Origin of the sequence: Pseudorhodobacter sp. MZDSW-24AT, assembly GCF_002794355.1 — a bacterium.
Classification (GTDB): domain Bacteria; phylum Pseudomonadota; class Alphaproteobacteria; order Rhodobacterales; family Rhodobacteraceae; genus Pseudotabrizicola.
In genome coordinates, this window is record NZ_PGOI01000013.1 from 1 (window position 1) to 112877 (window position 112877).

General features: G+C 65.0%; 111 protein-coding genes, 1 tRNA gene and 1 pseudogene (1 of these 113 running past the window's edge). 43 read left to right on the forward strand and 70 right to left on the reverse strand.

Annotation, left to right across the window (positions count from 1 at the left end; genetic code table 11):
- On the reverse strand, positions 1 to 375 hold a 375-nt coding region (locus CUR21_RS16690), incomplete at its 3' end, for an alpha/beta hydrolase (RefSeq protein WP_157792052.1).
- 118 nt (positions 376 to 493) lie between these two features.
- Between CUR21_RS16690 and CUR21_RS16695 the strand changes: the two genes are divergently transcribed.
- Positions 494 to 1972, forward strand: coding sequence for an NAD-dependent succinate-semialdehyde dehydrogenase (locus tag CUR21_RS16695; protein WP_100198214.1), 1479 nt, complete (start codon positions 494 to 496; stop codon positions 1970 to 1972).
- A 123-nt stretch (positions 1973 to 2095) separates the two neighbouring features.
- On the opposite strand, the gene CUR21_RS16700 is transcribed toward CUR21_RS16695, so the two are convergent.
- The 6 genes from CUR21_RS16700 to CUR21_RS19055 form a co-directional block, all read right to left on the reverse strand.
- Complete coding sequence (locus tag CUR21_RS16700) at positions 2096 to 2668, reverse strand: DUF1190 domain-containing protein (RefSeq protein ID WP_100198215.1); 573 nt, start codon at positions 2666 to 2668, stop codon at positions 2096 to 2098.
- Positions 2669 to 2672: 4 nt separating this feature from the next.
- Entirely contained in the window at positions 2673 to 3854 is a 1182-nt protein-coding gene (locus CUR21_RS16705) for a glutathionylspermidine synthase family protein (RefSeq protein WP_100198216.1), read from the reverse strand.
- Positions 3855 to 3954: 100 nt separating this feature from the next.
- Positions 3955 to 4191, reverse strand: coding sequence for an Lrp/AsnC ligand binding domain-containing protein (locus CUR21_RS16710; protein ID WP_100198217.1), 237 nt, complete (start codon positions 4189 to 4191; stop codon positions 3955 to 3957).
- 57 nt (positions 4192 to 4248) lie between these two features.
- Positions 4249 to 5787, reverse strand: coding sequence for an ATP-dependent RecD-like DNA helicase (locus tag CUR21_RS16715; RefSeq protein WP_100198425.1), 1539 nt, complete (start codon positions 5785 to 5787; stop codon positions 4249 to 4251).
- A gap of 126 nt (positions 5788 to 5913) precedes the next feature.
- Entirely contained in the window at positions 5914 to 7206 is a 1293-nt protein-coding gene (ccrA, locus tag CUR21_RS16720; RefSeq protein WP_100198218.1) for a crotonyl-CoA carboxylase/reductase, read from the reverse strand.
- Positions 7207 to 7346: 140 nt separating this feature from the next.
- Complete coding sequence (locus tag CUR21_RS19055; protein WP_100198219.1) at positions 7347 to 8693, reverse strand: 1-acyl-sn-glycerol-3-phosphate acyltransferase; 1347 nt, start codon at positions 8691 to 8693, stop codon at positions 7347 to 7349.
- Between the two features lie 254 nt (positions 8694 to 8947).
- Between CUR21_RS19055 and CUR21_RS16735 the strand changes: the two genes are divergently transcribed.
- Both CUR21_RS16735 and deoD read left to right on the forward strand, forming a co-directional pair.
- On the forward strand, positions 8948 to 10918 hold the full coding sequence (locus CUR21_RS16735; protein ID WP_255413793.1) for a protein meaA: 1971 nt from the start codon (positions 8948 to 8950) through the stop codon (positions 10916 to 10918).
- Positions 10919 to 11036: 118 nt separating this feature from the next.
- On the forward strand, positions 11037 to 11732 hold the full coding sequence (deoD, locus tag CUR21_RS16740; protein WP_100198221.1) for a purine-nucleoside phosphorylase: 696 nt from the start codon (positions 11037 to 11039) through the stop codon (positions 11730 to 11732).
- Here the strand turns inward: deoD and CUR21_RS16745 are convergent.
- The gene (locus tag CUR21_RS16745; RefSeq protein ID WP_100198222.1) at positions 11729 to 12592 is read right to left on the reverse strand and encodes a LysR family transcriptional regulator; all 864 of its coding nucleotides are present in this window, start codon (positions 12590 to 12592) and stop codon (positions 11729 to 11731) included. The genes deoD and CUR21_RS16745 overlap by 4 nt on opposite strands.
- Positions 12593 to 12686: 94 nt before the next feature.
- Here CUR21_RS16745 and glyA point away from each other — a divergent pair, with 94 nt between their 5' ends.
- Entirely contained in the window at positions 12687 to 14000 is a 1314-nt protein-coding gene (gene glyA / locus CUR21_RS16750) for a serine hydroxymethyltransferase (RefSeq protein WP_100198223.1), read from the forward strand.
- 19 nt (positions 14001 to 14019) lie between these two features.
- Entirely contained in the window at positions 14020 to 15003 is a 984-nt protein-coding gene (locus CUR21_RS16755) for an aldo/keto reductase (protein WP_100198224.1), read from the forward strand.
- A 129-nt stretch (positions 15004 to 15132) separates the two neighbouring features.
- On the opposite strand, the gene CUR21_RS16760 is transcribed toward CUR21_RS16755, so the two are convergent.
- The 13 genes from CUR21_RS16760 to CUR21_RS16820 form a co-directional block, all read right to left on the reverse strand.
- Entirely contained in the window at positions 15133 to 16107 is a 975-nt protein-coding gene (locus tag CUR21_RS16760) for a glutathione S-transferase family protein (protein WP_100198225.1), read from the reverse strand.
- Positions 16108 to 16221: 114 nt separating this feature from the next.
- Entirely contained in the window at positions 16222 to 16413 is a 192-nt protein-coding gene (locus tag CUR21_RS16765; RefSeq protein WP_100198226.1) for a hypothetical protein, read from the reverse strand.
- Between the two features lie 6 nt (positions 16414 to 16419).
- Positions 16420 to 16815, reverse strand: coding sequence for a BLUF domain-containing protein (locus CUR21_RS16770; protein ID WP_100198227.1), 396 nt, complete (start codon positions 16813 to 16815; stop codon positions 16420 to 16422).
- Between the two features lie 138 nt (positions 16816 to 16953).
- Positions 16954 to 17730, reverse strand: coding sequence for a succinate dehydrogenase iron-sulfur subunit (locus CUR21_RS16775; RefSeq protein ID WP_100198228.1), 777 nt, complete (start codon positions 17728 to 17730; stop codon positions 16954 to 16956).
- Positions 17731 to 17733: 3 nt separating this feature from the next.
- Positions 17734 to 18030 carry a hypothetical protein gene (locus CUR21_RS16780; protein WP_100198229.1) on the reverse strand — a complete coding sequence of 99 codons (297 nt, stop codon included), beginning with the start codon at positions 18028 to 18030 and terminating at the stop codon, positions 17734 to 17736.
- Positions 18027 to 18344: a hypothetical protein gene (locus CUR21_RS16785; protein WP_100198427.1), complete on the reverse strand. Its 318-nt coding sequence runs from the start codon at positions 18342 to 18344 to the stop codon at positions 18027 to 18029. Before CUR21_RS16785 ends, CUR21_RS16780 begins: the two co-directional genes overlap by 4 nt.
- A 122-nt stretch (positions 18345 to 18466) precedes the next feature.
- Positions 18467 to 20269, reverse strand: a complete 1803-nt coding sequence (gene sdhA / locus CUR21_RS16790) for a succinate dehydrogenase flavoprotein subunit (RefSeq protein ID WP_100198230.1) — start codon at positions 20267 to 20269, stop codon at positions 18467 to 18469.
- Between the two features lie 10 nt (positions 20270 to 20279).
- Positions 20280 to 20651 (reverse strand): succinate dehydrogenase, hydrophobic membrane anchor protein, encoded by a 372-nt coding sequence (sdhD, locus tag CUR21_RS16795; protein ID WP_100198231.1) that lies wholly within the window; start codon positions 20649 to 20651, stop codon positions 20280 to 20282.
- 11 nt (positions 20652 to 20662) lie between these two features.
- Entirely contained in the window at positions 20663 to 21049 is a 387-nt protein-coding gene (sdhC, locus tag CUR21_RS16800) for a succinate dehydrogenase, cytochrome b556 subunit (RefSeq protein ID WP_100198232.1), read from the reverse strand.
- Between the two features lie 215 nt (positions 21050 to 21264).
- Positions 21265 to 22290, reverse strand: coding sequence for a MaoC family dehydratase (locus CUR21_RS16805; protein WP_100198233.1), 1026 nt, complete (start codon positions 22288 to 22290; stop codon positions 21265 to 21267).
- A gap of 48 nt (positions 22291 to 22338) precedes the next feature.
- Positions 22339 to 22542 carry a DUF1737 domain-containing protein gene (locus tag CUR21_RS16810; protein WP_100198234.1) on the reverse strand — a complete coding sequence of 68 codons (204 nt, stop codon included), beginning with the start codon at positions 22540 to 22542 and terminating at the stop codon, positions 22339 to 22341.
- Between the two features lie 4 nt (positions 22543 to 22546).
- Positions 22547 to 23092: an NnrU family protein gene (locus CUR21_RS16815; protein WP_100198235.1), complete on the reverse strand. Its 546-nt coding sequence runs from the start codon at positions 23090 to 23092 to the stop codon at positions 22547 to 22549.
- 34 nt (positions 23093 to 23126) lie between these two features.
- Positions 23127 to 23993 (reverse strand): CoA ester lyase, encoded by an 867-nt coding sequence (locus CUR21_RS16820; protein ID WP_100198428.1) that lies wholly within the window; start codon positions 23991 to 23993, stop codon positions 23127 to 23129.
- Positions 23994 to 24162: 169 nt separating this feature from the next.
- Here CUR21_RS16820 and CUR21_RS16825 point away from each other — a divergent pair, with 169 nt between their 5' ends.
- Complete coding sequence (locus CUR21_RS16825) at positions 24163 to 24474, forward strand: hypothetical protein (RefSeq protein WP_100198236.1); 312 nt, start codon at positions 24163 to 24165, stop codon at positions 24472 to 24474.
- A 92-nt stretch (positions 24475 to 24566) separates the two neighbouring features.
- The gene (locus CUR21_RS16830) at positions 24567 to 24758 is read left to right on the forward strand and encodes a CsbD family protein (protein WP_100198237.1); all 192 of its coding nucleotides are present in this window, start codon (positions 24567 to 24569) and stop codon (positions 24756 to 24758) included.
- 90 nt (positions 24759 to 24848) lie between these two features.
- On the opposite strand, the gene CUR21_RS16835 is transcribed toward CUR21_RS16830, so the two are convergent.
- Positions 24849 to 25601, reverse strand: a complete 753-nt coding sequence (locus CUR21_RS16835) for a sulfite exporter TauE/SafE family protein (protein ID WP_100198238.1) — start codon at positions 25599 to 25601, stop codon at positions 24849 to 24851.
- Positions 25602 to 25761: 160 nt separating this feature from the next.
- Here CUR21_RS16835 and mdh point away from each other — a divergent pair, with 160 nt between their 5' ends.
- The 11 genes and pseudogenes from mdh to lpdA all read left to right on the forward strand — a co-directional run bounded on the left by mdh (position 25762) and on the right by lpdA (position 38830).
- A complete protein-coding gene (mdh, locus tag CUR21_RS16840; RefSeq protein ID WP_100198239.1) occupies positions 25762 to 26724 on the forward strand; it encodes a malate dehydrogenase in 963 nt (320 codons plus the stop codon).
- 200 nt (positions 26725 to 26924) lie between these two features.
- A complete protein-coding gene (locus CUR21_RS18685; protein ID WP_157792053.1) occupies positions 26925 to 27647 on the forward strand; it encodes a hypothetical protein in 723 nt (240 codons plus the stop codon).
- Positions 27648 to 27863: 216 nt separating this feature from the next.
- Complete coding sequence (gene pepT, locus CUR21_RS16850) at positions 27864 to 29129, forward strand: peptidase T (RefSeq protein ID WP_100198241.1); 1266 nt, start codon at positions 27864 to 27866, stop codon at positions 29127 to 29129.
- The gene (locus CUR21_RS16855) at positions 29126 to 29797 is read left to right on the forward strand and encodes a class I SAM-dependent methyltransferase (RefSeq protein WP_100198242.1); all 672 of its coding nucleotides are present in this window, start codon (positions 29126 to 29128) and stop codon (positions 29795 to 29797) included. Before pepT ends, CUR21_RS16855 begins: the two co-directional genes overlap by 4 nt.
- Positions 29798 to 30017: 220 nt before the next feature.
- Complete coding sequence (sucC, locus tag CUR21_RS16860) at positions 30018 to 31211, forward strand: ADP-forming succinate--CoA ligase subunit beta (RefSeq protein ID WP_100198429.1); 1194 nt, start codon at positions 30018 to 30020, stop codon at positions 31209 to 31211.
- Between the two features lie 4 nt (positions 31212 to 31215).
- Complete coding sequence (locus CUR21_RS16865; protein WP_100198243.1) at positions 31216 to 31413, forward strand: hypothetical protein; 198 nt, start codon at positions 31216 to 31218, stop codon at positions 31411 to 31413.
- A gap of 71 nt (positions 31414 to 31484) precedes the next feature.
- Complete coding sequence (gene sucD / locus CUR21_RS16870; RefSeq protein WP_100198244.1) at positions 31485 to 32369, forward strand: succinate--CoA ligase subunit alpha; 885 nt, start codon at positions 31485 to 31487, stop codon at positions 32367 to 32369.
- A 250-nt stretch (positions 32370 to 32619) separates the two neighbouring features.
- Entirely contained in the window at positions 32620 to 35580 is a 2961-nt protein-coding gene (locus tag CUR21_RS16875; RefSeq protein WP_100198245.1) for a 2-oxoglutarate dehydrogenase E1 component, read from the forward strand.
- Positions 35581 to 35654: 74 nt separating this feature from the next.
- A pseudogene (gene odhB / locus CUR21_RS16880) lies at positions 35655 to 36884 on the forward strand (2-oxoglutarate dehydrogenase complex dihydrolipoyllysine-residue succinyltransferase); the annotation flags it as partial.
- Positions 36885 to 36960: 76 nt separating this feature from the next.
- Positions 36961 to 37356, forward strand: a complete 396-nt coding sequence (locus CUR21_RS16885; protein WP_100198246.1) for an MAPEG family protein — start codon at positions 36961 to 36963, stop codon at positions 37354 to 37356.
- An 85-nt stretch (positions 37357 to 37441) separates the two neighbouring features.
- The gene (lpdA, locus tag CUR21_RS16890; protein WP_100198247.1) at positions 37442 to 38830 is read left to right on the forward strand and encodes a dihydrolipoyl dehydrogenase; all 1389 of its coding nucleotides are present in this window, start codon (positions 37442 to 37444) and stop codon (positions 38828 to 38830) included.
- Between the two features lie 35 nt (positions 38831 to 38865).
- Here the strand turns inward: lpdA and CUR21_RS16895 are convergent, their stop codons facing one another.
- The 4 genes from CUR21_RS16895 to CUR21_RS16910 form a co-directional block, all read right to left on the reverse strand.
- Positions 38866 to 39612, reverse strand: coding sequence for a hypothetical protein (locus CUR21_RS16895; protein ID WP_100198248.1), 747 nt, complete (start codon positions 39610 to 39612; stop codon positions 38866 to 38868).
- A complete protein-coding gene (locus CUR21_RS16900; protein WP_157792054.1) occupies positions 39587 to 40699 on the reverse strand; it encodes a glycosyltransferase 61 family protein in 1113 nt (370 codons plus the stop codon). The genes CUR21_RS16895 and CUR21_RS16900 overlap by 26 nt, the downstream gene beginning before the upstream one ends.
- A 69-nt stretch (positions 40700 to 40768) precedes the next feature.
- Positions 40769 to 41419, reverse strand: coding sequence for a GntR family transcriptional regulator (locus CUR21_RS16905; RefSeq protein WP_100198250.1), 651 nt, complete (start codon positions 41417 to 41419; stop codon positions 40769 to 40771).
- A gap of 33 nt (positions 41420 to 41452) precedes the next feature.
- Positions 41453 to 42157: a M48 family metallopeptidase gene (locus CUR21_RS16910; protein WP_100198251.1), complete on the reverse strand. Its 705-nt coding sequence runs from the start codon at positions 42155 to 42157 to the stop codon at positions 41453 to 41455.
- Between the two features lie 135 nt (positions 42158 to 42292).
- On the opposite strand from CUR21_RS16910, the gene CUR21_RS16915 reads away from it, so the two are divergent.
- Both CUR21_RS16915 and CUR21_RS16920 read left to right on the forward strand, forming a co-directional pair.
- Entirely contained in the window at positions 42293 to 42625 is a 333-nt protein-coding gene (locus CUR21_RS16915; RefSeq protein ID WP_100198252.1) for a TIGR02300 family protein, read from the forward strand.
- Between the two features lie 103 nt (positions 42626 to 42728).
- Positions 42729 to 42804: transfer RNA gene (locus CUR21_RS16920), tRNA-Ala, on the forward strand.
- A 54-nt stretch (positions 42805 to 42858) separates the two neighbouring features.
- Here the strand turns inward: CUR21_RS16920 and CUR21_RS16925 are convergent.
- From CUR21_RS16925 to CUR21_RS16965, 9 genes are all read right to left on the reverse strand, one after another.
- Positions 42859 to 44934: an exonuclease domain-containing protein gene (locus CUR21_RS16925; RefSeq protein WP_100198253.1), complete on the reverse strand. Its 2076-nt coding sequence runs from the start codon at positions 44932 to 44934 to the stop codon at positions 42859 to 42861.
- 3 nt (positions 44935 to 44937) lie between these two features.
- Positions 44938 to 45330, reverse strand: a complete 393-nt coding sequence (locus CUR21_RS16930; RefSeq protein WP_100198254.1) for a response regulator transcription factor — start codon at positions 45328 to 45330, stop codon at positions 44938 to 44940.
- Between the two features lie 13 nt (positions 45331 to 45343).
- Positions 45344 to 45865 (reverse strand): hypothetical protein, encoded by a 522-nt coding sequence (locus CUR21_RS16935; protein ID WP_100198255.1) that lies wholly within the window; start codon positions 45863 to 45865, stop codon positions 45344 to 45346.
- A gap of 18 nt (positions 45866 to 45883) precedes the next feature.
- Positions 45884 to 47707: a DUF294 nucleotidyltransferase-like domain-containing protein gene (locus CUR21_RS16940; RefSeq protein WP_100198256.1), complete on the reverse strand. Its 1824-nt coding sequence runs from the start codon at positions 47705 to 47707 to the stop codon at positions 45884 to 45886.
- A gap of 57 nt (positions 47708 to 47764) precedes the next feature.
- Positions 47765 to 49711, reverse strand: coding sequence for a sodium:solute symporter family protein (locus CUR21_RS16945; protein ID WP_100198257.1), 1947 nt, complete (start codon positions 49709 to 49711; stop codon positions 47765 to 47767).
- 12 nt (positions 49712 to 49723) lie between these two features.
- Positions 49724 to 49981 carry a DUF4212 domain-containing protein gene (locus CUR21_RS16950; protein ID WP_100198258.1) on the reverse strand — a complete coding sequence of 86 codons (258 nt, stop codon included), beginning with the start codon at positions 49979 to 49981 and terminating at the stop codon, positions 49724 to 49726.
- 60 nt (positions 49982 to 50041) lie between these two features.
- Positions 50042 to 50713, reverse strand: a complete 672-nt coding sequence (locus CUR21_RS16955) for an adenylate kinase (RefSeq protein ID WP_100198259.1) — start codon at positions 50711 to 50713, stop codon at positions 50042 to 50044.
- 14 nt (positions 50714 to 50727) lie between these two features.
- On the reverse strand, positions 50728 to 52692 hold the full coding sequence (gene acs, locus CUR21_RS16960) for an acetate--CoA ligase (protein WP_100198260.1): 1965 nt from the start codon (positions 52690 to 52692) through the stop codon (positions 50728 to 50730).
- A 353-nt stretch (positions 52693 to 53045) separates the two neighbouring features.
- Entirely contained in the window at positions 53046 to 54692 is a 1647-nt protein-coding gene (locus CUR21_RS16965) for a SulP family inorganic anion transporter (RefSeq protein WP_100198261.1), read from the reverse strand.
- Positions 54693 to 54774: 82 nt separating this feature from the next.
- Here CUR21_RS16965 and CUR21_RS16970 point away from each other — a divergent pair, with 82 nt between their 5' ends.
- A complete protein-coding gene (locus CUR21_RS16970; RefSeq protein WP_100198262.1) occupies positions 54775 to 55260 on the forward strand; it encodes a HugZ family protein in 486 nt (161 codons plus the stop codon).
- Positions 55261 to 55299: 39 nt separating this feature from the next.
- On the opposite strand, the gene CUR21_RS16975 is transcribed toward CUR21_RS16970, so the two are convergent.
- The 4 genes from CUR21_RS16975 to CUR21_RS16990 all read right to left on the reverse strand — a co-directional run bounded on the left by CUR21_RS16975 (position 55300) and on the right by CUR21_RS16990 (position 60976).
- Positions 55300 to 57588, reverse strand: coding sequence for a glycosyl hydrolase family 28-related protein (locus tag CUR21_RS16975; protein WP_100198263.1), 2289 nt, complete (start codon positions 57586 to 57588; stop codon positions 55300 to 55302).
- A gap of 90 nt (positions 57589 to 57678) precedes the next feature.
- Complete coding sequence (locus CUR21_RS16980; protein ID WP_100198264.1) at positions 57679 to 58830, reverse strand: glycosyltransferase; 1152 nt, start codon at positions 58828 to 58830, stop codon at positions 57679 to 57681.
- Positions 58831 to 58974: 144 nt separating this feature from the next.
- On the reverse strand, positions 58975 to 60621 hold the full coding sequence (groL, locus tag CUR21_RS16985) for a chaperonin GroEL (RefSeq protein WP_100198265.1): 1647 nt from the start codon (positions 60619 to 60621) through the stop codon (positions 58975 to 58977).
- Positions 60622 to 60688: 67 nt separating this feature from the next.
- Positions 60689 to 60976 (reverse strand): co-chaperone GroES, encoded by a 288-nt coding sequence (locus tag CUR21_RS16990; protein ID WP_100198266.1) that lies wholly within the window; start codon positions 60974 to 60976, stop codon positions 60689 to 60691.
- 187 nt (positions 60977 to 61163) lie between these two features.
- On the opposite strand from CUR21_RS16990, the gene CUR21_RS16995 reads away from it, so the two are divergent.
- The 7 genes from CUR21_RS16995 (at position 61164) to CUR21_RS17025 (ending at position 67192) form a co-directional block, all read left to right on the forward strand.
- Positions 61164 to 62165: a TraB/GumN family protein gene (locus tag CUR21_RS16995; RefSeq protein ID WP_100198267.1), complete on the forward strand. Its 1002-nt coding sequence runs from the start codon at positions 61164 to 61166 to the stop codon at positions 62163 to 62165.
- A 124-nt stretch (positions 62166 to 62289) separates the two neighbouring features.
- Entirely contained in the window at positions 62290 to 63210 is a 921-nt protein-coding gene (locus tag CUR21_RS17000; protein ID WP_100198268.1) for a manganese-dependent inorganic pyrophosphatase, read from the forward strand.
- 110 nt (positions 63211 to 63320) lie between these two features.
- Positions 63321 to 64196 (forward strand): TIGR01459 family HAD-type hydrolase, encoded by an 876-nt coding sequence (locus tag CUR21_RS17005; protein WP_100198269.1) that lies wholly within the window; start codon positions 63321 to 63323, stop codon positions 64194 to 64196.
- Positions 64197 to 64314: 118 nt separating this feature from the next.
- Positions 64315 to 64758: a MaoC family dehydratase gene (locus CUR21_RS17010; protein ID WP_100198270.1), complete on the forward strand. Its 444-nt coding sequence runs from the start codon at positions 64315 to 64317 to the stop codon at positions 64756 to 64758.
- A 28-nt stretch (positions 64759 to 64786) separates the two neighbouring features.
- Positions 64787 to 65710 (forward strand): bifunctional riboflavin kinase/FAD synthetase, encoded by a 924-nt coding sequence (locus CUR21_RS17015; protein WP_100198271.1) that lies wholly within the window; start codon positions 64787 to 64789, stop codon positions 65708 to 65710.
- Between the two features lie 22 nt (positions 65711 to 65732).
- On the forward strand, positions 65733 to 66176 hold the full coding sequence (locus CUR21_RS17020; protein ID WP_100198272.1) for a YcgN family cysteine cluster protein: 444 nt from the start codon (positions 65733 to 65735) through the stop codon (positions 66174 to 66176).
- Positions 66176 to 67192, forward strand: a complete 1017-nt coding sequence (locus CUR21_RS17025) for a low specificity L-threonine aldolase (RefSeq protein WP_100198273.1) — start codon at positions 66176 to 66178, stop codon at positions 67190 to 67192. Before CUR21_RS17020 ends, CUR21_RS17025 begins: the two co-directional genes overlap by 1 nt.
- A 4-nt stretch (positions 67193 to 67196) precedes the next feature.
- On the opposite strand, the gene CUR21_RS17030 is transcribed toward CUR21_RS17025, so the two are convergent.
- On the reverse strand, positions 67197 to 67790 hold the full coding sequence (locus tag CUR21_RS17030) for a 2-hydroxychromene-2-carboxylate isomerase (RefSeq protein WP_100198274.1): 594 nt from the start codon (positions 67788 to 67790) through the stop codon (positions 67197 to 67199).
- Between the two features lie 93 nt (positions 67791 to 67883).
- On the opposite strand from CUR21_RS17030, the gene CUR21_RS17035 reads away from it, so the two are divergent.
- Entirely contained in the window at positions 67884 to 68903 is a 1020-nt protein-coding gene (locus tag CUR21_RS17035) for a ribose-phosphate pyrophosphokinase (RefSeq protein WP_100198275.1), read from the forward strand.
- Positions 68904 to 68932: 29 nt separating this feature from the next.
- Here CUR21_RS17035 and CUR21_RS17040 read toward each other — a convergent pair whose 3' ends face one another.
- The 7 genes from CUR21_RS17040 to CUR21_RS17070 form a co-directional block, all read right to left on the reverse strand.
- Positions 68933 to 69283: an H-type lectin domain-containing protein gene (locus CUR21_RS17040; RefSeq protein ID WP_100198430.1), complete on the reverse strand. Its 351-nt coding sequence runs from the start codon at positions 69281 to 69283 to the stop codon at positions 68933 to 68935.
- Between the two features lie 119 nt (positions 69284 to 69402).
- Entirely contained in the window at positions 69403 to 69789 is a 387-nt protein-coding gene (locus tag CUR21_RS17045; RefSeq protein ID WP_100198276.1) for a F0F1 ATP synthase subunit epsilon, read from the reverse strand.
- A 10-nt stretch (positions 69790 to 69799) separates the two neighbouring features.
- Positions 69800 to 71242, reverse strand: a complete 1443-nt coding sequence (atpD, locus tag CUR21_RS17050; protein WP_100198277.1) for a F0F1 ATP synthase subunit beta — start codon at positions 71240 to 71242, stop codon at positions 69800 to 69802.
- 17 nt (positions 71243 to 71259) lie between these two features.
- Positions 71260 to 72126: a F0F1 ATP synthase subunit gamma gene (locus CUR21_RS17055; RefSeq protein WP_100198278.1), complete on the reverse strand. Its 867-nt coding sequence runs from the start codon at positions 72124 to 72126 to the stop codon at positions 71260 to 71262.
- Positions 72127 to 72146: 20 nt separating this feature from the next.
- Complete coding sequence (atpA, locus tag CUR21_RS17060) at positions 72147 to 73685, reverse strand: F0F1 ATP synthase subunit alpha (protein WP_100198279.1); 1539 nt, start codon at positions 73683 to 73685, stop codon at positions 72147 to 72149.
- Positions 73685 to 74245, reverse strand: a complete 561-nt coding sequence (locus CUR21_RS17065) for a F0F1 ATP synthase subunit delta (protein WP_100198280.1) — start codon at positions 74243 to 74245, stop codon at positions 73685 to 73687. The genes atpA and CUR21_RS17065 overlap by 1 nt, the downstream gene beginning before the upstream one ends.
- 306 nt (positions 74246 to 74551) lie before the next feature.
- The gene (locus CUR21_RS17070; RefSeq protein ID WP_100198281.1) at positions 74552 to 75334 is read right to left on the reverse strand and encodes a class I SAM-dependent methyltransferase; all 783 of its coding nucleotides are present in this window, start codon (positions 75332 to 75334) and stop codon (positions 74552 to 74554) included.
- 64 nt (positions 75335 to 75398) lie between these two features.
- Between CUR21_RS17070 and gloB the strand changes: the two genes are divergently transcribed.
- The gene (gene gloB, locus CUR21_RS17075; protein ID WP_100198282.1) at positions 75399 to 76166 is read left to right on the forward strand and encodes a hydroxyacylglutathione hydrolase; all 768 of its coding nucleotides are present in this window, start codon (positions 75399 to 75401) and stop codon (positions 76164 to 76166) included.
- A gap of 176 nt (positions 76167 to 76342) precedes the next feature.
- Positions 76343 to 78661 (forward strand): ATP-dependent Clp protease ATP-binding subunit ClpA, encoded by a 2319-nt coding sequence (gene clpA, locus CUR21_RS17080; RefSeq protein ID WP_100198283.1) that lies wholly within the window; start codon positions 76343 to 76345, stop codon positions 78659 to 78661.
- Positions 78662 to 78867: 206 nt separating this feature from the next.
- On the opposite strand, the gene CUR21_RS17085 is transcribed toward clpA, so the two are convergent.
- From CUR21_RS17085 to CUR21_RS17095, 3 genes are all read right to left on the reverse strand, one after another.
- Entirely contained in the window at positions 78868 to 80481 is a 1614-nt protein-coding gene (locus CUR21_RS17085; protein ID WP_100198284.1) for a peptidoglycan -binding protein, read from the reverse strand.
- Between the two features lie 3 nt (positions 80482 to 80484).
- Positions 80485 to 81600 (reverse strand): biopolymer transporter ExbB, encoded by a 1116-nt coding sequence (locus tag CUR21_RS17090; RefSeq protein WP_232622856.1) that lies wholly within the window; start codon positions 81598 to 81600, stop codon positions 80485 to 80487.
- Between the two features lie 181 nt (positions 81601 to 81781).
- Positions 81782 to 82318, reverse strand: coding sequence for a gamma-glutamylcyclotransferase (locus tag CUR21_RS17095; protein ID WP_100198285.1), 537 nt, complete (start codon positions 82316 to 82318; stop codon positions 81782 to 81784).
- 61 nt (positions 82319 to 82379) lie between these two features.
- Between CUR21_RS17095 and CUR21_RS17100 the strand changes: the two genes are divergently transcribed.
- Entirely contained in the window at positions 82380 to 83384 is a 1005-nt protein-coding gene (locus tag CUR21_RS17100) for a DUF2125 domain-containing protein (RefSeq protein WP_100198286.1), read from the forward strand.
- Here the strand turns inward: CUR21_RS17100 and CUR21_RS17105 are convergent.
- The 7 genes from CUR21_RS17105 to CUR21_RS17135 form a co-directional block, all read right to left on the reverse strand.
- Entirely contained in the window at positions 83381 to 84256 is an 876-nt protein-coding gene (locus CUR21_RS17105; protein WP_100198287.1) for an extensin family protein, read from the reverse strand. The two genes, CUR21_RS17100 and CUR21_RS17105, sit on opposite strands and share 4 nt — an antisense overlap.
- A gap of 14 nt (positions 84257 to 84270) precedes the next feature.
- Positions 84271 to 85206, reverse strand: coding sequence for a prephenate/arogenate dehydrogenase family protein (locus tag CUR21_RS17110; protein WP_100198288.1), 936 nt, complete (start codon positions 85204 to 85206; stop codon positions 84271 to 84273).
- On the reverse strand, positions 85203 to 86288 hold the full coding sequence (gene hisC / locus CUR21_RS17115; RefSeq protein ID WP_100198289.1) for a histidinol-phosphate transaminase: 1086 nt from the start codon (positions 86286 to 86288) through the stop codon (positions 85203 to 85205). The genes CUR21_RS17110 and hisC overlap by 4 nt, the downstream gene beginning before the upstream one ends.
- An 88-nt stretch (positions 86289 to 86376) precedes the next feature.
- Complete coding sequence (locus tag CUR21_RS17120; protein WP_100198432.1) at positions 86377 to 86913, reverse strand: TIGR00645 family protein; 537 nt, start codon at positions 86911 to 86913, stop codon at positions 86377 to 86379.
- 196 nt (positions 86914 to 87109) lie between these two features.
- Positions 87110 to 87730 carry a 30S ribosomal protein S4 gene (gene rpsD, locus CUR21_RS17125; protein ID WP_100198290.1) on the reverse strand — a complete coding sequence of 207 codons (621 nt, stop codon included), beginning with the start codon at positions 87728 to 87730 and terminating at the stop codon, positions 87110 to 87112.
- A gap of 314 nt (positions 87731 to 88044) precedes the next feature.
- Positions 88045 to 89121: a Hint domain-containing protein gene (locus CUR21_RS17130; RefSeq protein WP_100198291.1), complete on the reverse strand. Its 1077-nt coding sequence runs from the start codon at positions 89119 to 89121 to the stop codon at positions 88045 to 88047.
- A gap of 179 nt (positions 89122 to 89300) precedes the next feature.
- Positions 89301 to 90311 (reverse strand): GlxA family transcriptional regulator, encoded by a 1011-nt coding sequence (locus CUR21_RS17135; RefSeq protein WP_100198292.1) that lies wholly within the window; start codon positions 90309 to 90311, stop codon positions 89301 to 89303.
- Positions 90312 to 90484: 173 nt separating this feature from the next.
- On the opposite strand from CUR21_RS17135, the gene CUR21_RS17140 reads away from it, so the two are divergent.
- A complete protein-coding gene (locus CUR21_RS17140; RefSeq protein WP_100198293.1) occupies positions 90485 to 91555 on the forward strand; it encodes a GNAT family N-acetyltransferase in 1071 nt (356 codons plus the stop codon).
- On the opposite strand, the gene CUR21_RS17145 is transcribed toward CUR21_RS17140, so the two are convergent.
- The 5 genes from CUR21_RS17145 to CUR21_RS17165 are packed head-to-tail and all read right to left on the reverse strand — an operon-like array spanning position 91552 to position 96626.
- Entirely contained in the window at positions 91552 to 92682 is a 1131-nt protein-coding gene (locus tag CUR21_RS17145; protein ID WP_100198294.1) for a hypothetical protein, read from the reverse strand. The two genes, CUR21_RS17140 and CUR21_RS17145, sit on opposite strands and share 4 nt — an antisense overlap.
- Positions 92672 to 93883, reverse strand: a complete 1212-nt coding sequence (locus CUR21_RS17150) for a CoF synthetase (protein ID WP_232622844.1) — start codon at positions 93881 to 93883, stop codon at positions 92672 to 92674. Before CUR21_RS17150 ends, CUR21_RS17145 begins: the two co-directional genes overlap by 11 nt.
- Positions 93883 to 94704, reverse strand: coding sequence for an MBL fold metallo-hydrolase (locus tag CUR21_RS17155; protein WP_100198296.1), 822 nt, complete (start codon positions 94702 to 94704; stop codon positions 93883 to 93885). The genes CUR21_RS17150 and CUR21_RS17155 overlap by 1 nt, the downstream gene beginning before the upstream one ends.
- Positions 94704 to 95651 (reverse strand): NAD(P)-dependent oxidoreductase, encoded by a 948-nt coding sequence (locus CUR21_RS17160; protein WP_100198297.1) that lies wholly within the window; start codon positions 95649 to 95651, stop codon positions 94704 to 94706. Before CUR21_RS17160 ends, CUR21_RS17155 begins: the two co-directional genes overlap by 1 nt.
- The gene (locus CUR21_RS17165) at positions 95652 to 96626 is read right to left on the reverse strand and encodes a 3-oxoacyl-[acyl-carrier-protein] synthase III C-terminal domain-containing protein (protein WP_100198298.1); all 975 of its coding nucleotides are present in this window, start codon (positions 96624 to 96626) and stop codon (positions 95652 to 95654) included. It lies immediately after the preceding gene.
- Positions 96627 to 96783: 157 nt separating this feature from the next.
- Between CUR21_RS17165 and CUR21_RS17170 the strand changes: the two genes are divergently transcribed.
- The 4 genes from CUR21_RS17170 to CUR21_RS17185 all read left to right on the forward strand — a co-directional run bounded on the left by CUR21_RS17170 (position 96784) and on the right by CUR21_RS17185 (position 100661).
- Positions 96784 to 97692 (forward strand): sugar kinase, encoded by a 909-nt coding sequence (locus CUR21_RS17170; protein WP_100198299.1) that lies wholly within the window; start codon positions 96784 to 96786, stop codon positions 97690 to 97692.
- A 371-nt stretch (positions 97693 to 98063) separates the two neighbouring features.
- On the forward strand, positions 98064 to 99071 hold the full coding sequence (locus CUR21_RS17175; RefSeq protein ID WP_100198300.1) for an ABC transporter substrate-binding protein: 1008 nt from the start codon (positions 98064 to 98066) through the stop codon (positions 99069 to 99071).
- Between the two features lie 37 nt (positions 99072 to 99108).
- Entirely contained in the window at positions 99109 to 99897 is a 789-nt protein-coding gene (locus tag CUR21_RS17180) for an ABC transporter ATP-binding protein (RefSeq protein ID WP_100198301.1), read from the forward strand.
- The gene (locus tag CUR21_RS17185) at positions 99897 to 100661 is read left to right on the forward strand and encodes an ABC transporter permease (protein WP_100198302.1); all 765 of its coding nucleotides are present in this window, start codon (positions 99897 to 99899) and stop codon (positions 100659 to 100661) included. Before CUR21_RS17180 ends, CUR21_RS17185 begins: the two co-directional genes overlap by 1 nt.
- Before the next feature lie 32 nt (positions 100662 to 100693).
- Here CUR21_RS17185 and truA read toward each other — a convergent pair whose 3' ends face one another.
- The gene (gene truA / locus CUR21_RS17190; protein WP_100198433.1) at positions 100694 to 101500 is read right to left on the reverse strand and encodes a tRNA pseudouridine(38-40) synthase TruA; all 807 of its coding nucleotides are present in this window, start codon (positions 101498 to 101500) and stop codon (positions 100694 to 100696) included.
- Between the two features lie 208 nt (positions 101501 to 101708).
- Between truA and CUR21_RS17195 the strand changes: the two genes are divergently transcribed.
- Positions 101709 to 103118, forward strand: coding sequence for a YcjX family protein (locus CUR21_RS17195; protein WP_100198303.1), 1410 nt, complete (start codon positions 101709 to 101711; stop codon positions 103116 to 103118).
- Positions 103115 to 104110: a YcjF family protein gene (locus CUR21_RS17200; RefSeq protein WP_100198304.1), complete on the forward strand. Its 996-nt coding sequence runs from the start codon at positions 103115 to 103117 to the stop codon at positions 104108 to 104110. Before CUR21_RS17195 ends, CUR21_RS17200 begins: the two co-directional genes overlap by 4 nt.
- 124 nt (positions 104111 to 104234) lie before the next feature.
- Here the strand turns inward: CUR21_RS17200 and CUR21_RS17205 are convergent, their stop codons facing one another.
- The 7 genes from CUR21_RS17205 to CUR21_RS17235 all read right to left on the reverse strand — a co-directional run bounded on the left by CUR21_RS17205 (position 104235) and on the right by CUR21_RS17235 (position 110469).
- Positions 104235 to 105032: an amino acid ABC transporter permease gene (locus CUR21_RS17205; RefSeq protein ID WP_100198305.1), complete on the reverse strand. Its 798-nt coding sequence runs from the start codon at positions 105030 to 105032 to the stop codon at positions 104235 to 104237.
- 39 nt (positions 105033 to 105071) lie between these two features.
- Positions 105072 to 105869, reverse strand: a complete 798-nt coding sequence (locus tag CUR21_RS17210) for a transporter substrate-binding domain-containing protein (RefSeq protein WP_100198306.1) — start codon at positions 105867 to 105869, stop codon at positions 105072 to 105074.
- 154 nt (positions 105870 to 106023) lie between these two features.
- On the reverse strand, positions 106024 to 107055 hold the full coding sequence (locus tag CUR21_RS17215; protein WP_198431748.1) for a molybdopterin-synthase adenylyltransferase MoeB: 1032 nt from the start codon (positions 107053 to 107055) through the stop codon (positions 106024 to 106026).
- A 13-nt stretch (positions 107056 to 107068) separates the two neighbouring features.
- A complete protein-coding gene (gene dut, locus CUR21_RS17220; protein WP_100198307.1) occupies positions 107069 to 107536 on the reverse strand; it encodes a dUTP diphosphatase in 468 nt (155 codons plus the stop codon).
- Complete coding sequence (gene coaBC, locus CUR21_RS17225; RefSeq protein WP_100198308.1) at positions 107533 to 108738, reverse strand: bifunctional phosphopantothenoylcysteine decarboxylase/phosphopantothenate--cysteine ligase CoaBC; 1206 nt, start codon at positions 108736 to 108738, stop codon at positions 107533 to 107535. The genes dut and coaBC overlap by 4 nt, the downstream gene beginning before the upstream one ends.
- A gap of 61 nt (positions 108739 to 108799) precedes the next feature.
- Positions 108800 to 109594 (reverse strand): ChaN family lipoprotein, encoded by a 795-nt coding sequence (locus CUR21_RS17230; protein WP_100198309.1) that lies wholly within the window; start codon positions 109592 to 109594, stop codon positions 108800 to 108802.
- Positions 109591 to 110469 carry an RNA polymerase factor sigma-32 gene (locus CUR21_RS17235; protein WP_100198310.1) on the reverse strand — a complete coding sequence of 293 codons (879 nt, stop codon included), beginning with the start codon at positions 110467 to 110469 and terminating at the stop codon, positions 109591 to 109593. The genes CUR21_RS17230 and CUR21_RS17235 overlap by 4 nt, the downstream gene beginning before the upstream one ends.
- 134 nt (positions 110470 to 110603) lie before the next feature.
- Here CUR21_RS17235 and cobU point away from each other — a divergent pair, with 134 nt between their 5' ends.
- The 4 genes from cobU to CUR21_RS17255 all read left to right on the forward strand — a co-directional run.
- Positions 110604 to 111113 carry a bifunctional adenosylcobinamide kinase/adenosylcobinamide-phosphate guanylyltransferase gene (gene cobU, locus CUR21_RS17240; RefSeq protein WP_232622845.1) on the forward strand — a complete coding sequence of 170 codons (510 nt, stop codon included), beginning with the start codon at positions 110604 to 110606 and terminating at the stop codon, positions 111111 to 111113.
- Positions 111114 to 111677 (forward strand): histidine phosphatase family protein, encoded by a 564-nt coding sequence (locus tag CUR21_RS17245; protein ID WP_100198312.1) that lies wholly within the window; start codon positions 111114 to 111116, stop codon positions 111675 to 111677.
- A gap of 82 nt (positions 111678 to 111759) precedes the next feature.
- Positions 111760 to 112641: a glutathione S-transferase gene (locus CUR21_RS17250; RefSeq protein WP_100198313.1), complete on the forward strand. Its 882-nt coding sequence runs from the start codon at positions 111760 to 111762 to the stop codon at positions 112639 to 112641.
- An 87-nt stretch (positions 112642 to 112728) separates the two neighbouring features.
- On the forward strand, positions 112729 to 112877 hold the start of the coding sequence (locus CUR21_RS17255; protein ID WP_100198314.1) for a YifB family Mg chelatase-like AAA ATPase. It continues 1366 nt past the right edge of the window; 149 of the gene's 1515 nt are visible here — the first part of the coding sequence; the start codon lies at positions 112729 to 112731; the stop codon falls past the right edge of the window.

A 112877-nucleotide genomic window follows, 5' to 3' on the forward strand; every position in this document is an offset into this window, starting at 1 on the left:
CGCCGCCGCCCGCACCGCCGCCGCCGCCTCGCCGCTGATCTCGGCCAGCCGCGCCTCGGGGGCCAGCGTGTAGGAGGGCACCGCACAGGCCCAGCCGCGCGCCAGCGCCCCCGCCGCCAGATGCGACCAATCCCCCCGGTCAAAGGCCATCCAATAGCCGCCATGCAGGTAGACCATCACCCCGCGCGGCCTGCCTTCGGGCAGGAACAGATCCCAGCGCTGCCGCGCCCCCGGCCCATAGGTCCGCCCCAGATCGCAGCGCGTGGCCTCCCGAAACGCCGCCGCCGCCGCGCGCCACTTCGGCACAAAGCCATCCGCCCCCGGAATAAAGGCCCCATTGGCATAGGCCCGGTCGGCTTCGCTTGCAAAATCCATCCCACACGCCCCGATTTGATCAAAAATCAGGCAGCTTCCCGCCCCGCCGCCCTGTCGGAACTGGACAGCCCGCCCGCCCCATGCTTTGCATGAGACACACCGAAATGGGAGGCCCCACATGCTCGATTCCGTGACCGATCTCGCGTCGCTCCTGAAAGATCCTTCGCTTCTCGCCACCAAGGCCTATGTCGCGGGCGAGTGGATCGATGCCGATGATGGCGAAACCTTCGCCGTGATCAACCCCGCGCGCGGCGACGAAATCGCCCGCGTGCCCAACCTTGGCCGCGCCGAAACCGCCCGCGCCATCGCCGCCGCCAACACCGCGATGAAAGACTGGGCCGCCCGCACCGGCAAGGAACGCGCGCAGGTCCTGCGCAAATGGTTTGAATTGATGATGGCCCATCAGGACGACCTCGGCACCATCCTCACCGCCGAAATGGGCAAACCGCTGGCCGAAGCCAAGGGCGAAATCGCCTATGGCGCCTCCTTCATCGAATGGTTCGGCGAAGAGGCCAAACGCGTCTACGGCGAAACCGTCCCCGGCCATCAGCGCGACAAGCGCATCACGGTGCTGAAACAGCCGATCGGCGTGGTCGGCTCGATCACGCCTTGGAACTTCCCCAATGCGATGATCACCCGCAAGGCCGGCCCCGCCCTCGCCGCTGGCTGCGGCTTTGTCGCCCGCCCCGCCGCCGAAACCCCGCTCTCGGCGCTGGCCATGGCGGTCTTGGGCGAGCGCGCGGGCCTGCCAAAAGGCATCCTCTCGGTCATCACCTCGCGCAAATCCTCCGACATCGGCAAGGAATTCTGCGAAAACCCCATCGTGCGCAAACTCACCTTCACCGGCTCCACCGAGGTGGGGCGCATCCTGCTGCGCCAGGCCGCCGATCAGGTGATGAAATGCTCGATGGAACTGGGCGGCAACGCCCCCTTCATCGTGTTCGACGACGCCGATCTCGACGCCGCCGTGGCCGGTGCGATGATGTCAAAGTTCCGCAACAACGGCCAAACCTGCGTCTGCGCCAACCGCATCTATGTGCAGGCCGGGGTCTATGACGCCTTCGCCGCCAAACTTCAGGCCGCGGTGGCGAAAACCCGCGTCGGCGATGGCCTCTCCGAAGATGTGCAATTCGGCCCGCTGATCAACAAAGCCGCCGTGGAAAAGGTCGAAGAACACATCGCCGACGCCACCGCCAAAGGCGCGAAAATCGAAACCGGCGGCAACCGCCACGCCCTTGGCGGCAATTTCTTCGAGCCCACCATCCTCACCGGCGTCACCGAGGATATGCTGGTCACCACCGAAGAAACCTTCGGCCCCCTCGCGCCGCTCTTCAAGTTCGACACCGAAGAGGAAGTCGTGGCCAAGGCCAATGACACCATCTTCGGCCTCGCCAGCTATTTCTACAGCCGCGAGATCGGGCGCATCACCCGCGTGCAAGAGGCGCTCGAATACGGCATTGTCGGCGTGAACACCGGCATCATCTCGACCGAACTCGCCCCCTTCGGCGGCGTCAAGCAATCCGGCCTCGGCCGTGAAGGCAGCCACCACGGCATGGATGACTACCTCGAGCTCAAATACGTCTGCCTCTCGATCTAAACCAAAAGGGCGCGCGGACCAAAGCCTCGCGCGCCCTTTTGCCTTTATCTTGGCTTAAATATCCGCAGGGGGTCCAAGGGGGCGGCACGCCCCCTTGTCCGCACTTGGCCCGAAGTGCGCCGTTCAGCCGCCCACCGACCGCGTCGCCGCCGCGCCGCCAAAGCCGCCCCGGCTTTGCACCGCCGCCCGCGTCATCGGCGGCTGACCGGCCGTCGTCGGGGCCTTGGCAAAGGCCGCCGTGCCCATCTTGCCGGTGGAATTGAGCCGCGAAAGCTGGGTGCCCCCGGTCGGCGTCGCATAGCCGCCGCCCGCCTTGGGCACCACCGGCTGCGCCATCGCACGCCCGCCGCCCAGCGCCTGTCCGATCAGATAGCCCGCCAGCAGCGGCATGAAGATGCTGCCGCCGCCGCCGGATCCGGCCGCCGCGTCGCCGCCGCAATTGCCCACCCCATGCTCTTCCTCGCACAGCTCCCGGCTTTCATAACGCGGCGCGGTTTCCGCGTGCAAAGCCTGCGCCTCGGCAAAGGTCGCGGCGCAATCTTCCCGCGTGAACCAGCCGCTCTGCGCCGCCGCCGCCACGCAGGACGCCTCATCGGGAAAGGCCGCCGCATCCGTCTGCTCTTCCTGCTGACAGGCCGCCAGCCCGAACGCCGCCGCTCCCAATATCCCCAGTGACACTGCGCGTGATCTTTTCATGGCTTCACCCTTCAATGAAATGCGGCTTGAACCGCGACAGGTCTTGCGTAATCAGCGCCCGGTCCTCGCGCACCCCCAAGCCCACACAGGCCTCCCCCACCATCCAGGCCCCGATCACCGGGCGAAAGCCGCCCATCACCGGCAGCGGCTGATAGCCCTGCACGATCATCGGATGCCGGTCATAGTCGCGGTTGGTGGCCCGCTCCAACACCTTCCCTTGCGCGGTGATCGTCACCGACGCCCCCTCGCGCGAGAAAATCGGCTTGGTCACGTGCCCTGCCAGCATCAGATGCGCGGCATCGGCCAAGCCCTTGGTGTCATCGGCAAAAAACGCAGGCAGCAGGTTGGGATGGCCCGGAAACATCTGCCACAGCACCGGCAGGATCGCCTTGTTCGACACCAGCGCCTTCCACGCAGGCTCGATGAACCGGCACTGCGCCCCCGCCAGATGCGCCGAAAATTCATCGGCAAACAGGTCTTCCCACGGATAAAGCTTGAACAAGGTCCCGATCACCCGGTCCTCGGCATCGGTGAACTGGCCCTGATCGCTGATCCCGATCTTCTCCAGATCGGTGTAATGCGCCCCCATCCCTGCCTCGCGCGCGGCCCAAGCCATGGTTTCCACCGTGGCATAATCCTCGGGCGCGCCCGCGATGGCGGCGAAATGCAGATCGGTGTCGGGCGGGAAGATCTCGGCAAAGCGCTCCACCAGCGCCTCATGGATGCGGTTGAACTGATCACTGCCCTCGGGCAACACGCGGGCAGCGAGCTGATCTTCATACCACAGCCACTGAAAGCTCGCGCTTTCATACAGCGATGTCGGCGTATCGGCGTTGTATTCCAGCAGCTTGGCCGGTCCCTTGCCATCATAGGCCAGATCGAACCGCCCATAAACCTCGGGCTCGCCCGCCTCCCAACTGTCGCGGATGAACTCCCAGCGCAGGCGCGGCAGGCCCATCCGCTCCATCAAGGCCTCATCGGCCAGCACCGCCGCCACCGCCTCACGGCACATGCCGTGCAATTCGGTGCACGGATCTTCGATCTGGCCTTCGATCTCCTCCAATGTGAAGGCATAGGCCGAGGTCTCGTCCCAATAGGGCTCGCCATGCATGTCGGCAAAGGTAAAGCCAAGCTCTGCGGCCTTCGCGCGCCACTCCGGACGCTCGGGCAAGGTGATACGGTCCAACTCTGTCTCCTCGTGCTGGCCCTTGATATGGCCCCGGCTTGGGTGCGGCGCAACCGGACACACTGTCCCAAGCGCCACAGGCCTCTGCGCCCGGCGCGGCTCAGAAGGTGCGGAAGGTCATCGTGGTCAGCGTGCGGCTGATCCCCGGAATGTCGAACAGTGCCGCGTTCAGGAACTGGCCCACATCCTGATCCTCGGGAATATAGACCTTGGCCATCAGATCATATTCGCCGCTGGTGGAATACATCTCCGACACCACCTCCCGGTCCCAGATGGCATTGGCCACCTCATAGGTCTTGCCGGGGGTGCAGCGGAACTGAACGAATACACAGCGCATGGGGGGCCTCCTGTCCTTGACGGTCACCCTAGCGCGCGTGTCCCGCAGGATAAAGGGTCAGCCGTCGCTTTGCGCGCGCAGCGTCAGCGGCACCGAAGCAGGCTTCAGATCGTCCACCACCAGCGGCCCCAAAGGCCGCGCCAGCCGCGCCCGCACCACCCAGAACAGCCGCTTTTCCGCCCGGGTGATCGCCACATAGGCCAGCCGCTTCCACAGCGGCAACCCGGCCTCCGACCGCCCTGCCTGCGCGGCGGCAAAAAGATCCGGGGAAAACACCTGCACATTCTCCCACTGGCTGCCTTGCGCCTTGTGAATCGTCACCGCCGCCCCGTGCAGGAACGCGGCCCCCATGGTGGCGGCACTGGCGATCAGCGGCTCATCCTCATCGGGCCGCTCGATCTTGATGATGCTGGCGGCCGAAACCTGCGGATCTTCGGCCCCCACCACATGGATCTTGGCAAAACCGGGGCGGTTGCCGGGGCCAAGGTAGATCACCTGCGCCCCCTTGATCAGCCCGCGCGCTTCCAGATCGATCCGCTTTTTGCGATGCTTCAAGGGCAGTTCGATCCCGTCACAGATCAAGGGCTCCCCCGGCAACAGCGCGTCATCCGGCGCGCCATGCGCGGCGCGGAAGGCGGTGATCAGCCGGATGCGGGTGGCATTGCGCCACACAAGCGCGGGCGAGCGCGCCATCATGTCGGCATCCACCCGCTCGGCCCAGACCACCCGCTCGTCCCGCTTGGCCGCCTCCTCGACCAGCCGCTCGAACTGGTCAAAGCCGATGTCAGGGTCGGCCAAAGCATGGGCCAGATCCAGAATCGGGTTGTCCTGCGCCTGCCGGTGAATGCGGTTCAGCATCAGCTTCTTGCTGTCGCCCAGCCGGTCAAACACCATGCTGCCCGATTGCCCCACCGGGGCCAGCTGCGCCGGATCACCAAACAGCACCAGCGTCGGGAAAATCTCGCGCAGGTCGTCAAACTGCCGCTCGTCCAGCATCGAAGATTCGTCGATGAACCCCACATCCAAAGGCTCGTCGCGCCGCTTCCAGCCCTTGATGAAATCCGACCCCCGCAACCCCGCCGCCGCCAGCGCCCCGGGGATCGAGGCAACCTGCTGATAAAAGGCAAACGCCCGGTCCAACGCCAGATCCGGCAGATCCTCGATCACCGGACGGTCGCCGGTGCCGGTCAGCCACTCGGCAATCTTCTCATATTGCGGGTCATAAAGAGGGGTATACAGGATGCGGTGAATGGTGGTCGCGGGCACCCCGCGCATCCGCAGCACACTTGCCGCCTTGTTGGTCGGCGCCAGCACCGCCAGCGTGCGGCGCTCCTTGCGCTTCTTGCCTTCGTAATCGCCCGAAACCACCTCGACGCCTGCCTCGATCATCGCGCGCGTCAACTGGGCCAGCAGCATGGTCTTGCCCGACCCGGCCTTGCCCATCACCGCCAGAACGGTGGATTTCCCCTCGCCGGGCGGCGACAGCGCGCCATGGTCCAGATCGATCCCGGCCGCCAACAGATCGGCGGCCACACGGTCATGCGCTTCGGCCTGATCGTCGGAAAGGGTCAAGGCAAGGGGGGCGGGCTGGGTCATGCTCATGGCCGCGACCATAGGGCCAAGCCCCGCCCGGCACCAGAGCAGAGCGCAGCAAAACCCGCCTGCCCCCTGCCCCCGCGGCAGGGCGGGGTTAACCCCGCCCTACACCCGAAAACACAAGGCTCACCCCCGGCGGCTCGCCTCCAGCGTGTCATCAAAGGTGCGCAAACCCGTCACCGGCGCCTGCACCAGCACCGCCATATTCCCCGGCTTGTGCTGGTTGCGCATCATCTTGGTATGCGCCTTCGGAATATCCCCCCAAGGAAACACCTCCGACATGCACGGATCCAGCCGCCGCTCGATCATCAGCTTGTTCGCCGCCGCCGCCTGTTTCAGATGCGCGAAATGGCTGCCCTGCAAACGCTTCTGATGCATCCACATATAGCGCACGTCAAAGGTGCAGTTGAATCCGCTGGTGCCCGCACAGATCACCACCATGCCGCCCTTCTTGCACACAAGGCTGCTGACCGGAAATGTCGCCTCCCCCGGATGCTCGAACACCATGTCGACATTCACGCCCTTGCCGGTGATGTCCCAGATCGCCTTGCCAAACTTGCGCGCCTCGGCGAACCAGGCCGCATAGTCCGGGCTCCCCACCTTCGGCAATTGCCCCCAGCACTTGAACTCGTTGCGGTTGATCACGCCCTTGGCGCCCATCGACATCACAAACGCGCGCTTGCTCTCATCGCTGATCACGCCAATCGCATTGGCCCCCGCCGTGTTGATCAGCTGGATCGCATAAGACCCAAGGCCCCCGCTCGCCCCCCAGACCAGCACATTCTGCCCCGGCTTCAGATCATGCGGCTCATGCCCGAACAGCATCCGATAGGCCGTGGCCAGCGTCAGCGTGTAGCAGGCGCTCTCCTCCCACGTCAGATGCTTGGGCCGCGGCATCAACTGCTGCGCCTGCACCCGGGTGAACTGCGCGAAAGACCCGTCATGCGTCTCATAGCCCCAGATCCGCTGCGTGGGCGAAAACATCGGATCGCCCCCGTTGCATTCTTCGTCATCGCCGTCGTCCTGATTGCAGTGGATCACCACCTCATCGCCCACTTTCCAGCGCTTGACCTTGTCGCCCACCGCCCAGACGATGCCCGAGGCATCCGACCCGGCAATGTGATAGGGCTGCTTGTGGCCGTCAAACGGGCTGATCGGCTGGCCAAGCCCGGCCCAGACCCCATTGTAATTGATCCCCGCCGCCATCACCAACACCAGCACCTCATTGCTGTCGATGGTCCAGGTGTCCACCACCTCCTGCTGCATGGCCACCTCCGGCTCGCCATGCCGCTCGCGCCGGATCGCCCAAGCATACATCTGCTTGGGCACATGGCCCAAAGGCGGCAGCTCGCCGATTTCATACAGGTCCTTGATCGGCGCCTCATAGGCGGCGATGGCGGTTTGCGTGTCCAGAGCCATGGGGCCTTCCTCCTGCTGTCATCCAATGCCGCGCCGCAGAATCGCCGCGCCGATGCCCAAGGATAAAGACCCATCGCGCAATATTGCAATAGTATCGAACTAATTTTTGTAATTTTATGTCCGCTGCGTCGCAGAAATCCTCACGCCGAGGCCGCCTCCCCCAACCGCTGCCGCACGGGGGCCGCATAAAATGCCAGCAAATCCTCCATTCCCGGCACCACCTGCCCCGCCGCGTCCAGCACACCGCGCAGCTGCAGCGCCGCCCGGCCTTCGGCCTCGGCCTGCGCCTGCCCGCCCGGCGCCAGCCGCATCACCGCGCCCGCGGCCTCCAGCCGCGCCGCAAGCGCCGCCACCGGCACCCCCATCGCCACCGAGGCCGCCACCAGCGGCACCGCCAGCACCGGCACCACCCGCTCCACCTCCGCCATCAGCCGCACGCCCAGCGCTTCCAGATCCTGCCCCGTCATCTGATGCGCGCGCAGGGAAATCGGCCGCCCAAAACCCGCCGCCGCCGTCCCGAACAGAAACCGCCGCCCGCCTGCCCGCTTCACCGCAATCCGCAGCGCCTCCCACAGCACCCGCAGCAAGGGCGCGCGGAACCGCCGCCCCCCCTCGCGCGCGGCCTTCACCAACAGCGCATCCTCCAGCACCCGGTCATAGGCGAGGCCCACCGGCACGAACACCACATCGCGCCCGCCGCGCGCCACCGACGCCGGATCGAACTCGGCCCAGATATAGGACAACAGCCCCATGCGCGCCGCGCCCACCCGCCCGGTCAGGCTCAGCCCGCCTTCGGGAAACACCGCCTGCGTGGTGCCTTCCGCCGTGGTCATCTGCACATAGCGCGACAGCACCCGGCGATAGAGCGCATTGTGGCTGCCGCGCCGGATGAAATAGGCCCCCATCGCCCGGATCAAGCGGCTCAACGGCCAGACCCGTGCCCATTCCCCCACCGCATAGGAAATCGCCGCCCGCCCCGACACCAGCCATGTGACCAGCACATAATCCATATTGCTGCGGTGGTTCATCACGAAGATCACGGTGGCGCGCGGGTCGATGGCGCGCAGCTCTTCCGCCACCACCCCCACCCGCACCCGGAAAAACACCGCCGAAAGCGCCCGGGCCGCCCGGGTGGCAAAGCCGAAGTAAAACAACGCCGAAAACCCCGGCACGATCTCGCGCGCATAGGTGCGCGCTTCTTCCAGCACCACCTCCCCCGGCACCCCCTTGGCGGCCGCCCGCTCGGCCACCGCCTCCAGCACCGCCGGATCATACAAAAGCCGCACCACCATATCCTGCCGCCGCATCAGCTTGAACGGCTCGATCTTGCGCTCCAGCCGCGCATTCACCCGCGCCAGCAACCGCTCCATCCGCCGCCGGAAAAACCAGCGCACCCCCGGCCCGATGATCCGGTCCAAAGCCGCCACACCCGGCAGCGCAAACAGCACCACCACCAACCAGACAGGGATCTCAACGGTCTGAAACATGCGCCAACCCTACCCCAACCCCGCGCCCGCGCAATCCATTTGCACCTTTTCCAAATACTCCGGGGGGGCGCGGCACGCGCGGGGGGCAGCGCCCCCCTCCCACGCCTGCCTTCCCGCGCCCCCCTCCCACGCCCCCTCCCACGCCCCCTCCCACGCCTCCGGCAATTGCCGCAACGCAGCGAATTGACACAGGCATAATATTTCTCCTATCTGTCACAAAGAGAAACATTATTGCGCGCACCCCGAGTCGCGCGGTGGAGGCTCCGATGACCAAAGACACCCCTTGGCTGTTCCGCACCTATGCCGGCCACTCCACCGCCGCCGCCTCCAACGCGCTTTACCGCACCAACCTGTCCAAAGGCCAAACCGGGCTTTCCGTCGCCTTCGACCTGCCCACCCAAACCGGCTATGACAGCGACCATATCCTTGCCCGGGGCGAGGTGGGCAAGGTCGGCGTGCCGGTCGCGCATCTGGGCGATATGCGCGCGCTCTTCGATCAGATCCCGCTCGATCAGATGAACACCTCGATGACGATCAACGCCACCGCGCCTTGGCTCCTCGCGCTTTATATCGCGGTGGCCGAGGAACAGGGGGCCGAGATCGCGGCGCTGAACGGCACCGTGCAAAACGATCTCATCAAGGAATACCTCAGCCGGGGCACCTATATCTGCCCGCCGAAACCCAGCTTGCGCATGATCACCGATGTTGCGGCCTATACCCAACAGCACCTGCCCAAATGGAACCCGATGAACATCTGCTCCTACCATCTGCAAGAGGCAGGGGCGACGCCGGAACAGGAACTGGCCTTCGCGCTCGCCACCGCCTGCGCCGTGCTGGATGACCTGAAAGGAAAAGTCTCCGCCGCGGACTTCCCCCATATGGTGGGCCGCATCAGCTTTTTCGTCAACGCGGGCATCCGCTTTGTGACCGAGCTGTGCAAGATGCGCGCCTTCGTCGACCTCTGGGATGAGATCACGCACAGCCGCTACGGCATCACCAATCCCAAGTTCCGCCGCTTCCGCTATGGCGTGCAGGTCAACTCATTGGGCCTCACCGAACCCCAGCCCGAAAACAACGTCTACCGCATCCTGATCGAGATGCTGGCGGTGACGCTCTCGAAAAACGCCCGCGCCCGCGCCGTCCAGCTTCCGGCGTGGAACGAGGCGTTGGGCCTGCCCCGCCCTTGGGATCAGCAATGGTCGCTCCGCATGCAGCAGATCCTCGCCTACGAAACCGATCTTCTGGAATATGACGATCTCTTCGACGGCAACCCCGCCATCGACCGCAAGGTGGCCCAGCTCAAGGACGGCGCCCGCGCCGAACTCGCGCAGATCGATGCCATGGGCGGCGCGGTGGCCGCCATCGACTACATGAAATCCCGTCTGGTCGAGGCGAATGCCGAGCGCATCGCCCGCATCGAATCCAAGGAAACCACGGTCGTCGGCGTCAACCGCTTCACCACCACCGAACCCTCGCCGCTCACCACCGGGGATGGCAGCATCATGGCCGCCGACCCGCAGGCCGAGGCCGATCAGATCGCCCGCCTGCAGGCATGGCGCGCCCAGCGCGACCCAGCCGCCGTCAAATCCGCCCTCGCCGCTCTGGCCGACGCTTGCGCGAACGGCAGCAACATCATGCCCGCCTCCATTTCTTGCGCCCGCGCCGGTGTCACCACCGGCGAATGGGGCGCCGTGGTGCGCCGTGCCTTTGGCGAATACCGCGCCCCCACCGGCGTCTCGCGCCACCTCTCCAACCGCACCGAAGGGCTGGAGCCGATCCGCGAAGCCGTGGCCACCCTGTCCTCCAAACTGGGCCGCCCGCTCAAGTTCCTCGTCGGCAAACCGGGGCTCGATGGCCATTCCAACGGCGCCGAACAAATCGCCGCCCGCGCCCGCGACTGTGGCATGGACATCCATTACGAAGGTATCCGCCTCACCCCGGCTGAAATCGTCAGCGCCGCCGCCGACCAGCAGGCGCATGTGATTGGCCTCTCGATCCTTTCCGGCAGCCACCTGCCGCTCATCACCGAAACGCTGGATCTCATGCGCGCCGCCAACCTCGCGCATATCCCGCTGGTGGTCGGCGGCATCATCCCCGAGGCCGATGCCGCCCGCCTGCGCGCGCTGGGCGTCGCCGCCGTCTACACCCCCAAGGATTTCGAACTGAACCGCATCATGCGCGACATCGTCGATCTGGTAGAGACCCGACCCGTCGCCGCCGAATGACCCGCCGCCCGCCGCCCCCCGGGCGGGCGACAACTCGCGCAAACGATTGCGCACCCTCTTGCCCTCGCCCGACGAAGTGCCTAAAGGCCGCCCCTTGAAATTCGGATCGAGCACAATCATGACCTTCCACATCGGCGCAAGCCCGGGCGACATCGCCGAAACCTGCCTCCTCCCGGGCGATCCCTACCGCGCCCGCTGGGCCGCCCAGCGCTTTCTCGACGACGCGCGGCTGGTGTCGGAAACCCGTGGCATGCTGGCCTATACCGGCACCTGGCGCGGCAACCGCGTCACCATCCACGGCACCGGCATGGGGATGCCCTCGCTCTCGATCTATGTGAACGAACTGATCCGCGACTACGGCGCCCAAACGCTCATCCGCATCGGCTCCTGCGGCGCGCTGCAACCCCATATCGCGGTGCGCGATGTGGTGCTGGCGCAAGCGGCCTCCACCATCGGCTCGCCCTCCACCAGCATTTTCCGCGAAATGCACTTCGCGCCCGTTGCCGACTTCGGCCTGCTGTCAAAGGCGCATGCCGCCGCCACCGGCCCGGTGCATGTGGGGGGCATCTTCACCTCCGACACCTTCTATGACGAACGCAAGGATCTGAACGACCAGCTTCAGCGCCACGGCTGCCTCGCGGTGGAAATGGAAACCGCCGAGCTTTACACCCTCGCCGCCCGCTACCAACGCCGCGCGCTCTCGGTGCTCACCGTGTCGGATCACATCCTGACCGGCGAGGCCCTGCCCAGCGCCGACCGCGAAACCAGCTTTGCCGCCATGGTCGACATCGCGCTGCACGCCGCCTTTTCCTAAGGCGCGCGCAAGGCTTCGGCCACCCGCGCCGCCGCCTCTCCTGCCCGCAGGGGCCGCGCCGACCACAGGCGCAGCCCGGCGGGCAGCACCACCTCGCACGCAAAGGGCCGCACCAGCCGCCCTTGCTCCAGATGCCGCGCCACCAAGGGCGCGTGCCCCATCACCACCCCGCCGCCGTTCACCGCCTCTTCGACCGCCAGCGCATAAAGCGAAAACACTGGCCCCAAAGGCACCAGCTCCACACCTGCCGCCGCCAGCCACAGCCCCCAATCGCCGCGCCATGTCGCATCGCTCAGGCAAGGCACCCCGGCCAGATCCTCCACCCTGCGCAACCGCGCCGCCATCCCCGGCGCGCAGACCGGGAAAATCCGGTCCTCGGCCACCACCTCGCCCAACGCCCGCCCGGGAAACAGGCACAGATCATACCCCGCCCGCTTCAGGTTCGGCGGCGCTTCCATCGCGGTGATCGACAGGGAAATCTCGGGATGGGCCGCGCGCAAGGCGGGCAGACGCGGCGACAGCCACAGCTGCGCAATCGCGGGCAAGGTGGCAATATGCACCGCACGCGGCCGTGCCTCGGCCCGCAAACGCCGCCCCACCGCGCCCAAAGCGTCAAAGGCCGCCGACAGCTCGGGCAGCACCCGCGCGCCCAAGGGCGTCAGCGCCACCCCGCGCGGCCCGCGCACAAACAGCGCCGCGCCCAGCACCGCCTCCAATTGCTTGACCTGCGCCGTCACCGCGCCCGGCGTCACCCCCAACTCGGCCGCCGCCGCCGCAAATCCTCCCAGCCGCGCCGCCGCCTCAAAGGCCCGCAGCGCGTTCAACGGCAGATCCGGCAGGCGGGGCGGGGAAACAGCCATCAAAGCCTCAGGTTTTCTAACCCTCATATTTCTGAAAACTCATTTGCGCGCAATCCCCGCCCCCCGCATCCTGCCCCCATCACAGGAGATTGCCATGCCCCACCAAGCCCCCCGCCCTTGGGTTCCCACCGACGCTTTCGTCCAGACCCTCGCCACCGCCGCCGCCGCCCCTTCGGCCCACGTCAACGCCCGCATCGACGCCCTGATCGCCGCCAATCTTCAGATTCACGATCAGGACTGCTTCAACCTCAACCCCGCCACCAATGTGATGAACCCCCGCGCCGAAGCCGCCCTCGCGCGCGGGCTCGGCTCCCGGCCAAGCCTCGGCTACCCCGGCGACAAATATGAAATGGGGCTGGAGGCGATCGAAGAGATCGAGGTCATCGCCGCCGAACTCGCCTGCGAAATCTTCGGCGCGCGCTACGCCGAAATCCGCGTGGGCTCAGGCGCGCTGGCCAACCTTTATGGCTTCATGGCGCTGGCCAAACCCGGCGATTGCATCATCGCGCCCCCCGCCGCCGTCGGCGGCCATGTCACCCACCACGCCGCCGGCTGCGCGGGCCTCTACGGCCTTGTCACCCATCCCGCCCCCGTCAACCCCGATGGCTACACCCTCGACCTGCCCGGCCTGCGCGCGCTCGCCCAGCGCACCCGCCCCAAGATCATCACCATCGGCGGCAGCCTCAACCTCTTCCCGCATCCGGTCTCCGAGATCCGCGCCATCGCGGATGAGGTCGGCGCCCATGTCCTGTTTGACGCCGCCCATCAATGCGGCATCATCGCGGGCGGCACCTGGGGCAACCCCTTGGCCATGGGCGCGCATCTGATGACGATGAGCACCTATAAATCCCTCGGCGGCCCCGCCGGCGGCTTGATCGTCACCAACGACGCCACCATCGCCGAGCGGCTGGACCAGATCGCCTTTCCGGGCATGACCGCCAATTTCGACGCCGCCAAATCCGCCGCCCTCGCCATCACCCTGCTCGACTGGCGCGATCACGGCGCGGCCTATGCAAAGGCCATGGTCGCCCTCGCCCAAGCCCTTGCGCGCGAACTTGATGCCCTCGGTTTGCCCGTCTTCGCCGCCGACCGCGGCGCCACCCAAACCCACCAATTCGCGATCGAGGCCGCCCCCTTCGGCGGCGGTCAGGCCGCCTCGAAAACCCTGCGCAAGGCGGGCTTTCTCGCCTGCGGCATCGGCCTGCCCCTGCCCGACGTGCCGGGTGATATGAACGGCCTGCGCATCGGCGCGCCCGAGCTTGTGCGCCGCGGCGTCACCCCCGCCGACGCCCCCGCCCTTGCTTCCCTCATTGCCAGCGCGCTACGCTCCAACGCAGCCGAAACCCTCGCCCCGCAGACCCGCGCCTTGCGGGCGCGCTTCACGGGCCTGCATTATATCAACGCCTGACATCACCAAAGGGGCCGCCATGAATCACCGCACACTCGGGTCCAGCGGCCCCACCGTCTCGGCCTTGGGCCTCGGCTGCCTGTCCTTCGGCGGCCTCTTCGGCGCGACCGACACGGCCACCTCGCTTGCCTGCCTCGATGCCGCTTGGGACCACGGCATCACCTTTCTCGACGTCGCCAATGTCTATGGCAACGGCACGTCGGAATCCGTCATCGGCCAGTGGCTCGCCAGCCGCCGCCACCGCCCGGTGATCGCCACCAAAGCAGGCATCGTCTCGGGCGCGCAGCGCGGCGTGAACAACAACCCCGCCCACCTGCGGGCCGAGCTCGAAGGCTCGCTCCGCCGCTTGGGCACCGATCATGTCGATCTTTTCTACCTCCACCGCCACGACCCCGGCACCCCCATCGCCGAGGTGGCAGGGCTGATGGGCGACCTGATCCGCGAAGGCAAGATCGGCGGCTATGGCCTGTCGGAAATCGCGCCCTATACCTTGCGCCGCGCCCATGCCGAACAGCCCGTGACGGCGGTGCAGAACGAATACTCGCTTTGGACCCGCCAACCCGAACTCGGCCTGCTGCAGGCCTGCGCCGCCTTGGGCGTCGCCTTCATCCCCTTCTCGCCGCTGGCGCGCGGTGCCTTCGGCCAACCGATGCTCGACCCCGATCAGCACGACCTCGGCCCTTTCCGAAGCCAGATCCCCCGCTTCGCGCCGGAACACTGGCCGCAGAACAAACCCTACCTCCTCGCCTTCCAGCGCCTCGCCGCTGATTTGGGCCACCACCCCGCCGCCCTCGCCCTCGCATGGTGCCTGCACCAGGGCGACCACCTGATCCCGATCCCCGGCACCCGCAGCGCGCGCCACCTCGCCGCCTGGGCCAAAGCCCCGCAGATCACCCTCTCCGCCGCCGAGCTTCAGGCGATCGACACCACCCTCCCCGTCGGCTGGGCCTCGGGCGACCGCTACAATGACGCGATGGCCGCCTCGGTCGAGCGCTACAGCTGACCCCGCCCCCGCTCATCTGTTTTCAAATATCCTCGGGGGGGCGCGGCACGCGCGGGGGGCAGACAGCCCCCCTCCACCGCCGGACACCCGCGCGTCCGGTTATCGCCGCGCGTGTCCCCGCCGCAGCGATCAGCCGCGCCCGTGCGGCGCCGCGTAATCCAGCACCGGGTTGATCGGAATTATCCGGTTCGGATTGATGGTGTCATGGCTGTAATGGTAATGCCGCACGAAATGATCCACCCGCACGGTCTCGGCCACGCCGGGCCATTGGTAAAGCGCGCGCGTGAACCCCCACAGGTTGGGGTAGTCCACGATCCGCCGCCGATTGCACTTGAAATGCAGGTGATACACCGGATCAAAGCGGATCAGCGTCGGGAACAGCCGCCAATCGGCCTCGGTCACCCGGTCCCCGGTCAGATAGCGGCGTTGCCCCAGCAGATCCTCCAGCCAGTCCAGACTGTCGAACAGCGCCACCACCGCCTCGTCATAGGCCGCCTGCTTCGTCGCAAACCCGGCCTTGTAGACCCCGTTGTTCACCGTGTCGTAAATCCGCGCGTTCAGAGTCTCGATCTCCCCGCGCAACGGCTCGGGCCAGTAATCCTCCCGGTTGCCCGTCACCCCGTCAAAGGCAGTATTGAACATGCGGATGATCTCGGCGGATTCATTGCTCACGATCCGCCCGCTCTCCTTGTCCCACAACACCGGCACCGTCACCCGGCCCGACATATCCGGCGTGTCGCGCAGATAGATGTCGCGCAGGAACGGCAGCCCGAACTGCCGATCCCCGGTGGCGCCGTCAAAATCCGTGTCAAAGGTCCAGCCCTCGGACAGCATGTCCGGATGCACCACCGAGATGTCGATATGCGGGGCCAAGCCTTTCAGCGCGCGAAAGATCAGCGTGCGATGCGCCCAAGGACAGGCCAGCGAGACATACAGATGATAGCGCCCGCTCTCCGCCTTGAACCCGCCCTCGCCACTTGGTCCGGCCGATCCATCCGCCGTCACCCAATTGCGAAAGGTCGATTGCTTGCGCTCGAAGGCGCCCCCGGTCTTGGCAGTGTCATACCATTCGTCATGCCAGACCCCATCCACCAATTGTCCCATGCCGTCCCCCTGTCGCTGTTGCTCCTGCCAAGGCTAGCATCCCGGCGCGGCCCCGTGGGGGCCAAGTCTTCGCGCTCGCGCACAAAGACCCGCTCGAAACCGGGCAAGCCCGCCCTAGTCGCGGGGCCGCAGACAATCGCGCGGAGCCACTCCGCCCGGCACCACCGCCCCACAGGAAACACAACGCCACTGCCCCGCCGCGCGTTCCTGCCGCCAGCGACAGGCCCGCGTCAGCGTGGAATTGCGCCGGGTGATCCACATATAGCCCAGCACCGCCAACAGCAGGATCAGCAGAAGAACCGGCATCGGCGGCTAGATCGCCAACCGGCCAAAGACCGAGACAACGCCTTCCATCCCCGCCGCTTCCGGCACGCCCACCGCCACTTCCTCGCGCGTCCACACGGGCGAGTCCGCCGGATCGTATTTCATCGCCCAATGGCTGAACATCCGCGCGGTATCGGCAATCTCGCGCCGCATCAGCGTGCGCACATGCTCGTGCCGTTTGTCGGCGCAGATACGGGCATAGGTGGCCTCCACCGCCTCCGCCGGGCCTTCCAGCAGTTGCAAGAACAGGTCTTCACGGCAGATCAGCGCCCCGGTGATCTGGTCGCGCATGTTGCAGCGGCGCGCTTCGATCAGGATCGCAGTCAGGACGCCGCCATCATATTCGACAGGGCGGGACGCATAGGCAAGTTGCAACAGAGGCATCAAATCAATCCTTTCAGGGCGCCCAAGCCGGCGCCCGGCCCGACATTATGCAACCAGACCTGTCAAGACCAGTGGTCACCACGCAAAAGGCCCCGGAAATACCGGGGCCTGACTTCGCGTCATCCTGTCAGCGGGGCCTTACACCACCCGCTCGACCATCATCTTCTTGATCTCGGCAATCGCCTTGGCCGGGTTCAGCCCTTTGGGGCAGGTCTTGGCGCAGTTCATGATCGTGTGGCAGCGATACAGCTTGAACGGATCTTCCAGATCGTCCAACCGCTCGCCCGTCGCCTCATCGCGGCTGTCGATGATCCAGCGATAGGCATGCAGCAAGGCGGCTGGCCCCAGATATTTGTCGCCATTCCACCAATAGCTCGGGCAAGACGTGCTGCACGATGCGCACATCACGCATTCATACAGACCATCCAGCTTTTCCCGGTCCTCGATCGACTGACGCCATTCCTTGGCCGGGCGGTTGGTCTTGGTTTCCAGCCACGGCATGATGCTGGCATGCTGCGCATAGAAATGCGTCAGGTCCGGGATCAGATCCTTGATCACCGGCATATGCGGCAGCGGATAGATCTTCACATCGCCTTTCACCTCGTCCAACCCATAGATACAGGCCAGCGTGTTGATGCCGTCGATGTTCATCGCGCAAGACCCGCAAATCCCTTCACGGCAGGACCGGCGGAAGGTCAGCGTCGGGTCGATCTCATTCTTGATCTTGATCAGCGCGTCCAGAACCATCGGGCCGCAGCTGTCCATATCGACGAAATAGGTGTCGACCTGCGGGTTTTTCCCGTCATCGGGATTCCAGCGATAGATCTGGAATTTCCGCACATTCTTGCCCTCCGGCTTCGGCCATGTCTTGCCGGTGCGGATGGTGCTGTTCTTGGGAAGCGTGAATTGAACCATGGTTTATCCCTTCCAATCCGGGAATGAATAGAGCGGGCGGCTGGGGGCCTGCCCGGATTTCTGATAGACGCAAGAGTCGTAAACCACAGACGGGTCACGCCCCATGATGAAGTCAGACGTGACCTCCAGCTTGATCCGGCCCACCGCACGGCCACCCGTGCCCACGCCAGCCCCAATCTCGCCGCGCGGTTGCTGTGCCAGACGCGCCCGCTCATAGCATTGCTGCTCGGCCTGTGGCAGCGGGATCGGGCCGCAGGCGACCAGCAACAGCGGCAGCCCCAACAGCAGCGCCCGCCTCATGGCCGCACCTGTGGGACGCCATTGGCGGCAAAGCAGGCCGAAGCCTCGGGACGCAGCGCGATGCCCCGGATCGTGGCCTTGGTCGAAGACCCGGCCACCACCGCCACATCACGGGCCAGCGCTTGCACTTCGGCGGCGGTCGCATTGCGCACGATGCAATCGGTGGCCCGCTGCGCCAAAGGCGTCGGCATATCCAACTGCACCACCGGCAACACCACCGAAGCCGCAATCCGCCGTCCGGCCTGATCGGCCATCTGCTGCGGATCACAGGCGGCCAAGGCCATCACCGCCCCCACCAGAACCACCGAACGCATCTGCACTCCCCCTCGCGCCTGTTTGCGCACAGGATGCCCCAAGCGCCCCGCCACGCCAGCCCCCTCCGTCGCACATTTGCGTGCGACGGCGGAAACGGGCCGAAGGAGCGACGCCATCTGCATCAGAACTTCCGCTCTGCCGGGGCGATTTTCTTCAAGGAAATCCCGCCGTCGGCCTCAGAGGTCAGCGGTTCCACATGCACCGCGCGATAGCTCAGCGTCACCTTGTTGCCATCGACATGGGCAAGGCTGTGCTTGCGCCAGTTGGCATCGTCGCGCTGCGGATAATCCTCATGCGCATGGGCGCCACGGCTTTCGGTGCGCGCATGCGCCCCATAGATCGTGGCCAGCGCATTCGGCATCAGATTGGTCAGCTCCAGCGTTTCCATCAGGTCGCTGTTCCACACCAGACTGCGGTCGGTCACCTTCAGATCCGCCACACGTCCGGCGATCTCGGTCATCTTGCGCTCGCCTTCGGCCAGCGTCTTGTCGGTGCGGAACACCGCCGCATCGGCCTGCATGGTCTTTTGCATGTCCAGCCGCAGGTCGGCGGTCGGGATCGCGCCATTCGCATGGCGCAAGCCGTCAAAGCGCGCCAGCGCCCGCTCCACTTCCACCTTGTTGGTGGCGGGCGTCGCCTCGTCGGGGTTCACCACCTTGCCCGCGCGGATCGCTGCCGCACGGCCAAACACCACAAGGTCGATCAACGAATTCGAACCCAGACGGTTCGCGCCATGCACCGAAGCACAGCCCGCTTCGCCCACCGCCATCAGGCCGGGGAACACCGCATCCGGGTTGTCGGCGGTCGGGTTCAGCACCTCGCCCCAATAGTTGGTCGGAATGCCGCCCATGTTGTAATGCACGGTCGGCAGCACCGGGATCGGCTCTTTCGTCAGGTCAACGCCCGCGAAAATCCGCGCGCTTTCCGAAATCCCCGGCAGACGCAAATCCAGCGTCTCCTTCGGCAAATGGTTCAGGTGCAGGCTGATATGGTCGCCATTCGGCCCCACACCGCGCCCTTCGCGGATCTCCAGCGTCATGCAGCGCGACACATAATCGCGCGGGGCCAAGTCCTTGTAATGGGGCGCATAGCGCTCCATGAACCGCTCGCCGTTGCTGTTGGTCAGATAGCCGCCCTCACCACGCGCGCCTTCGGTGATCAGACAGCCCGAGCCATAAATCCCCGTCGGATGGAACTGCACGAATTCCATATCCTGCAGCGGCAGCCCCGCGCGGGCCACCATGCCGCCGCCGTCGCCGGTGCAGGTATGGGCCGAGGTCGCGCTGAAATAGGCGCGGCCATAACCGCCCGTCGCCAACACCACCATCTTGGCGTTGAAGACATGCATGGTGCCATCATCCAGCTTCCACGCCACCACACCCGTGCAACGCCCGTCGGTGATGATCAGATCCAGCGCGAAATACTCGATATAGAATTCCGCGTTGTTCTTCAGGCTCTGGCCATAGAGCGTGTGCAGAATGGCATGCCCCGTCCGGTCAGCGGCGGCACAGGTGCGCTGCACCGGCGGGCCTTCGCCATATTCCGTGGTATGGCCGCCGAACGGGCGCTGATAGATCTTGCCCTCTTCGGTGCGGCTGAACGGCACACCGTAATGCTCCAGCTCATACACCGCCTTGGGCGCCTCGCGCGCCAGATATTCCATCGCATCCGTGTCGCCCAGCCAGTCGCTGCCCTTCACGGTGTCATACATGTGCCACTGCCAGCTGTCGGGCCCCATGTTCCCAAGGCTCGCCGCAATGCCGCCCTGCGCCGCCACCGTATGGCTGCGCGTGGGGAACACCTTGGTCACACAGGCCGTGCGCAAGCCTTGTTCGGCCATGCCCAGCGTGGCGCGCAAGCCTGCGCCGCCCGCCCCCACCACGACCACATCATAGTCATGCACTTCATAAGGATATGCCGTCATCTTCTTTCCTTCACAGCGCCATGCGCACAAGGGCAAACAGCCCCGTCGCCGCGATCGCCCAGGCCAGGCAGGTCACCAGAATGACCGCCACCTTGCGCGCCGAGCCCTGCACATAATCTTCAATCATCATCTGCGCGCCGCTGGCGAAATGCTTCATTCCCACCACCAGCACCAAAGCCGTCAGGATCGCCGGCAGCGGCCGCCCGAAGGTGGCCAGCACCTCCGCCTGCGTCCCGCCCAGCGCCGAGCCAAAGACATAGAGCCACGCCGGAATCATCAAGGCCAGCGCCACCGCCGACACCTGCATCGCCCAGTGATGCGCCGTGCCGGTGCCCGAAGCCCCTTTGCCGACCGCCCGCTTCCGATCCGTGATATACCGCATCGCCCCGCTCCTCACTGCACCAGAAGAATTGTGATCACGGTCAGCACCACCGACCCGATGATGACCCCCCAGCCCAGCTTTTCCGCCGTGGGAATATCAAGGCCCTTGCCCGCATCGAAATACAGATGCCGCAGCCCGGCCAGATAGTGATACCACACCGCCCAAAGCGACCCGGTGAAGACCAGATCCCCGAACCAGCCCGTCGCCACCGCATTCGCCGTCGCAAAGGCCTCGGGCGACACCGCCGCCGCCACCAGCCACCACACCGCAAGCAGCGTGCCGACGATCAGCGCATTCCCGGTGATCCGCGTCAGGATCGAGGTGATAGAGGTCAGTTGCGGACGGTAAATCTGCAAATGCGGGGAAAGCGGCCGTTTGACCTGCTTTACGTTTGCCATATCGGTTCCCTTCGTCGCTGGCTTGTCCCGGCTGGTTTCCCTGAAAGACCGGTCCGGGGCGCGCTTCGATTATTGTGTCTCTGAATAGCGCTTTTTTTGGGCCTGTCACGCGCCGCAACAGCGCAGTCGCAGCATTTTAGCGATAACACCGGATATTTTCAGACTTTGTGATCACGAATTTTCCGCGCGTGATCACAAATCCGGGCCACACCGACTCACAGCGGCATCAGCACCCAATAATCCAGATCCAGCAGCACCTCGGGCAGGTATTTTCCATCCGCCCCCCGCAGCGCAAAGGCCTCGCCCCGGCTGGCCACCAGCCGCAGCCGCAGCGCCCCCACACCCGGTGCCGCCGTCTCGGCCTTGCCCAGCACTTCCGACCATGCCCGCACCGTATCCCCGGCAAAGCAGGGGTTGGCATGGGCGCCCGCGTTCAGCGCCACAAGCATTTGCGCATTGGCCAGCCCGTTGAACGACAGCGCCCGCGCCAGACTGATCACATGGCCGCCATAGATCAGCCGCCGCCCGTCTGGCCGTGCCGTGGCGTCGAAATGCACTTTCGCGGTGTTCTGCCACAGGCGGGTGGCCAGCATGTGCTCGGCCTCCTCCACCGTCACCCCATCCACATGGTCGATCTGCTCGCCCACCGTGTAATCGCCCCAGCGGTGGCGCTCTCCGGCTTGGGCAAAGTCGTAGCGTCGGAAATCCAGCCCCTCGGGCAGCACCAGCGCCTCGGGCGCCACCACCGGGGAAAGCGTGGGCACCACCGTCTCGGGGGCCGGGGCCTCCACCCGCCGCTTGCGCACCATCACCCAGCGCACATATTCCAGCACCGCCCCGCCATGCTGGTTGATCCCGCGCGTGCGCACCCAGACCACGCCGGATGCGCCGTTGGAATTCTCCTTCAACCCGATCACCGTGCTTTCGGCCCGCAAGGTGTCGCCCGCATAGACGGGCGCCAGCCAGCGCCCCTCGGCATAGCCCAGATTCGCCACCGCATTCAGGCTGATGTCGGGCACGCTCTTGCCAAACACCGTGTGAAAGGCGGCCAGATCCTCGACCGGGGCGCGCGGCAGACCACAGGCCTGCGCAAAAGGGTCCGAGGAATACAGCGCGTGCCGCGCCGGATAGAGCGCGTGGTAAAGTGCCCGCTCGCCGCCCGAAAGGGTGCGCGGCACCGCATGGGCGATCACCTCGCCCAAACGGTAATCCTCGAAGAAACGCCCCGGATTGGTCTTCATTTCATCCCCCTCAGGCCCGGTCTTGGTGGCGTGCGCGCAGGCAGCCCCCTAGTGATCGCCCAGCTTGGTCTCGGGTGAATATTCCCCCAGAACTTCCTTGGTTACCGCCTGCCCACAGCGCATCACCCCGCGCGCGGCGTCAAAGGCATAGGTCGGATCTCCGTGCAGGTGCCAGCCCTTGTTCAGCGCCGCTGTCACCTTGTGACAAAAGGCCGACGTGTCATCTTCCGACAGGAACCGATAGAGTTTCATATCCTCACCCCCAAGGCTGCACGCCCATTGCGTTGTGGATCAGCATCACCACAACCGTCACCACCAGCGTGGCACCGATCGCCACGATTTCCTTCACCGCCGGGCGCGGCGCGGGCGGCACCCATTCGGGCGTCGCGCGGTTGATCACGATCACCTCCGCCACCGCCCAAGCCAGCAGGCCGCCAAACAGCACAAGGCTCGGCAGATCGCCGTTCACCAGCAGATGCGCCACCGCCCACAGCTTGAACCCGGTCAGTTGCGGATGCCGGATCTTGCGCGCCAGCCATGTTTTCGCGCCCGAGGCCGCATAGCAATAGATCGCCAGCACCATCAGCAGGTTGTTGATCCCGACCAGCGCCGGGCTGCGGCCCCACCAGACCGGGCCTTGGGCGGTGCCATAGCCCCAATACATCAGCCCGATGCTCAGAATCAGCAGCGCCGTGACCAGCCCCTTGCCGCCCGCGCCCATGCGGGCGCGCGCCTCTGGCGCCAGCCGTTTGAAGAAATGCGCGCCCCACCAAAGCGCGACACCAAGAAGAAGAAGGGCCATGGGTTACCTCCGGTTGCCTCGCGGCACCATGGCCTCAATCCGCCAGCGCCGCAATCGCTTCGGCCCGCGCCAAGGTGGCGCGCGCCGTCTCGACATGCAGGTTCTCGACGATCCGCCCGTCGACCACCGCCACCGCCTGCCCTTCGGCCAGCGCCGCCGCGAAAGCCGCAATCTGGCGCCGCGCCAGATCCACCTCTTCCGCGCTGGGGGCAAAGGCGGCATTGGCGATCTCCAGCTGCGCCGGATGGATCAGCGTCTTGCCGTCAAAGCCCATGTCGCGCCCCTGTTCGCATTCGGCGCGCAAACCCGCCTCATCCTTGAAGGCGTTATAGACCCCGTCCACGATCACCCGGCCATGCGCCTTTGCCGCCAGCAGGCACAGCCCCAGCCCCGTCAGCATCGGCAGCCGATCGGCCCGGACACGCGCGCCCAACTCCTTGGCCAGATCATTGGTGCCCATCACCATGCCCCGCAGCGCCGGATGTGCCGCAATCGCGGCGGCGTTCAGCATGCCCTGCGCCGTTTCCATCATCGCCCACAGCGGCTTGCCCGGCGCCACCGCCGCCACCGCATCCAGATCGGCAGGGCCGTTCACCTTGGGCACCAGCAGCGCCTCCGCCCCGGGATGCGCCGCGAAAGCCTCGGCATCCGCGCCGCCCCATGGCGTGTCAAAACCGTTGATCCGCACAAGGCGCACCCGCGACCCGTAATCCGCCGCCAAGGCCTGCGCCAGCACCGCGCGCGCGCCGGCCTTCTCCTCAGGCGCGACCGCATCCTCCAGATCAAAGATGATCGCATCCGCCGGCAAGCCCCGCGCCTTGTCCAACGCCCGCTCCTTGGAGCCGGGGATATACAGAACCGACCGGAACGGGCGGGCGTCTTTGGCAGCAGGCGATGTCATCGATTCGACCTCAAGCAATAATCTTGCGCCAGAAACCCCGATTTCGTCACAAACCGCAAGCCTAAATCCGCCGCACCGCAGCATCGGCGCCGCAAGCCCGCAGGATTAACCGATTCTACGCATTCCGGGCGCAGCCTTTCCCGCATCTCACCCGCAGCGGAGTCCTCCGATGAACCAAACCCTTCTCGCCTTCTCGCTCGGCGCCGCCGGGCTCATCCTCGCCGCCACCCAGATCCACGCCGCCCCCCAATGCGGCAAGCGCGATCTCGTCCTGCGCCAATTGTCAGAAAAATACGGCGAAACCCGCCGCAGCATGGGCCTTGGCGGCGACAACACCGTGATGGAGGTGTTTGCCTCCGCCGCCTCTGGCAGCTGGACCATCACCGTCACCCTCCCCGATGGCATGACCTGCCTCGTCGCCTCGGGCCAAGGCTTCGAACCGGTGGTCGAAGAACTCCCCGCCCGCGGCCGCAAGATCTGACACCGCCAAATTATTCGCGCCCCGGCCGGAACCCTTTGCCAACGGCCCGCGTTCCTTCCCCAGACAACAGACACTCACGGAAGGAACGCACCATGAGCAGCACCAGCGACAAGATCAAAGGCACCGCCAACGATGCAATGGGCAACGTGAAGCAGGCCGTCGGCAAGGCCACCGACAACCACAAGCTGCACGCCGAAGGCGTCATGCAAGAGCGTAAGGGCGAAGCCCAAAAAGCAGTCGGCGAAGCCAAAGACGCCGTCAAGAAGACCATCGACAACGTCTAAGGTTGATGGACGACCGGCTTTCCTCAAGGCCAAAAACGGCTTTCCTCAAGGCCGGAAAAGGGTGCCCTCGGGCACCCTTTTCTTTTGCCCCTACCCCAGCGCCCCCGCGACCCCGTCCCAGATCAACTTGGCCGACAGCGCCAGCAGCGCCCAAGTGACAAAGCGGAAGAAGGCGGCCTCCGGCAACAGCTTCACCAGCTTCAGCCCCACGAACACCGACACCGCCGCCACCGGCATCAAAACCACCGCCACCCGCAGATTGGCGGCGCTCAACTGGCCCAACTGCCAATAAGGCACCAGCTTCACCAAATTCACGATAGCAAAGGCAATGGTCGAGGTGCCCGCATAGACCAGCTTCGGCATCCCCAAAGGCATCGTATACACCTGATAGGGCGGCGCGCCCGCATGGCTCACAAAACTGGTGAACCCGGTCATCGCCCCCCAGAACAACCCCGGCGCCACCCGTGCCGGGCGCGGACTCACCGGCCCTTTGCGCCGCAGCAACAGATTCAGCGCGAACACCAATCCGATCGCCCCCACCAGCGCCGTCACCGCCCAGACCGGCACCAAGGCCGCCGTGGCCCAGCCCACGCCCACGCCCGCCACCATCCCCGGCACCAGAATGGCTATCACCCGCGCATTGAACGCATGGCGATAGGCATAAAGCCCGAACATGTCCGACAGCACATAGACCGGCAGCAACAGCCCCGCCGCCGTCACCGGGTTGATCACCAAGGCCAGCACCGGCACGCCCAGAATGCCCACGGCGGGCAAACCGCCCTTGCCCATCCCCACCAAAGCCGCCGCCACCACCGCCGCCGCCCAGAACGCCACACCTTCCACGCCCGTCCCTCCGCCGTTTCCCAACCGCTAGCGCAAACACCGCCGCCCCGCCAGACAAACGGCACACAATCGCATACAATCCGGCCCAAGCAGCGCTTGCCAGACTCGTCACAAGGGGCTAGGCCATGGCGCGAAGATTCCACCAGACGGGAGAATACCCATGGCACGACCCAAGATCGCCCTTATCGGCGCAGGCCAGATCGGCGGCACGCTCGCCCACCTCGCCGCGATCAAGGAACTCGGCGACATCACCGTGTTCGACATCGCCGAAGGCACCCCGCAGGGCAAGGCGCTGGATATCGCCCAATCCGGCCCGTCCGAGGGCTTCGATGCCGTGATGAAAGGCACCAACTCCTATGCCGATATCGCAGGCGCCGATGTCTGCATCGTCACCGCCGGTGTGCCGCGCAAACCGGGGATGAGCCGGGATGACCTGCTGGGCATCAACCTCAAGGTGATGAAAGCCGTGGGCGAAGGCATCAAGCAACATGCCCCCAACGCCTTCGTGATCTGCATCACCAACCCGCTCGATGCGATGGTCTGGGCCTTGCGCGAATTTTCGGGCCTGCCGCACAATATGGTGGTCGGCATGGCAGGCGTGCTCGATTCCGCGCGCTTCCGCCATTTCCTCAGCGTGGAATTCAACGTCTCCATGCGCGACGTCACCGCCTTTGTGCTGGGCGGCCACGGCGACACCATGGTGCCGCTGACCCGCTACTCCACCGTTGGCGGCGTGCCGCTGCCCGATCTCGTGCAGATGGGCTGGACCACGCAAGACAAGCTCGATGCCATCGTGCAGCGCACCCGCGACGGCGGCGCCGAGATCGTGGGCCTGCTGAAAACCGGCTCCGCCTTCTACGCCCCCGCCACCTCGGCGATCGAGATGGCCGAAGCCTTCCTGAAAGACCAAAAGCGCCTCCTGCCTTGCGCAGCCTACGTGGACGGCGCACTGGGCCTGAACGGCATGTATGTCGGCGTCCCCACCATCATCGGCGCCGGCGGGGTCGAGCGTGTGGTGAACATCAGCCTGAACAAGGACGAACAGGCGATGTTCGACAAATCCGTGAACGCGGTGAAAGGCCTCGTCGAAGCCTGCAAAGGCATCGACCCCTCGCTGGCCTGATCGCCGCGACAGCCTGACCTCAAACGCGCGCCCTGAAAGGGGCGCGCGTTTTGCGTTTCGAAACCCTATGATTTAAAGCGAATGCATAAGTGGCGGCTTTAAGAAATGCTCATTTTTCCCAAGTTACTGGCGATAATCATCGCCCTCTATTAGATATAGAAGTATGACCGTCGTGCAATTTATCAAAATAAGGACGAAAAATGATATTGCCAACCGACTGGGGTAACGACGCATTAACACAATACCTCGATGCGCATAGATTTAACCAGCTCGCCACGTTTGCCAACAAAAAATCTCAGTTAAACGATCTCATTGAAATTGACTCAATGTTTCGGAAGCTATTGGATGGCGCGATAAACCCCAAACCATTTCTACCTTTTGGTTTTATATTCAGGGCACATTCTGCATACTTGTCGGCTTGCAGTTCTGTTATGGGCGGGCAGCTTTATGAAGCGCAGTCCCTCCTTCGCGTTGCCTTGGAGCAAGCCGGATATGGCCACTATATTGGCTCAGATGAAGCTCGCTGGAAGCGCTGGATGGCTCGTGAAGAGCCGCGCAGCCGAAGTCAGAAAGACAAATGGCGAGAAGAGTTCACACATGGAAAAGTGGCTAAGGCTATCACAGCGGCCGATGGATCCGTTGGTGAAATTTACAATCAACTTTATGAGCGTTCAATTTCATATGGAGCACACCCAAACCAACTCGGAGACTCCATGGGTTCAGCGATAGAAGACTTAGAGGACGGGGGAAAACATTTTCTAACAATATATCTACATGGCAACGGCATAGCACTTGATTTCGCCATCAAGAGCACATCGCAGGTTGGCTTGTGCGTCCTGAGAATTGCAAAGATCATCTATCCTTTCCGCATGCAAGCAACCGGGCTAGACTTGGAACTCGACGCCATTTGTCAGAGATTTTAGTTGCCAACGTTAAAGTCCAACTTGGGATCGACTACACCACCCAAGGCCATATCGAATGTCATTACACTCCCCAACCCTTACCAAATCCTTAACCGCACACCCCCAACCCGTTGATTTCCCTACACTCCCCCTCCTGTAACACAGCGAGACACCCCGCCCACCCTTGACTTCCTCCCGGCCAAGGGGCCAACTCCGGGCGACCCCAAGGAGGCCCCCATGACCCCATTCGACGCCGAGCTGGAAGCCCGCCTGACCCGCTACGCCGCCCTCGACAGCCAGAGCGACGCGGCCTCCCCCAGCGCCCCCTCCACCCAGGTCCAGTGGGGCATCCTGCGGCTGCTGGCCGACGAGCTGACCCAGATCGGCGCCGCCGAGGTGCGGGTGACCGATTACGGGACCGTGCTGGCCACCATCCCAGGCACCGCCCCCGGCCCCACCATCGGCTTCCTCGCCCATGTCGACACCGCCCCGCAGTTCAACGCGACCGGGGTCAAACCCCGCGTGATCCATGGCTACAACGGGGGCGACATCACCTTTCCCGACGCGCCCGGCCTGATCCTGTCGCCGGCCGCGTTCCCTTACCTCGCCAGCAAACAGGGCCACACGATCATCACCGCCAGCGGCACCACCCTGCTCGGCGCCGATGACAAGGCGGGCGTCGCCATCATCATGACCGCCGCGCGCCACCTCTTGGAGACCCCCCAGATCCCGCACGGCCCCATCCGCATCGCCTTCACCCCCGACGAAGAGATCGGCCGCGGCGTCGACAAGCGCCTGCCTGCCGACCTCGCCGCCGACTTCGCCTATACCTTCGACGGCGGCGCGGTGGGCGAGGTGGAATACGAAAGCTTTTCCGCCGACGGCGCGGTGGTCAAGATCACCGGCGTCTCCATCCACCCCGGCACCGCCTATGGCCGGATGGTCAACGCGATCCCCCTCGCCGCCAAGATCATCGCCGCCCTCCCGCAATCCACCATGACGCCGGAAACCACCCAAGACCGCGAGGGCTTCATCCACGCCACCGACATGACCGGCGGCGCCGCCGAGATGACGCTCCATTTTATCCTGCGCGATTTCGAGCGTGACGGGCTGGCCCAAAAGGGCGAGATCCTGCGGCACGTCTGCGCCGCGGTGCAGGCCACCGAACCACGGGCCCAGATCACCTGCACCATCACCCCCCAATACCGCAACATGCGCTATTGGCTGGAAAACGACATGACCCCGGTGACCCTTGCCCGCGCCGCCTGCGCCCGCATCGGGGTCGCGCCGGTGTCGGTGCCGATCCGCGGCGGCACCGACGGCTCGCGGCTGACCGAGATGGGCATCCCCTGCCCCAACCTTTTCACCGGGATGCAAAACATCCACGGCCCGCTGGAATGGGTCTCGGTGCAGGACATGGCCAAGGCCACCGAACTTTTCCTTGCGCTGGTGCAGGAAGCCGCAAGCGAAGACAGCCGTCCGGCAGGACGCGCAGCCCGGTGACCCGCCCTCTTTCCCCCTATCTCGCCCCCGGCTTCTACGACACCGCATTGGCGCAGGGCCGCCACCGCGAGATCGTCGGCGGCCGCTGGGAGGAGACGGGGCGGATTCAGATGGAGATCTTGCAAGACGCCGGGCTCCGGTCTGACCACCGCCTTCTTGATATCGGCGCCGGCAGCCTGCGTCTTGGCTGCAGGGCTGTTCCCTTCCTTGATCCCGGCCATTATTGGGCGACCGACGCCAGCCGCGCACTGATGCTGCGCGGGCGCGCGGTCGAACTTGCCCAGCCGGACCGCCTGCCCGAAGATCACCTGATCGAAGACAGCACCTTCGCCTTGCCCGGTGTGCCGCCGACGATGGATTATGCCATCGCTTTTGGCGTCTTCACGCACCTGCCCTTTGCCGTGTTGCAACAGGCGCTGGCGCGGATGCACCCGCGCTTGCCGCACCTGCGCCACCTGTTCGTGACCGTCTTTCTGGCAGAGGAAAACGAGGCTGCCGCCCCCGTCCGGCAGGCGGATGGGGTGGTCACCCATCCGGACCGTCCCCCCTACCATTTTCGCCTGTCCGACGTGCAGGCTGCATGCACGGCGGGCGGCTGGCAGGCTCTGCGCGACACGAGGATGTTGCCCCGCGGGCAGGCCCTCTTGCGGCTGACGCGGCAGCTTTGACGCTCCGAATCAGCTGGGATTCCCGTGCTCTGCACAGAAATCCATGCGACGAATGGTGCAAGTGATCACAGCCGCGTTTTCTGTGATCACACTTTTCCAACGTGTGATCACAAATGCCGGAATTTACCGCCATTTTGCGCTAACAGGCACGAACCCGTTTGGTTGCCGCCCATATTCATGGCATGAGGCACGCAAATTCACGACCCAGAGGACGCTGTTCATGAACATCCACGAATATCAGGCCAAGGCACTCCTGCGGGCCTACGGGGTTCCCGTTTCGGACGGGCGCGTGGTGCTGCGCGCCGAGGAAGCCAAGACCGCAGCCGGTGAGATGGACGGCCCGCTGTGGGTGGTCAAGGCACAGATCCACGCCGGTGGACGCGGCAAGGGCACCTTCAAGGAAGCCGAAGCCGGCGAAAAGGGCGGCGTGCGTCTGGCGCGTTCGGTGGAAGAAGCGGCCGAATTCGCCCGCCAGATGCTGGGCCGCACGCTGGTGACGGTGCAGACCGGCGAGGCAGGCAAGCAGGTCAACCGGATCTACATCGAAGACGGCTCGGACATCGAGCGTGAGCTTTACCTTGCCATGCTGATCGACCGCGCGACGAGCCGCATCTCTTTCGTCGTCTCCACCGAAGGCGGCATGTCGATCGAAGACGTGGCGCATGACACGCCCGAAAAAATCCTGTCCTTCACCGTCGATCCGGCCTCGGGCCTGTCCGATTTCCACGGCCGCCGCGTTGCCTTTGAACTGGGCCTGACCGGCAATCAGGTCAAGCAATGCGTGACCTTGGTCAAGAACCTGTATCGCCTGTTCCAAGAAAAGGACATGGAGATGCTGGAGATCAACCCGCTGGTGGTGATGACCGATGGCAACCTGAAATGCCTCGACGCCAAGATGGGCTTTGATTCCAACGCGCTGTATCGCCACGCCGACATTATGGCGCTGCGCGACGAGTCGGAAGAAGACCCGAAAGAACTGGCGGCCTCGAAGTTCGATCTGAACTACATCGCTCTGGATGGCGAAATCGGCTGCATGGTGAACGGCGCGGGCCTTGCGATGGCCACCATGGACATCATCAAGCTCTATGGGGCGGAACCGGCCAACTTCCTGGACGTTGGCGGCGGCGCGACCAAGGAAAAGGTGACCGAGGCGTTCAAGATCATCACCTCGGACCCGAACGTCAAAGGCATCCTCGTCAACATCTTTGGCGGCATCATGCGCTGCGACATCATCGCCGAAGGCGTGATCGCCGCAGTCAAGGATGTGGGGCTGAAGGTTCCGCTGGTCGTCCGGCTGGAAGGCACCAATGTGGAATTGGGCAAGGATATCATCCGCAACTCGGGCCTGAACGTGATCGCCGCCGACAATCTGTCGGATGCGGCCCAGAAGATCGTCAAAGCGGTAAAAGGGTAATCCCATGCGCATCTCGCCCGTTGTCGGACTGGTCAGCCTGATGGGGCTTGCGTCATGCGCAAGCGCTGTCCTGACGCCAGACCGCCACACCAGCCACGTCCCTGTCTGTCAGGAACAGTCGGATTGGGCGCGGCTTGGCACCGTCCAAGCGGGCGAGATCGCAATTTCCTGCCCCGATCATGGGATCGGCGACCACAGATAACCGTCGCCCGCGCGACGGACGTTCCCCAGCCGCGTGCGGCACAGAACTCACATTTTCTTCAGGAGGCCCCGATGGCCGTTCTCGTAAACGAAAACACCAAAGTGATCTGCCAAGGCTTTACCGGCAGCCAAGGCACGTTCCACTCCGAACAAGCCATTGCCTATGGCACCAAGATGGTCGGCGGTGTGACCCCCGGCAAAGGCGGCAGCACCCATCTTGACCTGCCCGTGTTCAACTCGGTGCACGAAGCCCGCCACGTGACCGGGGCCAATGCCTCGGTGATCTACGTGCCGCCGCCCTTTGCCGCCGACTCGATCCTTGAGGCGATCGATGCCGAGATGGAGCTGATCGTCTGCATCACCGAAGGCATCCCGGTGCTGGACATGATGAAGGTCAAGCGCGCCTTGGAAGGCAGCAAATCGCGCCTCATCGGGCCGAACTGCCCCGGCGTCATCACGCCCGACGCTTGCAAGATCGGCATCATGCCGGGCCACATCCACCGTCGCGGCTCTGTGGGGGTGGTGTCGCGCTCGGGCACGCTGACCTATGAGGCCGTGAAGCAGACCACCGATCTGGGTCTGGGCCAGTCCACCGCTGTCGGCATCGGCGGCGACCCGATCAAGGGGACCGAGCATCTGGACGTGCTGGAAATGTTCCTGGCCGACCCGGAAACCCAATCGATCATCATGATCGGTGAAATCGGCGGATCGGCCGAAGAAGAAGCCGCGCAATTCCTTGCAGATGAGAAAAAGCGCGGCCGTTGGAAGCCGACCGCCGGGTTCATCGCCGGGCGCACCGCCCCTCCGGGCCGCCGCATGGGCCATGCCGGTGCCATCGTGGCCGGTGGCAAAGGTGATGCGGAATCGAAGATCGAAGCCATGCGCAGCGCGGGCATCATCGTGGCGGACAGCCCCGCCACGTTGGGCGAAGCCGTGATGAAAGCGCTTGGCAAGTAACGCAGACCGGGGCTGCGGGTCACCTTGCAGCCCCAACCACAGGAACACGCCCCGAAATGGGACAAACGCAACCACTCCAGAACGGTGTCAGCGAAAGCCCGCGCTTTCGGCGCGCCGTTTTGTCTGTTTGTCGCCATCCCACGGCCTTGTCAGTTTCTTATCACCCCCCGCGCCATATAACCGGGCTTTCATCTGTCCCGACTGACCGTTCTCCCCCCCCTGACGGTCCCCACCCAGACGAGGTTACCCCATGACCGAGCACTCCCCCAACAGCCAGTTCCGCGCCGGCGCTTTCCTTGACGGGGCCAATGCCGATTATATCGATCAATTGCAGGCGCGCTATGCCGCCGACCCGGCCTCGGTCGATGCGCAATGGGCTGAATTCTTTCGTGAGCTTGGCGAAAGCGAAGTCGATGCCAAGCGTGCCGCCCAAGGCCCAAGCTGGGCGCGCGCCGATTGGCCGCCGATGCCCCTGGACGATCTGACCGGTGCGCTGACCGGCGAATGGCCGGTCGCAGCGCCCGCAAAAGAAGGCCGCGCGGCCGCCGCCAAGATCGCCGCCAAAGCCGAGGAAAAGGGCGTCTCCCTGTCCGACAGCCAGGTGCAGCGCGCTGTGCTTGACAGCATCCGCGCCCTGATGATCATTCGCGCCTACCGCATCCGCGGCCATCTGATCGCCGATGTCGACCCGCTGAAGATGCGCGATCAGACCCCGCACCCCGAGCTTGACCCGCGCTCTTACGGCTTCACCGAAGCCGACATGGACCGCCCGATCTTCATCGACAACGTGCTGGGCCTTCAGGTCGCCTCGATGCGCCAGATCATGGACATCGTGAAGCGCACCTATTGTGGCACCTTCGCGCTGCAATACATGCATATTTCCGACCCCGAGCAGGCCAGCTGGCTGAAAGAGCGGATCGAAGGCTACGGCAAAGAGATCCAGTTCACCCGCGAAGGCCGCCGCGCCATCCTGAACAAGCTGGTCGAAGCCGAAGGGTTCGAAAAGTTCCTGCATGTCAAATACATGGGGACCAAGCGCTTTGGTCTGGATGGTGGCGAAGCCCTGATCCCCGCAATGGAAGCGATCATCAAGCGCGGTGGTCAACTCGGGCTGAAGGAAGTCGTCGTCGGCATGCCGCACCGGGGCCGCCTGTCGGTTCTGGCCAATGTGATGGGCAAACCCTACCGCGCCATCTTCCACGAATTCCAAGGCGGGTCGTTCAAGCCCGAGGATGTCGATGGCTCGGGCGATGTGAAATATCACCTCGGCGCTTCGTCGGACCGCGAATTTGACGGCAACAAGGTTCACCTGTCGCTGACGGCAAACCCCAGCCACCTTGAGGCTGTGAACCCGGTCGTCCTCGGCAAGGTCCGCGCCAAGCAGGACCAGCTGAATGACACCGACCGCACCATGGTTCTGCCCGTGCTGCTGCACGGCGATGCGGCTTTCGCGGGCCAAGGTGTCGTGGCCGAATGCTTCGGGCTGTCGGGCCTGAAAGGCCACCGTACCGGGGGCACCATCCATATCGTGGTGAACAACCAGATCGGCTTTACCACCGCCCCGGCGTTCAGCCGGTCCTCCCCTTATCCAACCGACATCGCCTTGATGGTCGAAGCCCCGATCTTCCACGTGAATGGCGACGATCCCGAAGCCGTGGTCCATGCGGCCAAGGTGGCCATCGAATTCCGCCAGAAGTTCCACAAAGACGTGGTGCTCGACATCTTCTGCTACCGCCGCTTTGGTCACAACGAAGGCGACGAGCCAATGTTCACCAACCCGGCGATGTATACCGAGATCAAGAAGCACAAGACCACCTTGCAGCTTTACACCGAACGTCTGGTCAAGGACGGTTTGATCCCCGAAGGCGAGATCGAGGATATGAAGGCCGCCTTCCAATCGCGCCTGAACGAAGAGTTCGAGGCCGGCAAGGCCTTCAAGCCCAACAAGGCCGATTGGCTGGATGGCCGCTGGTCGGGGCTTGAGCGGGAGCGTGACGAATATCAGGCCGGGGAAACCGCGATCAAGGCCGAGACCATGGCCGAAATCGGGGCCGCGCTCAGCCGCTCACCCGAAAAGTTCGACCTACACAAAACGGTCGCGCGTCTTCTGGACAACAAGGCCAAGATGTTCGCCGAAGGCAAAGGCTTTGACTGGGCCACCGCCGAAGCGCTGGCCTTTGGCAGTCTGGCCGTCGAAGGCGTGCCGGTGCGTTTGTCAGGTCAGGATTGCACCCGTGGCACCTTCAGCCACCGGCATTCGGGCCTTGTCGATCAAACCACCGAAGAGCGGTACTATCCGTTGAACCACATCCGCGCCGGTCAGGCGCGGTATGAGGTGATCGACTCGATGTTGTCGGAATATGCGGTGCTCGGGTTCGAATATGGCTATTCGCTGTCGGAACCCAATGCGCTGACGCTGTGGGAAGCGCAGTTTGGCGATTTCGCCAATGGCGCGCAGATCATGTTCGACCAGTTCATCAACTCGGGCGAATCCAAGTGGTTGCGCATGTCGGGTCTGGTCTGCCTCTTGCCGCATGGCTACGAAGGCCAAGGCCCGGAGCATTCGTCCGCACGGCCCGAGCGGTTCTTGCAGATGTCGGCAAATGACAACTGGATCGTGGCGAATGTCTCGACCCCGGCGAACTATTTCCACATCCTGCGCCGCCAGATCCACCGCAGCTTCCGCAAGCCGCTGATCCTGATGACGCCGAAATCCTTGCTGCGCCATCCGATGGCCATCTCGGATGCGGCCGATTTCACCACCGGCTCATCCTTCCACCGCGTGCTGTGGGATGATGCGCAAAAGGGCCATTCCGAGCTGACGCTGAAGCCCGACGCCGAGATCAAGCGTGTGGTTCTGTGCTCGGGCAAGGTCTATTACGACCTGCTGGCCGAGCGGGACAAGCGCGGCGCGGATGACATCTATCTGTTGCGTCTGGAACAGTTCTACCCCTTCCCGGTTCAGTCGATGTCCAAAGAACTGGAGCGTTTCAAGGGCGCCGAGATCATCTGGTGTCAGGAAGAGCCGAAGAACCAAGGCTACTGGAGCTTTGTGGAACCCAATATCGAATGGGTGCTGAGCAAGATCGGGGCCACCCAAGGCCGGGCCCGCTATGTGGGCCGCTCTGCCTCGGCCTCGCCCGCCACGGGTCTCGCCAGCCGGCACAAGGTGGAACAAGACGCGCTGGTCAACGAAGCGCTGACGTTCTGATCTCATTCTGACCGCCGCGGGGCCGCCACAGGCCCCGCCCGCCCCTGAAAAGAACGCCCCGTGTGGTGTAGAGGAAGACAAAGATGACTGATGTAATGGTCCCCGCCCTTGGTGAATCGGTTTCCGAGGCCACCGTTTCGACCTGGTTCAAGAAGGTCGGCGATGTGGTGAAACAAGACGAGATGCTGTGCGAGCTGGAAACCGACAAGGTGTCGGTGGAAGTGCCCGCCCCGGCCTCGGGCGTGCTGGCCGAGATCTTGGTGCAGGAAGGCGAAACCGTCGCCGCCAACGCCCGCCTTGGCATCATCTCGGAAGGCGCCGCCGCCCCGGCCACCAAGGACGAGCCCAAGGCGAAAGAGGCCGCAGCCGTGAACTCGCCCGGTGCCGGGCCGGAAACGCCCGCGCCGCGCAAGGACGTGGAAGATGCGCCTTCGGCCAAGAAAGCCATGGCCGAAGCCGGCGTCAGCCGCGATCAGGTGCAAGGCTCGGGCCGGGATGGCCGCGTGATGAAGGAAGATGTGGCCAAGGCGGCAAGCGCGCCCGCGGCCTCGCCCGCCCCGGCCCCCGCCGCGATGCCGCGCGGCCCGGTCAGCAGCGATGACGCCAGCCGCGAAGAGCGGGTCAAGATGACCCGCCTGCGCGCCACCATCGCCCGCCGCCTGAAAGACGCGCAGAACACCGCCGCGATGCTGACCACCTATAACGAGGTGGACATGTCGGGCATCATGGCGCTGCGCAACGAATACAAGGACGCCTTCGAGAAAAAGCACGGCACCAAGCTGGGCTTCATGTCCTTCTTCGTGAAGGCCTGCACCCATGCGCTGAAAGAAGTGCCCGAGGTGAATGCCGAGATCGACGGCGGCGACATCATCTACAAGCACTACGTCCACATGGGCGTGGCCGTGGGCACCCCGAACGGTCTTGTGGTGCCGGTGGTGCGCGACGCCGACCAGATGGGCTTTGCCGCGATCGAGAAGAAGATCGCCGAACTGGGCCTGCGCGCCCGTGACGGCAAGCTCAGCATGGCCGAGATGCAAGGCGGCTCCTTCACCATCTCGAACGGCGGTGTCTATGGCTCGCTGATGTCCTCGCCGATCCTGAACCCGCCGCAATCGGGGATTCTGGGCATGCACAAGATTCAGGACCGCCCGGTGGTGGTGAACGGCCAGATCGTGATCCGCCCGATGATGTATCTGGCGCTGTCCTACGATCACCGCATCGTCGACGGCAAAGGCGCCGTGACGTTCCTTGTCCGCGTCAAGGAAGCGCTGGAAGATCCGCGCCGCCTGCTGATGGATCTGTGATCGGTCGGGCGGGGGTCCCCCCCGCCCGCCTCCCCCCGCCCGGCGGCGGTGACCGTCGCCCCAACTCAGGCGCGCCATGACACCCGAACTCACCGTCCTCGCCCTCGCAGGCCTGCTTCAGGCGCTGCAATTCGTCTCTTTCGCGATCCCCGCGAACAAGGAGCTGGGCACCGGCTACACCTCCTCGGCCCGGGACAAGCCACCCTCGCGCCCGCTGTCGCTGCGCACGGCCCGGCTTCAGCGCGCCTTGAACAACCATTTCGAAGGGCTGATCCTCTTCACGCTGGCCGTCGTGGTCGTCACCTTGGGTGACCAGTCCACCCCCGTCACACAGACCGCCGCCTGGGTCTTCCTCGCGGCCCGGGTCCTTTACATCCCCGCCTATGCCTATGGCCTGCGCCCTTGGCGCTCGGCGATCTGGGCAGTAGGCTTCTTCGCAACCGTCACGATGATCGCCGCAGCCCTGATCTGACCGCGCTCATCTGTTTACAAATATCCTCGGGGGGTCCGGGGGGCGAAGCGCCCCCGGCGTCCCGGCCCGCATAAGGAGACGACCCATGGCAGATTTCGACGTCATCATCATCGGCGCTGGCCCCGGCGGCTATGTCTGCGCCATCCGCGCCGCACAGCTTGGCCTGAAGGTCGCCGTGGTGGAAGGACGCGAGACTTTGGGCGGCACCTGCCTCAACGTCGGCTGCATCCCGTCCAAGGCGCTTCTGAACGCCACGCATCAGCTGCACGAAGTGCATGAGAACTTTGAAAAGATGGGCCTGATGGGCGCGCATCCCACCGTCGATTGGGCCAAGATGCTGTCCTACAAGGATGACGTGATCTCGGGCAACACCAAGGGCATCGAATTCCTGTTCAAGAAGAACAAGGTCACCTGGCTCAAAGGCTGGGGCACAATCCCGGCCGCTGGCCAGGTCAAGGTGGGCGACGAGGTTCACACCGCCAAGCACATCGTGATCGCCACCGGGTCCGAGCCTGCCTCGCTTCCCGGCGTCACCGTGGATGAAAAGACCATCGTCACCTCGACCGGCGCGCTGACGCTGGCATCGGTGCCGAAATCCATGGTGGTGATCGGCGCGGGCGTGATCGGGCTGGAGATGGGGTCGGTCTATGCCCGTCTTGGCGCCGAGGTCACCGTGGTGGAATACCTTGACGCGATCACCCCCGGCATGGATGCCGAAGTGGCCAAGGCCTTCCAGAAGATCCTGACCAAGCAAGGGATCAAATTCGTGCTGGGCGCAGCCGTGCAGGGCGCCGAGGTGGGCGAGGCCGGCGCAAAGGTCAGCTACAAGCTGCGCAAGGACGACTCGGCGCATGAAATCGCCGCCGATGTCGTGCTGGTGGCCACCGGGCGCAAGCCCTACACCGCCGGTCTGGGCCTTGAGGCTCTGGGGGTCGAGATGCTGCCGCGCGGGCAGATCAAAACAGATGACCACTTCGCCACCAACGTCAAAGGTCTTTACGCCATCGGCGACGCCATCACCGGCCCGATGCTGGCCCACAAGGCCGAGGATGAAGGCATGGCCTTGGCCGAGATCATGGCGGGCAAACATGGCCATGTGAATTATGGTGTCATCCCCGGTGTGGTCTACACCACACCCGAGGTGGCCTCGGTCGGCGCAACGGAAGAGCAGCTGAAAGACCAAGGCCGCGCCTATAAGGTGGGCAAATTCAGCTTCATGGGCAACGCACGGGCCAAGGCGGTGTTTCAGGCCGAGGGCTTCGTGAAAATCCTTGCCGACAAGGAAACCGACCGCATCCTTGGCGCGCATATCATCGGGCCTGCGGCGGGGGATCTCATTCACGAAGTTTGCGTGGCGATGGAATTCGGGGCCTCGGCGCAGGATCTCGCGCTGACCTGCCACGCACACCCGACCTATTCGGAAGCCGTGCGCGAAGCGGCCTTGGCCTGCGGCGACGGCGCCATCCACGCATGATCTTGGGCGGGGGGCACCACGCCCCCCGCCTGCCCTCAGGGCGTGATCTTCTCCGGCGTCAGCGCCGCCGTCTCGGGCAGCGCCACCGGCTGAAGCAGCGGAAAGCCCGCCGCCATGAATTGGGCGGTATCCGTATAGTCAAACAACGCATTGAACCGATCCAGCCCGAAGGCATCCAGTGTCAGATCGGCATAGCGCGCCACGATCTGCGCATAGTTGCGCTCCAAGACCCGGGATTTCGGGTCCAGCCCGCTGACCAGCACCAAGCCCGTCGGGGCAGCATCCAAAACCGTCAGGCGCAAATCCGGGCGGTGCTCCATCAAGATCGGGATGAGCTTCCAGACATCCCCCGTCCAGGCCTGTTTGGGGATGGCAGACAGGTCGCGGGTCGTCATCGCATGGTCAAAAGGGCAGCAATCATGCAACGCGATCACGCCTTTGAGGTCGCTGGCCTTTTCGGTTGCGATGAAATCGCGCAGCAGGAACTCGCACAAATGCATGCCGTCCAGAAAACTGAAGGAGAGCTTCACCTTCAGCGCCTTCAGGAACCCGCTTGCGAAAAAGGCATCGCTGGTCTGCTGGAACACATGCAAGGCGGGCTTTTTGCCAATGATATTGGCCTCGGCGCGAAAGAACGGGTCCACGGCAATCGTCTTGCCCCGCGCCGGGGCAAAGATGCGCCCGGTGCGGCAGCCCACCTCCAGATACCAGTCGAACAGCAGGTCCCGGTGCAAGGCCGACATGAAGGCCGTATACTTAAGTCCCTTGGCTTGCTTGAACATGCCCCTCTCCCTTGCGCCGTGCCGCGCGCTCTGCCTTCAACCAGTCGGCCCGTGCGTGTGCATCCAGCACCCTTTCCCCGGGGCGCAATCCGGCCGCCAATGAGGCCGCGACCTGCGCATCCGAAGGCGCGTGCCAGCCTGTCCCCTTGATCAGGCCAAGCGCCCGCAACCCCTCCTGCAAGACATCAAAATCCAGCTCGGACAGGCCCAGATGCTCGCCCCGTCGCGGTGGCCACCACAGCGCCCGCACCGCATTGATCGCTTGCGTCGGCGTCCCGGCCCGATCCGCCATCTGCGCGACCATCACCTCGGGCAAGCGGTCGCGCCGGTGGATCACCGCCGAGACCTGCCCGGGCTGCCGGATCAGCGCAAACAAATGCAGCGCCGAACCTTCGGCAAAGATCAGCTTTCCCGCCGCCTGAAAGCTGCGCACCTGATGGGCGATGTCATGCGCCTCGGGCTGATAGATCTCATAGCCTTCTGCCGCCAGCAGCGCCTCGAGATGGCTTTCACAGGCATACCGCCCCGCCTGCGGGCCCAGACCGCTGCGCGTCACATAGATCTTGCGGTCTGGGTCAGGCGGCCCGGCGGGGGGCCAGCGCCGGTCAATCCAGTCGTAGAAACCGGGCAAGGCGGTGCCCGCATGGCATTCGCCAAAACGCTCGGCGGCCGTGTAAAGCCGCTCAAAGCGAAGTGCCCCTTCGGTCACCAGCACCGGATGTGACAGTCCAAGCCCGCGCAGGACGGCAGGCAGCACGGCATAGCCGGGGGCACGCGCTTGCGGCTTGGCGGCAAAGACAAGCAGCGTTTCCGGCGGCACCTCCTCCAGCGCCCACAGACGGCCCAACGCGTTCAGCAGCACAAAGCCGAACTGCTTGTCGACCGAACCGGCAAACAGCGCAGGGCCAAAGATCAGCGGCGACTCGTTTTGCGGCACGGCGCGGGGCAAGGGTTGGTTTGTCCACGCGGCGGTGCGGATTTCACACTCTGGCAGCAACTGGCCCTCTGCCCCGTAAATCCCAAGGCGGGTGGTGCGTCGGTCGATCCGGTCACCGGGGATCAGGAAGGCATGTTCAGATGCGATCATGGCGCCCCATGCGAAACGCGCGCGCAAGACTCTCGGACGGCCCTCTTGCAAGGGCAACAGAGTTTCGCCTCAGCCCGCAAGATGGCGCAGCCCCTGCGTCACATCCGTCCGCACCGCCAGCCTCAAGCCGGGCTCATCCCCGGCCTTGAGCGCCGCAAGGATCAGGCGGTGGTGTTGCGGCGGCTCTTTGCGGCGCAGGCGCGAATAAAGCGCACGCATCGTCGGCCCCAGCTGCAACCACACCGTCTCACAGATCGCCAGCATCGCAGGGGCCTGTGCCCGCAGATACAGCGTGCGGTGAAATTCCAGATTGGTGCGCACATAGGCCACCGCATCCTGCCGCTGCACCGCTTCGGCGTTCAGCGCATTGATGGCGGCCAAACGGTCGATCAGCGCGAAATGCGCACGCGGCAGCGCCCGCGCCGCCATCTCGGGTTCCAGAAGCGCGCGAATGGCGGCCAGTTCCTCGATACGCTCGGGCGTCAGCTCGGGCGTCGACACCCGCCCCGAGCTGGAAATGGTCAACGCGCCTTCGGCCACCAGACGGCGGATCGCCTCGCGCGCTGGGGTCATCGACACACCATGTTCCTTGGCCAGACCGCGCAAGGTCATCGGTTGACCGGGGCCCACCTCGCCATGCATCACCTGCTGACGCAAGCTGCGATACAGGCGCTCATGCGCGGCGGCGTTGGGGTCTGTCAGGCGGGGCGTGATGGGCATGATCGCCAGCCAAGCACCGCTTTTGCACCGGGGTCAATCCGTCGCATCGCTTTGCGCCCCAAAGACATAGCCATGCAGCGCCTGACCTTCGCTGTGCAACCAGTTGCGCTGCACCTGCCAGCGGGGGAACAGCTGCTCCACCACCGCCCAAAATGCGGGGGAGTGGTTCATCTGCTCCAGATGCGCCACCTCATGCGCCGCGACATAGTCCAGCACCGAGGCAGGGGCCATGATCAGCCGCCATGAGAACATCAACGCCCCGTCCTGCGCGCAAGACCCCCAGCGCGACCGCGTGTCCCGCAGGGTCAGCCGGGTATAGCGGCGCCCCAGCCGGGCCGCATACCGGTCACAGGCCGCAGCCAGACGGTCCCGCGCCATCAGCTTGAGAAAGGCCCCCACCCGTACGCCTGCCTGCGCCGGGTCCCCCGGCACCAGCAGCGAATCACCCTCCAGCCGCACAGATCGCCCGCCGCCTGCCGCCACTTGCCGCAACTGTCCTTCCACCGGCACCCAGTCTCCCACACGCACCACCTGCCGCGTCGGCATCTGGGCAAGGGTCTGCCGGATCCAGCTTTCCTGCGCGGCGGCAAAGCGCAAGGCCTCGGCCTCTTTCGCACGCAGCGGCATCGACAAGGTGACACGGCCATCAAGCCGCGAGACACGCAAGGAAAACCGCTTGCTGCGGGCCGAGCGGCGCAACGTGATCTGAAGGGGGGGCATTCCGGGAATTTGGGGCATAAGTCGCTCTTGCAAGGCCGATCCAGAATAGCCACCTTGACAAAGGTCGCAATGGGGCCAAAAGCCTTTGACAGACGCGGGCCCTTGTGGCAAGCGACGCCATCTTTTCATATCCGTAGCCTTAAGGGAACCACTATGCCCAAGGAAGAATGGGGTACGAAGCGTATTTGCCCGACCACCGGGAAACGCTTCTATGACCTGAACCGCTCGCCGATCATCAGCCCCTATACCGGCGAGGTCGTGGATATCGAATCTGCGCGCCGCAAGATGGCGGCTTCCGTCATCGCGCGGGTTGCCCCCGAAAAAGACGAAGAGGTTCTGGTCGACGATCTGGAAGCCGATGACGATCTGCTGGAAACCGCATCGGATGATGCGGATCTGGATGATGATCTGCTGGAAGACGATGCAGACGACAATGTCTCGCTCGATGAACTGGCCGATGTGGCCGGGGATGAGGACGAGGTCTAAGTATTTGCAAGGGCGTGGGGAAGATTGCAAAAAAACCACTTGCACCCCCCCACGCCCTCGCCTAAATACCGCCCATCGAAACGGAAACGTGACGATACCCGGTGGGGTCATAGCTCAGATGGGAGAGCGCTTGAATGGCATTCAAGAGGTCGGCGGTTCGATCCCGCCTGGCTCCACCAATTTAACAAAAGCCGCCTTCGGGCGGCTTTTTGTTGTTTTGGCTGTTCGGCCTGTCAGTTCAGATCCTTGAGCAGGCGGCCATGGCGGCGCACTTCCGTCAGAACCGCGCCGAATGTGGCAAAACCCATGCCTTGCAGCATCGGCATCAGCTTCAGGAACGCATCGGCGGTGGCGATTGTGTCGCCAATCGCGGTGTGGCGTGCCTCTTCGGGAATCGTCAGCCCCAGACGATGGGTCAGCGCATCAAGGCTGTGAACCGCATGCTGGCCAAACACCACCGCCGACAGCAACACCGTGTCCAGCACCGGATTGTCGAATCGCACCCCCAAGCCCGGCTCCAGACGGCGCAGAAAAGCCATGTCGAAAGGCGCATTATGCGCAACCAGCACCGCGCCCTTGGCAAAGGTGTGAAAGCGCAAGGCCACCTCTTCGATCAGCGGCGCATCCTGCACCATGGCATCGGTGATGCCATGCACCTCGGTCGATGACAGGGGAATCGGGCGGCGCGGATTGACCAGCGTGTTGAACACCTCGCCCTCCACCCGGCGGCCATTCACGACGCGCACGGCTGCGATCTGCACGATCTCATCCCCCTGCCCCGGCAAAAGCCCGGTCGTTTCGGTATCGAACACCACATAGGTCAGATCCGGCAGGCGCGTGTCCTGCACTTTGGCGCTGCGCGCCTTGGACAACAGATCAAAGTCGTAAACCACCGGGCGCGCAATCGGCTCGGGTCGGCGCACCACACGGCGGGCTTGCGGAATCGGCATGCACAGGCTGTTTTCAGCCGCACCCACGGCCTCGGGCCAGATTTCGGTGGCATGGCCTTCCAGAACCGAGCGGCGCGGCAAGGCCGTCAGCCCCGGTTCCAGCGGCGCATCCAGCCAACGCTCCAGCTCTGCCATCGGCAGCGCAGGCCCCTGCCAGATCAGCCGGATCAGCGCGCCGGTGCCGTCTTCTTCCACCGTCAGCCGAAAGGCCCGCGCAAGGCCCGCCTGCGCGATGGCATCGGTCAGTCCCGACAGCAGCGCAATCACCTCAAACGCATTGCATCGCAGCAGCAGCGCATCGGCGCGTGTCTCCACGCCAAGGCCTGCCCCTTCCATCCGCGCGCGCAGACTGTCCAGCAGATCCGAGGCGCGGATCATCGCCAGCGTCCATCCCTCGCCGCGCCCTTCGTCATGGCGGCGGCTCAGATCGGTGACGGCAGCGGTCAGGGTGGCCACCTCTTCGCGCAGCGCAGTGTCCAGCCGCCCGGGGCCAGCAGCCCCTTCCGGAATCGCCGCAAGAAGAGTGCTCAGGTTGGCAGCGGGGCGGCGCACCCGATCAAACACCTCCGTCAAAAGCGCCTCGCGCCGTGTGTGGGCGGCATGCTCGACGGTGACATCCCGCAACGTCAGCACATACCCCGGCAGGGCGCCCTCCTCGGCCGCCATCAGACGCATCCGGGCCGAAAGCACCCGGTTCCCCGCCCGCGTGGCGCACAGGATGTCAGACGCCGCGTCCGTGTCGCCTGTGGCCATCAGGCGCTCATGCGCCAAAAGGATCGGGCCTTCCCGCAGATAATCGAACAGGCGACGGTCCAAGCCGGGGGTGGCCAGACCGGCACCCATCAGATCCACCGCCTGCCCGTTGTAAAAGACCAGCGCATGATCGCCCGAGCACAGGACGACCCCGGCATCGACATCCGAAAGCAGCGTCTCCAGCCGCGCCTTTTCCCCGGACAAACGCGTGGTCTCCCGCGCCACAGCCTCGGCCAGCGCCGTGCGGGTTTCCTGAAGCGTCGCGGCGGCGGCCTTTGCCGCCGGGGCCAGATCCCCCAGATAGGCCGCAATATTCGCGTCAATCCCGCCGTTGGCATCGGAATGCGCCCGCACCCGCAAGGCCCCGGCCAGCTGGTCGATGGGCTTGGCCACATTCAGGTCGAACAGATACCAGACCCATGCCAGCCCCCCCAGACTGGCGAATGCAGCCACCACACCGCTTTGCACAAACGCATCCAGTGCGGCGGCGTCGCCCAATCGCTGATAGCCCAGCACCAGACCGGTCACGAGAGCGGCAAGCACCACCGCTGCCAGCCCTGCAAACAGCAGGAAAAGGCGCAGGCGCAGCGACAGGCGCAACAGCACCGCCTAGCCCTCCGACACAAGAAGCCGCCGCACCTCTGCCCGCAATTCCTTCAACTCGAAGGGCTTCGAGATGAACCCATCCGCACCAAGCGCCAGCCCCTTGCGCCGCTCGATGGCCGATCCGCGCGCGGTCATCATCAGGATCTTCACATCCGAAAGCGCAGGGTCCAGCCGCACGCCTTGGCAGATTTCATAGCCTGAAACCTCGGGCAGCATCACATCCAGCAGCACCAGATCGGGGCGCGTGTCCCGGATGCGCGCCAGCGCCTCGGCCCCATTGGCGATCCGGTCATGCTCATAGCCTTCGCGGGTCATCAGATAATCCAGCGCGATGGCGATATTGTCCTCATCCTCGACCACAAGCACCCGATGCCGCTTTGCCGCTGGGGTTGTCATCCCACCCTCCCTGTCAGGCTGTTCCGCAGGCCGTGGCCTGAAACTGGTCATTTTCTGCCGCCGTCACCCAATCGGTCCCCTGCAACTGGCCGTCTTCGGTGATCGAGATGCCTTCGGTCACCAGAACCTGCCGCCCCGCGGCGCAATCGAACACCATCAGCGTGTTGTCCATCGGCTGCCAGCGGACGAAGTTGAACAGTTGCGCCATGCGCAGATTGGCATTGTTGGGATGCGCGGCGATGTCGCGGGTGTTCATGGCGATAAAGCGCGTGGTCATCGGGGCCGCCATCGTCCAAGGCCGCAGGGCAGAGACCTCTTGCGACTGCCAGACCACCGTCATTCCTTCGGGCAATTCGGCGCTGACGCGGTCAAACCAGTTGTATTCCAGATAGACCGTCGTTCCGATCAACCCAAGCGCCGCCGCCGCGCTGACGGTCCAGGCGGGCAGTGCGCGCCCCGACAAACGGCGCACAAGGTGCATCATGCCTCCACAGGCAAAGGCGGCGATGATCGCAGCGACAAGTTCAAAGGCCATTCAGGGCGTCTCCGGCAGTCAGTTTCGGGCACCGCGGGCCTGACCCACGGCAGATTGCATGGTGCGCACCACCACAAAGGCATCGCGCAAGTGGCTTCGTTCAAAGTCCGACATGTCGGAGGGCGCAAGGAAATTGTCCGGCTTGCGCCCCGACCGCACAAGGCGCGCCTGACTTTCCAGCCGGGTCTGTGCGATCAGATCATAGGCCTCGATCAGATCCCGCGCGCCCGAAACGCTGATCACCCCGGCCGCCTCGGCGGCGTCCAGCCGGGCGCGGGTGTTCACCGCCTCCAGTTGTCCGATCAGCGCGTAGATGCGGCCAAGGTCCACCACCGGAACCACGCCGTTCAGCTTCATGTCGATGTGGTTCTTGTATTCGCCCGAACGGATGGTGGCAAAGCCACGCAGCAGCCCCAGCGGCGGCGTATGTTTCAGGCTGTTGCTGATCATATGCGCAACAAAGATCGAGTTGCGCGCCGCCATGTCCAGCGTCTCATGCTGAAGGTCAGTGAACAGGCTGGGCTGACCGCCAATCGGGCGCAGATCGAACATCACCGAAGACAGCATTTGCGCCATCGGGTCGGGGGTCTGCACCCATTTGTGGAAATAGCCGCGCCACACGGTCATCCGCTGGCACCACTGCGGATTGGTCGCCATCATATCGCCGGGGCAATAGACATAGCCACAGGCATGCAAACCGTCCGACACGATCTTGGCCAGATCCTGGAAATAGCCCATGTCGTCCTCGGTGGCGCGGTCATCGATCATCAGGCAATTGTCCTGATCTGAAACCCCCGTCTGCTCTTGCCGCCCTTGGCTGCCACAGGCCAGCCACAGATAGGGCACCGGCGCTGGCCCCAGCTCAGCCTCGGCCATCGCCAGCAGGCGGCGGGTCACGGTGTCCGCCACATCGGTGATCAGCCGTGTCACCACCTCATGCGCGCTGTTGCCGCCCACCAGCTGCACCAACAGGCGCGGAATGCGCGCCGTGACAGCCGCCATCTCTGCCACCGTCTCGGCCGTGGCCGCATCGCGCACCAGCTGGGCCGAGCTGACGGCCTGAAACCGGGTCAGGTCGGTCTGGGTGATCATACCCACAAGCCTGCCCTGCTCGACCACAGGCAAATGCCCGATCCGACGCTCCAGCATGATGTGCAGGATGTCAGATCCCAAAGACTCCGGGCGCAAGGCAATCGGATCCGCCGTCATCACCTCGGCAACCGGGGTGGCAGGGTCCAACCCATCGGCAAGCACCCGGTTGGTCATGTCGCGCGTGGTCAGGATGCCCAGAAACCGCCCCTCCTCCACCACGCCCAGCGAGGAAACCTTGGCGTCCCGCATCTTTTGCGCCGCCATCCGCACCGTCTCGGTCGGTCCCACGACCACCGGCTTGCGCGCCATCAGGTCGCCCACCTTCTGCAAGGTCAGATCCCCGCCACGGCTCTCATGCCCGCGGCCCCGGCTGAAGAACCGCTCAAAGGCGGGAGAGCTGGCAATCAGGCGCCGGTATTCCAGCACGGGCAGCAACAACAGAACGGTGTCTTCCATCGTCCGCGCATGGGTCACGGCCAGCCCGTCCCGCGCCAGCCCCCGCTCGCCAAAGCTGTTGCGCGGCCCCAGAAGCGAGATCACCTGCCCCGAAGGCTCCTGCACCTCGACCGAACCGCGCTTGACCAGATACAGCCCCTTGAGCGGTTCGCCCGCCCGGTAAACCTCTTCACCGGCGGCATAGTCCCTGCGGCTGAAAGACGTGGCGACACGCACCAATTCGTCCCGCGGCAGGGTGTCGTAAGGATGGACCGTTTCCAGAAATCCGATGATCGTGTGCAGCGGGTGATCCATGGCGGTGGTCCTTGAAAGAGGCGCGCCCCCGGCCGGAACCGGGGGCGCAGCGATGGCTTAGTGGGCGTGCGCCTTACCCGCACCTTTCGGCACGCGGATCGACTGGATCAGATCCTGCACGTCCTGCGGCGGAGCCTTGGTCATCATCGACACCAGATAGGCGCTCGCGAAGTTCAGGATCGCGCCAATCGGGCCAAAGGCTGCGGGCGAAATGCCCATCCAATGTGCGTCCGGGGTGTTCGGCAGCATGTTGGTGCCCGGGATGAAGAACCAGCCCAGATAGATGAAGATGTAGACGGCGGTCGAGACCAGACCGACGATCATCCCCACGATCGCGCCTTCCTTGGTGACGACGGTCGAGAAGATCCCCATCATCAGCACCGGGAAGATCGTCGCAGCTGCCAGACCGAAGGCCAAGGCCACCACCTGCGCGGCAAAGCCGGGCGGGTCAAGGCCAAGCCAGGTCGCCAGCACGATGGCAAAGGCCATCGAGATGCGGGCTGCCAGCAGTTCGCCCTTTTCGCTGATATCGGGCTTCAAGGCGCCCTTGATCAGGTCGTGGCTGATGGCCGAGGAAATGGCCAGCAACAGGCCCGCTGCGGTGGACAAAGCCGCCGCCAGACCACCTGCCGCCACAAGTGCGATCACCCAACCCGGCAGAGCCGCGATTTCAGGGTTCGCAAGAACCATGATGTCGTTGTTGACGGTGGTCAGCTCGTTGCCGACGATGCCCTGAGCCGCCAAAGACTGACCGCCCAAGTTGGTTTCAGCCAGAACCGCATCCCGTGCGGTGATGGCGGCGGCAACGGCGGCTTCCAGCGGGGCCTTGTCCGCGTCGGCCGCAGCAGCAGCAAGCGCAGCATTGGCATCGGTCACGGCCTTGTTGGCAGCCACCAGCGGCGCAGGCTCGTTGAAGTATTGGATCAGCCCGTCGCCGTTCTTGTCAGAGAACGCCAGAAGACCGGTCTTTTCCCAGTTGCGGATCCACGCCAGATCCGGGTTGCTGTCGATTTCGGCGATAGACAGCGCAGGCGCGCTGAAGGTTTCGCCCTGAACCGCGCCGGGCCAGAAGGTGGTGGTGATGTTCAGACGCGCCATCGACCCGACTGCCGGAGCAACCGTGTAGAGCAGTGCGATGAACACCAGTGCCCAGCCCGCCGAGATCCGGGCGTCAGACACTTTGGCCACGGTGAAGAAGCGGATGATCACGTGCGGCAGACCCGCGGTGCCGATCATCAGCGACATGGTCACAAGGAACATGTTCAGCATGTTCGAGGTGTCAGCGGTATAGGCCGCAAACCCAAGGTCCGTCACCACCTGGTCAAGCTTGTCCAGGAAGTAGACATCGCCACCGCTTGGCGCATAGCCGCCGATCAGACCCAGCTGCGGAATGACATTGCCCGTCAGGCTGAGCGAGATGAACAGCGCCGGCACCGTATAGGCGCAGATCAGCACCACATATTGTGCCACCTGCGTATAGGTGATGCCTTTCATACCGCCGAACACGGCATAGGCGAACACCACTGCCGAACCGATCAGCAGACCGGTGGTGGTCGACACTTCAAGGAAGCGGGCAAAGGTCACGCCCACGCCCACCATCTGGCCGATGACGTAGGTGATCGAGATCACCAGAAGGCAGATCACCGCCACCATGCGGGCCGAGGTGGAATAGAAGCGGTCGCCCACGAATTCCGGCACGGTGAACTTGCCGAACTTGCGCAGATACGGGGCGAGCAGCAGGGCAAGCAGCACATAGCCGCCGGTCCAGCCCATCAGGAAGACCGAGTTGTTGTAACCGCCAAAGGCGATCAGACCGGCCATCGAGATGAACGAGGCCGCCGACATCCAGTCAGCCGCCGTTGCCATGCCGTTGACCACGGGGCCAACGCCTTGGCCTGCCGCGTAGAATTCGGCGGTGGACCCTGCACGGGCCCAGAACGCGATACCGAAATACAGCGCGAAAGACAGGCCGATGACGATAAGGTTAAGGGTAAACTGATCCATCTGCCCCCCCCCTTACTCGTCGACGCCGTGGTCGCGGTCGATCTTGTTCATCTTGGCCGCATAGGCAAAGATCAACACGAGGAACACGTAGATCGACCCGTTCTGGGCGAACCAGAAGCCAAGGTCAGCACCCCCGATCGAAATGCCCGAAAGCGCGGGCCGCAACAGAATACCGATACCGAACGAGCAGATGAACCAGATCGCGAGTGAGATATAGATCACGCGCAGGTTCGCGGCCCAATAGGCGCTGGACGATGATTTGTCCGCCATGAAAGCAACTCCCTGAGTTTTTTCTCCACACCCGCACCCCCTCGGGATGCAGGCCTCCCCTTAGTGCGCCGTCACCTGCCCGATGATGGACCCAAGACGCCCCCGGATCGCGGCGATGTCACCCATCGCATCGATCCGCTCCAGCACGCCCTTGTCCGCGTAATAGGTGATCAGCGGTGCCGTCTGCGCATGATAGGCTTTCAGCCTTTCCCGCACGGTCTCGGCGTTATCGTCGGCCCGGCGCTTGAACGCCGTGCCGCCGCATTTGTCGCAAGTGCCCGCCACCGCGGGCTGCTTGAATTCATCATGATAACCTTCGCCGCAGCCGCCACAGGTGTAACGCCCTGCGACACGCCCGATCATGGCCTCGTCATCCACCTCCAGGCTGATGACGGCGTTCACCCGCTGCCCGGCCTCGGCCAAAAGACCGTCAAGCGCCACCGCCTGCCCATCGGTGCGCGGGAAACCGTCAAGGATGATGCCGCGCGCCACATCGGGCTGGCGCAGCCGGTCTTTCAGGATCGCCAGAACGATGGCATCGCTGACAAGCCCCCCGGCCTCCATCACCGCCTTGGCCTGCTGGCCCGCCGCACTCCCCGAGGCCGCAGCGGCGCGCAACAGATCCCCGGTCGACAGCTGGACCAGACCGAAATCCTCTTCCAGCATCCGCGCTTGCGTGCCCTTGCCTGCCCCGGGCGGGCCCAGCAGGATCAGAACCATCGGGGAGGTCATGTCGCGCACCGCCCTCAGCCCCGGTTCATCCGGTTTTCGATCAGCTCATCCACCACCGACGGATCGGCCAGCGTCGAGGTGTCGCCCAAGGCCCCGAAGTCGTTCTCGGCGATCTTGCGCAGGATGCGCCGCATGATCTTGCCCGAACGGGTTTTCGGCAGACCCGGCGCCCATTGGATCAGATCCGGCTTGGCGATCGGACCAATCTCGGTGCGGACCCAAGCCTCCAGCTCCTTGCGCAACTCGGGCGTCGGATGGATGCCGTTCATCAAGGTCACATAGGCATAGATCCCCTGCCCCTTGATGTCATGCGGATAGCCCACCACCGCCGCCTCGGCCACGGCCTCATGCGCCACCAGCGCCGATTCCACCTCAGCCGTCCCCATCCGGTGGCCCGAGACGTTGATCACGTCATCCACCCGCCCGGTGATCCAGTAATCCCCATCCGCATCGCGGCGGCAGCCGTCACCGGTGAAGTAATAGCCGCGATACTGCGCGAAATAGGCCTCTTCGAACCGCGCGTGATCGCCCCACAGAGTGCGCATCATCCCCGGCCAAGCATCGGCGATGCACAAGACGCCTTCGGCGGCGGGCGCGGTCTGCACTTCGGCATTGGCCGGGTCCAGCACCACCGGCTTGATCCCGAAGAACGGCTTGGTGGCCGCACCGGGCTTTTGCGCAATCGCGCCGGGCAGCGGGGTGATCAGATGCCCGCCCGTCTCGGTCTGCCAGAACGTGTCCACGATCGGGCATTTCCCCTTGCCGACATGGGTGTTGTACCAGTTCCACGCCTCGGGGTTGATCGGCTCGCCCACCGAACCCAAAAGCTTCAGCGACGACAGGTCATGCTTTTCCACCCATTCCGCACCCAGCCCCATCAGGCTGCGGATCGCAGTCGGCGCTGTGTAGAACTGGTTGACCTTGTGCTTGGCGCAAACCTCCCAGAAGCGCCCGGCATCGGGATAGGTCGGCACGCCCTCGAACATGATCGTGGTCGCGCCATTCGCCAGCGGGCCATAGATGATGTAGCTGTGCCCCGTCACCCAACCCACATCGGCGGTGCACCAGAACACATCCCCATCATGGTAATCAAAGGTGTATTGATGCGTCATCGACGCATAGACCAGATAGCCGCCCGAGGTGTGCACCACCCCCTTCGGGCGCCCGGTAGACCCCGAGGTGTAAAGGATGAACAGCGGATCTTCCGCTCCCACCTCGACATAGGGGCAATAGGGCTTGGCGGCGGCCATTTCCGCCTTCACATCCACATCGCGCCCGTCGATCCAAGTGGTCTGGTCGCCGGTGTGCTTGACCACAAGGCATTTCACCCGGTCCGAGCAATCGAACAGCGCCTTGTCGGTGTTGGATTTCAGCGCCGTCTTCTTGCCGCCGCGCGGGGCGAAGTCGGCGGTGATCACCACCTTGGCGTCCGAGTCGTTGATCCGGTTGGCCAGCGCATCGGGCGAGAAGCCCGCAAACACCACCGAATGAATGGCCCCGATCCGCGCGCAGGCCAGCATCGCATAGGCCGCCTCGGGGATCATCGGCAGATACAGCACCACGCGGTCGCCTTTGGTCACGCCCTGCGCCTTGAGCACATTCGCCATCCGCGAGGTGTTTTCCAGCAACTGGCGATAGGTGATGTGCTGCGCCGGTGTCTTCGGATCATCCGGCTCCCAGATGATCGCGGTCTGATCGGCCCGCGTCAGCATATGGCGGTCGATGCAATTGGCGCTGACGTTCAGCGTGCCATCCTCGAACCATTTGATCGAGACATCACCGAAATCGAACCGCGTGTTCTTCACCTTGGTGAACGGCTTGATCCAATCCACCCGCTGCGCCTCAGCGGCCCAAAAGGCATCCGGATCGCTGACAGAGGCTTCATACATCCGCGCATAGCCTTCGGCATCCACATGTGCCTTGGCGATGAAATCGGGCGAAGCGGTGTAAACGCCCGATGCTGAAGCCTGATCTGTCATATCTTGTCTCCTCTTCGCAGGCCGCAACCGACCCGTTCCTTGCAGGCTTGGCGCATGCGATCCGCACCCAAAGCCGCCCTCTACCCGTAATCAGTCTACTCCTTGGTCAATTTTAATGTAACCCCTTTTGTTAAATGGATATTTCTGTAAATTAGTTTTCCAAATACATGTCAAAAATGTAAATTCCAGAAAATTTGCAGAAATTTGACAAGGCTTTTCAAAGTCCTGCCAGATCACGGGGCGGTGATCGGCGCAGGACGGAGCCACGCAGGCAAAAGAGGGGTTTCAGAGACCGGTTTACGCGGCGTCCGGGCGGAAAACCTCACCGCCTTGCGTTCCGAATCATGCTGGCGCTAACGGGCGGCCTCTGCCGCATCGACACTGTCAAGATCGGGCAGAAAGCTCACCAACGGCGCACGCGCCCCTTGCGCCATCAGCGCCCGGCGCACCTCAGGCCGCGCGCCGATCAGATAAAGCTGCCCGCCTTTGCGCGCCACCTTATGCGCCAAAAGCTCAAAGGACCGCGCGCCCGAGGAATCGACGAAAGGCACATCGCTGAAATCCACCACAAAGGCGCGCGGATACTCCGCGATCCGGTCCAGCACACCGCCCAACCGCGCCGCCGCGCCAAAGAAATAAGGCCCCCGCAAGCGATAGACCACACGGTTCCGGTTGGCGCCATCAGTGGGTGCCACCTCCGGGGTCTCGGCCGTCTCCACCTCGGCCGTCTCCGACATCCGCCGGATGAACACCAGCCCCCCCAAGGCAAAGCCCACGATGATGCCTTCGGTCAGGTCGCGGAAAACCACCAGCAGGAAGGTCACCACCACCACCATCGCATCCCCTTTCGAGGATTTCAGCAGCCCCCAGAATTCCTCTTTCTCGGCCATGTTCCATGCGACAACGGCCAGCAACCCCGCCAACGCCGCCAAGGGGATAAAGGCCGCCAGCGGCGCCGCGACCAGCATGAAGGCCAGAACGAACAGCGCATGCAGCATCCCCGACACCGGCCCCCGGCTGCCCGCCCGCACATTCGTCGCCGTGCGGGCAATCGTGCCCGTCACGCAGAACCCACCAAACAAGGCCGACCCCATATTGGCCACCCCTTGCGCCACCAACTCGGCATTGCTGCGGTGCTGGCGTCCGCTCATGCCATCCGCGACAACCGCCGAAAGCAGCGATTCAATCGCCCCCAGCAGGGTAAAGCTGATCGCAAAGGGCAAGGCCGCCAACAGCGCCTCGGCGCTGAGCATGGGCAGGGCGGGCAAAGGCGGCAAACGCGGCAAAGCCCCAAAGCGCGACCCGATGGTCTCGACCGGCAGCCCCGTCACCGCCACGCCCGCCGCCGCCACGACTATGGCAATCAACAGGCTTGGCCAACCCGGCCGCAAGCGCTTCAGCCCAAGGATCAGCGCAATGGTCGCCACAGCCACCGCAACGGCAGCGGCAGAGGCCGTGCCGCGCGCGGCCCAAAGCGCGCTGACCTTTTGCAGGATCTCGGCCGGTTCCTGTGAAGGAAGCGTCAGCCCGAACAGATCCTTCATCTGGCTGGCAAAGATGATCACCGCGATCCCTGCGGTAAAGCCCACGGTCACCGGATAGGGGATGAACTTGATATAGGTGCCCAACCGCAGCGCCCCCGCCGCCACCAGAAACAGGCCCGACAGAAACGTAGCCAGAATCAGCCCCTGAAGGCCGATCTGCATGACGCAGGCAGACACCAGCACGATAAAGGCCCCCGCAGGTCCGCCGATCTGAAAGCGGCTTCCCCCCAAGGCCGAGACCAGAAACCCTCCGATGATCGTGGTGTAAAGTCCCCGCTCCGGCCCCACGCCGCTTGCAATGGCAATCGCCATCGACAGCGGCAAAGCGACGATCGCCACCGTCAGCCCCGCCAGCACATCCGCCCGGAAATCCTGCGCGGAATAGCCTTCGCGCACCACCGTCACCAGTTTCGGAAGAAACTCGGATGCCTGCTCGCGGCCCCTGTTGTGTGGCATGCTCGTCATGATGTCGCCCGGTCCCTTGCCTCTGGCAGTCAAGCGCCGCACAAAGCCCTGTGTCAACCGCCTTGGAGAGCCCATGCCCACCCGACCCGATCCCGTGGCCCCGGCAGATGAAGATGCCCGTCAGCAGGCGCGGCAATTGCTGGCCGCGTCCCATGCGGCCTTGGCCTACACCGACGCGCAGACCGGCACCCCGGGGATCAGCCGCATCGCCTTTGGCCGCGCGCCAGACGGCGGCCCGATGACGCTGATCTCGGCCCTTGCGCCGCACAGCGCCGCCTTGCGCGCGCAGCCCGCCTGCGCCGTCCTTCTGGGAGAGCCGGGGGCCAAAGGCGACCCGCTGACCCACCCCCGCCTGATGCTGCAAGCCCGGGCCGAATTCATCGCGCCCGACGCCGCCGAGCGCCCCGCCTTGCGCGACCATTGGCTCGCCCATCACCCCAAGGCCAAGCTGTATATCGATTTTGCCGATTTTGCGCTTGTCCGCCTCGTGCCGGTCGCGGCCTTGCTCAACGGCGGCTTCGGGCGGGCCTTCCGCCTGCTGCCCGAAGATCTGGCCTAGCGGCACAAGGGGCGGCCCGGCGCCGCCCCTGCCCCCTTCTCACGTCGGGTTGTCGCAGCGCAAGGTGGCCAGCACCTTGCCCTTCACCGCCGCAGGCCAGCGCAGATGCACCAGATTGCGCGCCGTGCCTTGCTCGTTGAGCACAAAGGGCATCGCATATTGCGCCACATCCGCCGCCGTGGTGATCGCCCCTTCTGCCACCAGACTTTGGGTGTTGCGCACCCGCGCGCCAAACGGCATGAACGCCCCGCCCTCCACCACCCATGTATCGGCGGCCGTATTTTGCGTGTGCAAAAGGGTCAGCGGATTCATCACGATCTGCGACACCCCGTTGAACACATTCCCCGTAAAGTTCACATTGCGAAAGCGGCTGAAATCCAGCGTGCCATGCGTGGTGTCCACCGCCTCCACCCGATCCACCGCCCCATTGATGGTGCGAAAGGTATTGTCCGAAACCGTCAGCCCCTGAACGAACTGGCCCGACCCTTTCGGCGCAATGACAATCCAGCGGAACCACGGCGCGACATCGCTGGCAAAGAAATGGTTCGCCGCGATCGAGACATTGCCAAAGCTGAAGCCGGTCGTGAAATCCGGGTCGGCGTCATGCTCATTCGACCATTCGATAAAGCAGTTGTCGACATAATTGCCCGTAAAGGTCAGGCGCGGATTGGTCTGCGTCACGATCAGCCCGGCACGCCGCAGGCCCGCCGCCGCGCTGTCGCCTTGGAAGAAATGGTTGCCGCTGATCAGGTGCCCCCCGCCGTTCGCCACCATGAAATGCGCAAAGCGCACCACCCGGTTTGACCGGATCTTCGCGTCATTCGCATTGATGTTCAGCGCGATGGAGCTGCGATCCTGCGCCAGCATCGCTTGCTCATTCGACCAGAACTGGCACCCGTCGACGATCAGGCCCTGACAGCCCGATCCGATCGAGGTGATGCCACGATCCTTCGGGCGGTTGAACACGCAATCCCCGATCCGCAAGGTCAGGCCGATGCGCGGCAGCATGATCCCGGAACACAGACCGTTGCAGTTCAGGTCCATCCGGTCGATCTCGAAGCGCGACAGATCCTCGAACCCCGAGAAATCCAGCAGATACTTATAGCGCGTAAAGGTCAGCGTGCGCGTGCCCGCCCCGCCCCACAGCGGCTGGCTCAGCGTCAGCGTGCCGGTGCCGATGTTCTTGGCCACCACATAGACTTCGCGCCCCACACCCGGGCCGCTCACCCGCGCGCCCAGCGGGATGGTGGAAACACTGGCCACCGCTGTCAGCTGCAACGGGGCAGAGGGGCTATAGGTCGCGCTCGCCGTGACCACCCCATCATCCCAGCCCGGACCGGCCACCGCGTTCAGCTGCCCATTGGTCAGAAAGCGGCGCTGCGCAAAAGTCGTGAGCCCCGCAATCGCCGCCACGTCCAAAGGCTCCACCAGATCCACCCGGCGGTCCGAAAGGTCCAGCGCCACATGGTCGGTGAAATAGAACAAGGCCTGCAATGCCTTGCGAAATCCCAGCAATTCGTTGCCAAAGGCACTGGTGTAGCTGTCCAGATCATAATTGCGCGTCAAGGCCAGCCGCACCTCGTCGGGTTGCACCAGAGTGCCCTGAAAGCGGATCGGGTTGTTGATCGTCAGGTTCCCCGCAATCCGGTAGGTCCCCGCCGGAACCGTGATCGTGCGGCCTTGCGCGGCACTGTCCGCCGCGGCAAAGGCCGCGGTGTCATCCGCCACCCCATCGCCGCGCGCGCCAAAATCGCGCACATCCACCGCGTCGAAAATGTCGCGCAGGTAAATCCCGGTGATGTCCTCGATCTCGATGTCGTCGATGCGCACCACGCCCCCGTTCGGCCCGGTCAGATCCAGACCGATATGGCCATAGGCCGCCGTCGCGCCCCAAGCCATCGTCACCCCGCCCCGGTTGCCCGCGCCGATGATCGCCGTCACCTCAACCACTTGCCCATATTGCGTCAGTGCCACCGAAGGCCCCGACTGCACGACCCCCGGCACGTTGCTGCCATTCGACCGCCCGGCCCAGCCTGCGATCCGCACCGAAGGCAAGGCGCCCGACACACATTTCACCCGCACCGTGACGCGCAGATACAGCCCCGGCTGCATCGGAATCTGCTGGAAACAGCGCAACTTCTGCGTCGCCGAGGTCTTTTGCAACTCCAGCGCGCCGCCGAAATCCTGATCCGCAGGCACAAAGGCGGCATTGGCTTGGTCCGCATAGGACCCCTGCCCCGGCACACCATCCTCACGCGACCACAGGTTCAGCCCCGCAGAGAAGGCAGGCGGCATCAGCACCAGCCCGTCGGTAATCGCCTTGTTCATATCCCGTGTCCCTTGCTTGGTCCCATCGGCCAGCGGAAGCCTCCACCGCCATGCGCGGCACAGGGCTATCAACAAGGGGTTAACGCAGGCTCAGCCCAGCGCGCGCTGCGCCGCAAGGCACTGCGCAAAATGCGCCATGCGCGCGGCGAATTCCGTCTCGAAACTGTGGGCTTGCGCAAAGCGCAGGCCAGACGCCGCCGCCGCGTGCAAGGGGCTGCGCTCTTGCGCCAGCCCGATCAGCCGATCCGACAGCGCCCGCCGGTCCCCCAAGGGCAGCGCCCAACCGCCCCCCGACGCAGCCGCCATCTGCCCCCACATCTCATTGGCATAGCCCAGCACCGGAACCCCGCAGCCCAGACTTTCCAGATAGGTGCAGGACGGATCTGCCTGCCTGTGACAGCTCAGGAACAGGTCGGCCTCTGCCCGCATGCGCGGCACCAGCACGCGTTCAAAATCCACCGGCGCATGCAGACGCATCTGCCCGCCCAGCGTCTCGGCGCCCTGCCGCACCTCCGCCTCCAAGGCGCCCGTGCCGTAAACGTCCAGCGTGAACGCCACACCCGCCGCCTGCAACGCCCGCGCGATCGGCACCAGATCCTGCGCGCCCTTCATCGGCTCCAGCCGCCCGGAATGCACGATCCGCAACGGCCCGGCATAGGCCTGCTTCGCCACCATCTCCGCTGGCGTGGCCATCATCCCGGCGCGCATCCGGCCATCCAGATACAGCATCGCCCGCGCGTTCAGCCCGCGATAGGCGTCAAAGGCCGGGTATCCGTTGCATTGAACCCCGGCCGCCCGGCGAAACGCGGCCTTCCGCCGGGCCTCCATCCGCAGATTCCACAGCGCAGACCAAGCCTTGCGCACAGGCCCCCTGTCCCGGTCCATCGCCACGATCCGCAGCCGTGTCCCGATCGTGTATTCCACCACAAACACCACAGGCACGCGGCCCTCGGCCAGATGCAAGGCCTCGGCCATATCGGCGGGGGCCGCGATCAGATCGGCGGCCATGGCGGGCAGGGACGCGCCTGCGGGCAGCACCGTCAGATCGAACCCCAGATCCTCGGGCGCATATTCCGCGCCAAAGGGCACAGCGGCCGCCCCTTCCCAGATCACGGCCGAAACCCGCCCCTCCCACAGCACCGCATGCGCCCGCATCCCTTCCACATATTTCACATCCAGCCGCAGCCGCCCGTCGGGCAGGCGGATCACAGGCGCGGGTGCTAGCATCATCAGCTGCGGCATGAAGCCTCCGGCGGTTGCCCAATCGCTGCCATCTCATCGCCCGCCATTCTGGCCAGATCAAGGCCACAGACGAAAAGGGGCGGCCCTTGCGGACCGCCCCCTGTTTCCTGACGGAAACGACTGTTCAGATGTGCAAGCCGCAGCTTACATCATGCCGTCCATGCCGCCCATTCCGCCCATGCCGCCGGGAGCGCCGCCAGCCGATTCCTTGGCCGGACGGTCTGCGATCATCGCTTCGGTGGTGATCAGGAGCGAAGCAACCGAAGCTGCATCTTCCAGAGCGGTGCGGGTCACTTTGGCCGGGTCGATCACGCCGAACGAGAACATGTCGCCATATTCTTCGGTCTGCGCGTTGAAGCCAAAGTTCTTGTCAGTCGACTCGCGCACTTTGCCAGCCACGACAGCGCCATCGACGCCCGCGTTTTCAGCGATCTGACGCAGCGGTGCTTCCAGCGCGCGGCGCACGATGGCGATCCCGGCGTTCTGGTCGCTGTTCGCGCCGGTCAGGCCTTCCAGAACCTTGCCAGCCTGAACCAGAGCCACGCCACCGCCAACAACGATGCCTTCCTGAACGGCCGCACGGGTCGCGTTCAGAGCGTCATCAACGCGGTCCTTGCGCTCTTTCACTTCAACTTCGGTCATGCCGCCAACCTTGATCACGGCAACACCGCCAGCCAGCTTGGCCACGCGCTCTTGCAGCTTTTCACGGTCATAGTCGCTGGTGGTTTCTTCGATCTGCGCGCGGATCTGGGCCACACGGGCTTCGATCTCGGCCTTGTCTCCATTGCCGTCAACGATGGTGGTGTTGTCCTTGTTGATCGTGACTTTCTTGGCACGGCCCAGCATGTCGATGCCGACATTCTCCAGCTTCATGCCCAGATCATCGCTGATCACCTGACCGCCGGTCAGGATGGCGATGTCTTGCAGCATCGCCTTGCGACGATCGCCAAAGCCCGGAGCCTTGACAGCAGCGATTTTCAGACCGCCGCGCAGCTTGTTCACGACCAGCGTGGCCAAAGCCTCGCCTTCCACGTCTTCCGCGATGATGACCAGCGGACGCTGCGACTGAATCACGGCTTCCAGCAGCGGAACCATCGGCTGCAACGACGAGAGCTTTTTCTCGTGCAGAAGGATGTAGGCGTCTTCCAGATCGGCAACCATCTTGTCGGCGTTGGTCACGAAATAGGGCGACAGGTAGCCACGGTCGAACTGCATGCCTTCGACAACGGTGGTTTCCGTTTCCAGACCCTTGTTCTCTTCGACGGTGATCACACCCTCGTTGCCAACCTTCTGCATCGCATCCGCGATCTGACGGCCGATTTCCTTTTCGCCGTTGGCCGAGATGGTGCCAACCTGCGCAACTTCATCGCTGTCCTTGACAGGGCGTGCAGCGGCTTTGATAGCCTCGACGACCTTGACCACAGCCATGTCGATGCCGCGCTTCAGATCCATCGGGTTCATGCCGGCAGCAACGGCCTTCATGCCTTCCTTGATGATGGCTTGTGCGAGCACGGTTGCGGTGGTGGTGCCGTCGCCCGCCTCATCGTTGGTGCGGGAAGCAACTTCCTTCACCATCTGGGCGCCCATGTTTTCGAACTTGTCAGCCAGTTCGATTTCCTTGGCAACCGTCACACCGTCCTTGGTGATGCGGGGCGAGCCGAAGGATTTGTCGATCACCACGTTGCGGCCTTTCGGGCCGAGGGTGACTTTCACAGCGTCAGCCAGAATGTTCACGCCGCGCAGCATGCGGTCGCGGGCATCGGTGTCAAAACGTACGTCTTTAGCAGCCATGTGTGTAGCTCCTTGAATGGGTTGCAGTCGAAAGCGGTTGGTCGGGGTTCCCCCCGCCCTCCATCCCTCAGGCGATGATGCCGAGGATGTCGCTTTCCTTCATGATCAGCAGCTCTTCGCCGTTCAGCGTCACTTCGGTGCCCGACCATTTGCCGAACAGGATGCGGTCGCCAGCCTTGACCGAAGGTGCGATCAGCTCGCCCGAATCCTTGCGTGCGCCTTCACCGACCGAGACGATTTCGCCTTCTGCGGGCTTTTCCTTGGCGGTGTCCGGGATGATCAGGCCGCCCTTGGTCTTGTCTTCGCCTTGGATGCGACGAACGAGCACACGGTCATGCAGCGGTTTGAAAGCCATCTGGTAACACTCCCTTAGGTTCCAGGTTGAATCTTTTAGCACTCACCCAAGGCGAGTGCTAACGAGGCTTATCTAAGCACCGCATCCGAGTCTGTCAACCGGCAGGACCCCGCCCGTTGTGCGCAATTTTACTTGGCTTCCCCGCCCCTGCCTGACACCCTCTCCCCCCTGACCGAAAGGGAGATTGATGCGCATCCTGTTGACCTTGCTGTGCGCCTTCGCCAGCCCCCTCACCCTTGCCAGTGCCGCCGTCGCGGCCTGCACGGGCACCAATCTTTTCACCCAGATGGACCCGGACCGCCGGGCCGCGCTCGAAGAGGCCGCCGCCGCGCAGCCCTTCCACCAAGGAAACTTCTGGCGCGCCACCAAGGACGGGCAGGAAATCACCCTGATCGGCACCTATCACCTGTCAGACCCCCGCCACGATGACATCATGGCCCGCGTGACGCCTCTGCTCGACGCGGCCAGCACCCTGCTTGTCGAGGCTGGCCCGGATGAGGAAGAGGCGCTGGTCGCCGCCGTCGCCAAGGACCCCACGCTTTTCGTGATGCCCGACACCACCCTCCCCACCCTGATGCAGCCGCAGGATTGGGAGGCGCTCTCCGATGCCCTGTCCCGCCGGGGCATCCCCGGCTTCATGGCGGCCAAGTTTCAGCCGTGGTATATCACCGTCCTCCTCGCCGTGCCGCCCTGCATGATGGCCGAGGTTCAGGCGCAAGACCGCAACGGGCTCGACCATCGCATCATCGATCACGCCAAGGCCCGCGGCCTGCCCGTCCAAGGGCTGGAGCCTTACGACACCGTCTTCACGCTTTTCGACAGCTTCTCCCGCGAAGATCAGATCTCGATGCTGCGCGCCTCGCTCGCGATCGAAGATCAGGCCGAAGATTACATCGCCACCCTGGCCGACAGCTACTTCGCCGGAGAATCCCGGCTGATCTGGGAACTGATGCGCGATCTGTCCTTGCAGATGCCCGGCTACACGACCGAGCAGGTGGAAGCCGACCTCGCCAAGATGGAACAAGCCCTTCTGGTCGAGCGCAACGCTGGCTGGATTCCGGTGATCGAGGCTGCGGCACAGGCGGGCCCCGTGGTCGCCGCCTTCGGCGCGCTGCACCTGCCGGGCGAACACGGCATCCCCGCCTTGTTGCAAGACCAAGGCTGGACGCTCACCCCGCTCGCCCCCTGATGGCCGCAGGGCGGGGGGAACCCCGCCCTGCCCCGCGCAGCCACATCCGGGGCCGCCGGGCAGGTGACAAGGCCAGACCGAGCGCCTATAAGCCGCCTCAGATCTCTTGCCTCAAGGTGCTTGCATGACCACACTTGTTTTCGGCCACAAATCCCCCGACACCGACTCCACCGGATCGCCCCTCATCTGGGCGTGGTATCTGACCCATGTGCAAAACACCCCGGCCAAGGCCGTGCTTCTGGGGGAGCCGAACACCGAAGCCGCCTTCATGCTCAAGCACTGGGATCTGCCCAAGCCCGAGATCATTGCCGATGTCACCGCCGATGATACCGTGGTGATCGTCGACACCAACAATCCGGCGGAACTGCCGCCCTCGATCAACGAGGCCAAGATCACCGGCATCATCGACCACCATCTGCTGGTCGGCGGCATCAAGACCAAAACCCCGATCAACATCACCATCCGCCCGCTCGCCTGCACCGCCACCATCCTACACGATCTGATGGGCGATGCGCTGGCGCAGGCCCCGCGCGCCATCAAGGGCGCCATGCTGTCCTGCATTCTCTCCGACACGCTGGAATTCCGCTCGCCCACCACCACCGCGCATGACCGCGCCGTGGCCGAAAAACTGGCAGCCGATCTGGGCGTCAGCATCCCCGAACTCGCCACCGCGCTGTTCGAGGCAAAATCCGACGTCTCCGCCTTCACCGATGCGCAACTGCTGCGGATGGACTCCAAGGAATACACCGTCGCGGGCAAGGATCTGCGAGTCTCGGTCCTCGAAACCACCGCGCCCAAGATCGTGCTCGACCGCAAGGCCAGCCTGATGGCCGCGATGGACGCCGTGGCGCAAGAAGACGGCGCCGATCAGGTGCTGTTGTTCGTCGTCGACATCCTGCGCGAAGAGGCCACGCTCTTGGTCCCCAACGATCTGGTCCGCCAGATGGCCGAAGCCTCCTTCGGCTGCACCGTTCAAGGGGACAGCGTGGTGCTGCCCGGCGTGATGAGCCGCAAAAAGCAGATCATTCCCGCCCTCAAACTCTGAAAAACACGCCATCAGGCGTCGTGCCCACAGCGCATGACGCCTGCCATACGTTGACCATACGCAAACCAGACGCAGAACTCCCCCTCGTCTCGCCCCGAAAGGCCCGTCGCATGACCCAGATCATCCGTTCCCTCGCCGACCTGTCGGGCCGCTATGACGCGCTGTTCTGCGATCTCTGGGGCTGCCTGCACAATGGCGTGACCCCGTTTCCGGCCGCCGTCGCCGCCTTGCAAGCCTTCCGCGCCCAAGGCGGCAAGGTCATCCTTGTCACCAATGCGCCCCGCCCAAAATCCAGCATTGTCAAGCAGTTGGATGCCATGGGCCTGCCCCGCGACACGTGGGATGATGTGGCCTCCTCGGGCGACGCCACCCAAGCGGCCATGCTGTCAGGCGCGGCAGGGTCGCAGGTCTACCACATCGGCGCGCCCAAGGATGAACCCTTCTTTACCGATTTCGAAGATGATCTGGCCGCTCTGGCAGCCACCAGCACCATCACCCGCGTCCCCCTCGACCAAGCCACCGGCGTGATCTGCACTGGCCTCGCCGACGACCTGACCGAAACGCCCGAGGATTACCGGGCCAAGCTCTTGATGGCAAAGGCAAAGGGGCTCAAAATGCTTTGCGCGAACCCGGATATCATCGTCGATATGGGCGAACGGCGCCTCTACTGCGCCGGAGCGCTCGCCAAGGCTTACGAAGACATGGGCGGCGAGGCACTTTACTACGGCAAGCCGCACCCCCCGATTTACGATCTCGCCCGCAAGCGTCTCGGGATGGAGGAGGCCCGCATTCTTTGCGTCGGAGATGGCATCCATACCGATGTGCAAGGCGGCGTGGGCGAAGGGCTCGACACTCTTTTCGTCACCGGCGGCATCGCAGCGCATGAATTCGGCCCCGATGTCGAAAACCCCGATGCCGCCCTCTTGCACCCTTGGCTCGAGGGACACCAACTCTCGGCCACCTATGCGATTGGCTTCCTGCGCTGACCGCAGGGTAACAAAATTGCGCCAAATGCGCAAAAATAGAAAATAACTTGCGCGACCGAATTGCGCTGCGCCGCGGCATTTGTTATTGTCGCGCCAGCTCACTCACGGGAATCGCCAGATGTTGGACAATTCGCCCCGCGGCACGATCTGTATCGAAGACCTTGAAATCGGCATGACCCGGGGCCTGTCGAAACAGGTCACCGCGCGCGACATCGACCTCTTTGCCGAGGTGTCGACGGACCGCAATCCCGTGCATCTGGATGACTCTTACGCGCAAGACACCATATTTGGGGGCCGCATCGCCCATGGCATGCTCACCGCCGGGCTGATTTCTGCGGTGATCGGCGAACAGCTTCCGGGTCACGGCACCGTCTATCTGGGCCAGTCCTTGCGCTTTCTCGCCCCCGTCCGCCCCGGTGACCGGGTGGATGCTGTGGTCACCGTCACCGCAATCGACCATGCAAAACGTCGCGTGACCCTTGAAACCCACTGCTCTGTGGGTAAAACGATGGTGCTAAAGGGTGAGGCGCTGGTTCTGGCACCAAGCCGCAAGTTCGACTGACGGGGCAGCTGCCCCAGACCGGGGTAGAATGCAGATCCACCGATCTTGGCAGGGGCTCGCCCCATCCGCCCGCGGCGCCTCGTGTGCCATGGGCAATTTCGATGGCGTGCATCTGGGTCATCAGGCCGTCATCAACCTTGCGCGCGGGGCCGCCCCTTTGGGGGTCGTCACCTTCGAGCCGCATCCGCGCGAAGTCTTTGTCCCCGATGCCCCGCCGTTCCGCCTCATGAACCCCGAGGCCCGCGCCAATCGGCTGGCCAAGCTGGGGGTGCAGCACCTGTTTGAACTCCCCTTCTCGCCCGAGCTTGCCGCCCTGACACCCGACGACTTCGCCCGCGATGTGCTGGCCGAAGGGCTGGGCATCCGCCATGTGGTTGTCGGCGCTGATTTTTGTTTCGGCAAAAGCCGTGCCGGCACCGCCGCCGATCTTCAACGGCTGGGCCAGACCTATGGCTTTGCCACCACCATCGCCGATCTGATCACCACCGCCGACCGCCCGATTTCATCCTCCGCCATCCGCACGGCGCTCAGCGACGGCCGCCCGCGCGACGCCGCCGCCATGCTGGGCCATTGGCACCGGATCGAAGGCGAGGTGATTCACGGCGAAAAGCGCGGCCGCGAGCTGGGCTATCCGACCGCCAACATGTCGGTCAAAGGCCTGCACCTGCCCCGGCTTGGGGTCTATGCCGTCAAGGCCGATGTGCTGACCGGCCCGCACAAGGGCAGCTACAGCGGCGCCGCCAGCCTTGGCGTGCGCCCGATGTTTGGCGAAAACCAGCCCAATCTGGAAACCTTCCTCTTTGATTTCAAAGGGGATCTCTATGGCGCCCACCTCTCTGTCGCCTTTGTCGATTACCTGCGCCCCGAGCTGAAGTTTGACGGCCTGCCCGCGCTCATCTCCCAGATGGCCGCCGACTGCGACCGTGCCCGCGCCATCCTCTCTGCCCTGTAACCTTTTTCTCCAAGGCCCCCTTATGCGTCCGAAGTTCTGGGAAACCGTCCCGCTGACGAAAATGACGCCTCAGGAATGGGAGGCGCTGTGTGACGGCTGCGGCAAATGCTGCCTGAACAAGATTGAATACGAAGACACCGGCGAAGTGGAATACACCCGCGTCGCCTGCCGCCTTCTGGATGGCGAAACCTGCCGCTGCAAACATTATCCCACCCGCAAGCAATATGTGCCCGATTGCGTGCAACTTTCGCCAAAGACGCTGCCGAAGATCGCCTATTGGATGCCCCGCACCTGCGCCTATCGCCTGCTGCACCAAGGCCAGCCCCTGCCGGACTGGCACCCCCTGCTGACGGGCGATCCCGAAAGCACCCATAAGGCCGGGGCCTCGGTGCGTGGCTGGACAGTGCCGGAATACGAAGTCTCCGAGGATGACTGGGAAGATTACGTCATCGAGGAAACCCCCTGATGTTCTTTGCTTCAGACAACGGCGCCCCCGTCCACCCCAACGTCTTTGCCGCGATGGAGCGGGCCAATGCAGGCTACGCCCTCTCCTATGGCAATGATGCCGCGACAGAGGCGCTGCGCGACCGCATCCGCACCCTGTTCGAGGCACCGCAGGCCGAGGTTCTGCTGCTCACCACCGGCACCGCCGCCAATGCGCTGGCGCTGTCGCTCTTGACCCCGCCTTGGGCCACCACCTTCTGCCACCGCCATGCCCATATCGCCGAAGACGAATGCGGCGCGCCCGAGTTCTTTTCGGGCGGCGCCAAGCTGACGCTGATCGACGGTGCGCATGGCAAGATCACCCCCGAGGCCTTGGCGCACAGCATCGCGCAAACGGGTGGCTCGGTGCATGTGGCGCAGCGCGGCGCCCTCAGCCTCACCAATGTGACCGAGGCCGGAACGCTTTACACCGCCGACGAACTTCGGGCGCTGGCGCAGGTGGCCAAGGCCCACCACCTGCCCGTCCATCTGGATGGCGCGCGGTTCGCCAACGCTCTGGCCGCCACCGGCGCCAGCCCCGCCGATCTGTCTTGGCGCGCGGGTGTCGATGTGCTGTCACTGGGCGGCACCAAGAACGGGCTCCTTGCCGCCGAAGCCGTGGTGCTGTTCAACCCTGCCCTCGCGTGGGAGGCGGCCCTGCGCCGCAAGCGGGCGGGCCACCTGAACTCCAAACTGCGCTATGTCGCCGCGCAGTTTGATGCTTGGTTCACCGATGACCTCTGGCTGCACATGGCCCAACACGCCAACCAGATGGCCGCCCGCTTGGCGACCGGGCTGGCAGATGTGGCAGGGGTTGAAATCCAGCACCCCATCCATGCCAACATCGTTTTCGCGCGCCTGCCCGCCGCCACCCATGCCCGCGCCAAGGCGGCAGGCGCGGTATATTACCAAAGCGACGAAACGCTCTGCCGCCTCGTCGCCTCTTGGTCAACCACTGCCGCCGATGTCGACGCGCTTCTGGCCGCCTTTCGCGGCTAGCGCGTCAGATCTTGCCCGCCAGATACAGGTCCAGATCTTCCAGCCGGTCCTGCCCCCAGAACATCTCGTCGCCCACCATATAGGTCGGCACGCCGAACACGCCGCGTGCCACCGCCTCTTCCAGATTGGCGGCATAGGTCTCTGCCCCGGCCAGCAAACCGCTGTCGGCAAGTTTGGGGTCAAATCCATTGGCGGCCAGAATATCACGCACCACGGCATCGTCCGAGATATCCCTATCCTCGGCCCAGACCGCCCGGCAAAACGCATGCACCAGCGGCCCGACATCACCCCCCGTCGCCGCCGCTGCGATGATCGCATAGCAGGACGGCGCCGCATTGGCCGGGAAATGCGCAGGCTTCAGGTTCAGCGGCATCCCCAGCTTGGCCGACTGTCGCCGCAACTCCTGCAAGCGATAGGCCTTGCGGCTTTCATGCCGGTCCGCCAGCACCTGCCCACCCGTGCGCGGCAGCAGCGCCAGAATGGCAATCGGCTTATACACGACCTTGGCCCCGTGCCGCGCGGCGATCTCCTCCAGACGGGTTCCTGCCAGATAGCAATAGGGCGACATCGTTGCGAAAAAGTAGTCGATCTGTCTCATTTGCCGCCTTGGCTCCCCTGCTTTGGTTTGCAAGACCCTAGTCGGGTGATAAGCGGTGTCAACATCCCGAATCCGTGGCCCCGGAGACCCAACATGCCCGCCATCACCGAACCCAAGCTGATTTCCGGCAATGCGAACATGCCGCTTGCCAAAGCCATTGCGCGCCGCATGTCGGTGCATCGCGGCATGTCCGTCGGGCTGGTCGACGCCCGGATCGAGCGGTTCAACGACCAAGAGATCTTCGTCGAGGTGTTTGAGAATGTGCGCGGCGAGGATATGTATGTCATCCAGCCCACCTCGAACCCGGCCAATGACAACCTGATGGAACTCCTCATCATGGTCGATGCCCTGCGCCGGTCTTCCGCCGCACGCATCACCGCCGTGATCCCCTATTTCGGCTACGCCCGCCAAGACCGCCGCGCCAAGGCGCGCACCCCGATTTCCGCAAAACTGGTCGCCAACCTGATCGAAAGCGCCGGGGTGGACCGCGTGCTCACGCTCGACCTGCACGCCGCCCAGATCCAAGGCTTCTTCGACATTCCGGTGGACAACCTCTATGCGAGCCCCGTTTTCGCACTGGACATCGAGCATCACTTCAAAGGCCAGATGGACGATCTGATGGTCGTCTCGCCCGACGTCGGCGGTGTGGCTCGCGCGCGCGAACTGGCCAAGCGCATCAACGCCCCCCTCGCCATCGTTGACAAGCGCCGCGAGAAAGCGGGCGAGATTGCCGAGATGACGGTGATCGGCGACGTTCGCGGCAAGAAGTGCATCATCGTCGACGACATCTGCGACACCGCCGGCACCCTGTGCAAGGCGGCCGAAGTGCTGATGGAGAACGGCGCCACCGAAGTGCACAGCTACATCACCCACGGCGTGCTGTCTGGCCCGGCGGTGGAGCGGATTCGCAACTCGGTGATGAAGTCCTTGGTCATCACCGATTCCATCGAACAAAGCGCCGCCGCCACCGCTGCCTCCAACATCCGCGTGGTTCCCACGGCGCCGATGTTCGCGCAGGCCATCCTGAACATCTGGAACGGCACCAGCGTGTCGAGCTTGTTCGAAACCGAAACCCTCGTGCCGATCTACGAAGGCATGTATCAGCGCGGCTAAGCCCGGGTCAGAGCGGGGGAAGCCCCGCTCTACGCCACATCCCAGTCGTCCTCATCCGGCACGTGGCCAATGGCCATCCAATCCGCCCGGATGCGGGCGACGCGGGTATCCCCCCACGTTCTGAACACCAGATGAAACCCGGTCGACGTGATGTTTTCGGCCGTCAGATCGGCGCGCGAATTGGTGTTATGGTCAATGTCCCACATCGACATCCCCACATGCACTGCCGGCGGCTGCCGGAAGGCCTCCTTGAACTGGACGATATGTCGACTTTCGCGGTCGCCCTCCCCCGTCCACATCGCACCACCATCGGCAAAATCCGAGAACAGGACGCGCGACCCCTGCAACACGCCAAGACTGCCGGATGAGAAACGCTTCATGTCCAAGACCTGTTGTCGTGCCTTGGGGTCAGCTTCCGACCCACCCCATTGGCCTGCCCCAAAAGCAACAGGCCCCAGCATATGCCGGGGCCTGCGCTAACTTCAACTGTTTCAGAGCCTTACTGCCCGATCGTGCTCCGGGCGGCCATCAGGTCGGCCACAGCCCTATCAGCTGCGTCCCGATCATCAAGACCCGCCGTTGCCGCACGCACATCGGCCAACAGGCTCTCCATCACGGCTGGCGTCGCCTCCTCCACCGGAACTGCACGCTCCGCCAGCACCGAAACGCCCGTGGCGGTGATCTCGGCAAAGCCACCGGTCACGACATAGGACGTGGTCCCAGCCGCACCGACAGCTTTCAGAATGCCGGGCCGCAGCGTGGTGATGGTGGGGGCATGCCCCTCCATCGCCGTCAGGTCGCCCTCTGCGCCCGGGATCTGCACCTCGGTCGCCTGAACCGACGCAAGGCGCCGTTCCGGGCTGACGAGGTCGAACTGAACTGCCATGATCCCCTCCTTATGCCGCAGCGGCGGCGAGTTTGGCGGCTTTGGCTTTCACGTCCTCGATGTCGCCAACCATATAGAAGGCGGCTTCCGGCAGGTGGTCATACTCACCGGCAACCACGGCCTTGAACGAGGCAATGGTTTTCTCCAGCGGAACCTGCACACCGTCAGACCCGGTGAACACTTTCGCCACGTCGAACGGCTGCGACAGGAAACGCTCCAGCTTGCGGGCACGGGCCACGGCCAGCTTGTCGTCTTCCGACAGTTCGTCCATGCCAAGGATGGCGATGATGTCTTGCAGCGACTTGTAGCGCTGAAGCACCTTCTGCACATCGGTGGCCACCGTGTAATGCTCTTCGCCGATGATCAGCGGGTCGAGCAGACGCGAGGTCGAACCCAGCGGGTCCACAGCCGGATAGATCCCTTTTTCCGAGATCGAGCGGTCCAGAACCGTCGTTGCGTCCAAGTGGGCGAACGAGGTGGCAGGCGCCGGGTCGGTCAAGTCGTCGGCCGGAACGTAAACAGCTTGCACCGAAGTGATCGAGCCGTTCTTGGTCGAGGTGATGCGTTCCTGCATCGCGCCCATGTCGGTGGCCAGCGTCGGCTGGTAGCCCACGGCCGAAGGAATACGACCCAAGAGCGCCGACACTTCCGAACCGGCTTGGGTAAAGCGGAAGATGTTGTCCACGAAGAACAGCACGTCAGCGCCGGTCTCGTCGCGGAACTGTTCTGCCATGGTCAGACCCGACAGAGCAATCCGCATCCGCGCGCCCGGAGGCTCGTTCATCTGACCGTAAACAAGTGCGATTTTCGACTTGGTCAGGTCTTCCAGATCGATAACGCCGGATTCGATCATCTCGTGATAGAGGTCGTTCCCTTCACGGGTCCGCTCACCCACACCCGCGAACACGGACACGCCCGAGTGCACTTTTGCGATGTTGTTGATCAGTTCCATGATCAGAACGGTCTTGCCCACGCCAGCACCACCGAACAGACCGATCTTGCCACCCTTGGTATAGGGGGCCAGCAGGTCGATCACCTTGATCCCGGTCACCAGAATCTGGCTTTCCGTTGCCTGATCCGCAAAAGACGGCGCCGGCTGGTGGATCGAACGGGTTTCCGAAGCGGCCACCGGGCCACGTTCGTCCACCGGCTCGCCGATGACGTTCATGATGCGGCCCAGCGTGGCCGAACCCACCGGAACCTGGATCGGCTTGCCGGTATCTGCCACCGCAGCACCACGAACCAGACCTTCGGTCGCGTCCATTGCAACGGCGCGAACCGTGTTTTCACCAAGGTGCTGCGCCACTTCCATCACAAGGGTCTTGCCATTGTTGTCGGTGGTCAGCGCGTTCAGAATTGCAGGAAGTTCGCCTTCGAACTGCACGTCCACGACGGCGCCGATAACTTGCGTCACCTTGCCCGCCGCGGCAGCTGCTTCCGGTGCTTTTGCCATGTCGTTTCTCCAGTTCCTCAGAGCGCTTCAGCGCCCGAAATGATTTCGATAAGCTCTTTGGTGATCGCAGCCTGACGCGACCGGTTGTAAACCGTCGTGTACTTCTTGATCATGTCGCCGGCGTTGCGCGTGGCGTTATCCATCGCGCTCATCCGGGCACCTTGTTCCGAAGCGCCATTCTCCAGCAGAGCCGTAAAGATCTGCGTGGCCACACCACGCGGCAGCAGATCGGCCAGAATGGCCTCTTCGCTGGGCTCGTAGTCATACAGGGCATTGGTCGGCGCCCCGTCGAACTTGGCCGGAATGACTTGCTGCGCTGTCGGCACCTGGCTGATGACCGACTGGAAGCGGTTGTAGAAGATCGTCGCCACGTCGAACTCACCCGCTTCAAACCGGGCAAGAACGTCGCGCGCAATCGCCTGGGCATTCACATAGCCCACACGCTTCACCTCAGACAGATCGATATGGCCCACCATATGAGCTTCCAGATCGCGGCGCAGTTGCTCGCGGCCTTTCTTGCCAACGGTCAGGATCTTCACGGTCTTGCCTTGCGCCAGCAACTCGTTGGCACGCACGCGGGCCAGCCGCGCGATGCTCGAATTGAAACCGCCGCACAGACCGCGCTCTGCCGTCATCACGACCAGCAGATGCACCTGATCCTTCCCCGTCCCGGCCAGAAGCCGGGGCGCGGATGTCGAGTTTCCAACCGATGCAGACAGTCCCGCCATGACCGCATTCATCCGCTCGGCATAAGGCCGGGCAGCTTCCGCAGCGTCTTGCGCACGGCGCAGTTTCGCCGCCGAGACCATTTGCATCGCCTTGGTGATCTTGCGCGTGTTCTTCACGCTCGCGATCTTGTTCTTTAAGTCCTTAAGGCTGGGCATATCCCTGTCCTTTCAGACGCTTAAGCGAAGGTTTTGGCGAATTCAGCGATAGCGTCTTTCAGCTTTTGCTCATCTGCGCCTTTGATTTTCGGGTCAGCGGTGGTGATCCAGTCCAGAATATCCTTGCGCTGATTGCGCAAGAACGACAGCAGACCCGCTTCGAACCGGCCCACATCCTTCACCGCCACCTTGTCAAGGAAGCCCGCGGTGCCTGCATAGATCACGCAGACGATTTCCGCGTTGGTCAGCGGCGAATACTGGTTCTGCTTCATCAGCTCGGTCAGACGTGCCCCACGGCCCAACAGCTGCTGGGTCGACGCGTCGAGGTCGGAACCGAACTGCGCGAAAGCCGCCATCTCACGATACTGAGCCAGCGACAGTTTCACCGGACCAGCCACGGTTTTCATCGAGTTGGTCTGCGCGGACGATCCCACGCGGGAAACCGACAGACCGGTGTTCACAGCCGGACGGATGCCCTGATAGAACAATTCGGTTTCCAGGAAGATCTGACCGTCGGTGATCGAGATCACGTTCGTCGGAATAAAGGCCGACACGTCGCCGCCTTGGGTTTCGATGATCGGCAGCGCCGTCAGCGAGCCCGAGCCGAATTCGGCGTTCAGCTTCGACGACCGCTCCAGCAGGCGCGAGTGCAGATAGAACACGTCGCCCGGATAGGCTTCGCGGCCCGGCGGGCGGCGCAGCAGCAGCGACATCTGACGGTAAGCCACAGCCTGCTTGGACAGGTCATCATAGATGATCAGGGCATGGCGGCCGTTGTCGCGGAAGTATTCCGCCATCGCGGTGGCCGAATAAGGCGCAAGGAACTGCATCGGTGCCGGGTCCGAAGCGGTGGCGGCCACGACGATCGTGTAGGCAATCGCGCCGGTCTCTTCCAGCTTCTTCACCAGCTGTGCCACGGTCGAACGCTTTTGACCGATCGCAACATAGATGCAGTACAGCTTCTTCGACTCGTCGTCGCCAGCCGCTTCGTTGTAGGACTTCTGGTTCAGGATGGTGTCCAGCGCCACGGCGGTCTTGCCGGTCTGACGGTCCCCGATGATCAGCTCGCGCTGGCCACGGCCAACGGGGATCATGGCGTCCACGGCCTTCAGGCCGGTGGCCATCGGCTCATGCACCGACTGGCGCGGAATGATGCCGGGGGCCTTCACATCGGCGATCCGGCGCTCGGTGGCCGCGATCGGGCCTTTGCCGTCGATCGGGTTGCCCAGACCGTCCACAACGCGGCCCAGCAGGGCGTCGCCCGCAGGCACGTCCACGATGGACTTGGTGCGCTTGACGGTGTCGCCTTCCTTGATGTCTTGGTCAGAACCGAAGATCACGACACCGACGTTGTCGATTTCAAGGTTCAGCGCCATCCCGCGGATACCGCCGGGGAATTCCACCATTTCACCAGCTTGGACATTGTCCAGCCCGTGCACACGGGCAATCCCGTCGCCCACCGAAAGAACACGGCCAACCTCGGCCACTTCGGCATCTTGGCCAAAGTTTTTGATCTGCTCTTTCAGGATCGCAGAGATCTCAGCAGCCTGAATTCCCATCACCCAACCTCTTTCATTGCATTCTGGAGAGCTGCGAGCTTTGCCTTGACCGAGGTATCGATCATGGTCGAGCCGAGCTTGACGACAAGACCGCCGATGAGGCTTTCATCAACGGTGGTTTTCAATTTCACATCCTTGCCCACGCGCGCTTTCAGCGTCGCAGCAAGGGTCTTGGCCTGTTCCGCCGAAAGCGCGGTGGCCGACGTCACTTCTGCCGTCATCTCACCCTTTTCCTCCGCAATGCGGGCGGCAAGGCTGGTCAAAACCTGCGGCAACACAAACAGGCGGCGCTTGGATGCCATCAGTTGCAGGGTGTTTGCGGTCAGGGACGACAGGCCCATCTTGGCAGCGATCGCCGCCATCGCCCGCGCCTGATCGTCACGGCTGATCACGGGCGACGAAATCAACGTCCCGAAATCATCACTGGTGGTCAATGCGGCAGTCAGCGCGTCAGCGTCGGACTCAAGAGCCGCAAGGGCCCCGGTTTCCTTAGCCAGCTCAAACAGAGCAGTGGCGTAGCGCGCGGCGATGCCGGAGGAGATCGAAGCTGGTTCGGACACGTCATCCCTTCCGTTGTCTTAGGCCCGTCGCCGCACGTCGGCAGGTCAGAGGCCGCCAATGGCGCATACAGGGGTATGCGTCTTGATTTTCGGCGTCTCTAGCAGAGCCTTTGTCACCCCGCAACCGTGTAGGTCGCCACTTTGTGACCCTTCGATGCAGGTTTCGCACATGTTTGCGCTGCACCTGCACAAGTGCGACTCTTTGGCACCTGCGCAAGGCGCTCTTCGCCGGGAAACATCCGCTTCAGCGTCGCCGTCAAGGCCCGCGCCGGCAGCAAACCACGGGCGCAGGCGAATCCCCTCTGCCTATCCTGCCTCGGGGCCGCGCTGCTTGCTGCGGTTGGTGCCCGCCGGGGTCGGAACCGGCTGCCCCACCCCTTCCAAAATACGCAAGGGGCGGCGCACCGCGGCGGCCAAGCCGCCCCGCGTGGGCGCATAGACCTGCTTGGTCGCCTCCACCATCAACACGCCCCCGACGAGCCAAGGCGCATGCCGCCCCAGACGCTCCCAGAAATCGGCGGTGCGCAGCCAGAATCGCCCGCTCGACGGCGGCGCGAAAAGTGCGGCCGCCGCCCGATCCGGGGTAAAGCCATGCCGCTTCAGCTGTGCCTCCAACTGGCTCACGCTGTAGGGGCGGCCAAAGCCAAAGGGCGTGCCATCACGCCGCGCCCAAAGGCCCGAGCGGTTCGGCACGATGAACAAAGCCCGCCCCCCCGGCCCCAGCACCCGGTGCGCCTCTTCCAGAACGGCACTGGGCTGTTCCGAGGTTTCCAGCCCATGCATCAACACCAACCTGTCGACAAAGCCGGTCGACAGCGGCCAATCCGTCTCTTCGCACAGCACCGAAACATTCAGCATTCCGGCAGGCCAAGGCATCACCCCCTGCGGCCCCGGCATCAGCCCGATCACCCGGCGCGCCTTGGCCAGATAAGGCCGCAGCAAAGGCACCGCAAAGCCAAAGCCCGCCACCGTCTGCCCCGCCGCCGGGGGCCAGAAATGCACCACCTGATCCCGGATGGCCCGCTGCGCGACGCGCCCCAGCTGGGTGCGGTAATAGAAGTTGCGCAGATCAAGCACATCAAGATGCATTGCGGTCCGTCCTCCTTCCGGGCCATGCTGGCCTCTTGTGCCACAGTCTACCATAAGGATGACCATGCCCCTGGAACTTGTGACAATCCCTTGCCTGAAAGACAACTACGCCTTTCTCATCCATGATGCTGCAAGCGGCGCTACGGCTGTGATCGATGTGCCCGATCACGCGCCCATCCTCACCGCGCTGCAAGGCCGGGGCTGGCGGCTGACAGATATCCTCATCACCCATCACCACGATGACCACATCGCTGGCGTCCCCGCCCTGCGTGATGCCACCGGGGCCAAGGTCTGGGGGGCGCGCGCCGATGCCCACCGTCTGCCGCCGCTTGACCACGCCCTGTCCGAAGGAGACCGCATCACCATCGGGTCCGAGACCGGCCATGTCCTTGACGTCTCGGGCCACACCATGGGCCACATCGCCTTTCACTTCCCCGAGTCTGCGCTGGTCTTCACCGCCGACAGCCTGATGGCGGCCGGATGCGGGCGCCTGTTTGAAGGCACCCCTGAAACCATGTGGGAAAGCCTGTCCAAGCTCGCGGCCTTGCCTCCTGAAACGCGGGTCTGCTCGGGCCACGAATACACCACCTCCAACATCCGCTTCGCGCTCTCCCTTGAACCCGACAATCCGGCGCTTATCTCTCGTGCATCGAAGGTGGCCATGGCGCGCGAGGATGTTCGCCCCACCGTGCCTTCGTCCCTGTCCGAAGAACTGGCCACGAACCCGTTCCTTCGCGCCGCTTTGCCCGAACTCAAGGCTGCTGTCGGACTGCCCGACGCAACCGATGCCGAAGCTTTTGCCGAAATCCGCAAGCGCAAAGACAGGTTCTGATCGTCAAACGCTTAGGGGCTGATCACTTTTGATGTGACAACTGTCACCAAGGCCCGAAGTGTAAATATTCTTCTTGAAGTACGGCAAATAAAACCGAACTTTAAACTTATGAGGCAACGGTTGGTAAGGGTGCAGCATCACCCGAACCTGCCCCGAGGAACAGGAGCACGCAGCAAGTGCCTTCGTTTTCAACCACGCTCGAGCAAGCCATTCACGGTGCTTTGGCCTTGGCCAATGCCCGTCGCCATGAACTCGCCACGCTGGAACATCTGCTTCTGGCGCTGCTTGACGAACCCGATGCGTCCCGTGTGATGCAGGCCTGTTCGGTCAACCTCGATGACCTGCGCAAAACGCTGGTGGATTTCATCGACGATGATCTGTCCACCCTTATCACCGATGTCGAAGGCTCCGAAGCGGTCCCCACCGCCGCTTTCCAGCGCGTCATTCAGCGCGCAGCCATCCATGTCCAGTCCTCTGGCCGCAACGAGGTGACGGGGGCCAATGTGCTGGTCGCCATCTTCGCAGAACGCGAAAGCAACGCCGCCTATTTCCTGCAAGAGCAGGATATGACCCGCTATGACGCGGTCAATTTCATCGCGCATGGTGTGGCCAAAGATCCGTCCTTTGGCGAAAGCCGCCCTGTGCAGGGCGCCGAAGAACATCACGAAACCCCCAAGGCCGAAGCCGGAGAAGCCAAGGAATCCGCGCTGTCGAAATATTGCGTGGATTTGAACGTCAAAGCCCGCAAAGGCGATGTCGACCCGCTCATCGGCCGCGAGGCCGAGGTGGAGCGGGCCATTCAGGTGCTCTGCCGCCGCCGCAAGAACAACCCGCTTCTGGTGGGCGATCCCGGCGTGGGCAAAACCGCCATCGCCGAAGGTCTGGCGTGGAAGATCGTGAACAAGCAAGTGCCCGACGTTCTGGCCGGTGCCACGATCTATTCGCTCGACATGGGCGCGCTTTTGGCCGGCACCCGCTATCGTGGCGACTTTGAGGAACGGCTGAAAGCCGTGGTCAAAGAGATGGAAGACCACCCCGACGGGATCTTGTTTATCGACGAAATCCACACGGTGATCGGCGCCGGCGCCACCTCGGGCGGCGCGATGGATGCCTCCAACCTGCTGAAACCTGCGTTGCAGGGCGGCAAGCTGCGCACCATGGGCTCCACCACCTACAAGGAATTCCGTCAGCACTTCGAAAAAGACCGTGCGCTCTCGCGTCGGTTCCAGAAGATCGACGTGAACGAACCTTCGATCCCCGATGCTATCAAGATCCTGATGGGGCTGAAGCCGCATTTCGAAGAACACCACGATCTGCGCTACACGGCGGATGCGATCAAATCGGCGGTAGAACTCGCCAGCCGCTACATCAATGATCGCAAACTGCCAGACTCGGCGATTGACGTGATTGATGAAGCGGGGGCGGCGCAGCACCTCTTGTCCGATTCCAAGCGTCGCAAGGTGATTGGCACCAAAGAGATTGAGGCTGTGGTTGCCAAAATCGCCCGCATCCCGCCCAAGAACGTCTCGAAGGACGATGCGGAAACCCTGCGCGATCTGGAAAAAACGCTCAAGCGCGTGGTCTTTGGTCAGGACAAAGCGGTCGAAGCCCTTTGCTCAGCGATCAAACTCGCCCGGGCGGGCCTGCGCGAACCCGAAAAGCCCATCGGCAACTATCTCTTCGCCGGGCCCACAGGTGTCGGCAAAACCGAGGTGGCCAAGCAACTGGCCTCCAGCCTCGGGGTGGAACTCCTGCGCTTCGACATGTCGGAGTACATGGAGAAACACGCCGTCTCCCGCCTGATCGGCGCGCCTCCGGGCTATGTCGGCTTCGATCAGGGCGGGATGCTCACCGATGGCATCGATCAGCACCCCCATTGCGTCCTGCTGCTGGACGAAATGGAAAAGGCGCACCCCGATGTCTACAACATCCTGTTGCAGGTGATGGACCATGGCAAGCTGACCGATCACAACGGCCGCACGGTCGATTTCCGCAACGTGATCCTGATCATGACGTCGAACGCAGGTGCCGCCGACATGCAGAAATCGGCCATCGGCTTTGGCCGTGACAAGCGCACGGGCGAAGATACGGCCGCCATCGAACGGACCTTTACCCCGGAATTCCGCAACCGTCTGGATGCGGTGATCTCTTTCTCGGCCTTGGGCAAAGAAGTGATCTTCCAAGTGGTCGAAAAGTTCGTGATGCAGCTTGAAGCGCAGCTGATGGATCGCGGGGTTCACATCGAACTCACGCCCGAGGCGGCGACTTGGCTGGGTGACAAGGGCTATGATGACAAAATGGGCGCGCGTCCCTTGGGCCGCGTGATTCAGGAACACATCAAGAAGCCGCTGGCCGAAGAACTGCTGTTCGGCAAGCTGGTCAAGGGCGGCGTAGTCCGCGTCACCGTCAAGGACGATGCCATCGTGCTTGAAATCGACGAACCGCAAAAGCCCCGCCTCACCGGCTCCAAACCGCCCCTGCTCACGGCAGAGTGAACCGGGCCCCTGCCCTTAGAAGATCGGCCCCTGCGCAAGCAGGGGCCTTTTTTCTGATCCCTGTTGGCCGCGTCGGCCCTATGCGGTGGCCTTGTCCCAGCGGCAGCGACCATCGCAGCCTTAGCCGCCCTGCCCGTCACCCGCCACGTCAAGCCGCCGCAGCTCGGGAGTGAACATCCGTGGCCTCCGGCCACCCCCGCCCAGATCTAGCGTTCAGTCAGCTTCAGCTCGATCCGCCGGTTCTGCTGGCGTGCCGCTTCCGACGTGCCCGCCACAACGGGGCGGTATTCGCCAAAGCCGGTGGCCGCCATCCGCTCGGGCGGAAAGCCCAGCACATCCTGCATGTAGCGCACCACCGACAAGGCCCGCGCCTGACTCAGCTCCCAATTGTCGGCAAAGGCCCCAGTGCCCGAGAGCGGCACATTGTCGGTATGCCCATCCACCCGGATGATCCAGTCGATGCTCTCGGGGATCTCCGCCCGCACATCGTTAAGGATTTCGACCACCCCGGCGATCTGCGCGCGTCCCTCGGGGGCCAGATCGGCGGCGCCGGGTTGAAACAGCACCTCGCTTGAAAACACAAAGCGATCGCCCACCACCCGCACGCCTTCACGCCCGCCCAGCAACTGGCTCAGTTGCCCAAAGAATTCGCTGCGGAAGCGCTCCAGATCGGCGTTTTCGGCCTCAAGCCGCAGCCGTTCCGCCTCTTCCAGCGCCGCGCGCTGGCGCTGCTCTGACGCCACCTGCGCCAAGGCGGCGTTCAACTGCGCCCCCAGCGCCTCCAGCTGCACCTGCGCCTGTGCATCCTTGTCGCTCGCCTCGTTCAAAACCGCCTGCAAGCTGCCCAACTGCCCGCGCAAGGCGGCGATCTGTGCGTTCAGCAGCGCCACCCGCTCTGCCGCCTCGATCACCTTGGCCTGCTCTTCCGTCAGCGCACGCTCCGCCGCCGCCAACAGCGCCGCCGACTGGTCTTCTGCCGCCGCTGCCTGCGCCGCCTCGGTCTGCGCGGCCGCCAGCAGCCGCAGGGTCTCCTCGGCCCGCTTGCGCTGTTCTTCCAGCGCCAGCGTCATCGCCGTCATCTCCTCATCCGCCCCGGCCAGACGCGCGCGCAAGGCGTCCAGCGCCGCCGCATCCACCAGCCGCGCGGCTTCCGCCTCCGAAAGCTCCGCCTGTGCCGCCGTCAGCGCCGCCGCATCGGCGGCGGCCTTGCGCTGCAGATCCGCCAGCAAGGCTTCCACCGCCTCGCGCCGCGCTGCCGCCAAACGTGCAGCTTCACTGCTCTCGTCAATTTCCGTCCGTGCCCGCGCCAAGGCCAATTGCAACGCATCCCGCTCGGTGATCAAAGCCGCCCGCGCCGCGTCCAGCTCGGCATTGCTCACCGACAGATCGGCCACCTCCCCGCGTGCCGCATCGCGTTCGGCCAGCAGCGATGCCACCTGCGCTTCGAAACTTGCCACCCGCGCTTCGGCGGCCTGCAGAGCAGACTCCGCCGTCGCCAGCCGTCCCGTCAGCCCGGCCACCAGCGCCGCTTGGCGCGCGCCTTCCGCCTCGCTCGCCGCAAGATCCGACCGCAGCGCCCCCACTTCGGCCTGCAAGTCGCTCACCCTCACCCGCTCCAGCCCCAGCGCATCGGCCAAAGCCGCCACCTGATCGGTGAGCGAGCTCAGTTCGCTGTCCTGCGTCGTGATGGTTTCCTGCAGCACCGATTGCATGACGGTAAAGATCGTCAGCACAAACATCAGCACCATCACCAAGGTGGTGACCGCGTCCACAAATCCGGGCCAGATGATCGACGCGTCCCGCCGCCGCGACAGGCCCATGGTTTACCGCCCCACACCCGTGCGCGAAAGCTGCCGCACCGCCGCCGTCAACGCGGAAATCTCGCCGCGCAGATCGGCCACGCTTTCTTGCCGCCCGGCTGAAATCTCTTCCAGAATGCGCAGCATCTGCACGTCGATCGACCGCAGCCGCATCCGGCTTTCCGCATCGGCATGCGCGCCGCCCTCGGCCCCCGTCAGGGCCGCGATCAGCCGCTCCTGCCCCTCGGCCAGTCGCTCCAAGGCCGCCGTCTGCCCCGTCTCTGCCTGCAACCGCGCCGCAAGCGTCTCCACGGCCGAGGTCAAGGCTGCGATCCGCGTGTCCCCTGCCTCGCGGCTCGCCTCCGCTTGCGCATAAAGACCCTGCAGCACTTCCATCTGGCCCGCCATCTGGTCCAGCATCACCGCCACGGCCTCGCCATCGGCGACGCCTTCCCCATCGCTTTCACCGCTCGAATAGCCCAGACGGGTGATCGACGACAGCCACTCTTCCAGCTCGCGGTAAAACCGGTTCTGCCCATGCCCGGCGAACAGCTCCAGCAGGCCCACGACCAAAGACCCGGCCAGCCCCAGAAGCGAAGACGAAAACGCCGTGCCCATGCCCCCCAATTGCGCTTCCAGCCCGCCCATCAGCTTTTGGAACACCGCGGTGCCGCTTTCCCCCGGCTGCGGCGACAGCGAGCGGATCGTCTCCACAATCGCGGGGACGGAGGTCGCAAGCCCATAGAACGTGCCCAAAAGGCCAAGGAAAATCAGAAGGTTGGTCAGATAGCGCGTGATATCGCGCGCCTCGTCGATCCGCGTTGCCACCGACTCGAGGATCGAACGCGAGCTGGAAGACGAAATCTGCATCTGATGCCCGCGGCTGCGCAGCAAGGATGCCAGCGGGGCCAAAAGACGCGGCGCGCGCTGGGTTTCCGCCCCCGGCTTGTGACGCACGAACTCCTCGATCCAGCTGACCGACTGGATCAGGATGAACACCTGCCAAAAGCAGGTGAACACCCCCAGCACAAAGATCACGGCAATAAAGCCGTTGAGCCAAGGGTTGGTGCGGAACACCTCTGCCACTTGCCCATGAATCAGCCATCCACCCGCGGCCACCAGCCCCACGATGACCAGCATCGTCACGATCTGCTGGATCGGCTGTGTAAAGGTCGCAACCCTGCGTTCTCGCCGGGTGCGGCGTGTCGTGGCCCTGTCCTCGGCCTTGGTCTGCTTCATCAGACGCTGCCTGCCTGTTTGTTCTGCCCAAATCGACGATACGCCACGAAACCCCCGTGTGCCAAAGAAATTCTCCGTGTCGTCACCGGGTAAGTGCCCGCACGCGCGCGGCCAGCCACTCCAGCTCAGGGTCCGACAGCCCCAGATCCGCCAGATGCTGCGCGGTCGACCACAGATAATCGCGGTTCAATCCCCGCCCGCCTTGCGCGCGCGCAATGATCTGCGCCTGTTCTTCCAGCGCCAGACCGCCGCAATACTGCCAATGCGCCGGATCAATCACATAGACCAGCGCCTCGCAGCCGCCGCCTTCGGGCCAGTCTGCGCGCACTTGCGCCTCAAGATAGGCCGAGGAAATCAGCTCCCGCTCGCGCAGCAGCGCCAGCGTTTCGGCTTCGGCCCCCGGCTGCACCCGGAACGTCACGCCATCACAATGATGCCCCGCCGCCGCGTCGAGTGCCAGCACCAACCCCGGCGCCGTCTCCGATCCGCGGTGGTGGATCGACCGCATACAGAAAGACCGCCGCCAGCCCTGCACCCGTGCAATGCGCGTCTCGGCCACCGGAAACTCCGGGTTCCAGATCAGCGATCCATATCCAAAGACCCACATCGTCTCGGTCACGTGACTGGCCCTCCGCTTGCGCAGCCTCTAAACAACACAGGCGAATGAATGAAAAGGGCCGATGATGCGCGTCTTGCTTTGGGTTGCCACGCTGATGGTGGCACTGTGGTCTGGCTACTGGTTTGTCGGCAAGTCTTGGGTCGAAAGCGGCGTCGCCAGCTTTTTGGAAAACGCCCCCGCCCAAGGGCTGACCATCACGCACGAAGGTTATGGCGTCGCAGGCTATCCCAACCGCTTCGACCTGACCGTGACAGAACCGCGCGTGACGGACCAGATTTCAGAAATCCGCTGGGAAGCGCCCTTCTTGCAACTGTTCTCGCTCAGCTACAGGCCTTGGCATGTGATCGCCGCCTTCGCGCCGGAACAAACCATCCGCACTCCGGCGGAAGATCTCACCCTGACGGCGGGCAAGCTGCAAGGCAGCCTCGTGGTTACCCCCGGCTCTGCGCTCGCCCTCGACCGCAGCACGCTGGTGGGCGAGTCGCTCACCCTTGCCTCAAGCCTTGGCTGGACAGTTGCCACCGAAACGCTGCGCCTTGGCCTGCGCGCCGATCCCAGCCGCACCCATGCCTATGACATCGGGCTCGAGCTTCTGAACCTGCGCCCCGATCCCTCCGTCGCCGCGCGGATCCCCGACCTGCCGCCGGAAATCACCCTTGCCCGGCTGGATGCCAATGCCACCCTGACCGGGCCGCTCGATCAATTTGCCGGCGTCACCCGCCCCCAGATCACCAGCCTGTCGCTGCGCGAAGGTCTTGTCACATGGGGCGATCTGTCGCTTGCGGCACGGGGCGATCTTCAGGCCGTCAACGGGTATCCCGAAGGCCGCATCCAGATCCGTGTCACGGGATGGCGCAATCTGGTGACGCTGGCCACCTCGATGGGAATGATCCGCGCCAATATGGCCCCGATGGTCGAAAGCATGATGCAGGCCATCGCCGGAAGCTCGGACGATCCCGACACGCTGGAAATGCCGCTCATCTTCCGCGAGGGTCAGATGCTGCTCGGCCCGCTGCCACTGGGGCCTGCCCCAAGCCTCGGGATCGGGCCAGAAGGCCTGAACTAGCGGCAGTAGGTGCTGCCGCGCTGTGCCACGTCGAAATGCAGATGATCCTCGTGCATCCCGTCCGATCCGGGGCCAAGGGTCGTCTTGAAGATGCCGCAGGCCGCTTTGTGCGCTTTTCGCATGGTCCGGTCAAAGTTACGCGCCACTGAAACCGTCCTTCCGTTGGAAAAGGTAAAGCCGGAAATGTCGATCGCGCGGCCGCGCCCGTGCTCGCTCACCTTGGCCCCAGCGCGATGGTTGCGGGTGCGGCACACATAACTGCCCGCCACCTGCAACTCCACCACCTTGCCTCGGCCATAGGCAGGCTCTACTCCGCGCTCCACCCATGTCTTGAGCGCGCGCGCTGTCGCGCAATCCACCGTCGCCGCTTGGCTCAGCCGCACGCCCGCCACGCTGGTGATCCGCACCGGCTCGGCCACACCGCAGCCCTGCACGCGAGAGGTGATCGGGGCCAGCGTCTCGCCCCGGATCGACGGATCGCCACACACCGCGCCCTTCTGGGACACCACGCCTTGTCGGCCGGGTGCCACCGGCGCAAGGGTCGCCGCCACCAATTGCTTGTCCACCAACCCCGTCGGGCGCTTGGCCGGGCGCAGCAAAGAAAACAGACCGGGCTTCGGCACGGACGCGGTGGCCATCACCACCTGCGCCCCCTGCGGCGGCTCCGCCACGGCGGGCCGCGCCTTGGGCCGCAAAGACCGGGCCAGCGCAGGCAAGGCGGCCACCTGAGCCGTCACCCCCACCGCCTGCGGATCGGTGACAGCCACCATGCCCGGACGGGCCATCGGCCGGGGCGATACACTCGGCGGCTCCGCCATCGCGGTTCCTGCCACAGCCAGCAAAAGAACCCCCGTCAGCACGCCCCGCCGCATCACGCCCCCTCGCGTCAAGCCTTGCCCTCTCCTCCGCCTTGCGGGCTGCGCCCGAAGTCTGGAGCAGAAGTATCCTGACCCGCTTCGATAATGCCACGCCGGATTGCGCGGGTGCGGCTGAAATAGGCGTGAAGATGCTCACCATCCTCCATCCGAATGGCCCGCTGCAACACGAACAACTCTTCGGTAAAGCGCCCCAGAATGTCCAGCACCGCATCCTTGTTGGTCAAGAACACATCGCGCCACATCACCGGGTCACTGGCCGCGATCCGCGTCAGATCGCGAAAACCGCCCGCCGAATATTTGATGACCTCGGAATTCGACACCCGGCGCATATGCTCCGCCACGCCCACCATCGTATAGGCAATCAGGTGCGGCGTGTGGCTGGTCACCGCCAGCACAAGGTCATGATGCGCCACATCCATCTCGTCGACATTGGCGCCCATCCCCTCGCACAATGCGCGCAGCCGCGCCACAGGCGCATCCTCCGCCCCTGCAAGCGGGGTAAGCAACCACCAGCGGTTGCGGAACAGCGTGGCAAAGCCCGACCGAGGCCCGGAATGTTCCGTCCCGGCAATCGGATGGCCCGGAATGAAATGCACGGCAGGCGGCATATGCGGCGACACCGCCTCCACCACCGCACCCTTGACCGATCCCACATCTGTCACCGTGGCGCCCGGCGCCAGATGCGGCCCGATCTCGGCCGCCACCGCGCCCATCACGCCCACGGGCACACAAAGCACCACCAGATCGGCATCGACCACCGCTTCGGCCGCGGTGTCATAGACCCGGTCGCACAGCCCGATCTGCAAGGCAATCTCCCGGCTTTCCGCCGATTTCGCATGGCCCACGATCTCTCCGGCCAGCCCGTATTGCCGCATCGCATGCGCCATAGAAGACGCGATCAGCCCCAGCCCGATCAGGGCCACACGCTTGTAAATGGCCGTCATTTAAGCCCCTTGAACTGCCCCACGGCATAGGCCACCCGGCGGCATCCCGCCTCGTCGCCCACAGTGATCCGCAGGCAATGCGGCAGCTTGTAGCCCGCCACCCGCCGCACGATCAGGCCTTGGCTTTGCAGAAACGCATCACAGGCTTCGGCCTCCTCGACGCTGGCAAAGCGTGCCAGCACGAAATTGGCCATGCTGGTGTCCGACGGCACCCCCACTTCGGCCAAGGCTTCCGCCAGCCAGTGCCGCATGCGCGCATTCTCGGCCCGGCACTTGTTCACCCAGTCCTGATCCCGCACCGCCGCCTCGGCCACCTCCAGCTGGGTGGTCGACAGGTTGAAAGGCCCCCGGATGCGGTTCAGCACATCGACGATATGCCTTGGCCCATAGCCCCAGCCGATCCGCAACCCGCCCAGACCGTAGATCTTGGAAAATGTCCGCGTCATGAACACGTTGTCGCGCGCCGTCGCCAGCCCCGCGCCGCCATCATAGCCATCGACATATTCGGCATAGGCACCATCAATCACCAGAATGGCCTGCGCAGGCAGCCCCGCCGCCAGCCGCTCCATCTCGGCAGGCGAAATCATGGTGCCCGTCGGGTTGTTCGGGTTCGCGATGAAGACAAGCTTGGTGCGCTTGGAGCAGGCGCGCAGGATCGCATCCACATCCGTCATCCGCTCGCGCTCGGCCACCTCCACCGGAGTGGCCCCCACCGCCAGCGCGGAAATGCGATACATCAGAAAGCCATGCTCGGTGAACACCACCTCATCCTTCGGCCCGGCATAGGCCTGACACAGGAAGGTGATGATCTCATCCGAACCCACGCCACAGATGATCCGCTCGGGGTCAAGCCCGTGCACATCGCCAATCGCCTGCCGCAAGGCCGCGTGATCGGTGCCGGGATAGCGGTGCAGCGTGTGCACCGTCTTGCTGAACACCTCTTTCGCGCGATCGCCGGGACCGAACGGATTTTCGTTCGACGACAGTTTCAGCGCATTCGACACACCGGCCAGATGCGCCTTGCCGCCTTCATAAAGCGCGATGTCCAGAATTCCGGGCTGCGGGCGGATGGTGTCGTGCATAGTGGCCTCCAAGTCACCCGGCGGTTCTAGCGGGCGAGGGGCGGTTAGACCAGTGCGATTATAGCGCGCAGGGGTCCCCGGAGCGCCCCTATTTGCTGGAGTAGGATTTTGCCTGCAGCCAATCCATCACCGCCAGCAACACACCCGAGACCACAAAGGTCAGATAGATCACCACCAGCCAGTAAAGTTCGGTCTCGCCAAACTTCGCATCCGCCACCGACTCCCCGATCTCCATAAAGCGCTTGAGCAGGTGGATGCCTGAAATCGCAACGATGCTGGCGACCAGCTTCATCTTCAGCCCGCCGAAATCCACCTTGCCCATCCAGTCCGGGCGGTCCTGTCCGGTGTCGAAATCGAACTTGGACACAAAGTTTTCGTAACCGGAAAACATCACGATCAGCAGCAGATTGGCGGCCAGCGTGAGATCAATCAAGGTCAGGCTGACCAGAATGACCTCTTCAGCCGACATCGACAGCACCTGTGGCACATAATAAACCAGATCGCGCAGGAAAATCACCACCAGCATCCCCAAGCTCACGACAAGCCCCAGATACATCGGTGCCATCAACCAGCGGCTGGCAAACAGCCCTGCTTCCAGCCGGTTCTCAAGCGATTTTCTATCCATGCCATCCATCCACACTGCGATCCCGCGCCAAGCCTAGATCGCGCAGCGCCAACACCACGTAAAGGCCCCCCGTGCCGCCTCGGCGGCAAAGCCCCCCCCGTGCCGCCTTAGCGGCAAAGCCCCCTCGCGTGGCAAGGGGCCGCCCATGCAAAAGGGCCGCCCCAAGGGCGGCCCTTCCAAAGTCCGACGCGAAAGATCAGTTCTTCGCGTAATATTCGACGACGAGGTTCGGCTCCATCACAACCGGATACGGCACATCGCCAAGACCGGGGGTGCGGACGAAGGTCACGACCATCTTGTTGTGGTCGACTTCCAGATAATCCGGCACGTCACGCTCGGTCGACTGCACGGCTTCCAGAATGATTGCCAGCTGACGCGACTTCTCGCGGACCGAGATCACATCGCCTTCCTTCACACGGTAGGACGCGATGTTCACGCGCGACCCGTTCACCAGCACATGGCCATGGTTCACGAACTGACGTGCGGCGAAGATCGTCGGCACCAACTTGGCGCGGTAAACCACCGCATCCAGACGGCGCTCCAGCAGACCCACCAGCATCTCACCGGTGTCGCCCTTGACGCGCTCGGCTTCGCCATAGATCTTGCGGAACTGCTTTTCGGTCAGGTCGCCGTAGTAGCCTTTCAGCTTCTGCTTGGCGCGCAGCTGGGTGCCGAAGTCCGACAGCTTGTTCTTGCGGCGCTGGCCGTGCTGGCCCGGGCCATATTCCCGCTTGTTGACCGGCGACTTGGCGCGGCCCCAGATGTTCTCGCCCATGCGGCGGTCAATTTTGTACTTGGCAGACGTGCGTTTGGTCACGGCTGATCTCCTTCGTCAGATGTGAAGGGCGTTGTCCTTGTGCCCCACCTTCGAAAAGGCTTCGGCCCGACAGGCATCCCCTTGCGGGGTCCACCAACACCAATGAAAAGCCCCGGAGGTTTCCCGCCGGGACGTGGCGCGCTTATACGCCCGCAAACCCCAGAGTCAACGCCCCCTCACCGACAATCTCCGCCACCGGCACATTTTCTGTCGACACCTCTCCTCGGGAAGGGTCGGGCAGCGACGGGGGGGACAGCCCTCCCCGGCCCTGCCCGCCTGGGGCGCAGCGCGCAGCACATCGGGCACAGGCACGGTCAGGCCGCCGCCGCATGCCGCAGGATGGCCACCTCGGAAGACGAAAGGTTGCGCCGCGCGTAATCGCCATAGCGCGCCGGGTTGACCGCGATGTCCGGCAGGATCGCCAGCAGGCGGTCCCGCTGCGACGCCTCGATCGTGTCAAGCGCGGTGTTCGCGGGGTGAAAGCTTTCGGTTTCCATTCCATTGGCCCAGACGATGTTGTGCCGGTCCAAAAGGATGTGGATATAGGTCACTTCGCGCAGCGCATGATCCACGCAGATGGTGCGGTCGTTCAGCAGATCCTCGGCCTTCACCAGCACCTCTTCCGTGTTGAACAAGGCGCGCGCAGCCGGCCCACTCAACACCATCCGGTGCTGCGGCGACACCACAAGATCGGCCTCTGGCCGGTCCAAACCCAGCGCACCCGCCTTGAAGCGCACAGGCCGCAGATGCGGCATCGCGTAAAGCCGCGCCCCGCTCATCCGGCGGCTGCCGGTCCAGCGAATGGCCTGCGCGCCATTGTCTTTGGTCAGGATGCGGTCGCCGGGCCGCAGATCCTGAATCAGCCGCGCGCCGCCGGGGGTGGCGATCCGGGTGTCGGGCGTAAAGCAGATCACCCCGCCCGCCCCCTTCGCTCCGGCGCCCGAAGGGGTGCAAGGCACCGCCATGCGGACCACCCACAGGTCCTGACCGGGCGGCGGCAGGTCGCCCACGAACATCAACAGATGCGCGCCCGTATCGGGCACAGGCAAAATCGTCACCGACCAGCTTTGATGCCCATCCGTCACGATGAAGCCCTGATCGGGGGTGTCGTCTTCCTCTTCCTGTGATGCCGCCTTGGGGTCTGGCGTCGCGCCCGCCACCGCCACACCAATCAGACGGCGCACCATCCGCGCCGCACGCCTGCGCATGTCCGCAACCCCGTCGGCCCCCTCCAGCAGAAGACACCCGCCCTGACCATCCACCTGCACGGGTCTGCCCGTCCAGCGCCACGAGGCGCCAACGGCCAGCACATCCAGCGGCGCGGCACTCAGGCCGTCAATTTCTGTCTGAGACCAGGAAATCACGAACGTGCCTTTCCGGCCCGTTCCCATGCCTGCCCCTGTGTTGGTCTGCTCATGTTTTTATGGCCATCAGCCTAGCAAGCGTGCCCGCCCTTGCCTATTGCAAAACCGCCACAAGCCTACGGAGATTTGCGCACCGCGGGCGACTGCACATCGCCCTTGCAACCGCTGGCAGAGACGCAGCCCCCACGGCGCCAAGCTGCGGCGCGCTACTTGCCAAAATGCGAGAATCGATAGGGAGAAACCCCGTATTTCACCCGGAAAGACTTGGAAAAATGCGAGCTGCTGGCATAGCCGCAGGCAATCGCCACTTCGGTCACACTCATGTCGGTTTCCGCCAATAGCGCACGCCCGTGTTGCAGGCGCAGATCATTCATATAGCGCACCGGGGTCACCCCCATGTAACGGCTGAACAACCGCTCGATCTGTCGGCGCGACAGGTGCAGTTGCGCGGCGCAGGCATCCAGATCAAAGGGCTCCTCGATCCGCGCCTCCAGAAAGGCCACGGCCTCGATCAGCTTCTCATGCCGGGTGCCCAGACGCGCGGCCAGCGAGGTCATCTGCTCATCCCCCTGCCGTCGGCGCTGGGTCAGAAGGCACATGTTCATCACCTCTTGGCTCAGCGCAATGCCAAACCGCTCGTGGATGATCTCCAGCATCAGATCCGCCGCCGCCACCCCACCCGCGCAGGTCACGATCCGCTCATCCACGCAAAACACCTGCCGCGCCGCGACAAGATCGGGGTAGGTCTCGCTGAACCCGGTCAGGTTCTCCCAATGCAGGGTGAACCGCCGCCCTTTCAGAATGCCGGCCCGCGCCAGCGCATAGGCCCCGGTGCACAGCCCTCCCACCACGCGCCCGCGTCGCCAAAGCCCGCGCAGCCAATCGGCCAGCGCCGCGCTCGCCTGCTGCTCGGGCTCCACCCCGGAACAGACCAGCACGATCCCTTCGGGCTGCGCTGCGCCAAAGGCGCCGTCCACCATCACCGGCACCCCGTTCGAGCAGGTGACCGGACGCCCATCCTCCGACAGCACATCCCAGCGAAACAGCGCCTGTCCGGTCAGCTGATTGGCAATGCGCAAAGGCTCGATGGCCGAGGCAAAGGCCAGCATGGTGAATTTCGGCAGCAAGACAAAGCTTACCGCCACCGGGCTGGCCACGGCGGGCAGTTCCACATGGGCCACACCCTTGGCGATGTATCGCGCCGCGTTCTCGCTCATTCACCAGCCCCCTCAGACTGCCGCCTTCTGCCACCAGTCCGCAGCATAAGCCATATCCCGAAAGGCGTGCGCAGGAAATCACCTGCCTCCGCCCGCCTTCCCCTCCGCCGTCCCCTGCGCCTTGCGCGCAAGGCAGTTGTGCCCCCCCTCCCCCTGTGGCACCACAGCGGGGCATGTGCCCTTCGCCCGCCCACGCCTTTCGCACGCTCTGGACCGACGGCAGCACCGCGCTCGTCGCCAATCTGCACGCGCGGCTTGACCGCACACAGACCATGGGCGCTGATCTGCCCGTCACCCTGTCGGATGCCGCGCAGCGACCCAATTGCTACCTGTGCCGTCCCTCCACCGCCTATATCGACTATGGCATCGAGGAAACGCGCCACTTCACCCGCATGCCGCTGCTGCGCGCCGCGCTGACGGGCCTGCTTGGCAGCGCCGCCCCGTTGTTGCGGGCCAGCGGTCTCGACCATCAGGCCCAGATCAACAACTGGCTTTTGGCCACCAACCCGCCACCACCGCCCGGCATCCGTGCTGCGATGCACGATCTGGCCCGGCGCCACCCCGACCGCGTTATTGTCCTGCGCTCGCTGAACGATGCCACCGATGCCCCGCTGCTGGCCGAGTTGCAGGCGGCCGGGTTCGCCCTCTTGCCCGCACGTCAGGTCTGGATCTGGCATCCCGGCCCCGGCCCCATCCCGCGCGACCGACGCCGCGACGCGGCGCTTTTGGCCGACGGCCGGTTCACCCTGTTGCCCGGCGCCGCCTTCACCCAAGCGCAGTTCGCCACCGCCGCCGCCCTTTATGCGCAGCTTTATCTGCAAAAATACACGCCCTTGAACCCGCACTACACCCCCGCCTTCCTGCGCGGGATGGCGCAGACAGGGCTGATGCGCCTCACGGGGCTGCGCGCAGGCGACCAGCTTCTGGGCGTCATCGGCACGGTCGCGCTGGGGGGCATGCTCACCGCCCCGGTCGTCGGCTACCGCACCGATCTGCCGCAATCCCTCGGCCTTTACCGCCGCCTCCTCGCCCTCGCCATGGCCGAGGCCGAAGCCGCCCGCATCCCGTTCCACATGTCGGCCGGGGCCGCCAGCTTCAAACGCAACCGCGGCGCAAGGCCCGCGATCGAATACACCGCCGCCCTCGTCTCGCATCTGCCGCGCCGCAACCGGATCGCCACCGCCGCGCTGGCCAGCCTGCTCACCCGCATCGGCGTGCCGGTGATGCGCCGATACGGGCTTTAGCCATTCCACTCGATATCCGCGGTCGAGGCCGCCTGCAGCCCTTGCCTTCGGCGCAGGGCAATCGCGCCGATCTCGGCCACCGCGCGCAGCTGCGCGGCCACGCCCACCCGCGCGCCGCCCCAGACCAGCGCCTCTTCGGCCCGCGCCAGATCGGCCCGGAAGGCGCCAAAGCGCCCGCGCGCGCCCCAAGCGCCATACAGCCACATCGCCAAGCGCACGCATTGCGGGCCTCGCGCATCGGGCAGCACCAGCGGCCCGCCGCCCTCAAGCGCTGCCACCAAAGCGCCCGGCGCGCGCAACAGATGCAGCCCGCTGGTCGCGCGCGGATTGCACTCGATCGGCGCCAGCCCCGCTTCCGTCTCGATCAGGTCGAAAGACAGCTGGCCGCTCCACCCCGTCGCTTGCGCAAAGGCGCGCACGAAACGCAGCGCCGGACCGGGATCGACCGGCTGAAAATAGATCCCCGCCCCCCGTCCCGCGCGATAAAGCGGGTGATACACCGCCAGCGCCGTGACCTCCCCCTCCACCGCAATCGCATAGGCACAGATCTCGCGCCCGGGCAGAAACGCCTGCGCCACCCAAGGCGCCTGCGCCGTTGGCCGCAGCCGCGCCACCTGCGCCGCACTGGGCCGCAGCAGCGTGCGGGTGGCAAAGCGCGAAAACACCGGCTTCAGCACCAGCCCTGCCGGATCGGGCAATCCTTCCAGATCCGCTTGCGTGCTCAGCCGCCACGTCTGCGGCACATGCGGCCAGAATCCGGCACAGAGCGCGATGAACGCCGCCTTGTCATGCGCCTGCGCCAGCACAGGAAAAGGCGGCGCCAGCACCCGCACCCCTGCCGCCGCCAGATCGGGGGCAATCTGCGCCAGCCAGAGCACCTCTTCGCAGGTTGGCACGATCTGCCCGATCCCGTGCTCCGCACACAGCCGCAGCAGATCGCGCCGAAACCCGTCCAGATCAAAGGCGGGCGGCGCATGGCGCAAATAACCCGCCGCGAAACCGCGCCCGATGGGCCAGCGCAAACTGTCGGCCAGATGCACAGGCCGCCCCGCCGCGCGCAGGGCCCAAGCCCAGTGCAGCGCCACCGGTGCCCGTGCGCCCGTCACCAGCACCGCCTCAGCCGCCATCCAGCGCCACCCGCACCCGGCGCAGCTTGCGCGCATCGCTCTGCAACGGGGCCATCTCCCCCACCACCGCCACCTCCAGGCCGCGCGCCGCAAACAGCGCCCGCAAGGCCGCCAGCGCCGCCGCCATCCCCGTCTCATCGGCCAGCGTCAGCACCACGATGCTCGCGCCCCTCTGCTCCAGCCGGAAATCGGTGATCCCCCGGTCCGCATCCAGCACCGCATTGCGCAGCACATCGGGTGTGATCCACACCGCACCAAAGCGGAACACGTCATCTGCCCGCCCCACCACTTCATCCACGGCCTGCAACGGGCTGCCACAGGCGCAAGGCCGCTCGGACAAGCGCAGCAAGTCATTCATGCGGTAGCGCGCCAAAATCTGCGTGCGCCGGGTAAAGCTGCTGACAATGGGCGAGACCAGATCCCCCACCGGCTCGAACTCGAAGCGGACCACATCCTCGGCCAGATGCAACACCCCCTGCGCGCAGCTCACCCCCAGCAGGCCTTCGGTCGCCATATAGATCTGCCCCAAAGGCACCCCGAACCCCGCCTCGATCGCCGCGCGGTCGGGCGGGTCCAGCGTCTCCGCAGCCGAAAACACCCGCTCTGGCCGCAGCCGCGCTTGCCCGGCCAGCCAGACCAGCACCTTGGGCGGTGCCACGATCACGGTCGGCTGCTCCAGCCGCAAATCCTCCAGCCAGCTGCTCCAGTCGCGGTTCAGGTCATAGAAGGAAAGCCGCAGCATGCGGCTTTGCCCCGCGCTGTCATACAGCGCGGTGTGCAGCGGCAGGATCACCGCCACCCGATGCCGCCGCCGCCACACATCCGGCAAGGCCTTGGCCAGCATCACCCCCAGCCATTGAAAGCGCTCGGCCTCGGAAATCACGAACAGGCCCCGGTTGCCACTGGTGCCAGTGCTGGCCCCCACCGTCAGCCCGTCGATCTGCCGCGATCCCGCAAAGGCCGCCCACCCCTGCTCTGCGGTAATCCCCGCCCGGTTGAAGGCGGCGAATGCCGCCATCAGCTCTGCCTTGCCCAAGACCGGCAGATCGGCCCGCCCGGCATAAAACGGCACCCCCGGCACGTCGCGCCGCAGCCAGCGGGCAAAGGCCCGCTCCTGCCAGCGCAGAAACGCCGCCCGCGACCGCCGCCGCGACACCCAGCGCGTGCGCACAAAGGCCATCAGCGCCCGCATCCGCCGCATCACAGCGCCTCGGTCTGGGGCAGATCCCACGCGCAGGGCTCCGGGTCATGGCACAGCACCACCTGCCCGCCCGCCGCCTGCCATGCTGCCACCCGCGCCGCACTGCGCGCCGCCGCCGCCCGGTCTTCCAGCACCAGCCGCAAGGGCAGGCCCGGCGCCGTCTCGGGCAACAGCCCCTCCCGCAGCCATGCCGCATCGCAGGCATAGAGCAGCCCCGCCCCCGGAAAGGCCAACCCAAAATGCCCTGCCGCATGGCCGGGCAGATCCACCGCCACACAAGATCCGTCGCCAAACAGATCGGCCCCTTTGCCCAACCCATGGGGCAGCGCCACGTGCGGCAGGCCCGTCACACAGGTCAGCCGCGCCTCCACCCCCTGCGGGATCAGCCCCGGGAAAACCCCGTGCCGCAGGTTCGCAAGCTTTCCTGCCGCCCGGATCTGTGTCAGCGCTGGCCCATGCGCCACGATCCGCGCCCTCGGAAACGCGTCCAGCCGCGCCACATGATCGGCGTGGAAATGCGTGACAATCACCCCAGCCACATCGCGTGGATGCAGTCCCCTCTGCGCCAGCACCGCCTCCGGCGCCCCTTCCGCGCTCAGCCGATACCGCAAGGCCCCCGCATAAGCCCGCAGCGCCAGCCCCCGACCCTGCGCGCTCACCGCCTGCGGCCCGATCCCGGTGTCCACCAGCCACAGCCCCTGCTCGGGATGGCGCAGCACGCCATAGCGCACCCGCAGATCGCGCCAGCGCCACGCGCCCCCCCGGCGCAGCACCGCTTCGGGCGCGGGCACAAAACCGCTGTTGGCAAAGGAAATCTCCATCACGCCTCCCCGACAAAGGTGCGGCGCAGGCCGTCTTCGAACCCCACCACGGGCCGCCAGCCCAAAACGCGCGCCGCGCGGCCAATGTCCAGCGTCTGCGTATAGGCAAACTGCCCCACGCCAAAGCGGGTCACGCGCGGCTCGCGGCCCGTCACCGCGCCTTGCCACTCCAGCGCCCGCGCTGCCGCCATCACCAGCGGCACCGGCAGCGCCCGCCAACGCGGCACCACCCCCACCTTGGCCGCCACCGCCGCCACCACGCTCTGGATCGGCAACGCCACCCCGCCCGAGATATGAAAGATCCCGCCCGCGTCACAGCCCAGCGCCGCGCGAATGGCCGCCACCACATCCGCCACATGCGTCAGATCGGTCGCCGCCTGCCCGCCGCGCATCAAGGGCAACGGCCCCGCCTGCATCGCCCGCACCAGACGCGGCAGCAGCGCCCGGTCGCCCGCGCCATAAATCCCGCGCGGCCGCAACACCACCGCCCCCGCCGCCAAGGCCAAGGCTTCAGCCTCCGCCTTGGTCGCCGCATAGGCGTTCACCGGTGGCGGCAATGCCGCCTCCTCGCGCAGACCTCTCTGATCGGCAAAGCGAAAACACACCGACGGGGTCGAGATATGCACCACCCGCACGCCCCCCAGCCGCCGCGCCACCTCTAGCACCGTCCGTGTGGCCTCGACATTGCAGCGCCGGAACGCCGCCATCCCGCCCCAAGGCGCCGACAGCGCCGCCGCATGCACGATCCCCGTCACCCCCTCCCGCGCCGCCGCCGCTGTCAGCTCCTCCACCGCCCCCGGCGCGCCCAGATCCAACGACAGCAAGCCCCGCGCCGCGCAGATCTGCGCATCCCGGCCCGTGGCCAGCACCGCCTGCCCTTCGGCCCGCAGCGCGCGCAACACAGCGCCCCCCAGAAAGCCCGAGGCCCCCGTGATCAGAACCGCCATCTAGACATCCATCACCACACCGCCAAACGACACCCCGGCCGAGGTGCCCAGCATCATCACCCGCGCCCCCGCAGGCAGCTGCCCCGCACGCCGCGCATGGTCCAGCGCGAAGGGAATCGAGGCCGCAATCTGATTGCCCACCTGCCCCGCAATATCCACCACCCGCGCGGCATCAAAGCCGCACAGCCGGATCATGTGCTGCAAGGCACCGGGGCTCGCCTGATGCGGCACCACCAGATCAATCTCCGCGCGGTCAACCCCCGCCTCGGCCAGCACCTCCTCGACAAAGCCACCAAAATGCTGCGCCGTCAGCCGAAACAACGCCCGCCCATCCATCGCAAACAGCGCATGCGCCTCAAAGGCCGCCCGCTCTTGCGCAAAATCAAACCGCGTGCCTCCGGCGCCAATCTCGCAGGCGCCATAGCCCGAGGGATAGCTGCGAAACCGCGCCGCCCGCAGCTTGCCGCCGCCCCGCCCCAGCACCGCCGCCGCCGCGCCATCGCCAAACAGCGCCGCCACCTCCGGCTGCGTCGCCCAAGGCAGCGCGCGCGAGGCCACTTCGGCCGAAACGATCAAGGCCCGCGCATAGCGCCCGCTGTGCAACAGCCCGTCCACCACCTCAAGCGCGCTCAGGAAAGACAGGCAAGTGCTGTTCAGGTCAAAGGTCGCCACCGCCCCATCCGCCAGCCCCAGCCCGCGCTGGATCAAGGGCGCGGTCGATGGCAGCGTCTGATAGCCGATCCCACAGGCCGAAACGACCAGATCCAGCGCCCCGGCGTCCAGCCCCGCATCCGCCAGCGCCGCGCGCGCCGCCTGCACCGCCAGATCCACCTGCGTGCCTCGCGTCATCACATGCCGACGGGCCACCCCGCTCGCCGCCAGCGTCCAGCCCGCCGCCCGGCCCAAGCGTGCGTCAATCTCCTCCGCCGTCAAAACGGTTTCCGGCAGCGCTGATCCCGTCCCGATGATCCGCATCCCGCCGCCTCCCCGCCGCCTGCCTGCCCCCCGTCATAGCCCCAACCCGCCCCAGCCTCAATCGCGGCCTCAATCGCCGCCGCAGTGCCACGCCCGGTTGCAGCCCCCCGGCCCCTCGGCTACGGTCGCGCCGACCCGAAAAACAGGAGCCGCACCCATGTCGAAATCCCTGCTCTGCCTTGGCGAATGCATGGTGGAACTGTCGCCCACCGCCACGGGCGATTATGCGCGGGGGTTTGCCGGCGACACTTTCAACACCGCGTGGTATGCGCGCCGCCTCCTGCCCGCCGACTGGTCGGTGGCCTATGGCTCCTGCATCGGCACCGATGCGATCTCAGAGGAAATGGCCGCCTTCATGGCGGGTGAAGGCATCGACACCACGCCCCTGCGCCGCCTGCCCGACCGCACCGTCGGCCTTTACATGATCAGCCTGCGCAAGGGCGAACGCAGCTTTTCCTACTGGCGCGGCCAATCCGCCGCCAAGGCGCTCGCCGATGATCCCGTCTGGCTCGCCAGCATCCTGCGCGGCCGCAGCGTGATCCATTTCTCCGCCATCACCCTCGCGATTCTCGGCCCCGACCAACGCCACGCCTTCTGCGCCGCTCTGGCGCAGGCCCGCGCCGAGGGCAGCCTGATTGCCTTCGACACCAACCTGCGCCCGCGCCTGTGGGAAGGGCCCGAGGCGATGCGCGCAGGCGTCCTCCTCGGCGCGTCGGTGGCCGATATTGTCCTGCCGTCCTTTGACGAAGAAACCGGCCTCTGGGGCGATCAAAGCCCCGCCGAGACCATCGCGCGCTACCAAAAGGCCGGGGCCGCCCGCGTGGTGGTCAAGGATGGCGGCGGCCCGGTCACCCTCTGGTCGGCGGCCCATGGCAGCCGCCAGCACGCCGCCACTCCGGTGGCCCAGATCGTCGACACCACCGCCGCAGGCGACAGCTTCGCCGGAACCTTCCTGGCCCATCTCGCCCAAGGCGCCACCGAGGATGAGGCCGCCCAAAAGGCGATGGCCTTGGCCGCCCGCGTCATCCAGTCGCGCGGCGCCCTCGTGCCCAGCCTCTTCGCCTGAACCAGAACCCGCCGCCGGGGCCGTCTTGCCCCCGGCGGCCTCCCCCCGCTTTGCTGCTTGCCAAATCCTGCCGTCCGAACCGTCGCCCCGGTTCCCCCCCCCGCCGGCCGCAGCCGCAAACGCCCCCCATTGCACCTTTCCCAAATACTCCCGCCGGAGGCGTCCGCCCGCGCCGCCCTCCTGCCGCATCCGGACAGGCGCCCATCAGCGCGACGCCTATCACAGCTGCGCCCAAAAATGTTGCAAACGCACCCCCACATGCCTAACATCCGGTCATTCAGCGCCCGTCAACGCCGTCGCCGCCGCGCGCCCCTGTGACTCGGCCCCACAGTCTTTACCGTCTGGAAAACCCTCAAACCGGAGTCCGTTCCATGATCCGCACCGCCCTGTCCGGCCTTGCCGCTGCCCTTCTTCTGGCCCCGGTGGCTCAGGCCGAAACCGCCATGCCCTTCGCGCTCGACTGGAAGTTCGAAGGCCCCGCCGCGCCCTATTTCGTGGCGCTGGACAAGGGCCACTTCGCCGCCGAAGGCCTTGCGGTCGAAATCACCGAAGGCGCGGGCTCGCTGGATGCGATTCCAAAAGTGGCGACCGGTGCGTTCCCTGTGGGTTTTGCCGATATCAACAGTCTGATGAAATTCCTCGATCAGAACCCCGGCGCGCCGGTGGTGGCTGCGATGATGATCTATGACAAACCGCCCTTCGCGATGGTGGGGCGCAAATCGCTGGGCGTCACGGCGCCGGGCGATATCGCGGGCAAGGTGCTGGGCGCACCGCCCCCGGATGGCGCTTGGGCGCAATTCCCGATCTTCGCCGCCGAAAATGGCATCGACATGGCCTCTGTCACGGTCGAACCCGTGGGCTTCCCCGTGCGTGAACCGATGCTCGCCGAAGGCAAGGTCGCGGCCGTGACCGGCTTCAGCTTCACCTCCAGCCTCAATGTCAAACGCCTCGGCGTGCCCGAAGACGATATCTCGGTCATCCTGATGGCCGATCACGGCGTGGCGCTTTATGGCAATGCCGTCATCGTCAACACCGACTTCGCCGCCGCCAACCCCGAGGCCGTCACCGGCTTCCTGCGCGCGGTGGCCAAGGGCTGGAAGGACACCGTGGCCGATCCGGATGCCGCCATCGCCAGCCTGATCAGCCGCAACCCTGCCGCAGATGCCGAACTCGAAACCGAACGTCTGGCGCTCTCGATCCGCGACAATGTGATGACCGATTGGGTCATGGCCAATGGCCTTGGCAACATCGACCCGGCCCGGATGGAAAAGGCGATCGAGCAGACCAAATCGGTCTACACCTTCACCAACGCGCCCGATGCCGCGCTCTATTTCAACCCCGCTTGGCTGCCCACCGACGGCAGCCTGTCGATGCAATAAGGTTTTGGCCGCCCGGCCCCGCCGGGCGGCACCCCTCATGACCCATCTCATCGACATCAAGGGCGTCACCCACGCCTACCGCACCAAATCGGGCCCGCTTCCGGTGCTCGACGGTCTCAACATCGCCGTGCCGCATGGCGAATTCGCCGCCGTCGTCGGCCCCTCGGGCTGCGGCAAATCCACCCTCACCCGGCTGGTGGCGGGCCTGATGAAGCCCGATCAGGGCGAGGTCTGGCTGCATGGCGAACGCGTCACCAGCCCGCGCAAGACCGTGGGCATGGCCTTTCAGAATCCGGTGCTGCTCGAATGGCGCAGCATCCTGCAAAACGTGATCCTGCCACTGGAAATCGTGGCCCCGCGCATGCCACAGGCCGAGCGCGAGGCGCGCGCGCGCCATCTGCTCGACATGGTGGGCCTCAAGGGGTTCGAGGGCAAGCGCCCCAGCGAACTCTCCGGCGGGATGCGCCAACGCGCCAGCCTGTGCCGCGCCATCGTCCACAAGCCCGATGTGCTCATCATGGACGAACCCTTCGGCGCGCTCGACAATTTCACGCGCGAAGATCTGTGGCAAACCATGCGCGACCTGCGCGCGGCGGAGCCGTTCACATGCGTGCTCATCACCCATGACCTGCGCGAGGCCGTGTTTCTTGGCGATCAGGTCTTTGTGCTATCAGGGCGGCCCGCGCGCACCCAGATGGTGCTCAAGGTGGATCTGCCCGCCGACCGCAAGCTCGACGTGCTCTACCAGCCCCGCGCGCAAGAGATGCTGCACACCTTGCGCGACCAGATCCGCATTGCCCAAGGCCGCGACGGCGAGGTGCATTGATGGAAACCGCGCAGAAAATCGCCGTGCCGCTGATCGCCGTGCTTTTGTTCCTCTTGGCATGGGAAGCCTTGGTCTGGGTCAACGACTGGCCCAATTACAAGATGGCCTCCCCTTCCGATCTGCCGCCCGCCTTCTGGAAATTCCGCTGGCTGTTTCTGGAAATGGGCTGGCAAACCCTGTGGCGCACCGTGCTGGGCCTTGGGTTGGCGGTGGTCTTTGGCACGCTGATCGGCATGCTGATGGGCTTCTCCCGGATCGCCCGCGACGGGCTTTACCCGCTTCTGGTGGGGTTTAACGCCATTCCAAAGGCCACGCTTGTCCCCGTGATCTCGCTCATCTTCATCGGCCAGCATGATTTCAACACCGTGCTGATGGCCTTCCTGATCAGCTTCTTTCCCATCGCGGTGTCGGTCGGCATCGGCCTGTCCACGCTGGAACCCGAATACCGTGATATCCTGCGCAGCCTTGGCGCCTCGCGGCTCACGATCTTTCGCAAGATCGCCTTGCCCAAGACCCTGCCCGAGTTCTTTGGCGCCCTGAAGGTGTCGGTCACGCTGGCCTTCATCGGCACCAATCTGGTGGAAATCGTGGCCCCCCACGGCCGCGGCCTTGGCGCGCTGTTCAAATCCGGCGAAACCAATGGCGATTACCCGCTGATGTTCGCGGTGCTGATCGCGCTCGCCGCACTTGGCATCCTGCTGTACTACGCGGTGCTGGTGCTTGAACGCATCTTCGCCGGCTGGGCCGAACGCCCGCAAAGCTGACGCAAAGCCCGCAGGGCCGCTGGTGACAGCGGTCATGCGGGAAGGGCGGCCCCGTCCGGCGCGAAAGGCGCGGCAAACGGGTCCACCGGATAACCCACCCCGGTCAGATACAGGCCCTGCGGCGGGCAGACGGGGCCACAGGCCGCGCGGTCGCGCGCCGCCAAGGCCCGGCCCACATCCTCGGGCGTCCAGCCGCCCGCCCCCACCCGCTCCAGCGTGCCAACGATCGAGCGCACCTGATTGTGCAGAAAGCTCCGCGCCCGCAGCGCAAAGCGATATTCCACCCCCCCGGCATAAGGATGCGCGCTGATGGTGATCTCATCCAGCGTCTTCACCGGCGACGCCGCCTGACACATGGTCGAGCGAAAGGTGGTGAAATCATGCAGCCCGATCAACTGCGCCGCCCCCGCCCGCATCGCCCTGAGGTCCAGCGGGTTCAGCACCTGCCACACCCGCCCCCGGTCATGCGTGACGGGCGCGCGCCGCGCCACCAGCCGGAACAGATAGCGCCGCTCGGTCGCGGAGAACCGCGCGTGAAAATCATCCGCCACCCGCGCCGCCGCAATCACCGCCACCGGCGCGGGCTTCATGTGCCAGTTCAACGCCTCGGACAGCCGGAAAGGCGACCAGTCGCGCGCCAGATCCACCGTCGCCACCTGCCCGGTGCCATGCACCCCGGCATCCGTCCGGCCCGCAGCGGCAATCGTATGCGGCCCCGGCTCCAGCCGCGCCAAGGCGGCCTCCACCGTGGCCTGCACCGAAGGCTGCCCGGCGGCCTGCCGTTGCCAGCCCTGAAACGGGCCGCCGTCATAATCGATTTTCAGCGCAAAGCGGGGCATGGCGCTGGTCTTAGCGGATTTGGCCTGCGCCGCAAGCCTGTCATGCATCTGAAGCCCCGCGCCCGGCGGCAAGGGCAGGAGCGCTCCGCGCGGGGAGTATTTCAGAAAGGTGCAAGCCCGAAGGGCATCGCCATTGCCCCCACCACTCCCCCCTACCCAGCGCCCGCCGCCATGCCTATGTTAAGGCCCAGCACAAGGAAACTCTGACGTGGTTCTCTCCTCTCTGACCGATGGCCTCTCGCGCAGGGTGGATGCGCTGACCGGATCGGTGACCGATCTGTTCGACCCCAGCCTGCGCTTGGGCGTCACCGGCCTGTCAGGCGCGGGCAAGACCGTGTTCATCACCGCGCTGGTGGCCAATCTGCTGGACCGGGGCCGGATGCCCCAGCTGACGGCGCAGGCGCAAGGCCGGATCGAAACCGTGCTCTTGCAGCCCCAACCCGACCTGACCTTGCCGCGCTTTGATTACGAAAGCCATCTCACCGCCCTGATGGGCGCCGATCCGCGCTGGCCGCAATCCACCCGTACGGTGTCGGAACTGCGCCTGTCTTTCCGGCTGCGCCCCTCGGGCTTTCTCGGGCTGACAGGACCCGGCCGCCTGCATCTCGATATCGTGGATTACCCCGGCGAATGGCTGCTTGACCTGTCGCTTCTGGACAAGGACTACACCCGCTGGGCCAGTGAAACGCTGGAGCGCATCGCCAAGCGCCCCGAAGCCGCCGCCTTTCTGGCCGAGGCCCGGGCCGAGGACGGGGCGCTCACGCTGGATGAGCTGCGGGCGCAATCGCTTGCTGCCGCCTTCACCGCCTATCTGAACGCCGCACGCGGCAAGGGCTGGTCGGATCTCACCCCCGGGCGCTTTCTCTTGCCGGGGGAGCTTGCGGGATCACCCGTGCTGACCTTCGCGCCGATCCCGCAACCCGCCAGCGCCCCGCGCGGCAGCCTCTGGCGCGAGATGGAGCGGCGGTTCGAGGCCTATAAGGCCAAGGTCGTCAAACCCTTTTTCCGTGAACATTTCTCGCGCATCGACCGGCAGGTGGTGCTGATGGATGTGCTGGGCGCCATCCACGCGGGCCCGCGCGCGGTGGAAGACCTGCGCCGCACCATGGCCGAGATCCTCTCGGCCTTCCGCCCGGGCGCGAATGGCTGGCTCAGCCGCATTCTGGGCGGCAAGCGGGTCGAGAAGATCCTCTTTGCCGCCACCAAGGCCGACCATTTACACCACCATCAGCACCCGGCGCTCACCGCGATCACCGAGGCACTGTTGTCCGATGCCCGCCGCCGCGCCGATTTTTCCGGCGCGCGCACGATGGCGCTGTCGCTGGCCAGCCTGCGTGCCACGGTCGAAGACTCGGTGCAACGCGACGGCGCTCCGCTCGATCTGGTGCGCGGGCGGCTGATCTCCACCGGCAAACAGGCCGCGATGTATGCGGGCGATCTGCCCGGCGATCCCGCCCGCATCCTTGCCCCCGCGCGCGAAGGGGCGGAACGCTGGCTGGATGCCGATTTCTCGCTGATGGGCTTTGCCCCCGCCCGCATGACCCTGCGGCCCGGCGAAGGGCCGCCCCATATCCGACTGGACCGCGCCGCCGAATTCCTGATCGGAGACCGGCTGTGACCGACCTGCCCCCGCCCGCCCGCAAGCCCTTGATCCTCGAGCTGGAGGAAGAGCTCGATCCCGCCGCCGCCGCCCCGGTGCCGGATGATCTGCCGCAAGGTCAGGCCATGCAGCTGGCCGCCCGCCTCCGCGCGCCGCGCTCGCCGCTGGCGCGCTTTGCGCTCTGGGCCTTTACCGCCTTCTTCACCTTCGCCCTCTCGGTCGCGGCCTATGATTTCGTGACCGGCCTCTTTGCCCGCAACCCGCTCTTGGGCTGGGTCGCGGGGGTGCTCTTGGCGCTGGCCTTGCTGGCCGCTGTCCTGCTGGCGGGGCGCGAATGGTCTGCCTATCTGCGCCTGCAACGGCTCGATCATCTGCGACAAGCGGCGCGCACCGCCCGCCAAAGCGCCGATCTGAAATCCGCGCGGCGCACGGTCGCGGCGCTCACCGGGCTTTATGCCGCGCGCGCCGACACCGCCTGGGGCCGCGCCCGCCTCGCCGAGCGTGAGGCCGAGGTGCTTGACGCCGATGCCCTCCTCTCCTTGGCCGAGGCAGAGCTTCTTCCCCCCCTCGACGCCCGCGCCCGGGCCGAGGTCGAGGCGGCGGCACGCCAAGTGGCGATGGTCACGGCGCTGGTGCCACTGGCGCTCGCGGATGTGGCGACGGCGCTGGTGGCCAATCTGCGCATGGTCCGCCGCATTGCCGAGATTTACGGCGGGCGCTCGGGCGCGCTGGGCTCATGGGGCCTGTTGCGCCGCGTCTTCGCCTCGCTGCTGGCCGCCGGCGCTTTGGCGCTCACGGACGATCTGATCGGCTCGGTCGCGGGCGGCGGCGTGCTTGCAAAACTCTCGCGCCGCTTTGGCGAAGGTGTGGTCAATGGCGCGCTCACCGCCCGCGTGGGCCTTGCCGCCATCGAGCTGTGCCGCCCGATGCCTTTTGTCGCGGTGGAACGCCCCTCCACCTCTGGCACCGTCAGCCGGGCGCTGGCAGGGCTCATCCCGCGCAAGTCCTGACCCCGCAGCACATCTCGCCATCGGTCGGATGCGCTCCGCGCGGGAGTATTTGGAAAAGGTGCAAATCAGGCGGGCGCTCTTGGATTTGCACCTTTCTCAAATACTCAAAATCCGACAGCGCCGCTCAGCGGTCAGCCTGCGCCCGCAACCGCGACTCGACCCGGCGCAGGATCAGGCTCAGCCCGATCGTCATCGTCAGATAGATCAGCGCGGCCACGTTATAGGTCTCGAAATAGCGGAAATTGGCCGCCGCCGTCACCTTGGCCAGCTGCGCCACATCCGTCACCCCCAGCACCGACACCAGCGAGCTGTCTTTCACCATCGCCACAAAGTCATTGCCCAAAGGCGGCAGGATCATGCGAAAAGCCTGTGGAAAGACGATGTGGCGAAAGCGCTGCCAGCCACTCAGGCCCAGCGCCTGCGCCGCTTCCACCTGCCCCGCAGGCACCGCCTGCAGCCCGGCACGGAAGATTTCGGCCAGAAAGGCGGAATAGGCCAGCATCAGCGCGATCACCGCCCGCGCGATCAACGGGAAATCCCGGGTGCGCCAAGGCTCCAGCCCCAAGGGTTCGATCACCGCATTGACTGCCGCCACCATGAGCGGCGCCAGCACAAAGGCCACGTAAAGCAGAAGCACCAGGATCGGCACGCCCCGCATGATCTCGATATAAAGCCGCGCCAGCTGCCGCAGCAGGACAAAGCGCGACAGCCCCATCACCGCAAGGCCAAGGCCGATCACACAGGCGCCCAGATAGGCGACCACCGCGACGATCACCGTCACGCCGATCCCCTTGGCCAGCGTGGAGAGCACCGCGCCATAGACCGGGTCCGACATCACCTGCCAGAACAGCGCAAGGCCGGTGATCACAAGGATCACCAGCCACCAGGGAAAATCCTTGTCAGGCGCGGTTTGCGGCGTCATGGCGCGCGTGCCCCGGCAGCGGCGCCGGGGCTTTTGGCCTTACTCGCCCATCTTATACTCAAGGAACCACTTGGTGTTCAGCGCCTCCAGCGTGCCATCCGCCTCCAGCGCCGCGATGCCGGCGTTGATCGGCGCCACCAGATCGGATCCCTTGGGGAAGATGAAGCCGAAATCCTCGGTCCCCAGCTTGTCGCCCACGATCTTCAGCCCGCCGTTGGACGCATCGACATAGCCCTGCCCCGCCGTGCCATCGGTCAGCACCAAGTCAACATCGCCCGCCCGCAGCGCCTCGACCGTGGCGCCAAAGGTCTCGAACAGCTTCACGCGCGGATTGGCCTCGTTGCCATCCAGCACCTCATAAACCCCGACATAGAACGGCGTCGTCCCCGGCTGCGCCGCCATCAGCAGATCCGCATCCGCCGCAAAGCCCGCCGCATCGCTGAACCGTGTCTCGTCGCCGCGCACCAGCATCACCATCTCGCTGGTCATGTAGCGATCCGAGAAATCCACCATCGCCTTGCGGTCCTCGCGGATGGTGATCCCGGTCATGCCAAGGTCGAACTGCCCCTCCGACACCGCCGGGATCATCGCATCCCAGGAGATCGTCTGATAGCGGGGGGTAAAGTTCAGCCGCTCGGCCAGCGCCGCCATCGCGTCATATTCCCAGCCCACCGCCGCGCCCGATGCGTCCAGAAACTGCAAGGGCGGATAGGCGTTCTCTGTCACCACCACCACCTCGCGCCCCCCCAGATCCGGCAGATCCTGCGCCTGCGCGAAAGGGGCGGTCAGGGCAAGAGCAGCAAGGGCAAAGGCAGCACAGGCAAGGGTCGGCGTCATGGGTCAGGCTCCCGAAGTGATGATGACAAGACTATGACGCGGCCTCCCCCCCTCGGCAAGAGCGCCCCCGCCCGCCCGCTTCGCAAAACGTCGCAGCCCTCCGTGGCAACGCCGCTGCGGGGGGCTCGATGCCCCCTGCGGCGGCGGCCCCGCGTCAGGCACCGCCCCCGCATGCCGCACAGCCCGGGCGCCGCTTCACGCCAATCACCCGCGTCTGGGCATAAAGCGCGTCGTGAATCAGCAAGCGTCCGGTCAGGCCTTCGCCCGCCCCGGTCAGATGCTTCACCGCCTCCATCGCCATCATCGCCCCGATCACCCCCGGCAAGGGCGCCGCCACCCCGGCCTCGGCACAGCTGGGCACCATCCCAGGTGCGGGGCGCTCGGGGAAGACGCATTCGAAACACGGCCCCCCCGCCGCCGGATCATAAACCCCGATCTGGCCTTCCCATTGCGTGATCGCCGCTGCAATCAACGGCTTGCCCGCCGCCGCGCAGACCCGGTTCACCAGATAGCGGGTGTCAAAATTATCCGTGCCGTCCAGCACCAGATCATATTCGGCCACCAGCTCCGCCGCGAAGGCGGCCTCGAACCGCCGATGATAGGGGCGCACCTCGATGAACGGGTTCAAGGCCTTCATCGCGATCTCGGCGGAAAACACCTTCGGCATCCCGATTCGCGCATCGGCATGGATGATCTGACGTTGCAGGTTCGACCCTTCGACCACATCGCCATCGATCACCCCGATCACCCCCACCCCGCTGGCCGCCAGATACATCAGCGCCGGGCTTCCCAGCCCGCCCGCGCCCACCACCAGCACCCGCGCGGCCTTCAGGCTCTTCTGCCCCGGTCCGCCAATCTCGCGCAGCATGATGTGGCGCGCATAGCGGTCCAGCTCCACCGGTGAAAACGCCCCTCGCGGCGCCTCGGCCACCGGGGCCACCACCCGTCCGCGCAAGCGCACCAGCCCCGCGCGGTAAATCCGCACCACCGCCGCCAAGACCCCCAGCAGGAACCAGCCGCGCAGATCGCCGCCGACGAAATCCCCCAGTTGCGCAGGCATCGCCGGGGAATGCGCCAGAAGCAACACCACCAGCCAGCCCCAGGCCGCCAGCCAGACCCAACGCCCGGGCCAGCCCAGCACGCGCCCCGCGCCAAACACCACCGCAAAGCCCAAAAGCCCGATCACGCCGCGCCCCCGCTCACGCGCGCCCGGTGGAGCCAAAGCCCCCTGACCCGCGCGCCGTATCGTCCAGCGCCTCCACCACGGCAAAGCGCGCCTGCACCACCGGGGCCACAATCATCTGCGCCACCCGGTCGCCATGCTGCACCGTATAGGGCTGATCGCTCAGGTTCACCAAAGCCACCCCCAAAGGCCCGCGATAATCGCTGTCAATCGTGCCCGGCGTATTGGGCAGGGTGATCCCCGATTTGGTGGCCAGCCCCGAACGGGGGCGGATCTGCATCTCGAACCCCACCGGAATCTCCACCCGGATGCCCGTCGGGCAAATCGCCCGCTGCATCGGGGCCAGCGTAAAGCCGGTGCCACGCATCTCGGGCGGCAGATTGGCGCGGATATCCGCCCCCGCCGCCCCCGGCGTCTCATAGCGCGGCAAGGGCAAATCACGGTCCGCCCAGTCTTCAAACACGATTTTCACCACCGGGCTCATGGCACCAATGCTCCTATCTCTGTCGCAATCTTTTCGGCCAGCCGCCGCGCCACCGCCTCCTTGGCCATGCGCGGCCAGACCTCGGCCCCGGCCTCGGAAATCACCGTCACCGCGTTTTCCGCGCCGCCCATGATCCCGGTCGCGGGCGACACATCATTCGCCACGATCCAGTCACAGCCCTTGCGCAGCCGCTTGGCAGTCGCATGCTCTTCCACCCGCTCTGTCTCGGCGGCAAAGCCCACCACCAAGGCCGGACGCGGCACCCCGCGCGACACGCTGGCCAGAATGTCGGGGTTTTCCGCGAATTCAAGCTGCGGGGCACGGCCCGCGCTGTCCTTCTTCATCTTTTGCGCGCCCGCATTGGCCACCCGCCAATCGGCCACCGCCGCCGCCATCACCGCCACATCGGCAGGCAAGGCCGCCTGCACAGCCCGGAGCATCTCGGCCGCCGTCTCCACCCGCACCACGCGCACCCCCATGGGTGGCGGCACCGCCGCAGGCCCGGTGACAAAGGTCACTTTGGCCCCCAGATCGCGCAAGGCCGCCGCAATCGCCGTGCCTTGCGCGCCGGAACTGCGGTTGGCGATATAGCGCACCGGGTCAATCGGCTCATGCGTCGGCCCCGAGGTCACAATCACATGCCGCCCGGCCAGCGGCCCCTCCCCCAGCGCCGCCTCCACCGCCGCGACAATCTCGGCCGGTTCCGCCATCCGCCCCGGCCCGAACTCGCCGCAGGCCATCTCGCCCGCATTGGGGCCCACCACCTGCACGCCATCGCCTTGCACCAGCGCCAGATTGCGCTGCGTCGCCGGATGCTGCCACATGCGCACATTCATCGCAGGCGCGATCAGCACCCGCTTGTCCGTCGCAAGGAGCAGGGTCGAGGCCAGATCATCCGCCCGCCCCGCCGCCATCTTCGCCATCAGATCCGCCGTCGCCGGAGCCACCACCAGCAGATCCGCCGCGCGGCTCAACTGGATATGGCCCATCTCGGCCTCATCGGTCAGATCGAACAAATCCTGATACACCTTGTGCCCGGCCAGCGCCGATACGCTCAGCGGCGTCACGAACTCCGCCCCCGCCCGCGTCAGGACCGGCACCACACTTGCCCCCGCCTTTTGCAAAATCCGGATCAATTCCAGAGACTTATAGGCCGCGATGCCGCCGCCGATGATCAAAAGCACCCGTTTTCCGGCCAGCATCCCGCGCCCCCTGTTTGCCCCCGGACGTTAGGGCGCAATGTGCGCCAAAGGCAACACCCCCTCAGCGGAACGCGTCGCAAGGGTCTTCGCGCAAAATCGGCTCGGTGACCAGCCAAAGATCATAGGGCGCCTCCGTCGGAGCGGTGCCCTCCATCTGCCCGACCGAAATCACCGACACCCCCGGCGCCGCCTCGGCCAGCACCGCAGGCACCCCCCAATCGCGCCGCGCATGGCCCGATCCGGTGATCACCGCCACCGGCGGCCCCACCTCTTCCAGCGCGCGCAAGACCGCCCGCGCAAGGTAGGCGTCACGCAGCCGCTGCGCCTGCACCATCCCGGGCAAGATCTCGGGCGGCATCGCGTTGCAATGCGCCGCCAACTGCTCGGCCTCGCGCGCGGCCTGCTCCGCCTCGGGCAGCACGCGCGCAAGTCCCGGCCCCCCCGGCATCACCGCCAGCGCGCCTTCGGTTACCGACCGCCGGGCAAGCGCACGCGGCACTTCTGCCCCGTAATGCCGTGCGTCGCGGGCGGCCACGAAAATCGGGTAATACATCTGGAAATCCGGCCAGCCACTCTCGGCCCAGCCCAGCGCCCGCGCCACGGCCTCTGCATCGCCCAGATCCTCCGGCACCCGCTCCGCCGCATCCGCGCTCAACTGCTCCCACACCACCGCGCGCGGGGCCAGCGAAAACACCGCCCGCGCCTGATTCATATGGTGGTCCGGGTTGTCATGCACCTCGCCCAGCACCACCACATCGGCGCGCGGCATCGCATCCAGCACATCAGGCGTGATCTGCTCGGCCCGGGCCACAGCGCCCCAGCCCAGCAGGGCGATGGCCAGAATCCCACCTTTCATAGCAGGAAGTGATGCACTTCCCGCGTCTGCGTTTCCAGATTCCGCCGCATCTTGGTGAATGCCGCCGCCTCCAGCTGCCGCACCCGCTCCTTGCTCAGCCCCAGCTCTTCGCCAAGGCTTTCCAGCGTGCGCGGCTCCTCACGCAGCTTGCGCTCGGCCACGATGAACCGCTCGCGCGGGTTCAGCGCCTGCATTGCGGTGATCAGCCAGCCGCGCAGCCGTTCGGCATCATGCGACAGCTCCACCTGCTCGGCCGCGCCCGCCGCATCATCCTCCAGCGCGTCAATCCACTCGCGCCCGTCCTCATCGCTCGACTGCGTGGCGTTGAGCGAGAAGTCGGACCCCGACAGCCGCCCCTCCATCATCTCGACATCGGCCAGCGGCACGCCCACCTCGGTGGCCACCATCTGCCGCAGCTGGAACTGGTCCAACACCTCACCGCGCTGTGCCGCCTCGCGCTCCAGCTTGGCCTGCACCCGGCGCAGGTTGAAGAACAAGGCCTTCTGGCTGCTGGTCGAACCGGTCCGCACCATCGACCAGTTGCGCATCACGTAATCCTGAATGCTCGCCTTGATCCACCACACCGCATAGGTGGAAAACCGCACGCCACGGTCCGGATCAAACTTGTCCGCCGCCTTCATCAGGCCCAAGGACGCCTCTTGAATCAGATCCGGCATCGGCGCGCCATAGCGGCGGAACTTGGCTGCCATGCTGATCGCCAAGCGCATATAGGCCGTGATCAACCGATGCAGCGCCCGCTCGTCGCGCTGGTCGCGCCACGCATAGGCCAGCTTCAACTCCGTCTCGGCATCCAGCAATTCAGCCCGCATCGCTTGGCGGGACATGGTTTGGTCGCTATATCCGTCCAGTGCCATTTCGCTTCCCCCAGTGTTCGCTTGCCGCAAGAATACTGCGGCTCAGATCCCGCTTTTGAAAGGTTATACGCCGCGTGCCGCCAACCGGATCACTTCTTGCATCGACTTTTTCTCTCCCCGCGCTAACGCTGGTCGTGGGGGGCGCCCGTTCGGGCAAATCGCGGCTCGCGGAACGCCTCGTCACCGCCAGCCGCCGCCCCCGCAGCTACATCGCCACCGCCCAAGCCTTCGACGATGAAATGCGCGCCCGCATCGCGCAGCACCGCGCCGACCGTGGCCCCGACTGGCACACGCGCGAGGCGCCGACCGACCTTGCCGCCGCCCTCGCCGCCTGCCCGCCCGGCAGCGCCATCCTGATCGATTGCGCCACGCTCTGGCTGACAAACCACCTGCTCGCGGGCGATGACCTCGCCCTGGCCAGCGACGCGCTGATCCACAGCCTCACCACCCACCCCGACCCCATCGTCATCGTCTCGAACGAGGTGGGCTGGGGCATCGTCCCCGAAAACGCCCTTGCCCGGCAGTTCCGTGATGCCCAAGGCCGCTTGAACCAGCAGATCGCCGCCCGCGCGGACAGCGTGCTCGGCGTGATGGCGGGCCTGCCCTTCGCGCTCAAGGGGCCCTTGCCCGAGGGGGCGCTCTAGATGCGCCTGCATCTCGTTCGCCATGGTCCCACCCATGCCAAAACCATGATCGGCTGGACCGACCTGCCCGCCGATCTGTCCGACACCGCCGCCCTCGCCCGGCTGTCGGCCCACCTTCCTGCCGATGCCGCCCTGATCTCCTCCGATCTCTCCCGTGCCGTCACCACCGCCGACGCGCTCGCCCGCCCCGGCCGCCACCGCCTGCCGCATGATCCGTCATGGCGCGAACTCCACTTCGGCGCGTGGGAGCAACAAACCTTTGCGCAGGCCGAGGCCGGCGATCCCGCCCATATCCGCGCCTTCTGGGAAACCCCCGGCCCCATCCGCGCGCCGGGCGGCGAAAGCTGGGATGACATCACCGCCCGCATCGGCGCGGCCCTTGCCCGCCTGCCCGACACCACCATCGTCGTCTGCCATTTCGGCGCCATCCTTGCCGCATTGCAATGCTGCCTTGGCCTCTCCGCCACCGATGTCTTTGCCCATAAGATCGACAATCTTTCGGTGACCGAATTGCACAAAACCGCAGCAGGCTGGCAGGCCGCGCGCATCAATCACATTCCGTGATGGACCTGCGCAAGATTCATCACTTGCCTTTGCGCCGCCTCTGACGCTCGCTGCGCGGAAAGCAACCGGAAAGGCCCCGCCCATGACCCAACCTTATGATCTTGTGATTGGCGACCGCGCCTATTCCAGCTGGAGCTTGCGCGGCTGGCTGCTGTTCGATGCCTTTGGCATTCCGGTCACCCTGCACCGCGCGCGGCTTTATACCGATGAACTGCCCACCCTGCTCCGGCAGTTTCATCCGGCCCGCACCGCGCCCACCATCCGCACGCCCGACGGGGTGGTCATCCCCGAAAGCCTTGCGATTGCCGAAGAACTGGCCTCGCGCCACCCGCAGGCCGGGATCTGGCCCGAAACCCCCAAGGCCCGCGCCATCGCCCGGGTGCTGGCGGCCGAAATGCACGCAGGCTTTACCGCGCTGCGCAGCCATTGCCCGATGAACCTCCGCGTGAGCTACACCGACTGCGCGCCCCCGCAAGGCGTGCTGGATGATCTGGCGCGGCTCGAAACCCTGTGGGACTGGGCATGGGAGCAAACGGGGGAGCAAACGGGCGCGGCCACATGGCTTTGCGGCGCCTATTCCGCCGCCGATGTGTTCTTCGCCCCCGTCGCCACCCGCATCGCCACCTACAACCTTCCGGTCGGCCCGCGCGCCATGGCCTATGTGCAGGCGCATCTGGCGCATCCCTCCTTCCGCCAATGGCGGGCAATGGGCCTTGTCGATGGCGCCGATCAGGCGTTTTACCGCCGCGATTACCCCACCCGGGCTTGGCCCGGCCCCGCGCCCTTGCTCGCCCATGCCGTAGAGGGAACCGAGGCCGAAAACACCGCCTGCCCCTATTCCGGCCAGCCCGTCACCCATGTGCTGGCGCTTCAAGGGCGCCGCTTTGGGTTCTGCAACGCCTTCTGCCGCGACAAAACCGTGGCCGACCCCGCGGCATGGCCGAAGTTCATGGCCTTGTTGTAATGGGGCGCCGCACAGGCGCGCCGCAGCGGCGTTAACCGATCGCTAACCCTGCCCCGTTAACCCATTGCCACGGGATCGGGGGAAGGCATGGTCGCCAAAGCCTATACAGTGGCCTTCGAAGGGGTCGAGGCGCGTCTGGTCGAGGTGCAATGCGCCGTCTCGCCCGGCATGCCCGCCTTCACGGTGGTGGGCCTGCCCGACAAGGCGGTGTCCGAAGCGAAAGAGCGGGTGCGCGC

Excerpts from the sequence above, each read along its gene's own strand:
- CUR21_RS19055 (WP_100198219.1), bottom strand. The coding sequence starts at position 8,693 with ATGTTTCAGACCGTTGAGATCCCTGTCTGGTTGGTGGTGGTGCTGTTT.
- CUR21_RS16715 (WP_100198425.1), bottom strand. The coding sequence starts at position 5,787 with ATGACCCAGCCCGCCCCCCTTGCCTTGACCCTTTCCGACGATCAGGCC.
- hisC (WP_100198289.1), bottom strand. The coding sequence starts at position 86,288 with ATGCACGACACCATCCGCCCGCAGCCCGGAATTCTGGACATCGCGCTT.
- CUR21_RS16900 (WP_157792054.1), bottom strand. The coding sequence starts at position 40,699 with ATGATCGCATCTGAACATGCCTTCCTGATCCCCGGTGACCGGATCGAC.
- CUR21_RS17155 (WP_100198296.1), bottom strand. The coding sequence starts at position 94,704 with ATGGAGATTTCCTTTGCCAACAGCGGTTTTGTGCCCGCGCCCGAAGCG.
- CUR21_RS16915 (WP_100198252.1), top strand. The coding sequence starts at position 42,293 with ATGCCCAAGGAAGAATGGGGTACGAAGCGTATTTGCCCGACCACCGGG.
- CUR21_RS16970 (WP_100198262.1), top strand. The coding sequence starts at position 54,775 with ATGCCCACCCGACCCGATCCCGTGGCCCCGGCAGATGAAGATGCCCGT.
- CUR21_RS16830 (WP_100198237.1), top strand. The coding sequence starts at position 24,567 with ATGAGCAGCACCAGCGACAAGATCAAAGGCACCGCCAACGATGCAATG.
- deoD (WP_100198221.1), top strand. The coding sequence starts at position 11,037 with ATGACCTTCCACATCGGCGCAAGCCCGGGCGACATCGCCGAAACCTGC.
- CUR21_RS17035 (WP_100198275.1), top strand. The coding sequence starts at position 67,884 with ATGCCCGCCATCACCGAACCCAAGCTGATTTCCGGCAATGCGAACATG.
- sdhA (WP_100198230.1), bottom strand. The coding sequence starts at position 20,269 with ATGACGGCATATCCTTATGAAGTGCATGACTATGATGTGGTCGTGGTG.
- CUR21_RS17250 (WP_100198313.1), top strand. The coding sequence starts at position 111,760 with ATGACCCAACCTTATGATCTTGTGATTGGCGACCGCGCCTATTCCAGC.
- CUR21_RS18685 (WP_157792053.1), top strand. The coding sequence starts at position 26,925 with ATGATATTGCCAACCGACTGGGGTAACGACGCATTAACACAATACCTC.
- lpdA (WP_100198247.1), top strand. The coding sequence starts at position 37,442 with ATGGCAGATTTCGACGTCATCATCATCGGCGCTGGCCCCGGCGGCTAT.
- coaBC (WP_100198308.1), bottom strand. The coding sequence starts at position 108,738 with ATGCTGGCCGGAAAACGGGTGCTTTTGATCATCGGCGGCGGCATCGCG.
- CUR21_RS16995 (WP_100198267.1), top strand. The coding sequence starts at position 61,164 with ATGCGCATCCTGTTGACCTTGCTGTGCGCCTTCGCCAGCCCCCTCACC.
- CUR21_RS17020 (WP_100198272.1), top strand. The coding sequence starts at position 65,733 with ATGCGTCCGAAGTTCTGGGAAACCGTCCCGCTGACGAAAATGACGCCT.
- ccrA (WP_100198218.1), bottom strand. The coding sequence starts at position 7,206 with ATGGCTCTGGACACGCAAACCGCCATCGCCGCCTATGAGGCGCCGATC.
- CUR21_RS17015 (WP_100198271.1), top strand. The coding sequence starts at position 64,787 with ATGCAGATCCACCGATCTTGGCAGGGGCTCGCCCCATCCGCCCGCGGC.
- CUR21_RS16975 (WP_100198263.1), bottom strand. The coding sequence starts at position 57,588 with ATGAACAAGGCGATTACCGACGGGCTGGTGCTGATGCCGCCTGCCTTC.
- CUR21_RS17140 (WP_100198293.1), top strand. The coding sequence starts at position 90,485 with ATGTGCCCTTCGCCCGCCCACGCCTTTCGCACGCTCTGGACCGACGGC.
- CUR21_RS17160 (WP_100198297.1), bottom strand. The coding sequence starts at position 95,651 with ATGGCGGTTCTGATCACGGGGGCCTCGGGCTTTCTGGGGGGCGCTGTG.
- CUR21_RS16875 (WP_100198245.1), top strand. The coding sequence starts at position 32,620 with ATGACCGAGCACTCCCCCAACAGCCAGTTCCGCGCCGGCGCTTTCCTT.
- CUR21_RS17055 (WP_100198278.1), bottom strand. The coding sequence starts at position 72,126 with ATGCCCAGCCTTAAGGACTTAAAGAACAAGATCGCGAGCGTGAAGAAC.
- CUR21_RS17030 (WP_100198274.1), bottom strand. The coding sequence starts at position 67,790 with ATGAGACAGATCGACTACTTTTTCGCAACGATGTCGCCCTATTGCTAT.
- CUR21_RS16780 (WP_100198229.1), bottom strand. The coding sequence starts at position 18,030 with ATGAGGCGGGCGCTGCTGTTGGGGCTGCCGCTGTTGCTGGTCGCCTGC.
- CUR21_RS16765 (WP_100198226.1), bottom strand. The coding sequence starts at position 16,413 with ATGCCGGTTCTTCTGCTGATCCTGCTGTTGGCGGTGCTGGGCTATATG.
- CUR21_RS16940 (WP_100198256.1), bottom strand. The coding sequence starts at position 47,707 with ATGGATCACCCGCTGCACACGATCATCGGATTTCTGGAAACGGTCCAT.
- CUR21_RS16770 (WP_100198227.1), bottom strand. The coding sequence starts at position 16,815 with ATGCCTCTGTTGCAACTTGCCTATGCGTCCCGCCCTGTCGAATATGAT.
- CUR21_RS17040 (WP_100198430.1), bottom strand. The coding sequence starts at position 69,283 with ATGAAGCGTTTCTCATCCGGCAGTCTTGGCGTGTTGCAGGGGTCGCGC.
- dut (WP_100198307.1), bottom strand. The coding sequence starts at position 107,536 with ATGAGCCCGGTGGTGAAAATCGTGTTTGAAGACTGGGCGGACCGTGAT.
- CUR21_RS17150 (WP_232622844.1), bottom strand. The coding sequence starts at position 93,883 with ATGCGGCGGATGCGGGCGCTGATGGCCTTTGTGCGCACGCGCTGGGTG.
- CUR21_RS16885 (WP_100198246.1), top strand. The coding sequence starts at position 36,961 with ATGACACCCGAACTCACCGTCCTCGCCCTCGCAGGCCTGCTTCAGGCG.
- CUR21_RS16755 (WP_100198224.1), top strand. The coding sequence starts at position 14,020 with ATGAATCACCGCACACTCGGGTCCAGCGGCCCCACCGTCTCGGCCTTG.
- sdhC (WP_100198232.1), bottom strand. The coding sequence starts at position 21,049 with ATGGCAAACGTAAAGCAGGTCAAACGGCCGCTTTCCCCGCATTTGCAG.
- CUR21_RS16745 (WP_100198222.1), bottom strand. The coding sequence starts at position 12,592 with ATGGCTGTTTCCCCGCCCCGCCTGCCGGATCTGCCGTTGAACGCGCTG.
- CUR21_RS17100 (WP_100198286.1), top strand. The coding sequence starts at position 82,380 with ATGATGCGCGTCTTGCTTTGGGTTGCCACGCTGATGGTGGCACTGTGG.
- groL (WP_100198265.1), bottom strand. The coding sequence starts at position 60,621 with ATGGCTGCTAAAGACGTACGTTTTGACACCGATGCCCGCGACCGCATG.
- CUR21_RS16905 (WP_100198250.1), bottom strand. The coding sequence starts at position 41,419 with ATGCCCATCACGCCCCGCCTGACAGACCCCAACGCCGCCGCGCATGAG.
- CUR21_RS17205 (WP_100198305.1), bottom strand. The coding sequence starts at position 105,032 with ATGACGCCGCAAACCGCGCCTGACAAGGATTTTCCCTGGTGGCTGGTG.
- CUR21_RS16760 (WP_100198225.1), bottom strand. The coding sequence starts at position 16,107 with ATGGGACAATTGGTGGATGGGGTCTGGCATGACGAATGGTATGACACT.
- CUR21_RS17025 (WP_100198273.1), top strand. The coding sequence starts at position 66,176 with ATGTTCTTTGCTTCAGACAACGGCGCCCCCGTCCACCCCAACGTCTTT.
- CUR21_RS17145 (WP_100198294.1), bottom strand. The coding sequence starts at position 92,682 with ATGGCGGCTGAGGCGGTGCTGGTGACGGGCGCACGGGCACCGGTGGCG.
- glyA (WP_100198223.1), top strand. The coding sequence starts at position 12,687 with ATGCCCCACCAAGCCCCCCGCCCTTGGGTTCCCACCGACGCTTTCGTC.
- CUR21_RS17175 (WP_100198300.1), top strand. The coding sequence starts at position 98,064 with ATGATCCGCACCGCCCTGTCCGGCCTTGCCGCTGCCCTTCTTCTGGCC.
- CUR21_RS17090 (WP_232622856.1), bottom strand. The coding sequence starts at position 81,600 with ATGCTGGTCATCGTGGGGCTGGTGGCCGCGGGTGGATGGCTGATTCAT.
- gloB (WP_100198282.1), top strand. The coding sequence starts at position 75,399 with ATGCCCCTGGAACTTGTGACAATCCCTTGCCTGAAAGACAACTACGCC.
- CUR21_RS16965 (WP_100198261.1), bottom strand. The coding sequence starts at position 54,692 with ATGCCACACAACAGGGGCCGCGAGCAGGCATCCGAGTTTCTTCCGAAA.
- CUR21_RS17135 (WP_100198292.1), bottom strand. The coding sequence starts at position 90,311 with ATGAGCGAGAACGCGGCGCGATACATCGCCAAGGGTGTGGCCCATGTG.
- CUR21_RS17180 (WP_100198301.1), top strand. The coding sequence starts at position 99,109 with ATGACCCATCTCATCGACATCAAGGGCGTCACCCACGCCTACCGCACC.
- CUR21_RS16955 (WP_100198259.1), bottom strand. The coding sequence starts at position 50,713 with ATGACCTCCCCGATGGTTCTGATCCTGCTGGGCCCGCCCGGGGCAGGC.
- CUR21_RS17185 (WP_100198302.1), top strand. The coding sequence starts at position 99,897 with ATGGAAACCGCGCAGAAAATCGCCGTGCCGCTGATCGCCGTGCTTTTG.
- CUR21_RS17235 (WP_100198310.1), bottom strand. The coding sequence starts at position 110,469 with ATGGCACTGGACGGATATAGCGACCAAACCATGTCCCGCCAAGCGATG.
- CUR21_RS17110 (WP_100198288.1), bottom strand. The coding sequence starts at position 85,206 with ATGACGGCCATTTACAAGCGTGTGGCCCTGATCGGGCTGGGGCTGATC.
- pepT (WP_100198241.1), top strand. The coding sequence starts at position 27,864 with ATGACCCCATTCGACGCCGAGCTGGAAGCCCGCCTGACCCGCTACGCC.
- CUR21_RS17120 (WP_100198432.1), bottom strand. The coding sequence starts at position 86,913 with ATGGATAGAAAATCGCTTGAGAACCGGCTGGAAGCAGGGCTGTTTGCC.
- CUR21_RS16980 (WP_100198264.1), bottom strand. The coding sequence starts at position 58,830 with ATGCCGCAGCTGATGATGCTAGCACCCGCGCCTGTGATCCGCCTGCCC.
- CUR21_RS16895 (WP_100198248.1), bottom strand. The coding sequence starts at position 39,612 with ATGTTCAAGCAAGCCAAGGGACTTAAGTATACGGCCTTCATGTCGGCC.
- CUR21_RS16700 (WP_100198215.1), bottom strand. The coding sequence starts at position 2,668 with ATGAAAAGATCACGCGCAGTGTCACTGGGGATATTGGGAGCGGCGGCG.
- CUR21_RS16785 (WP_100198427.1), bottom strand. The coding sequence starts at position 18,344 with ATGCGTTCGGTGGTTCTGGTGGGGGCGGTGATGGCCTTGGCCGCCTGT.
- CUR21_RS16910 (WP_100198251.1), bottom strand. The coding sequence starts at position 42,157 with ATGCCCCAAATTCCCGGAATGCCCCCCCTTCAGATCACGTTGCGCCGC.
- atpD (WP_100198277.1), bottom strand. The coding sequence starts at position 71,242 with ATGGCAAAAGCACCGGAAGCAGCTGCCGCGGCGGGCAAGGTGACGCAA.
- CUR21_RS16820 (WP_100198428.1), bottom strand. The coding sequence starts at position 23,993 with ATGACATCGCCTGCTGCCAAAGACGCCCGCCCGTTCCGGTCGGTTCTG.
- CUR21_RS16950 (WP_100198258.1), bottom strand. The coding sequence starts at position 49,981 with ATGGCGGACAAATCATCGTCCAGCGCCTATTGGGCCGCGAACCTGCGC.
- CUR21_RS16990 (WP_100198266.1), bottom strand. The coding sequence starts at position 60,976 with ATGGCTTTCAAACCGCTGCATGACCGTGTGCTCGTTCGTCGCATCCAA.
- sucC (WP_100198429.1), top strand. The coding sequence starts at position 30,018 with ATGAACATCCACGAATATCAGGCCAAGGCACTCCTGCGGGCCTACGGG.
- CUR21_RS17000 (WP_100198268.1), top strand. The coding sequence starts at position 62,290 with ATGACCACACTTGTTTTCGGCCACAAATCCCCCGACACCGACTCCACC.
- sdhD (WP_100198231.1), bottom strand. The coding sequence starts at position 20,651 with ATGCGGTATATCACGGATCGGAAGCGGGCGGTCGGCAAAGGGGCTTCG.
- CUR21_RS17005 (WP_100198269.1), top strand. The coding sequence starts at position 63,321 with ATGACCCAGATCATCCGTTCCCTCGCCGACCTGTCGGGCCGCTATGAC.
- atpA (WP_100198279.1), bottom strand. The coding sequence starts at position 73,685 with ATGGGAATTCAGGCTGCTGAGATCTCTGCGATCCTGAAAGAGCAGATC.
- CUR21_RS16710 (WP_100198217.1), bottom strand. The coding sequence starts at position 4,191 with ATGCGCTGTGTATTCGTTCAGTTCCGCTGCACCCCCGGCAAGACCTAT.
- CUR21_RS16775 (WP_100198228.1), bottom strand. The coding sequence starts at position 17,730 with ATGGTTCAATTCACGCTTCCCAAGAACAGCACCATCCGCACCGGCAAG.
- truA (WP_100198433.1), bottom strand. The coding sequence starts at position 101,500 with ATGCCCCGCTTTGCGCTGAAAATCGATTATGACGGCGGCCCGTTTCAG.
- CUR21_RS16935 (WP_100198255.1), bottom strand. The coding sequence starts at position 45,865 with ATGGCCTTTGAACTTGTCGCTGCGATCATCGCCGCCTTTGCCTGTGGA.
- CUR21_RS17085 (WP_100198284.1), bottom strand. The coding sequence starts at position 80,481 with ATGGGCCTGTCGCGGCGGCGGGACGCGTCGATCATCTGGCCCGGATTT.
- CUR21_RS16825 (WP_100198236.1), top strand. The coding sequence starts at position 24,163 with ATGAACCAAACCCTTCTCGCCTTCTCGCTCGGCGCCGCCGGGCTCATC.
- CUR21_RS17010 (WP_100198270.1), top strand. The coding sequence starts at position 64,315 with ATGTTGGACAATTCGCCCCGCGGCACGATCTGTATCGAAGACCTTGAA.
- CUR21_RS17130 (WP_100198291.1), bottom strand. The coding sequence starts at position 89,121 with ATGGGAACGGGCCGGAAAGGCACGTTCGTGATTTCCTGGTCTCAGACA.
- mdh (WP_100198239.1), top strand. The coding sequence starts at position 25,762 with ATGGCACGACCCAAGATCGCCCTTATCGGCGCAGGCCAGATCGGCGGC.
- CUR21_RS16815 (WP_100198235.1), bottom strand. The coding sequence starts at position 23,092 with ATGGCCCTTCTTCTTCTTGGTGTCGCGCTTTGGTGGGGCGCGCATTTC.
- CUR21_RS17230 (WP_100198309.1), bottom strand. The coding sequence starts at position 109,594 with ATGAAAGGTGGGATTCTGGCCATCGCCCTGCTGGGCTGGGGCGCTGTG.
- CUR21_RS17210 (WP_100198306.1), bottom strand. The coding sequence starts at position 105,869 with ATGACGCCGACCCTTGCCTGTGCTGCCTTTGCCCTTGCTGCTCTTGCC.
- CUR21_RS17045 (WP_100198276.1), bottom strand. The coding sequence starts at position 69,789 with ATGGCAGTTCAGTTCGACCTCGTCAGCCCGGAACGGCGCCTTGCGTCG.
- CUR21_RS16695 (WP_100198214.1), top strand. The coding sequence starts at position 494 with ATGCTCGATTCCGTGACCGATCTCGCGTCGCTCCTGAAAGATCCTTCG.
- CUR21_RS16930 (WP_100198254.1), bottom strand. The coding sequence starts at position 45,330 with ATGACAACCCCAGCGGCAAAGCGGCATCGGGTGCTTGTGGTCGAGGAT.
- acs (WP_100198260.1), bottom strand. The coding sequence starts at position 52,692 with ATGACAGATCAGGCTTCAGCATCGGGCGTTTACACCGCTTCGCCCGAT.
- CUR21_RS17165 (WP_100198298.1), bottom strand. The coding sequence starts at position 96,626 with ATGCGGATCATCGGGACGGGATCAGCGCTGCCGGAAACCGTTTTGACG.
- CUR21_RS16810 (WP_100198234.1), bottom strand. The coding sequence starts at position 22,542 with ATGAAACTCTATCGGTTCCTGTCGGAAGATGACACGTCGGCCTTTTGT.
- sucD (WP_100198244.1), top strand. The coding sequence starts at position 31,485 with ATGGCCGTTCTCGTAAACGAAAACACCAAAGTGATCTGCCAAGGCTTT.
- CUR21_RS16945 (WP_100198257.1), bottom strand. The coding sequence starts at position 49,711 with ATGGATCAGTTTACCCTTAACCTTATCGTCATCGGCCTGTCTTTCGCG.
- CUR21_RS17105 (WP_100198287.1), bottom strand. The coding sequence starts at position 84,256 with ATGCGGCGGGGCGTGCTGACGGGGGTTCTTTTGCTGGCTGTGGCAGGA.
- CUR21_RS16805 (WP_100198233.1), bottom strand. The coding sequence starts at position 22,290 with ATGAAGACCAATCCGGGGCGTTTCTTCGAGGATTACCGTTTGGGCGAG.
- CUR21_RS17245 (WP_100198312.1), top strand. The coding sequence starts at position 111,114 with ATGCGCCTGCATCTCGTTCGCCATGGTCCCACCCATGCCAAAACCATG.
- CUR21_RS17170 (WP_100198299.1), top strand. The coding sequence starts at position 96,784 with ATGTCGAAATCCCTGCTCTGCCTTGGCGAATGCATGGTGGAACTGTCG.
- CUR21_RS17070 (WP_100198281.1), bottom strand. The coding sequence starts at position 75,334 with ATGCATCTTGATGTGCTTGATCTGCGCAACTTCTATTACCGCACCCAG.
- CUR21_RS16865 (WP_100198243.1), top strand. The coding sequence starts at position 31,216 with ATGCGCATCTCGCCCGTTGTCGGACTGGTCAGCCTGATGGGGCTTGCG.